Below are 115,343 nucleotides of genomic sequence, written 5' to 3'. Positions count from 1 at the left end.
GTAGCCGATAAGAGCCGCACTATTCAACTTATTGGTTTGAACGATGGAGACGTCAGCCAAGCCCTGAATGTTACAATCGGTGAGCAGAAAGAGTTGGTCGTGGACGCCTCGGGGTACAATAAAGGAGCAAAAGTGAGTATACCTTCTACCTTTTTAAAGGAATATGAGAAAGAAAATACAAAGGTGCCGATTAGCATTCACACAGCAGTAGCCCAGTTTACTCTTTCTACTGAATTGGTTGGCAAATTGGTCTCATTATATCCTGAAGACAACCTGATCGTCGAAATTTCAGCGTTGTCAGGCGAAAACGGTGCACAAGTGCGACAAGCTATTGCTGACACGGGTTTAGCGAATGTTGTGGTAAACCCGGTTGATTTCAAGCTTATGGCTGGAGATCAAGAGATCACTGAATTTTTCGGGCATTATGTGGAACGGAAATTGATTCTCGATCATGAAGTTGATCCTAAGCATATAGCGGCCGTTTGGTTCGATCCTAAGACAGGTGTGTTGTCGTCTGTTCCCGTGTTGATTCAGAATGTGGATGGGCAATTAGAGGCAATTATTAAGTCAAACCATAACAGCATTTATGCTGTAGTCTCAGCAGACAAAAAGTTTAAGGATCTAGAAAATCATTGGGCGCAGAAAGATGTAGAGATGCTGGCAAACAAGTTGATTGTCCAAGGTGTTCAGCCTGATATTTTTGAACCGAATCGGGCGGTAACAAGAGCTGAATTTGTGGCAATGCTTGTGCGTGGGCTTGGTATGCAGGAAAAGCCGTTAACGGAGCCTTTTACAGATGTGAAAGAAAATGCCTGGTATGCTGGTAGTGTTGGAGCTGCAGTGGAAGCTGGTCTGATCCGTGGTTACGGGAATCAGTCATTTGGACCAGAAAGATTGATTACTCGCGAGGAGATCGTGGTTATTACCGAAAAGGCTGCACATTACGCTCAAACACTGAATGCTGGTCCTGCTAATGAGAAATATAAAGAGATTTACAGCGACGCACCTACTGTTTCTCCTTGGGCTCAAGATGCTATGGCGCAGGCTACAGAGCAAGGCTTAATTAAGGGGGTCTCTCCCGACTTGCTTGCGCCCAAACAGCAGGCGGCCCGGGCGGAGGCTACTTCCATAATAAAACGATTTTTGCAACTTATTAAGTTCACGAATTAAAAGTAATGAACTAGACGAATAGGCACCCTCTTTTTTGGCGATCCAGGTGGATCGCCATTTTTTATACTTTATATAGATGATATTATTAGATTTATCCGTGTTTAATGATAGAATTTGTCTAGCAAAAGGAGGTGCGATGGTGATGGTGGAGGTGACTGGAATTATCGTGGCAGGTGGGCGCTCTAGCAGAATGGGACAGGACAAGGCGCTACTTCAGCTGGGAGGTGTTACGGTACTGGAGAGAATAGCCGCTGTGTTGGGGCAGGTAGCAAAACGGGTTATTGTAGTGACTCGGGATACGCAGCAGTATAGGGAGCTTGATCTGGAAACGACAAAAGACCTGTATCCCGGCTTAGGGCCTTTGAGCGGTATTCATGCGGGACTTTCTGCTTCCAGAACGGAGTGGGGCATTGTCGTTGCCTGCGATATGCCCTTCGTGCAGCCAGAGATATTGTGTGCTTTGCTTACTCACGCAACGAACTGGACAGCGGCGCAAGAGACAAGTAGTGAACAAGGAAAACAACAAGTACAGGGGGATCATGCACCCTTGACAGGAAAAGGCTCATCGCCCCAGCCAGCAGAACCAGCATTACAGGCAGTGATTGCCTCTGTGGATGGACGTATACATCCGCTGCTAGGCATATACCATCAAAGTGTGTTGCCGTCTGCCGAGCAATGTCTGCGTAGTGGACGTCTTCGTCTGATCGACTGGCTAGATTCATTGAACGTTCGTTATGAGACAGCGGGCGATTGGCCAGGTGCGAGCTTAGAGATGTGGCGGCAAGCTGTATTTAATATGAACTACCCGCAAGATTATCAGACTACAGTGGAGCAATTGGAGCATATACAAAAACGTACCGAACGTGCACAGAACCTGGAAAACCCAGAACGATAACTACATCAAGAACGAAAGGAAATAACGGAAGATGAGAGAGAAGAAGTGTAATGGTTTTGAGGGGAGTACATAACATGTTGGAAGCTATTATCCATGCTGTTTTATTAGCGCTGGGTTTGATTTTGCCTTTGGGGGTACAGAATGTATTTGTGTTTAATCAAGGGGCGTCCCAGTCGCGGTTTCGCAATGCACTGCCTGCTGTCATTACAGCGGGTATCTGTGATACAATCCTGATCACGCTTGCGGTTTGGGGCGTATCTCTTATTTTGCAGCAATTTCTATGGCTCACAAACGTACTCTATGCAGCGGGCTGTTTGTTTCTGCTGTATATGGCCTGGACTCTTTGGAAATCGCGGGCAGTCTCCTCAGGAGAAAGCCAGGCGATGCGCCCGAAACGACAGATGATTTTTGCCGCTTCGGTATCGCTATTGAATCCACATGCCATACTCGACACTGTTGGAGTAATTGGAACCAGCTCCCTTCAATATGACGGCGGGGAACGCTGGGCCTTTGGTCTGGCCGCCGTGTCCGTATCTTGGATATGGTTTATCGGTCTGGCAACGGCGGGGCGTCTCGTGGGACGTATGGATTCAGAAGGGAAGTTTGGGACTGTGCTCAACAAAATATCGGCACTGATTATTTTAGGCCTGGCAATGTATATGGCGATAAATTTTATTACCAGTATGTGATCCAAGCCTGGTTAGAGGAAAAACTTCAAAACAGCGAATACCCCGCTCAAAGCAAAGGGAACACCGATCAAAAACAGCATAAAGGCCAGACAGCCAGCACCATTTACACCGCCTGCAATTCGGGCGTCCAGAGGGTTGGATGGATTGTATAATACCTTAATCTTGCTGCCAACCCGGTTGAGGCTTAGGTTGGTGCTATAAGGATTCCAGAATTCTACGGCTTCACCTGAAGCTGTATAGAAGCGCACCTTTAATCGGCGGGTGTAGCTAGTATCTACCGGATCATCTCGGTCAAAGGGAACGACATCAATATCTACTTCGATATGCGCATCAACGATTTGCCCCTTGGTACGGACCCAGTGGCGTTTACGATAACGATGACGACGGATCGTTCTGAATCCAAAATAGATGAGTAGCAGTCCAATCAAGCTGAACAATGGCATCAGCAGATCGGAGCTAAAATGAAACCAATACACATTGAAATCAATGGAGATGATAATCTACTCCTTTAAATAAGCGATAATCAATATATCGGACATTTTTTAGGAACAGTTTAATTCTTCCATAGAGATAACGCAGAGCTGTATGGATATAAAAAGATCCTACTTCACCGGGAAGTGGATCTTTTTTATATCTAGGATAATTACTTTTTGCTCGATAGGGACATGTCAAAATCAACATCCTTGATAAATTCGATAACCTCACCATTAGGGCTGTGGACTAATGCATTTGTTACAACCAGAGGAGGTTCGCCAAGTGTAAGCTGATTGGGTTCCACAAAGGTTCTTGCTCCGTGGGCAAGGGCTTTTTGATATATTTCATCTACATTGTCTACGTAAAATGCCAAGTGTAATAAAGCCCCGTGAGCAATATCTTGCTCGGATGAAGCTTTTTTTCCTTGGGCAGGAATGACAGCATCATTATCAAAAATTTCGAGACAGGTTCTCTGATCGGGTGAGATCAGCATGGAAGCCTCTTGAATTCGAAAAGACGGAAGACTCCAGTGATGTCCTCTTTTAAATCCCAATACCTTGGTATAAAATGCAATGGTCGCTTGATAGTCACGGGCTTGTATGGCAACATGCGCTAGTCCCTTTACGCTCATTTCAAATCCTCCTTTTGATTCAGGATTTTGCAAAATTCGATTCTAGTCGCTCCGAAGTGCAATATATAGACGAACTAAACCATTTCGATCTATATATCGTTCATTGGAAGTCGCTTATGAGATTTTTGCAAAATCCTCATGTAAGTAAACCTTATTATATGAATATTTATGTGGTGCTTATATATTTAAAGTAAGGTTTTTATACTATATTAATTATTAAATAAAAGTTAATTGGGATGAAAAATATTATTTTTTAAAATTCAGGTCAGGAGGCTCGATATGCAGCATCACATAGACGATATAGATCACAAAATCATGAAATTGCTACATCATGACGCTCGGATAACTATTTCCCAAATCAGTAAAGAAATCTCGATGTCACAGCCGTCTGTTAAAGAAAGGATAACCAAGCTTGAAGAACGAGGGATTATTTCCGGATATAGTACCGTATTTAATTTACGGGAAATGAATCGAGGGACGACTACATTTATTCTAATAAAGACAGAACATTGCCAAGAGCTGGTTGAATTTTGTAGAGAGGCGAAGGAAGTCACCGATTTATTTCGCATTAGTGGGGAATTTAATTATCTCATTAAGGTACAAACCGCGTCGGTAGAGGAAATTGCAGAGCTTCAGGATTCACTAGTCAAGCTGGGTCCTTCGAAGTCGCATATTTGTATGAAAAATATACTGGAGAACAGGGTTTTGCTGTAAGCCAATCGGAGAACCGAACATTTGGAATATAGAGCATTCGGAATAACTGTATTTGTGAAATAAAGATAAGCGAATGCTTGGATGAAATAAAAAAAAAGTGACGCTGAATTACAACAGCGTCACCGTAATGCCTTGCTCCAGACGCTTCACGTCCTGGAGCTCGATCTTCCCAGCCATGGCGTGCAGAGCTGCCGCTGTGCCGCAGGCCGCTCCCTGCCGTAGCATGGCAGGGAGATCCAGCCCCGTCGCCGCGCCGGTGACCAGCCCGGCGACCATGGCGTCACCGCTGCCGAGCGCGCTGACAATGTCCGCGTCTGGCAGGCTCACGCGGTAGCGCGCATCGCTCGTTACCGCCAGCGCCCCGCGCGCGCCGAGCGAGATGACGGCCAGCTGCGCTCCGGCTTCCAGCAGCTTTGCTGCCGCCGCTTCAGCGGCATCCGGGCGCGCTGCGTCGATTCCCGCGAAGTGGGCGGCCTCGTCCTCGTTAGGCTTCACGAGGTCGGGCTTTCCGCGCAGCCCCAAGCGCAGCGCCTCACCGCTCGCGTCGAGCGCCACCCGCGCGCCGCGCGCCTTCGCCAGCGTGCACAGCTCGGCGTACAGATCGGGCGGGCAGCCGGGTGGCAGGCTGCCGGAGAATACGACCCAAGCCGAATCCTCGGCAAGGGTCTCGATTTTGCGCCGCAGTGCGGCTAATTCAAGCGGCCCAACGGTCGGTCCGCTCTCAATCAGCTCGGTCTGCGTGCGTGCGGACGGGTCGAGCACGGTAATGGCGAGACGGGTCTCCCCATGTGCCGTTTCAATGAAATCGGCGCTTACGCCTTCTGCGCTCAACCCGTCAATGAGCAGCCGTCCGGTGTGTCCGGCAGCAAACCCGGTCGCTCGTACAGGCTCGCCGAGCGTGCGAATGACGCGAGCGGCATTCACGCCCTTGCCGCCCGGTACCGTCAGGGCGCCTTTAATGCGGTGGACGGCATTCAAACCGAAGCCTGCAACCGTGTAGATTTTATCCACAGCCGCGTTAAGCGTTACGGTGGTAATCACAAGGCATCACTCCTTTAAGATCAGCAATTTGCAACATTTGATGCTATTCGCTCATGCTAAGATATCAGCTTTAATCCCAATGCTGCGGCAAGAATCATGGCGATGAATAAAACACGCAGTACGCTTTTTTGTTCACCGTACAAGAACATGCCTGTAATCGTGCTGCCAACCGTTCCGATGCCTGTCCATACCGCATAGGAAGTTCCCATAGGCAAACTTTTCATGGCATAGCTGAGTAGAGAGAAGCTAAGAACAAAGGATAAGACCATAAGCACTAAGGACTTCCAGCCTTTGCCCACTGTAACTCCCTTCATACCGATGACTCCTAACACTTCCGAGCATCCCGCGATAACCAATGCAATCCAAGCCATTATGCACCACTCCCTTCCTGAACATCACGGTCGGTAACTAACTTCAAGCCGACCACACCTGCCAGTAAAAGGGCAATTAACAGCGTTTTGGACCATTGAAACGGTTCCCCAAATAGCAGCATTTCGCCTACGACTGTTCCCCCTGTCCCCAGTCCGGTAAATACAGCATACACCGTGCCTACAGGAAGTCGTTTCGCAGCCTTCATGATTAAATAAAAGCTAGCCACCACAGCCAGCACAGTTACAGCCCAGGCGAGTGCAGAATCCGCATGCTTCAAACCCGATACCCATACGACCTCAATCAGGCCGCCAACAAAAACGTAAATCCAACTGCGATTCATGATGAATGTTCTCCTCAAAAATAAATTTTATAAGTTCGACGGCTTCACGCTTCATGAGGTGAGGTTGTTAACGTAATCCCACGCCAAAAAATAGGCCATGCAGCGTTCAGTCTTCGGTGGTAGTTGATGCTTCCACTGTACAGGAGCTCCACCATGACTCCGTCCACCAGGGTCATAAAGGCTAAAGCCACATCCACTGGCTCCATATGCCCAAAGGGTTCCCGATCCCGTGTATTCCGGAGGCGGCGAGTTAATTTTCGCTCCATTTTATCCAGAAAAGGATTAACAATATCCAGCACCTCGTGATACAACGATACAGGCGGAAAGAAGGAAAAGCGAAGCATAAACTTGGCTGAGTCGTTGCTCTCATATTCCTGTCCCATCCAAAACAAGAAGTCATGCAGGGTATGCTTAAGCGGCTGATCTTTACGTTCCGTAAAGTATTCGAAAATACGTAAATTCTGCTCTTGAAAAGCATACCTCGCCACCTGTAGAAACAGATCCTCCTTGCCTTGGAAATGCGCGTATATAGACGGTTTTCGGATACCGACCTCAGTGGCAATACTGCTCAAGGAGGCTCCCTCATACCCATTGGTGGCAAATTGAAAAAGAGCAGCCTTTCGAATCTCTTCCATCCCCATTATTTTCACCTACCTAACGTTCGTTAGTTTATTCTTGCACGAAAAAAAATAAGTGTCAACCCAGCATCATTGCGTTTTGTATAAAGCTTTTCTTTGGATTTTTTTTATCAACAATTTAATAAAAAAGTGGGAAGAAATAAGGGGCTCATGTACAATATAATGAAGAATACCTGTCAAATGCAGTCCACTGGAAGTGAGGTTAGTTATGAGGCGAAGCTTACTGGCCGTATTGATCGCGGCTATGGTGTTTATTATTTATTATTTTGGCTTGTTTAATTACATCGGCAAAAATGAAGGAACTGTCATCAGTATTTTTTCCACCCTGACAGTGATCTCCATCAGTCTGATTATTTTTTCGGAGAATCGTAATCCCTCCACCACGATGTCCTGGATTTTGCTGCTGGCATTGCTGCCAGTCGTTGGACTTCCTCTTTATTTTTTGTTTGGGCAAAATGTATTCAAGCGTCGCAAGTATGATAAAAAGGCATTGCGTGACCAACAGGCGTACGACCGCATTGAAAAGGATGCTTTGCGAGTCAAACGGGATCTAACCTGCTTTACAGATGAGCAGCAGCAGTTGATGCGTTTGGCACGCAGACTGGCCCGCTCCCCGATTTATTTTGCGACAGAAACTCAAATTCTGAACAATGGAGATGAAACCTTCTCCACTTTGCTGGAAGAACTGCGCAAGGCGCAGCATCATATCCATATGGAATATTACATTTTCCGGTCGGATGATATCGGTACCAGCATTCAGAAAATTTTGATCGAAAAGGCCAAAGCGGGTATTAAGGTTCGGTTTATGTACGATGCGGTGGGCAGTATTCAGTTATCGAAGTCATTTTTGAAGGAAATGAGAGATGCAGGAGTAGAGGTTGTTGCGTACGGCGGCGCTCGGATCTTGTTCTTCTCCAGCCGGGTAAACTATCGTAATCACCGTAAAATTGTAGTCATCGACGGTAATATCGGATTAATCGGCGGCCTAAATGTGGGAGACGAGTACCTCAGTCGCAACAAAGCCTACGGCTTTTGGCGTGATACGCATATGATTGTGAAGGGCGAAGCTGTGCGGACGTTGCAGCTTATATTTTTACAGGATTGGCTTCACATGACGGGTGAGTCGGTGCTCGATAGCGAATATCTGTCTCCTGATATTGAACCAATTACGGACGGAGGCGTGCAGATTATTGCCAGTGGCCCGGATAATGAGCGGAGAGTGCTCAAAAATCTGTTTTTCTCCATGATTACGTCCGCCCGAAAATCAGTCTGGATTGCCACTCCTTATTTTATCCCGGATGAAGATATCCTGACTGCTTTACGGATGGCTGCTCTGTCCGGGTTGGACGTGCGTATTCTGTTTCCCGCAAAACCGGATAAATGGCTACCGTTTCTCGCGTCTCATTCGTACTTCCAGTCGTTGCTGGAGGTTGGAGTTAAGGTATATGAATATGAAAAAGGGTTCCTCCACTCCAAGCTCCTCATCATTGACGGGGAAGTTGCAACCATCGGGACAGCCAATATGGATATGCGTAGCTTTCATTTGAATTTTGAAGTTAACGCTCTGTTAATTCAAACGCACAGTGTGCAGCAGATGGTAACAGACTACGAACGAGATTTGCACTCTGCCAGTCTGATCGTACGCGAAGAATTCATGAAAAAACGTCTGTTCAAACGTTTGATGGAATCGCTCGCGCGGCTGCTTTCACCGCTGCTGTAACATAAACGAATTCGCTACAGCAGTATTCCGTAGTTAAAATGTAGTAAAGCCTAGAATATCCTGTAGACGATATATAATATCTTTCCAAAATGTTGAATGATCCTCGTAAGCTGCTAGATCCAAACTGTATTCAGCCCCCTGATTATTCCATAGCTTATCAAAATAGGCCGCAACCTGTCGGGTCAGCTTGCTGTCCGCCGGAGCGGCCACCCACAATTCATTCTCCAGATTCAAATCATCCAGATTACGAGGGGTCAGATTAGTAGAGCCACCCCAAATGATATGCTCTCCTTGCGCCTTGGCGATATAAATCAGTTTGGTATGGAACTGCTCATGAGTGGTATGATACCAGCGAATTTGAATGTTTCCGCCCGATTTATCGGACAACTCTTGGGCAACCGGACGATTGGGAATGCCGATTTTTTCCTGACCAAACGCGTTTTCATTGGGGTCCAGCAGCAGTTGGATATTTACACCGCGCGCAGAGGCAGCCAGCAGGCTATTCAATACTTTGCGGTCAGCCAAATAAAACATGCCCATATGAACGCTGTCACCTTTCTTCGTCTGCCCGATGCCATCCAGAACCGAGGTGTACACCTTGCCCTCAGTTAGATATTTGATCCGATAGCTGTCCTTACTCGATGGAGCTTTGGGTTCGGCCTGTGGTGTATAGGCAGGAAGCTGCCCACCGCCCGAGAAGTCCAACACCGCTTGCTCCGTTTGTAAAATGTCTCCGATGATAGGCCCCTTCACCTCCAGCGCTACATTGGAGTGATAAGCGCTCGCGTCATGCACGTTGCCTGTAGAAATGAGAGCTGTCTGTTCGTTGGCAACCAATTTTCGGTGATTGGCCTTGACGTTCAACAGCTTAAGATAGGAGCGGGCCGTAACATCAGGTCCGTCACTGGCCATCAGGTTGGGAATCCAGCCTGTGCCCTGCTGCCCGAACCATTGGAAAAAGGTACGCCACACCGCCGAATAGATGGGTGTGGAGTCCCGCAACGGGTCTACATCGGTCTGCACGACTTGAATCCCTGCTCGCTTCATATTCTCCAACAAAGGATTGGGGGCAGAATTGTAGTTGGTATTGACTTCATCTGTAATGAAAAAGATAGGCATATCAGGATGAGCTTTCTTTTTGGTAATAAGATGATCGGTCATTTGTGCGCTGACTTGGGGGAAGCGTTGACCTTTATGCTTGTAGTCATTGAACAGAAACAGGTCGATGACAATAAATTGTTGGGCTTCGTCAATGATCCCGAGCATACGATTCAAAATTTGTCCTTCATGCTGTGCAGTGCTTCCATCCCCGGTGGGATAGGTCAAATCCGTCCAGAAGTTTACCTCATGGGTTGAATATTCCTGACTTTCATAGGAGACGAACGGAGGCAATGGTTTATGGGTCTGATACAGCATGACGGTAATCAGCCAGAGAATAAGTACCAGAATAGCGATTTTAAAAGCCCGACCCTTTTTCTTGGTTCTTCTTCGATATTCCGGCACAGAATGCAGTGGATCACGTGTAGTCATATGACGATCAACTCCTCAATTGGATGCTGCATTCCATTTTATCGTTCCGGAACATGCAGTTTTATGATGCGATACTGTCAAGTTATTAACGCAAGTGTGCAGGATTGACGCGGATGCTGAATGGAATGAAATGGAGGATGTTTTACTATTCATTGAGGACATATGTCCTTTATAGACAGTCTGCCCTATACTTTAATATATAGAAAAGTCATTTACATGGGGAGAATAACGATTTATGAGAGGAATCTTGTTTGCTTTTCTGGGAGGAGCGTGTATTACGCTACAGGGGGTAGCGAATACTCGGATTAGTCAGGATATCGGTACATGGCCGGCGGCCACTGTTACTCAGCTAATAGGCTTTATTTTGGCAGCATTAGTCTGGATGTTTACAAGGGATGGCAATGTAGCCGAAATGAAACAGGTAAAGCCAATGTATCTTTGGGGCGGTGCCTTTGCAGCAATTATTATATTTAGTGAAGTCACGGCAATCCAACATATTGGGGTTACGTTCACGATCTCGGCGTTGTTGATTGCGCAGTTGTGTTTAACCTTCCTGGTAGATATTAAGGGATGGTTCGGTATAGTGAAGCAAAAGATGAAGCTGCCACAATTTATAGGTATTGGTATGATGATCGCGGGTGTAATTATTCTGAAGCTCTAAAATAGAATTTTAATTTGTAAAGAAAGCTTAGTATGTAGAAATTGAAGGTGAGCTTAGGAATGAGAGCAATTCAGGATCAAGAGCAGCTAAAATATTTTTTGCAGCTGCATGAGTTGGAATCCATACTCTACGAGCCACTACATCCTTATTTGTCGTTGCATCGTTTGGAGCAAGGGGAAAGGCTCTGTTCACAGGGGGACTCCATCGAACATCTATATATACTGGTGCAGGGCAAGGTCAAGATTTATACCAGTTCTACAGAAGGGAAGACCCTGATCCTTTGCTTCAAAACACCGATCGAGGTCATTGGAGATGTTGAATATATTCGGAGTAGTCACGTTATCAACACAGTAGAGGCAGTGTCTCCGATCTATGTGATCGGTATTCACCACCAATGGATGAATAAATACGGCAGAGACTATGCTCCTTTGCTGCAATTTCTATTGGACATTGTCACGCGAAAGTTTTGCCTGGACTCCGACTTTTCCAGTTTCAATCTCATGTATCCGGTGGAAGTCAGGCTGGCGAGCTACCTGCTATCGGTTTCTTTTGACGAATCGAATACGGCTTTTCATGAGGAATTACGTGCATCTAGTCTGGTAGATGTGGCGAATTTGATCGGAACCAGCTATAGACATCTCAACCGTGTCATTCGCAAAATGATTGAAGATGGATGGGTTGAACGGACAAAAGGCTACATTGTCATTCGGGACAGAAAAGGTTTGAGTGAACTGGCAGGACATAATATTTATGAATCATTGTAATAGGAGCATTTAGGATAAAGGCAGAAGAATATCAGGGATCATCAAGGGAGAGTTAAAATATGTTATTAGGAATTGTATTGGCGATTATCGCAGGTGCCTTGGTCAGTCTGCAAACGATATTCAATAATAAGGTGAATGAACGGACAGGATCGTGGGCCACAACAACATTGGTGCTGGGTACAGGGTTCTTGGCTTCCTTACTCGGGAGTCTTATTTTTGAAGGGAAAAATACATTTGCTTTACAGCATATGCAGCCGTGGTACTGGTTCAGTGGCATGATTGGTGTCGGTGTTGTGTTCTGTCTGGTGCAAGGAATGAAGCGACTTGGCCCGACCTATGCGATCTCCATTGTATTGACGGCACAATTAGGTACCGCCCTGCTGTGGGATTCGTTAGGATGGCTGGGATTAGAAAAGATTCCGTTTACCTTTAACAAGTTGATCGGAGTATTGGTCATTATCGGTGGTATTCTCGTATTCAAATTTGGACATGGGCGTACGAAGGAGCAAGCAGAAAGCATTTCATCTGTACCTGATTCGATGAAGGGATAGAGGAGATTGTAAATGGCCTTTATCTTGCTGGGATAGGGATCGTCCTTTCGAGTAGGCATTTTGCAGAAAAGCGGCAGCTCAATTAAGAGCGGCTTTTCTGTAGAGTTTCCGAAATAACTGGTTTATTGCGAATTTTGAACATGACCTATGGGTAAGAAAAAATGTTCACGATCGTGTATATATTTTTCCATCCATGATACAATGAAAGTATCTTAAAATAGCCACTTTAAGGGCTACGATATTTGATATAAGAGACGATACATAGATCGGTTACCGTGTTTGGGAACGGTCTTATTTGTGCTTCTTGAACTTGATACATTAAACAGAGTGACTTTGGATGAGGTGGAACATAGATGAGTAGTACAGAAAATGAAAAAGGAGCACCTGACGGTTTAAATAAATCCGGCTCTTTGTTGCCTGCCGCGAGGACAGGCGAACGGAAGATTGAGCACGTCCGCCTTTGTTTGCAAGAAGATGTGGCCGGACAAGGCATCACCAGCGGGCTGGAGCGATATGCCTTTAAGCACTGCGCTCTGCCAGAGGTACATTTTGACGAGGTTCGTCTGGATACTACTTTTTTAGGACAGGTTGTACGAACACCACTGCTTATTAGCTCCATGACAGGCGGCAGCGCCGAGACAGGAGCGATTAATGAGCGGTTAGCAGAGACAGCGGAGAGACGCGGCTGGGCATTGGGCGTCGGTTCGGTACGGGCTGCGGTGGAAAGGAAAGAATTAGCTTCAACCTTTGCGGTTCGCCGTCTGGCACCCAGTATCCCGATCCTTGCCAATCTGGGTGCGGTGCAACTGAACTACGGATTTGGCGTGGACGATTGTCGCCGTGCAGTGGAGATTGCTGGAGCAGATATGTTGGTGCTGCATTTGAACGGATTGCAGGAGATTTTTCAACCCGAAGGGAATTTGGATTTTAGCGGCCTGCTTCAGCGCATCGAGGAGTTGTGTCGTCAGCTTTCAGTGCCTGTAGGAGTGAAGGAAGTAGGCTGGGGCATAGATGGCGAGACTGCATCGAGACTGTATGATGCGGGTGCTGCCTTTATTGATGTCGCTGGCGCAGGTGGGACAAGCTGGAGCCAAGTGGAGAAATTTCGTAATCCTGATCCTGTGCGTCGTGCCGCGGCGGAGGCGTTTGCGGATTGGGGCAATTCGACCTCTGATTGTATCGTGGAAGTTAGAGCTGCTCAGCCACATGGTGCTCTGATCGGTAGCGGTGGACTGAGAGACGGTGTCGATGCAGCTAAGGCACTCGCTCTGGGGGCTGACATGGCAGGCTTCGGGCGTTCTTTGCTCGGTTCGGCGGTTGCCTCCAGCGAAGCACTGGAAGCACGCCTAGAGCAGGTGGAGCTGGAACTCCGAACGGTCATGTTTGGGATTGGGGTAGATGGAATAGAAGGGCTTAAAGATACGACTCGACTAAGAAAGAAGGTAAACGGATGAGCGGACTTATTACATTGGTTCCGATGAATGCGGAGCAATATGATCGATTTGAACAACGCTCGCTTGCCGACTATGCGGATGAGAAAATCCAAGCAGGTACATGGACGGTAGAAGAAGCACCAGAACGTGCGGCAGAAAGTTTTGCTCGATACCTGCCACAGAGACTAGACACACCTCATGCTCACCTGTATATGTTGATGTTTTCCGATGCCGGGGGGCAGAGTCAGGAGGAAGCTGGCTATATCTGGTTCAATATTACGGATGGCGCGCAAGGAAAAGAAGCTTTTCTACTGGATATTCTTGTCTACGATTCATATCAGGGAAGGGGCCTTGGCACGATGGCGATGGGGGCTCTGGAACAAGAGGCTCGCCGACTGGGAGCTGTTCGCATCGGTTTGCATGTATTTGGGCATAATGAGCGAGCTTTGCATGTATATCGCAAATCGGGCTATCGGGTTACGGATATTCAGATGAGCAAAGAAATCTAAATAGGGATGTAGCAAAATCCTGAATTTCATAACCGTAAGCTTGCCGCGTGTATAGGTTCTCATATATAATGTGGGTTGGTAAACTAACGGATGGCATAACGCATATTTTATATAAACGGGAGTTGTTCTGATTATGGCTTTAAAAGCGGGGATTGTGGGTCTGCCGAACGTGGGCAAATCAACACTGTTTAACGCAATAACGCAGGCGGGTGCGGAATCCGCAAACTATCCATTTTGTACGATTGACCCGAATGTGGGTGTCGTTGAAGTACCGGACGAGCGGCTGGATAAGCTGACTGAACTGGTTGTACCGAATAAAACGGTGCCAACGGCATTTGAATTTGTTGATATTGCAGGACTTGTGCGCGGTGCGAGCAAGGGCGAGGGTCTAGGTAACAAGTTTCTGGCTCATATTCGTGAAGTGGATGCGATTGTACATGTGGTACGTTGCTTTGAAGATGAGAACATTACCCATGTGGACGGCAAAATTGACCCGATCAGCGACATTCAGACCATTAATCTGGAACTGATTCTGGCGGATATCGAAAGCGTAGACAAGCGTATTGAACGTTCCCGCAAAAACATGAAGGGTGGCAACAAGCAGTACACCCAAGAGGTTGAAGTGCTGGAGCGGATCAAGGAATCGCTGTATGCTGATAAACCGGCGCGTAGCTTAGAATTGTCGGATGAAGAACGGTTGATTGTACGCGATCTTCATTTGCTTACGATGAAGCCTGTATTGTACGCAGCTAATGTCAGCGAAGATGGCGTAACGGAAGCTGACAGCAATCCATATGTGCAAAAGGTACGCGATTTTGCCATAGATGAAAATGCAGAAGTGGTGCCGATCAGCGCCAAGGTAGAATCTGAAATTGCTGAGCTGGAAGGCGAAGACAAGGCGATGTTCCTTGAGGAGCTGGGATTAGCTGAATCCGGATTGAACCGTCTGATTAAAGCAGCTTATCGCTTGCTGGGCCTGTATACGTATTTCACAGCAGGTGTGCAGGAAGTACGTGCATGGACTATTCACAAAGGAACGAAAGCACCGGGTGCTGCGGGCGTAATTCATACGGATTTTGAACGCGGATTTATTCGTGCCGAGGTTGTATCCTACAACGATTTGGTCGCTGCTGGTTCGATGAACGGGGCTAAGGAACGTGGTCAGCTTCGTCTGGAAGGTAAGGAATATGTGGTGCAGGACGGAGACGTTATGCATTTCCGTTTTAATGTTTAATAAATAATTTCCAGAGCACAATGCTCGATTCGGATATATAAAAGACGATAACTCAATGTATGTGTGTTCTGAAATGTGCTAGATTACGTGGTCGCTGCCTATATTAGGGCGGCGACTTTTTTATTGTATTGCATGTTGTGTGGATTTTTGCAAAATCCTAAATTAGTCAGTATTTCTTGTAGCTAATTCATGAATTAGTTGGTATAATAAAGAGCTGTAGCCAGTGAAATTGAAGCTGGTTTCATATTAATTTAACTGAAGAGGTGAATCGCTTGTTGGACCGATTGCAATCATTGGCGGACCGCTACGATAAACTGAGCGAACTGCTCTGCGATCCGGATGTAGCGAACGATAGCAAAAAACTTAGAGATTATTCCAAAGAACAGTCTGATTTACAGCCTGCTTATGAAGCATATACCGAATATAAAAATGTCGTTGAAGAGCTGGAAGCTGCAAAAACCATGCAGGGTGAAAAGCTGGACGACGAGATGCGTGAAATGGTCAAAATGGAGATTGATGAACTAAGTGTTCGCAAGCGGGAGCTGGATGAAAAAATCCGTATTTTGCTGCTGCCGAAGGACCCGAATGATGATAAGAACGTTATTATTGAGATTCGTGGTGCAGCGGGTGGTGACGAAGCGGCACTGTTCGCAGCTGACTTGTATCGGATGTATACTCGTTATGCCGATACCCAAGGCTGGCGTGTAGAGCTGATGGACGCGAACATGAATGATCTCGGGGGCTTTAAAGAGGTTATTTTCATGATTAACGGCCGTGGTGCATACAGCAAAATGAAATTCGAAAGCGGCGCACACCGCGTACAGCGGATTCCTACGACGGAATCAGGTGGACGTATTCATACGTCGACATCTACAGTATCCGTTATGCCTGAGGCAGAAGAAGTGGATATTGAAATTTCCGACAAGGATATTCGCGTGGATACGTTCTGTTCCAGCGGTGCAGGCGGGCAGTCCGTTAATACGACCAAGTCGGCGGTGCGTGTGACACATATGCCAACAGGTATTATGGCAACCTGTCAGGACGGCAAATCCCAGAACTCCAATAAGGAGAAGGCGCTGCAAGTTTTGCGTGCCCGTATTTCGGATATGTTGCGTCAGGAAGAGGAAGCCAAATATGCAGGCGAGCGTAAGAGCAAAGTAGGTACTGGAGACCGCAGTGAGCGTATCCGGACCTACAACTTCCCGCAAAGCCGTGTAACGGATCATCGTATTGGCCTAACTATGCATAAGCTGGACCAGGTGATGAACGGGGAGATCGAAGAAATCGTATCAGCGCTCACGATTGCAGAGCAGGCTGATTTGATGGAACAAGAGGTTTAAGTTTTGGGGAACGAACGCGATTGTGTGTATCGGATGTCGCCGGAACGGAACATGAGTGTCAGAGAAGCCTTAGTTGAGGCTTCTTCTTTTTTAGGAAGCTGTGGCGTTCTGGAGCCGCAGCACAATGCCCGTTTGCTGCTGGAGCATGTGCTCGGGTTGGAAGGCACGGCGTTTTACGCTGCTCTGGGTGATTCGTTCCCTTCCTCCGTCAGGGAGGAGTGGGAACAGATTATAGCCCGCAAAGCTGCGGGTGAACCAGCGCAGTATATTATCGGACGGCAGGAATTTTATGGCCGCCCGTTCGCGGTTTCGCCGTCGGTGCTGATTCCGCGCCCCGAGACAGAACTGCTCGTCGAGGCGATACTCCAGCACGGCGATCGGCTGTGGCCAAGCGGCGCTCCGCAGGCGCTCGACATCGGCGCGGGCAGCGGTGCGATTGCCGTGACGCTGGCGGCTGAGCGACCGAGCTGGCGCGTGGCGGCAGGGGATATTTCGGCTGCTGCGTTAAAAGTAGCGGCTCATAATGCTGCTGCGAACGGCACAGCCGTAGAATTCCGCGAGGGCGATCTGCTGGCACCGTTCGCGGGAACGGCAGTGGACATTCTCGTGTCCAACCCGCCGTACATCCCGGCTGCTGACATCGCTGGCTTACAGCCAGAGGTACGCGACCATGAGCCGCGGATGGCGTTGGATGGTGGTCCTGACGGGCTCGGCCCGTATCGGGCAATGCTGGAGCAGCTCGGACTCCTTCAGGCTCCGCCCCGGCTAATCGGGTTTGAGCTGGGGATGGGACAGGCCAGAGACGTGGCTGGCCTGTTGGAACAGGCAGGTCATTGGAAGAATATTATTATCGTTCCTGACCTTGCAGGGATCGAACGACATGTCCTAGGCGTCTCGGAGTAGTGCTGCATTTTCTTTTTGCGAGTCTTTCCTTTAGAATAAGAGGAGTATGACCGAGAAACGGCTCAGGGGGAAATCATGCTTCAGAAATTGAAAAAAATTGACGGTCCGGTTATCTTTATTCTGGTTTTGCTCATGGCGATTAGTATCATAACGGTATACAGCGCAGGTAGGGGCCCTACGAACTTGGCAGAGCACGGCAATGACTACCAGAAGATGATCGGGTATTATATATTGGGTTTTGTGGCGATCTTGGGTTTAGCGATGGTCGATTTTCGGATATTCATTAAAAAAGCCTTGTACGTATATGGAGGCGGAATATTCTTGTTGGGTCTCGGATTTTTTGGCGGGACGGTTAACAACTCTCAGGGCTTTTTGAAAATTGGGGGCTTGAATCTTCAGCCTGCTGAGGTATTCAAGCTGGTCCTTATCATTTTTCTAACCTATATGCTGATCAAAAAGCGCAAGAGCAAGCTGTATTTTATTCAGGATGTTCTTCCAGTCGCTCTGGTGAGCTTTGTCCCGTTTGCCATGGTTATGGCACAAAATGACTTGGGTAATGCGCTCGGTTACATTGTCATCGTCATCGGTATGCTATGGATTGGTAATGTGAAGGCATCCCATGCGTTGATCGGATTTATAGTATTTGCAGTCGCTGTTGGCGGCGGGATTAAAGCTTATATTTCGTTTCACGATGAGATTGACTCCTTTATGAAGGGGATTGGCCGTAGTCACTGGGTTGAGCGTTTGGACCCTTGGTTGGTACCGGAAGAGGCAACCGCGAAGGCGTCTTATCATACCAAAAATGCCAAGCTGGCGATAGCCTCTGGCGGGATGATGGGCAAGGGCTTTTTGCAAGGAACCTCGGTACAGTCCGGGCGTGTTCCTTATACGTACGCGGATTCTATTTTTGTGGTCGTAGCGGAGGAATTTGGGTTTGTAGGCTCTTCAGTGCTGCTATTGCTATATTTTATCTTGATTCACCGAATGATCTTGATTTCGCTGGAATGCCGGGATCGCGCCGGACCGTATATTATTGTCGGGATTGTGTCTATGTTGCTGTATCAGATTTTTGAGAATATTGGTGCGTTTCTGGGCATTATGCCGCTTACGGGGATTACGCTCCCGTTCATAAGTTATGGTGGTACCTCGTTGCTTATTAACATGGCTAGTATCGGCTTGGTTATGAGTATTAAGGTGCACGGTCAAGAGCTGGAGGATGATCTGCCACAGCCTTCCAGACTAAGCTTGACGAAGGCAAAAAAAGCCTAGTATAGGTGGAATGTGGCTAGATAATGATTGGTATTTGTGTGAGTTGAAACGGTGCAACGAGAGAGTCCAGATTGTGAAATCTGGGCTTTTTCATATTCCTCGGTGAGGGTCAGAAGCTTGGTGTAGCATGGTTTAAGGGTATATTGAAGAAAATCTGTAAAGTGGTCCTGAATCTTTTACAAGAATTATAGGTTTAGACTCTCCCAAACCGGACAGACTGATAGACATGATAGAGTTTGGGTTTGGGGGGACGAAAATGAGAAGTTGGGTAAAGCAAGCCGCAATGATACTATTTTGTATTTCGTTATTAATGATGTCTTGGGAAGGTCAAAAGACGGATGCTGCTATGACCACTGGAACAAGAGGAACCTTAGCATCAGGAGTGGCAACAGCAGGGCTGGAAGTGATTCCACATGACTCCATTCGACTGCGTATTTTGGCCAATTCGGATCGCCCGGAGGATCAGTTGGTTAAACGCGAAATACGGGACGCTATTGTGCAGCAGATGAATGCCTGGGTGGGTGAGCTGGAAAACCCGCAAAGCTTAGACCAAGCGAGATCATTGATTGGTACTCATTTACCTGAAATTGACCGTTTGGTAGGTACGGAACTGGCTCGTCGCGGCATTGCGTATGATCATCAGGTGGAACTGGCGAGCGTACCTTTCCCAACGAAAATGTACGGTGGTCTTGTCTACCCGGCAGGGAATTATGAAGCACTTCGGGTTACGCTGGGGCAAGGAAAAGGTCAAAATTGGTGGTGCGTGCTGTTTCCTCCGCTATGTTTTATTGATGCAGGCAGTGGGGAAGCAACGGCACAAACTGTATCAGCAAAAACGAATCACGGAGATAGTCGGACGAATGCTACTGACAAGGAGCCGGAAGTACGTTTTTTTCTGTGGGATGCACTTGCGGGACTGTGTAACTGGGTGAGTGGTTTGTTTGCCTAAACGTTGAGGAGTGTAAGTTTCCCCATATGCTATAATGGAACTTACGATAGATATACACATGGCAGAGCCAAATGAACTGATCTTTCAAAGTAGCTTTATGGGGATCAAACGAAATAACTGGCTTGTATGACAATAAGATATGGGATGATCTGAATGAGCGATAAATCGAATCAAATGCAAGACTTGCGTGGAGAATTTGTGCAAAAGGAAAAACCTGAGCAAAAGCTAGGTGAACAGGGAATTCGCGAGCTGAAGCAGGCATTGAAGTCTTCCCATACACAATGGTGGGATGTAAGATGTTTGGTTCCTGTGAGCAACACTGACGGGGATGTTTCTGATGAAATTTGGGATGAACAGACTCGGATCGCGGCGGAAAAGGGCATACGCGAGGCCGCCTTACTCCTCCAAGCTGGAGAGACGGTAGCCTTTCCTACGGAGACCGTGTACGGCCTGGGGGCCGATGCTCGTAGTACAAAAGCGGTGGAGGCGGTATTCACTGCCAAAGGGCGCCCCTCCGATAACCCGCTCATTGTACATATTTCTGATGCTGATCAATTAGAGGGTATGGTAGCAGAAATAAATGATACAGCCCGAGCGCTGATGAATATGTTCTGGCCGGGACCGTTGACTCTCGTATTGCCAGTGGTGCCGCAGGCACTGTCATCGCGTGTGACAGCCGGACTGGACACGGTTGGTGTACGCATGCCGGATCATCCGATAGCGCTTCGTTTGATCGCTGAAGCGGGTTGTCCGCTGGCTGCGCCAAGCGCCAACCGGTCGGGAAGGCCCAGCCCCACCCTTGCACAGCATGTGCGGGAGGATCTGGAGGGCCGCATCGGCGGCATTTTAGACGGAGGTCCCACGGGGGTGGGGCTGGAGTCCACGGTGGTGCAGGCGGGTGACGACGGAACCGTCACCATTCTGCGTCCCGGCGGCGTGACGGCCGAGCAGCTCGCTGCGGTTGCTCGCGCTGTCGTGCTGGACCCGGCGTTGGCCGCTACGCCTGGGGAAGACGCGGACAGCCCGGCGCCGCGCTCACCGGGCATGAAGTACACGCACTACGCGCCGCGAGGCCGCTTGAGCGTGGTACAAGGCCCGTCGTCCGTTGAGGTGACGGGCTGGATTCGCGCCGCGCTGGTGGAGGCTTCCGCGCGCGGGGAGCGCACGGCAGTGCTCGCGTTCGACGAGCATGCCGCCGGCTACGCCGGAGAGCGCGTCTACACGCTAGGCAAGCTGGACGCGCTCCATGAGGCAGCGCAGCGCCTGTATGGCGTGCTGCGCTGTTGCGACGAGGACGGCGTCACCTACATTTTGTCGGAATCCTGTCCGCCGAAAGGATTGGGAGACGCCGTCATGAACCGCCTGCTTAAAGCGGCAGGTCACCGAATCGTCCGCTTGTAGCTTCTGTCGAATCAGAGCCTCTTATATTAAATTTTCCTCCTTCCTCGTCTCGGTATGGGGTACTTTCAGTGTATGCTTGTACTGATTTCCCCCTTGTCCGCATAACGTGTACAAGAACAGACGGATAATGGAGGGATGGAGTATGCTGGCAGCCTCTGCCCATGCCGGGCAGGTTGTAACGATTCTGATCATGGCGGTAGCGCTAGGAATGGATGCGTTATCGCTGGGCGTAGGGATCGGCATGAAGGGGATACGCCTGCGAGACGTGCTGCGCATCAGTACTGTTATTGGCTTTTTTCACATTCTGATGCCATTGCTGGGAATGTTCACAGGCCATTATATGAGTTCTTTATTAGGTCATGTGACGGCCTACTTCGCAGGGGGTCTACTCATCCTTTTGGGCGGGCATATGGTGTATAATTCCTTTAAAGGGGACGGCGTACAGGTGTTGGATCATCGTTCGCCTTTAGGCCTTTTGCTGTTTGCACTTGGGGTGAGCGTTGACTCATTTTCTGTAGGAGTGTCACTGGGTATGTTCCAGAGTGATCTGGTGCTGTCCGTTCTGGCGTTTGGTTTTTGCGGGGGAGCAATGGCAATGTTGGGCTTGTTGCTGGGTCGCAAGGTCAGCCGCAATCTAGGAGATTATGGAGAAGCAGTGGGCGGTGCCATTTTGCTGGCATTCGGCTTTATGTTTATGTTTTGATTTTAGCGTAGACAGTGTAAAATAAATGCAGGATTATAGTAAGGGATTAGAATTATAGTAATCCTCTGTTTATATATTTTTTTAACATACGGGGGGTGAAAACGTTGAAGAATATCTTATTCGTATGCACAGGGAATACCTGTCGCAGTCCAATGGCTGAAGGGATGCTGCGTAAGTTGGCTGCTGAGCATGGGCTAGAACTGGAAGTGCGTTCTGCGGGAGTAGCCGCGATGGAAGGCACGCCGTTATCCCGACATGCAGAGGCGGTTCTACGTGATCATGATATATCCGATCAGATCACTTCCACCCCTTTGAGCGACGAGCTTGCCGGGTGGGCGCATCTGATCTTAACCTTGACGCAAGGACATAAACAGCACGTAATTCAGCGCTTTCCCCAAACGGCGGGCAAAGTATTTACGCTTAAGGAATATGTGGAGAACCGGGATGCGGTGTTGAATGATGTACAGGAGTTGGATGGTTTATATGCTTCACAGCAGTTGATGGCTTCACTCGGACAAGAGCTATCGGCGCAGGAGCGTGAACGAATGATTGAATTACACCAACGGATTCCGGGCTTTGATATTTCTGATCCGTTTGGCGGTTCGCGGGAAGATTACGATGTCACAGCTGCGGAAATCCGTACGGCGCTGCATAAGCTGCTGGACAAGCTAAAGGCTTCTTCCGAATAAAATTGGTATTACTCATCTGTTTGTACGGAATCTGTTGATTTTCGGCGGTTAATCCGTTAAGATAAGGTGGAAAAATGAGAATCCGATGTGACTGGCGACAAAAGTGGGATTAACCACGATGGAGCATCGGATATACGGCCGGTCGCCTGGGCAAAAGAGCAATTCCACATAGGTGTGGACTGCTCTTTTTTTCATATACAAGTTATGCCAGATTTTTAGCTGAGAGTTGATTCCATTAAAGGTTCTTCCATTTTTTCTGCTCGAAATCTGAAACATCGGCTATAATATAGTCAGATTGTGATCAGGAGAGAGTGTGTTGAACTTGGGGCATGAGACCGTGCCTAGTCTCTGAGAGGCTGTTCAACCAAAGGAGGTTCCAATGGTGGAACAATTAGATCATGAGATTCCGCTGGAAGCACAGACCACTTCTGTCGTGCGGGAAATCGCAGAAGCAGCCAGTCTCAAGGCTGGTCGCCTGCTGGTTATTGGCGTTAGCACAAGTGAAGTGGCTGGAAGTCGGATTGGTACGGCGGGAGCGCTCGATGTGGCTCAGCAACTGTTGTCTGGAGTAGAGTCCGTTCGCAGGGAGTATGGCTTTGATGTGGCGTTTCAATGCTGTGAGCATTTGAATCGAGCGCTGGTCGTTGAACGGGCTGTGCTGGAGCGATTGGGACTGATGGAGGTTGCAGCTGTTCCTGTTCGTACAGCAGGAGGCTCTATGGCTACCGTCGCCTATCGTTCTATGATCGACGCGTGTTTGGCGGCGAACGTGCAGGCTCATGCCGGGATAGACATCGGCGAAACGCTGATTGGCATGCATCTGCGCCCCATTGCCGTTCCGTTTCGCCCAAGCCTTCGCTGGATTGGCGAAGCACGTGTGACAGCAGCGTTCACCCGTCCTCCACTTATTGGCGGACAACGGGCGGTGTACAGTCTGGAGCAAGAAGTCGGCGGAAACTGCGATTAGCATTTGGCATGGCGGCATGTTTGTACTAATCTTTTTTGCATTGATGATGAGGTACCCAACAGAGGAACAGGCGTTTGCTTGTATACCCAACAATTGACTATGGAGAGGGAGTAATCAATCATGATGGAACACCTGCGTAAAAGTGACCCGGCAGTGATGGAAGCAATGGGACTTGAACTGAAACGGCAACGCCACAATATCGAGCTAATCGCATCCGAGAACATTGTCAGTGAAGCAGTAATGGAAGCCATGGGCTCCGTGCTGACGAATAAATATGCTGAAGGTTATCCGAACAAGCGCTACTATGGTGGCTGTGAGCATGTAGATATCGTTGAAGACATCGCACGTGACCGCGCGAAAGAACTGTTCGGCGCCGAGCATGCTAACGTGCAGCCTCACTCTGGAGCACAAGCCAATATGGCGGTGTATCTGGCAGCTCTCAAACCTGGAGATACTGTACTGGGTATGAATCTGGCGCATGGTGGTCATTTAACACACGGAAGTCCGGTAAACGCCTCCGGCTTGTTGTATAACTTTGCTGCCTATGGTGTGCGCGAAGACAACTTCCGCATCGACTACGATGAAGTGCGCAAGGCAGCCTTTAAGCACCGCCCTCGTCTAATTGTAGCTGGCGCGAGTGCATATCCGCGTACTATTGATTTTGAAGCTTTTGCTTCCATTGCCAATGATGTAGGTGCTTTGTTCATGGTGGATATGGCACATATCGCAGGTCTTGTGGCAGCGGGAATTCACCCAAGTCCAGTTCCGCATGCCCAATTTGTAACAACAACGACACACAAAACGCTACGTGGTCCGCGTGGGGGTCTGATTCTGACTCGTAAAGCATGGGCGCAAGCGATTGATAAAGCTATTTTCCCTGGTACTCAAGGGGGGCCACTGATGCATGTGATCGCGTCCAAAGCGGTTGCTTTGGGTGAAGCGCTCCAGCCATCGTTCAAAACCTATGCGCAAAACGTAGTTCGCAACGCACAGGTGCTGGCTGAAACACTGCTGGCTGAGGGGATTAACATTGTATCTGGTGGTACGGATAACCATCTGATGCTGTTGGATACGCGCAATTTGAATATCACAGGTAAAGAAGCGGAGCATGTATTGGATTCCGTGGGCATCACAGTCAATAAAAACGCGATTCCTTTTGACCCGACCAGTCCATTCGTAACAAGCGGAATTCGTATTGGTACACCTGCTGCAACATCTCGTGGTATGGATGAAGAGGCTATGGTCAAAATCGGTAAAATCATTGCCGAAACCCTTAAAAACCCGAAAGATGATACTGTATTGTCCAAAGCAAGCCAAGCGGTTGGCGAGTTGACAGATAAGTTCCCAATTTATCCAGGAACTCAATACTAATTCATCGACATTCATAATCTTTATGTTATAGGCTGTTTTCCTTCCTTAAGCCGGAGGAGAACAGCCTTTTTTTGCTTCCGAACGACTCGAAACTTACATTTTTGGGTAATAAGCGATTACAGTAAGGGTTTATGGCGCGCGTTCCTTCATGATCTACGACAAAGGAGTGATTGCATTGAGTCAAAGAAAATCCGCGCAATTATTGCAGCAAATCGTATTTGTAGGACCGATGGCGTTGTTTTTCGTCTTGATTATGGTCATTCCGTTCCTGCTGGGGTTGTATTATTCCATGACGAACTGGGATGGAGTATCTGAAAATATTCGATGGCTCGGGCTAGGGAATTACGTTCATATTTTTAGGGATGATCCAGATTTCCGTAATGCGTTCTGGTTTACGGTCCGGTTTACCGTATGTGGTGTCATTCTGACGAACCTGATTGGTTTTTTCCTAGCCTATGCACTTACCAAACCGTTGCGTACCCGTAATGCACTGCGAACTGTATTTTTTATGCCCAATATGATTGGCGGCTTGCTGCTCGGCTTTATCTGGCAATTTATATTTGTACGGGGCTTTTCTGCAGTAGGGGAGGCAACAGGGCTTTCCTTTTTTAAACTGCCGTGGCTGGGTGATGGGCCAACTGCTTTTTGGGGAACTGTCATAGTGTTTGTGTGGCAATATGCAGGTTATCTCATGGTTATTTACATATCCTCGTTAAATAATGTCCCGCATGCCCTTATTGAATCGGCCCAAATCGACGGTGCGAGCCGAAGACAGATTTTGCGTCATATCGTAGTGCCACTTATTATGCCAGCGGTGACTGTCTGCTTGTTCCTGGCGATATCCTGGTCCTTTAAAGTATTTGAGTTGAATTTGGCTCTCACGAAGGGGGGACCTTTCAAGTCGACAGAGTCTGTAGCGTTGGACATATATAATGAAGCGTTTACAAATAATCGACTTGGATTAGGGACTGCCAAAGCTATGATTTTCTTTGTGGTCGTTGCGATCATTACCAGCATTCAGGTGCGTCTCACGAAGAAAAAGGAGGTCGAAATGTAATGGGAAAAACGTCAAACTATCGCTTGGGCACATGGGTTGCTGAAATATTGCTTATTGTGATCGGGTTAATCTTTCTGGTTCCGTTCTATTTTTTGCTCGTAAACTCCGTTAAATCCTTTGGCGACATTTTGGCCCATTCCGCTTCGTGGCCGACAACCTTCCGTTTTGAAAACTATGCTAATGCCTGGAATAAAATAAACTTTCCCACAGCACTGGGGAATTCACTGATTGTCACGATCGTCTGTAATGCGCTTTTGCTTCTAATCAGCTCGATGGCCGCTTACCAGATGGTTCGGCATGACACTCTTTTTAATCGGTTCCTATTCGGTTTGCTTGTGGCTGCGATGGTAGTTCCCTTTCAATCGATTATGTTGCCGCTTATGGAAGTGTCCAACGTATTGAGCTTGAACAACAGTATACCGGGACTGATCTTATGTTATCTGGGTTTTGGAGCGCCTTTATCCGTTTTTCTTTTTCATGGCTTTATTAAAACGGTACCTATTGAGATCGAGCAGGCAGCAAGGGTGGACGGTTCATCCCGGTACGGGGTGTTCTTTCGCATCGTTTGTCCACTGCTGCTGCCTATGTTCGTAACTGTACTTATTTTGAATACCTTATGGATCTGGAATGACTACCTATTGCCTTCGCTCATTTTGAATGATCCTGAGCTGCGCACCATTCCGATTGCAACCTATATGTTGTTTGGTCAGTACACCAAGCAATGGGACTTGGCGTTGCCAGCACTGGTGTTGGGGATCACGCCAGTTGTTGTGTTTTTTCTGGTGATGCAAAAATACATCGTTTCTGGCATTGCAGCCGGTGCGGTCAAAGGCTGAAGGGAGGGATAACCGATGAAAAAAACAGCGTTACTTGTCATCTCCTTGATGGTGCTGCTCGCATGTACACTTGCAGGTTGTGGAAATACGAAGGCTAAACAGAGTGAGACGAAAACAATACACATTTATCAATTCAAAGTAGAGATTTCGGAACCGCTAAATAAGCTGAAGGCAGAATATGAAAAAACGCACCCAGGCATCAAGCTGGATATCCAATCTGTCGGTGGTGGTACGGACTATGGTGCTTCGTTGAAGGCTAAATTCGCATCAGGCGATCAGCCGGACATTTTTACAAATGAGGGCTACCAGGACCGCGATACGTGGTTGGAGTACTTGGAGGATTTGTCGGATCAGCCATGGGTGAAGGTTCTGGACGATTTCGCTCGTAAGCCGATGACGGTTAACGGTAAGATTTATGGACAGCCTATGAACCTAGAAGGATTTGGTTTTGTTTATAACAAGGATTTGTTCAAAAAAGCGGGCATAACCAAACTGCCTCAGACGATAGATGAACTGGAGGAAGCAGCTAAGCGACTGAAAGTGGCAGGGATTATACCTTTTGCTAACGGGTATGCGGAATGGTGGGTTCTGGGGAACCATTTTATCAATATCCCGTTTGCCAGACAGCCGAACCCGGAAAGTTATGTTACGGATTTAAACAAAGGAACGGCTCGCATCCCCGGTAACCCCGTGTTCCATCAGTGGGTGAAGTTGCTTGACCTAACTATAAAATATGGGAACCGCAATCCGCTCACGACGGATTACAATACACAAGTGACACTATTTTCGACAGGTAAGGCTGCTATGATGCACCAGGGGAACTGGACGCAACCGCAAATGGATGGAATTAATTCTAACTTGAATTTGGGTATTCTGCCTGCGCCTATAGACAATGATCCCTCCACAGGAGGTAGACTTGCTGTGGGAGTAGCCTCGAACTGGGTGGTCAACAAAAATTCGCCTGTGAAGCAGGAGGCAAAAGAATTTCTCAATTGGTTGGTCACATCAGAAACAGGCAAGCATTATATCACCAAGGAATTTAAGTTTGTTCCCGCCTTCAAAAGTATCACGTCCAGTGACGAGACGACAGGCGATCTAGGTGCAGAAATATCTCGGTACGTGAGGGAAGGCAAGATATGGAGCTGGAACTTCCAACGCTTCCCGAAGGGACTGAATCAGGATTTAAGCAGTAGTATGCAAGCCTATATCGCAGGGGTGATCACGAAGGATGAAATGCTTCAGCAATTTCAGGAAGCATGGGACAATTTGAAGTATAGATAAAAGAATGATGCAAGAGAATGCAAAGGCTATAGCTCGGGCAGGAAGCTTAAAGTCCACTGGCTTTGACGGTCAAGTGCCGTCAGGGCCTTTTTGATGTGTTTTTTATGTGACAAAAGTCACACCTGAAACGGTCCTATTAAGTATTTTACATGTCATATCTTTCCCTTGACAAAAGGTTGTGGTGGCAGGTGTTAAATCAATCAAGGGAATGTTATAATAAACAGGATTTACAGGCACGCATTGCATCTGTGCTTATTTGGTTTGTACAAATAGGTTACATAGATCCTTTCGACTCAGGATAGTTCGATATGCTGGCGCGAAAGAACGTGACGATAATACCGGAGGGAATATATTATGGCGAAACTGGTGGTTTGCGATCACCCTTTGATCCAACACAAACTTACATTTATCCGCGATGTGCGGACCAACACCAAGGATTTCCGCGAGCTGGTGGATGAAGTAGCAACATTGATGGCTTATGAAATTACACGGGATATCCCGCTGGAAAGCATTACGGTGCAGACACCGGTTGCTGAGACAGAAGGTAAAGTGATTTCGGGTCGTATGCTGGGTCTTATTCCGATTCTGCGTGCAGGCTTGGGTATGCTGGATGGCGTAGTAAAGCTGCTGCCGGCAGCAAAGGTAGGCCATGTGGGACTGTTCCGCGATCCTGAGACGCTGCAACCCGTAGAATACTATACGAAGCTGCCTACAGATGTAACTGAACGCGAATTGATCGTGATTGATCCGATGCTTGCAACGGGTGGCTCGGCAATTGCGGCGATTGATGTGTTGAAAAAGAGAGGCTGCACTCAAATTAAAATGATGAATCTGATTGCTGCTCCTGAAGGAGTCAAAGCTGTGCAGGATGCGCATCCTGATGTAGATATCTATGTCGCTGCTCTGGACGAGCGTCTGGATGATCACGGATACATCATTCCGGGTCTTGGTGACGCGGGAGACCGCTTGTACGGAACCAAGTAGACTGCCTTTGGCGGTTCGGCAAAATCTATGGACGTTATGACAGGTCGTTTTTCTGAATAATGGAAGATCTGTGAAGCGGACATTTATTATGAAAAGGGGTTCAACAGAGAATGTCCAAAATCAAAGTGATGACAATTTTTGGTGTGCGTCCGGAAGCGATTAAGATGGCTCCTCTTATTTTGGAGCTTCAGCGTCACCCAGAGCATATCGAGTCCGTGGTATGCGTTACGGCTCAACATCGCCAGATGCTTGATCAGGTTCTAGAAGTTTTCAATATTCACCCTGACTATGATCTGGACGTAATGAAGGATCGCCAGACCCTGAATGAAATCTCCATACGGGTACTTCAAGGTCTGGAGCCTGTATTGCGTGAGGCCAAGCCCGATATCGTGTTGGTTCACGGCGATACGCTGACCACTTTCCTCGCCAGCTATGCAGCCTTTATGCAGCAGATTGAAGTAGGGCATGTGGAAGCGGGTTTGCGGACGTGGAACAAGCTTTCTCCATATCCTGAAGAAATGAACCGTCAGCTCACAGGCGTGCTGTCTGATCTGCATTTCTCGCCTACTTCTTTATCGGCTGGAAATTTACGGAAGGAAAACAAGCCTGAATCGCGAATATATGTTACAGGCAATACAGTAACTGACGTATTTCAATATACGGTTCGCCAGGATTACGAGCACCCCGTACTGGAATGGGCTCAGGGCAAACGCTTGATTCTCATGACAGCACATCGCCGGGAATCCCAAGGGGAACCACATCGTCAGATTTTTAATGCGGTTAAGCGAATTGCGGATGAGTTTGAGGATATCGCTATTGTTTATCCGGTTCATCCGAGTCCGGCTGTGAAGGAACCTGCATTTGAGATTTTAGGTAACCATCCGCGTATTAAGCTGATTGATCCGCTGGATGTCGTAGATCTGCACAATTTTTATCCGCATACACATCTGATCCTTACGGATTCCGGTGGGCTTCAGGAAGAAGCACCTTCGTTCGGAGTGCCTGTTCTAGTGCTACGTGATACGACTGAAAGACCGGAAGGAATTGAAGCGGGCACCTTGGAACTGGTGGGTACGAGCGAAGAGAATGTGTACAATCGGACCAAGGCACTTTTGACAGATTCCGCGTTGTACGATTCTATGAGTCAGGCAGCGAATCCTTACGGCGATGGACAAGCATCAGTAAGAATTGTCAATGCGATTTTGCACCATTATGGTGTTCAATCCGAACGTCCTGAAGAATTTCACACAATGTTCACAAAAGGTGTTCGTCCGATATAATTATTCTTTACAAGGCAAGCATACAGTTAAACTGTACGGTTACCAAGGGATACAGCAATTTAAGATGCTTTGTCGTTTGATTTTATACTTTAGGGCGCTAAAATATCTCAATTGACAAAGCATCTTATATTTAAGTAAAATGGACTGGAATTGCAGGGGTGACATGGAAAAGTGGTCAAACCTTCCAAGCAAAACAACAACCGAAATAACACCGGAAATGCCTTCAAGGCTATAGGACTGGTGAGCGCGATCGGCATTGATTTGGCGATATGCACACTGGGTGGTTTCTATGCCGGAAAATGGATTGATGCCAAACTTGGTGGCTCCGGAATTTGGATTGGCGTAAGCGTTCTCGCAGGCTTGGTTGTAGGCGCGTTAAGTATTGCCCTTGTGATCGGAAAGGTACTGAGGGATAACCATGAATGAGATGACCCGTATGCAAAAAATGTTATGGATCGTAGCGCTTGGTATTATGGCTCTGTGTTTCCTGGTCTCCGCCTTCATGCCCCAACACCGTGACATTGCTCACGGAATCATTCTGGGAACGGGAGTAAGCTGTCTAAATGTGCTGTATATGGCCTACAAAATTCGACAGGTTGCGAGTGCGGCCGCCGGTGAAAGAAAGAAGAGAGTGTTTGGTATTGGCTTTGGCGTTCGATTAGGGACCTCAATTTTGGCAGTAGTGCTGGCGATAGAATTTCCGGCCTATTTCCATGAGATCGCTGTAATGGCAAGCCTGGTGACTGGGCAATTTCTTCTGTTAATTATAGGCATCATATTCGCGCTTCAGGAAAAATGATAGCTCAACTGAGAAAGGGGTGAGAAAACATGTTGCATGAATCACCGATTATCCAATTGGGCGGGTTTAACATTGACTTGTCCGTCATTATTATGCTGATTGTGACCTGCGCGATTGTATTTGGACTGGCATTTGCTGCAACGCGCAATTTGTCTGTGGACAATCCAAGCAAACTGCAAAATTTTATGGAATGGGTCGTAGAATTCGTTCAAGGACTGATTACCAGCACGATGGATTTGAAAAAAGGGAAGCCATTCCTCTCCTTGGGGATGACGCTGATTATGTTCATCTTCGTGGGGAATATGCTGGGCTTACCGTTCGGGATTGTGACCGAATTCGATAATGCGCAAAGTGCCCAAGTATTTGGACATGAAATCATTCCAGTCAAAGAAGCATTAGAACAAGCACAGGCGTCTCACCCGGGCGAAGCTGCCCATGTAGGCATCAGCTGGTGGAAATCACCTACCGCAGATGCAGGGGTATCGATTGGACTGGCATTGATGATCTTTGTCTTGGTTCATTTCCTGGGGATCTTCCGTAATACCAAAGCTTACTTCAAGCATTACGTTCAGCCATTTCCATTCTTTTTGCCAATTAACTTGATTGAGCAGTTCTCAAAACTGTTGACACATGGTATGCGTCTATTCGGTAATATTTTTGCCGGCGAGGTTTTGATCAGTGTTCTGCTGAAATTGACAGCACTTGGTGTAGGAGGCTGGATTGCTTCCGTATTGGGACTCGTTGTTTGGCAAGGATTTAGTATCTTTGTCGGCAGTATTCAAGCGTTCGTCTTCACGATTCTGACGTTTGTATACATTTCGCAGTCCATTGACACGCATGAAGAAGAGCATTAGACAAGCTCGTTTTCCGGTTTTTAGTTAAGTTCAGGAGTACGCTTCGCTCTTAACTGCAAATACATGTACAATATAAATACACATCACTAAGGAGGATTTTTAAAATGGGAGTTTGGGCATATATCGCAGCTGCAATCGCAGTAGGTTTGGGCGCTTTGGGCGCAGGTATCGGTAACGGTCTGATCGTAAGTAAAACAGTTGAAGGTATCGCTCGTCAGCCTGAAGCAAAAGCAACGTTGCAAACGGTAATGTTTATCGGTGTAGGTCTGGTCGAAGCCCTGCCAATCATCGGGGTCGTTCTGGCATTCATTTTCTACGCAGGTGCTTAATTGAATGGAAGCAAGGTTTGGCGGGGAAGGCACAGCCATCCGCGCCTTCTTTGTTCGTTTGAACATGAAAGATCCAGAACCGACGTTCACCGGAAAGGAGTGACTTCAATTGAGTTTAAATTGGACAAGTATCGTTTTCACAATCATTGCATTTTTGATCTTGTACTGGTTACTGACGCGTTATGCATTCGGCCCTCTCTTTTCCGTTATGGAGAAGCGGCGTCAGCTTGTATTACAGCAAATGAATGAAGCGGCACAGACGCGTGAACAGGCTGCTGCTTATGTTGAGGAGCAAAAGCAGGCTCTCCAGCAGGCACGTAAGGAAGCGTACGACATTATTGAGCAGTCAAAACAAACAGGTAACAAACAAGCGGAGCAAATTATTGTTCAGGCTAAAGACGAAGCTGTCCGCCTGAAAGACGAAGCTGTTCGTGAAATCACAAGCGAGCGTAATAAGGCGGTTGCCGAACTGCGCAGCGAAGTGGGTAAAGCTTCGGTACAAATTGCTTCCAAACTGATTCAAAAGGAAATCAAGGAAGACCAAGTCCAGGGAGAGCTTGTCGACCAATACCTTAAAGAGGTAGGAGGCAAAGCATGAGCCGGGATACGGTAGTAGCCAAACGGTATGCGAAAGCTTTGTTTGAAGTGGCAGAGCAGGAACAGACCATTATGGAAACCGAGCAGGAGCTACGTGCTTTTGTAGAGGCTGTATCGGGGGATGCTGAAATCCGTAAATTCATTAATTCTCCTAACATTACGGAAGCGGTCAAGCTTCAAGTTCTGGCTAACAGTTTTGAAGGCAAGCTTTCTGCCTCGCTAATTAACACGATCAAGCTGTTGATTCAGCGTAGTAGAGCAGATTTGTTTGAATCTCTCCTTGCCGGATACCTCGATATTCAGGAATACAAGCTGGGAATTGCTCATGCAAAGGTGTATTCGACTTATGCTTTAAGTGATCAGGAAAAAACAGCGGTAGCCGAGGAATTCGGAGCCCGTGAACATAAAACAATCCGTGTAGAAAATATAGTGGACCCGAGTCTACTAGGCGGATTGAAAGTGGTTATCGGCGATACACTGTACGACGGCAGTCTGGCCGGCAAGCTGGATCGTCTCGAGAAATCCTTTAACAGACGAGTATAGAAGATAGGGGTGAACACACTTGAGTATCAAACCTGAGGAAATCAGTTCATTGATTAAAAGTCAGATTGAACAATATAAAAATGATATCGAGGTCGTTGAAGTCGGCACTGTTGTTGAAGTCGGCGACGGTATTGCCCGCGTCTACGGACTGGAAAAAGTTATGGCCGGTGAATTGGTTGAATTCGACACTGGCGTATTGGGCTTGGCGCTCAACGTGGAAGAAAGCAATGTCGGTGTTGTTATTTTGGGTCAATTCTCCGACATTCGTGAAGGCGGTCAAGTAAAACGTACAGGTCAGATCATGCAGGTCCCTGTAGGGGAAGCATTGATCGGACGTGTAGTTAACCCACTGGGACAACCAGTAGATGGTAAAGGGCCGATTGCTACAACAGAATTCCGTCCAGTTGAAAGTCAGGCTCCAGGCGTTATGGCCCGTAAATCGGTACATGAGCCTATGCAGACGGGGATTAAAGCTATTGATGCGATGGTTCCGATTGGTCGTGGTCAACGTGAGTTGATCATCGGTGACCGTCAAACAGGTAAAACTTCTATCGCAATCGATGCAATTTTGAACCAAAAAGGTAACGGCATGAAATGTATTTATGTCGCTATTGGTCAAAAACAATCCACGGTAGCTCAAGTTGTTGAAACATTGCGTCGTCACGGTGCGCTGGAATACACGATTGTCGTTACGGCATCTGCTTCCGAACCATCACCATTGCTGTACATTGCTCCTTACTCTGGCTGCGCCATGGGTGAGTATTTCATGTACAAAGGCGAGCATGTCCTTGTAGTATATGATGACTTGACTAAACAAGCGTCAGCTTATCGGGAACTGTCTCTGTTGCTTCGTCGTCCACCAGGTCGTGAAGCGTATCCGGGTGACGTTTTCTATCTTCACTCTCGTTTGCTGGAACGTGCAGCGAAGCTAAATGATGAGTTGGGCGGCGGATCACTTACCGCATTGCCGTTCATCGAGACACAGGCTTCCGACGTTTCTGCATATATTCCAACCAACGTTATTTCCATCACGGATGGACAGATCTTCTTGGAAGCTGACTTGTTCTATGCAGGGCAACGTCCGGCGATCAACGTAGGTATTTCCGTATCTCGTGTAGGTGGTTCAGCTCAGATTAAAGCGATGAAAAAGGTAGCAGGTTCCCTGCGTCTGGATCTTGCTCAATATCGTGAGCTTCAAGCGTTCTCCCAATTCGGGTCCGACTTGGATAAATCCACAAAAGCCCGTCTGGATCGCGGCGCGCGCATGATGGAAATTCTGAAACAGGGTGTTAACCAACCGCTTGCTGTAGAGCAACAAGTAGTGAGCTTGTACACTGCTGTAAAAGGCTTCCTTGATGATATCCCTGTAGCGGATGTAAAACGTTTTGAAAAAGACTTCCTGTCTTTCATGGTGTCTGACCATCAGGACGTGCTTCAATCTATCCGCGACACGAAAGACTTGGTTGCTGATAACGAAGCGGCTTTGAAGGCGGCTATCGAGAAATTCAAAAAATCATTCGCCACGTCGGTTTAATACATTGGAATTTGTCTGTTTATGATGAAAGATGTCCTAAGGAAGCGTGCCCTCCGGGTTTTGGCTTCCTTGGCATGTTTTACCCTCAATAACAGGCCCTTTAACATATGTCCGGCTGGATTTGAATCTTACGAAGTGCTTGGACTTGGCCCAAGCTAAGGGATTGCTTACGAAGTTAGCTTTGGCTTTGCTGGAGCTTAAAGGTGGTGAAATCATGGCAAAAGGTATGCGCGAGATTAAACGTCAGATTAAAAGTGTGCAGAGTACGAAGCAGATCACGAAAGCGATGGAAATGGTCGCTGCATCCAAGCTGAGAAAAGCTCAGGAGAAAGCGGAGTCGGCTCGTCCTTACTCGGAAAAGCTTAAGGAAGTTGTGAGTAGCATTGCTTCTGGAGCGAATAACATCAAGCATCCAATGCTGGAAACGCGTCCGGTTAAAAAGACTGCTTATCTCATCATTACATCTGATCGTGGTCTGGCTGGTGGTTATAACGCCAATATTTTACGACAGGTTACGCAGACGATTTCTGAACGTCACCGTTCACAGGATGAATTTGTGATTTTCATCATTGGACGAAAAGGACGGGATTATTTCAGACGTCGTGAATTTCCTATCGCTGAATCGGTAACAGATCTGTCGGATACACCTGCTTTTGCAGATATCAAAACAATTGCAAGCAAGGCTGTACAAGGCTTTGAACTTAAAGAATTTGATGAGCTTTATCTATGCTATAACCGCTTTGTCAACGCATTGACTCAAATTCCAACAGTTGACCGTCTGTTACCAATGGCAACACTGGATTCAGCTACAGCTTCATCCTCAATTAACTATGAGTATGAGCCTTCACCAGAAGGAGTGCTGGAAGTATTGCTGCCGCGTTACGCGGAAACGCTCATTTACGGCGCTTTGCTGGATGGTAAAGCTAGTGAACTGGGAGCGAAGATGACGGCGATGGGATCTGCTACGAAGAATGCTTCCAAGTTAATTGGTGAGCTTTCCTTGACCTATAACCGTGCTCGTCAAGCGGCTATTACCCAGGAAATTACGGAAATCGTTGCAGGGGCAAGCGCTCAGTCTTAATCAGGCTTGTTGCGACTGTTTTATAGCAGGGTCTACACTATTATGATAAATTGCGGGCGCAAAACAAATCAGAGTGGTTCGGATTTGCGGCTGTGCAAGCTTGTAGGAGGGAAACCAAAAGATGAACAAAGGACGCGTAGTGAGCATCATGGGTCCGGTTGTCGACGTTGAGTTCGAACGTGGACAGCTTCCGGAAATCCTGAATGCCATTCATATTGGGACTGTGCTGGAGAGCGGAGTCAAAATTGATCTGACGCTCGAAGCTTCAAAACATCTAGGTGACAACCGTGTGCGTTGTATTGCCATGTCTTCCACAGATGGCTTGGTTCGTGGAGCTGAAGCCATAGATCTGGGAGCACCTATTTCAGTACCTGTCGGCGAAGCTACTCTTGGACGCGTATTTAACGTGCTTGGAACGCCAATTGATAATGGTGCTGATATGAGTGAAACGGCTAGAAATCCGATTCACCGTCAAGCTCCTTCTTTCGATGAGCTGACAACTCAAGCAGAGATGCTCGAAACCGGTATTAAAGTTATCGACTTGCTGGCTCCTTATGCTAAGGGTGGTAAAGTCGGATTGTTTGGTGGTGCTGGTGTAGGTAAAACCGTAACCATTCAAGAATTGATTAACAATATCGCTCAGGAGCATGGTGGTATTTCTGTATTTGCGGGTGTAGGTGAACGCACACGTGAAGGAAATGACTTGTACCATGAAATGAGAGATTCCGGCGTTATCAACAAAACAGCGATGGTGTTCGGACAAATGAACGAGCCTCCGGGTGCACGTTTGCGTGTAGCTCTCACAGGTCTGACGATGGCGGAATATTTCCGTGACCAAGAAGGCCGTGACGTGTTGCTCTTTATTGATAACATTTTCCGCTTTACCCAAGCAGGTTCTGAAGTTTCAGCCCTGTTGGGACGTATGCCTTCAGCAGTAGGTTACCAGCCTACGCTGGCTACTGAGATGGGTCAATTGCAAGAACGGATTACTTCTACTAAAAAAGGTTCTGTTACTTCCATTCAGGCGATCTATGTGCCTGCGGATGACTACACTGACCCGGCTCCTGCTACAACGTTTGCCCATTTGGATGCTACAACGAATCTGGAACGTAAAATTTCCGAAATGGGTATTTACCCGGCGGTTGATCCACTCGCATCAAGTTCCCGTATTTTGGCTCCAGACGTTGTGGGTGAAGAACATTACAATGTAGCACAAGGGGTAAAACAAATTTTGGCTCGCTACAATGAGCTTCAGGATATCATTGCCATCCTGGGTATGGACGAGCTGAGTGAAGAAGATAAAATGTTGGTGGCACGTGCACGTAAAATCCAGCGTTTCCTTTCTCAACCTTTCCACGTTGCCGAAGCATTTAACGGCTTCCCGGGTAAATATGTGCCGGTTAAAGAAACTGTACGAAGCTTCAAAGAAATTTTGGAAGGCAAGTATGACCATCTTCCAGAAGCGGCTTTCCTTTTTGTAGGAGCCATCGAAGAAGCAGTTGAAAAAGCTAAAACGTTGTAAACAACAGGCAAAGAATAGCCGAGCCTTACGAAGTGAGCTGTCTACGGACAGCTTCCAGGAGGGATTCAAGTGAGCACGTATTTACTAGAGATTGTGACGCCGGAGCGCCTGGTCTATACAGAACAGGTAAACAGCATCAGTGTTCGCGGCTCGGAAGGCGATCTTGGGATTTTACCTGGACACCTTCCCTTGGTCACTCCCTTGAAGATTGCACCGATACGCATTAAAATCGGTGGTCAAACCGAAGTGATCGCGGTCAATGGGGGCTTTCTTGAAGTCCGCAAGGATAAAGTGGTCATTTTGGCTGAGAGTGCGGAACGTTCCGAAGAAATTGATGTGGAACGTGCCCGTGCGGCAAGGGAGCGGGCAGAACTGCGGCTCCAGAGCAAGCAGGAACAGATAGATCATCATCGAGCGGAAGTAGCTCTGCAACGGGCGCTTAACCGTTTAAATGCTACAAGCATCAGAACCAATAAGAATTAATATTGGATTTTAAGTGGAATTTTAAAAGGGTTCGGCATAGTATACGGATGGAACGACAAGGAGACCACTTCATAATTTCTGCCAAAGAATGTCCGGTAGAAGGTGAGGGAGAACCTTGCTTCCTTCGATCACTGTGATCGGGCCCTTTTTTAGCTGTTATTACCAAATGTACAGTCCTATTTCTTGCCCGGCTGCTAGGTATTTAGTACCTTTTAAATTCGCGAAACAGAAGTGATTAATCACATTTTGTCGAAATAAATGTCCTAAAAACAGAAATAGCACTGGCATATTAGGCGTTCGCCGAGTATTATAAAGAAGTCTGTGACGCAGATGGGAGGAATTATGGTTGAACGGGAAACAGCAATTGGCTGAACAGCTAAGTCAATCGGCGAGTATGACCGCGCTGATCTCCATGATCGTGTCGCTCATCTGTATAGCGTTAGCTTGGTGGGCTTTACAGAGTTTTAAGCTGGATTTGTTAATCCGGCAACCCAAAGGACCGCAAGGCAGATTGCTACACTTGTTTCTTGCTATAATTTTGGGACAGTTGGTTTCCGGGTTCCTGTTGAGCTACATCTCTTGGAGCCAGATGCTCTAGAATTTGTTTTAACATGAAGTGGGCGGGTTATATGACCTTATGACTGTGTCTCTGCGGGAATTGTCGAATAACATCGCGTCATATTGTTAACAATGGTAAACAAAAGAACCATACATGTATAGCTGGCTGAATCAGTTAGAGTACAATGGTCGTCAAGTACAAAAAACGCTTGTATACTTGTTTTAATCAGTGGTATGATGGCAGTTAGGGTATTAGTAAAACCTTGTTTTTTTATGTAATGAAAAAGCAAGGCATGAAAATAGCGGAATATGTTCTTTTTTTCAGAATGGAAAAGAGAAATGACGCGCGGAGGGAACCATAGATGAGCAAATTTATCGTCCGCGGTGGCAACAGATTGACCGGGAGTGTCAAAGTCAGCGGAGCCAAAAACTCAGTTCTGCCGATCATCGCCGCTTCTCTGCTAGGAGAAGAAGGAGAAAGTGTTATTATTGATGCACCTCCTCTAGACGATGTGATGACCATTAACAAAGTGCTGGAGTCCTTAGGAGCAGGCGTTACATACCAAGATGAGGTCATTCGTGTTGACGCGCGGAAGATAATTTCCTGTGAAGCCCCTTACGAGTGGGTTAGGAAAATGCGCGCATCATTCTTGGTTATGGGGCCGCTGCTTACACGTTTGGGACGTACAAGAATCTCGCTTCCAGGCGGATGCGCAATCGGAACGCGACCAATTGATCAGCATTTGAAGGGTTTTGAGGCATTGGGCGCGGAGATTAGCCTGGGCCAAGGTTTTATTGAAGCTAAAAGTAACGGGCGTCTGCGTGGAGCTAAAGTTTATTTGGATGTAGCCAGCGTAGGAGCAACCGAGAATATTATGATGGCCGCTACTCTTGCTGAGGGCGTAACTACCATCGAGAATGCTGCTAAGGAACCTGAGATTGTTGATCTCGCAAATTTCCTGAATGGAATGGGTGCCAAAGTACGCGGTGCGGGCACGGGCGTTATTCGTATTGAAGGCGTTGAGAAGCTGCATGGTGTAAAACATACGGTCATTCCCGACCGGGTAGAAGCAGGTACTTATATGGTTGCTGCTGCGATCACAGGCGGGAACGTATATGTAGAAGGCGCAATATCCGATCATTTGGGACCGGTTATTTCCAAGATGGAAGAAATGGGTGTAACCATTCAACCTGATGAGAACGGAATTCGTGTCATTGCAGATAAGCCGTTAAAGGCCGTTGATGTTAAGACGTTGCCTTATCCTGGTTTTCCTACCGATATGCAGTCTCAGATGATGGCACTTCAACTTGCCGCTGAAGGAACGAGCATTATTACGGAAACCGTGTTTGAAAATCGTTTCATGCATGTGGATGAATTTCATCTCATGAATGCCGAAATTAAGGTCGAAGGTCGTTCCGCCATTGTAACTGGTAATGCTAAGCTGACAGGTGCGAAAGTAACCTCTACAGATTTGCGTGCAGGTGCTGCGTTAATTCTGACCGGACTCATTGCGGAAGGTACAACGGAGGTATCCGGCGTACATCACATCGATCGCGGTTACGTTCATTTGGCTGAGAAGCTGACTGGATTGGGAGCGGACATTTACAGAGTGACCGTGGAAGAGTCCAAACTGGATCATTCACCCAGTACAGAGCGCGTAATGCCGGAAGAGACGTCGGGGAATTTGTTTAAGAAGATCCAGCCTTCCCTCGCCTAAGCTTTAACGTATGTAGCTTCATGTTGCATAAGTATATTCTTGAACAATAAGGAACCAAGTCCGAAAGGGCTTGGTTTTTTTGTTGTTTGCAGTCAGTCTTTTTCATTCTTTCAGTTCTCTTAAAACGGTTCTATCAAAGTGGACGACTTCATATGATTGAAAATATCTGCTGGAGTATATCTGTACTTCCAGCCGGACACTTAGCCCTTTGATGGAGGTTTCAGCCTATGAAAGATTCACAGGTTCGCATCCGTATACCCATTCATCATCCTAAGGAACATCGCCAGGCTTCACTTGCGGAGGAAGGCTCTGGCTCTATAGCTACTTCGTTACAGAAGATTAAGCTTATGCAACAGCAACCGGACACAAGAGGTACATTGTCGGGTGGCGTCAAGCCCAATCGGCGTATAACAGCCATGCCTTCCGCTGTGAACTCCGTTGATACGGCTCTGACTATTGCTGGAGCAGCGGTCCATGACACACGCGCTGCAAGTCCGCTGCAGGTGCCGCTGCCGCACCTGCGTCCTTCCGCCGGGCGCGCCCCGCGCTGGGGCAATCGCCGCCCATGGCTGCCATTCGCCGCCATGGCAGGGGTGCTGGTGCTTGCCATGGCTGTGCCCGCGCTGATGGCGTGGCCTCGCCAGACGGCGCAGCCGGTGCCGCCGAGCAGTCGCACGGCAGCACCGGCTGCGCCTAGCGTAACGGCAAAGGGCGAGACACCCGTCACGCGCCTGCCGGGTGTCCCGCCGATACCGGCGGTGCCCGCTGCTCCAACGCGCAGCGTGCCAGTGGCGGCAGAGCCGGATGTTCGTGTGTACGTCACGTCTACTGGTCGCACGGAGACGTTACCGCTGGAGCAATACATTGTCGGCGTAGTAGCCGCCGAAATGCCGCCCAGCTTCGAGGGAGAGGCACTGAAAGCGCAGGCCATTGCCGCGCGTACCTTCATTGCACGGCGTTTGCTGGCTGATGACACCAGCGGTGCTCCGGCGGGAGCAGATGTGACGGATACTGTTAAACATCAGGCTTATATCTCTAAAGCTAAACTTACTAGAGAATGGGGGCATTCTGGTAAATCAGCAGAGCTGGCTAAAATTCAGCAGGCTGTACGAGACACCAAGGATACGATCATGGTATATGAGGGGAAGCCCATTACGGCCTCTTTTTTTTCTACTAGCAATGGCTATACAGAAAATTCAGAGGATGTATGGGCGAAGGCAGTGCCCTATTTACGAAGTGTGTCAAGTCCGTGGGACAAGCAGTTGGCCCCGCGTTATACAGAAACCGTCACACTGAGTCGTCAGAGTGTGTTCGATAGATTGGGGTTGAGTCGTACTGCGATAGCTGCTTCTACTGGAGGAGGGAGAATGCCAGAGATTCGTATACTCTCTAAGACAGAAGGACATCGCATCAAGAAGATTGAGGTTGGTGGCTCAATCTTTACAGGGCCGGAAATCCGTAACAAACTGGGGCTGCGTTCGGCTGAGTTTACGTGGAAGGCTGAAGGGGATCTGATTGCTATAACAACCTATGGTTATGGTCATGGTGTTGGTATGAGTCAGTGGGGAGCCAATGGAATGGCCAAGGAAGGTCATACTGCCACTCAAATTCTCCTTCACTATTATACTGGCATTTCTTTTGCGCAAGCCTCTCGTATTCTAAGTTAGTAAATATTTCGAAACTTTGAAGTATAAAAGAGTTGCACCCGGTAACACTGGTTACTGAGGTGATGAGCAAATGAATGAACAAAATAAAAACCAGAACCAAAATCATGAAGAAACACCCAAAACCTTTCAGGGTGGAAGAGCTTCACGGCCGTCTTCGTGGAAAAAGCTGTTGTCCAAAAGGTGGGCATACCCGGCAGCCTACATTGCCGCAGCAGCCATTATACTAACCTTAGTGTGGGTCTATCAGGATGCCAGCCAGAAGACTTTCAAACCTGACCCAGCTAGTCCATCGGTACAAAGCACAAGTGCAGTGAATACCGATGTTAACGGACAACAGCCAGAAAGCGTGGAAGTAGTTGCCCAGTCGGAAAATATCGCATGGCCAGTAGCAGATGCTGGCGCAGTACAGGTTGTAAAGCCGTTCTTTGATGAGAACGCGACCGCTGATGAGCAGGCGGCAGCTATGGTAGAGTATGATAAAACATTTACCGCTAACACTGGAATTGATCTTTCCCGGGCCGACGATCAGGCGTTTGAAGTGAGAGCCGCCCTGAGTGGCAAAGTATCTCGTGTGGAACAACATCCGCTGGTAGGTAATGTCGTAGAAATCACGCATGATAATAATCTCAAAACGGTGTACCAAAGCTTGAGTGATCTGAAAGTAAAAGAAGGCGATCAAGTGAAACAAAACGATGTGATTGCTTCAGCGGGTCGTAACGAGCTTGAAAAGGATTTGAAAACACATCTGCATTTTGAAGTGTATCAGGATGACAAGCCGGTGAATCCAGCAGGTCTGCTTCCTAAAAAATAAATTTGGTCATGGCTGTGCATGCAAAGCGGGGAATCCATATTCCCTGCTTTTTTCTTGTGTAGTTTTTGTGCATAAGGTAAACATAAGCTGCTTTTGCCAAATAAATAGGCCTTCCGAAGCATGTCTTCCCGCCAAACCGCGAATATATAGGCACGCTCCTCATATAATGTACCAAACTATCCACAGTAGGGAGGCGGGAGCGTGCACGATTACATCAAGGAACGGACCATCAAAATCGGTCGCTGTATCGTGGAAACAAGGAATACGGTCCGTACGATTGCCAAGGAATTTGGTGTCTCCAAGAGCACGGTGCATAAAGATCTGACCGAACGGCTGCCTGAAATCAACCCGGATCTTGCCGATCAGGTGAAGCACATTCTCGAATACCATAAATCCATCCGCCATCTGCGGGGAGGAGAAGCGACGAAAATTAAGTACAAAAAAACGAGTGGCAAACGAAGGGAGATTCTCGTTTCTGGCAAGTCCTAAAAATATATAGTGAATTGGCTGGCAAAGCCATTGAATCAACCCCCTGAAGTATGATATGTTAAAAGATGGTACAAGACGAAAAATGACATGTAACCGTAGGTTTATACATATATTTGCCGCTTCTTGTCGAATCTTAGCTTTTTAAAATATCACTTTGGGGGCCTTTTTAATATGTTCAGTAATGATATCGGTATCGACCTCGGTACGGCCAACGTGCTTATCCACGTCAAAGGGAAGGGGGTTGTTCTTGACGAACCTTCCGTTGTCGCGATAGAAAGCGATTCAAAAAGAGTTCTGGCTGTCGGAGAGGAAGCGCGCCGTATGGTGGGACGTACTCCTGGTAATATCATAGCCATCCGTCCATTACGTGATGGTGTCATCGCCGATTTTGAAGTAACAGAAGCGATGTTAAAATATTTTATCAATCGGGTAGGGGGAAAAAGCTGGTACAGCCACCCTCGTATTCTAATTTGTGCGCCGACGAACATTACCTCAGTGGAGCAAAAAGCGATTCGTGAAGCGGCGGAGCGTAGCGGGGCCAAGGAAGTATTTTTGGAGGAAGAGCCAAAAGCGGCTGCCATCGGAGCAGGAATGGATATTTTTGAGCCTAGCGGCAACATGGTAGTGGATATTGGTGGTGGAACGACTGATGTTGCAGTCCTCTCTATGGGAGATGTCGTAACAGCTTCTTCCATTAAAATGGCAGGGGACAAATTTGATACAGCCATCATGAAATATGTAAAAACGAAGTACAAGCTTCTGATCGGGGAACGTACGGCTGAGGATATCAAGATTGCTATCGGAACCGTGCATCCGAGCGGACGTCGTGCAGAGATGGACATCCGTGGACGGGATATGGTATCCGGATTGCCTAAAACGTTAAGTATTTCTGCGGATGAAGTGCAGGATGCGCTTAGAGATCCTGTGTCGGCGATTGTTGCTGCGGCCAAGTTTGTATTGGAGCAGACCCCACCGGAACTGTCAGCTGATATTATTGACCGTGGTGTTATTTTGACTGGTGGCGGTGCCTTGCTTAGCGGATTGGATGAGCTGCTTGCTGAAGAACTGCGTGTTCCGGTACTGGTTGCCGAAGATCCGATGCATTGTGTTGTTAAAGGTACAGGAATTATGCTGGATAATTTGGATCATGTGGTTAAGAAAAAGTTCTAATCTGCCGATAGTGACTATAAGAGACTCGTGTGCGGTTAGACAGGTTGCCTAGCATTTTGGCTTTCGTGCCTCCGCGCGAGCATATGATTTTAGCAGAGTATAGGATTGGGGTGCACGATACATGTTGAGAGGTTTATATACTGCGGCCGCCGGATTGATGACACAACAACGACGCCATGACACCGTGACGCAAAATATTGCTAATATGAATACGACGGGATACAAACAGGAGAACAGTGTTCAGCGTTCTTTCCCCGAAATGCTTATTTCCATGACGGGTGGTAACCCTGATAACCCGGACCGTACGGTCGGCAAGCTCAATACTGGCGTTTTTGCTGAGGAAAGCCTCTCCCCTTACATTCAGGGAGCATTAAAGGACAGTGGACAAGCGACGGATTTTGCGATACAGTCCAATATTAATGTGAACGACCCAGCTACTGGTCAACCTATGGCTTTTGATCAGGCAGGGAAATTCATCAATGCTAACGGTGAAGTCACCTACCGTCCAGAAGCGTTTTTTACGGTGCGGGATAGTAATGGTAACGTTCGTTATACACGTGATGGACATTTTCAAGTAAATGGAGCGGGAGCATTGCTTTCATCGACCGGCTCAGCGGTGCTGGATACGAATGGAAACCCGATTCAATTGACGGGGGCTGTCTCAGAGCTTAAAGTAAATGAGCGGGGCGAATTGGTAGATAGCCAGTCCAACCAGACATTGGGGACGACGCTCGGTATTAGTGTCATTGATCGTCCATACCAGCTCGTTCGTGAGGGCAATGGGAATTTTCGCCTGAATGATACTGACGGTGCTACAGCTAGAATGATGACTGCTAACGATGCTGTATCCGTTCGTCAAGGTTATCTGGAGGTATCTAATGTAGATGCTTCACAGTCGATGGTGGATATGATGGCTGCGTTAAGAGCGTATGAGGCAAATCAGAAGGTAATTCAATTTTATGATAAAAGCTTGGACAAGGCCGTTAATGAAGTAGGCCGTGTATAACAGGGGGTAAGTGATGAACAACTCCATGATTGGCGCAATGGTATCTATGGCCAGTGTGCAGCAGCGTTTGGATTTAATTGCCGATAATATTGCTAATATCAATACAGTGGGTTATAAGAGTAAACAGGGTTCCTTTGAAGATGTATTGGCTAATGTGCAGCAACAGCCTTCAACGTATCTCCAAAATGGACGGGCCATGCCGCTCGGCTATAATTTGGGCTACGGAGTTAAAACGGCCGCAATCATGAAAAATATGGAGCAAGGTCCACTCAAGGAGACGGGACTTCCTACGGATCTTGCGATTCAAGGTAATGCCATGTTTGAAGTTCAGGGAAATGGGCAAAAAGCTTGGACCCGTGACGGTAGCTTTCATTTTGTTCCTGATCCGAATGATAGTGCGACGATGATGTTGACCACTGCTGAAGGTTATTCCGTGCTGGATAACAATGATGTTCCTGTGACTGCTCCAGCGGGTTCCAAGGTGGCTATTAACTCGGATGGCGAATTGCTGATTCGTGCTAATGGAACTGGAGCTCCGACAGTTGGTCAGAGAATCAAGCTAATGGATGTACAGCGTCCAGAAGGACTGGAACAGCGGGATGATAACCTGTTCGTGTTGTTAAATGGTGTAACAGAGGCAAATGTATTCGGAGCAGCAGGTGTGGCGGGTGCTGTTCCAGCGGACGTATCTGTGCGTTCCGGTTATCTTGAGGAATCTAATGTGGATTTAGCGGGCGAAATGACGGATATGATGCAAGTTCAGCGGATGTATCAAATGGCGGCACGGGCATTAACTTCTAGTGATACGATGATGAACTTGGCCAACAATCTGAGGGCTTAAGGATTTGGTGATGAAAGAAGAACAATCTGATTCCCGTCCGGTGCCTGAAAAGACGAAGTCCCGCTGGCGTACTGCTCGTTATTTCATAGTTCCGTTGCTGTTCTTGTTATCGCTGTTAGGCGGCTTAATTGCAGGATATGTAATTGTAGGTAAGCAAGGGTTGTCAGGCGTATTCGAATGGAAAACCTGGCAGCATGTCATTGATCTTATATTTGCGCCTTAAGTTTACTTTAAAAGAGTGGGGGCGGGAAAAGGTCGCTCCGCGAATGATTTGATCTTACGATCGCTGTTGCAGCGGGATTTTCTTATTTTATAAATTATTCAGATGTAAAAATCCCGTTGCAAAGGCGAACGCTCGCGCTTCTCCAGATTCAAATCCTTCGCTCCGCTGGCTACCCGCCATCAGGGCCACTTTTATTAAAATAAACCACCCGCAATTTGTGTGGGGAGTATATAACAAAACCCTGTGCCAGTGGCGCAGGGTTTTGTTATTCCTTCAGGCAGGAGCCTTCAAACGCAGTGACGGGCAGCTTGCCGCCATTGGACACAATCGCAGAGGCCTTCGGTTGTTTTGTTTGCTCTTCACGACAAGCGAGCATTATTGAAGCGAGGCTTTCCTTTTGAGCTAAAAGTAACTCGGCGGAGGGGATGGAATCGTTCTGAAGAAGCGATAGCGTTCGCCTTTAACCTCGGATTTTACCCTTGAATTTTTCTTATATAAAGAAAAAATCCGAGGTTAACAGCGATCGGAAGAATGATCCATCCCCGTAGCCCTTCCCTTTAGCTCGAATGAATTCCCGCTTCACTCCATAATAGGAGCACCCAATATGGTACTTCCGCGTAATTTTCTTTTTGCATCTGATAACTGTATAATGATGGGGAAGTTTATAACACTGCGGGGTAAAACCAAGCACGGGCAAAAGGGCTTCTTCGCGCCTCAGGTTGCATAACCGGCGGAAAAAGCCCCTTATCTCAACCTCCACTTCTGCAGTAGGTGAAGGATATCTAACATTGTTACCGCTAAGAGCTGTTTTTATGCAGCGCAGGCGGGGTAATATTATGCTTGCAGTAACTCATGACTGATACAGAGTCAAAACTGCAAGCGAGAGGAGTTATTAAGGTAAATGGACAAATTGCAATTGGATGTTAATCAAATTCAAGAGATTATCCCACATCGAGCGCCATTTTTATTGGTGGATCGTATTATTGAGCTGGAGGAAGGGAAAAGAGCAGTAGGCATTAAAAATGTAACGATGAATGAGCCTCATTTCATTGGACATTTTCCGGGGTATCCCGTTATGCCTGGTGTGTTGATCACCGAAGCACTGGCTCAAGTAGGGGCTGTCGCATTACTGCACCTAGAGAGCAATCGTGGCAAAATCGGGTTCTTGGCAGGGTTGGATGGTTTCCGTTTCCGTGGACAGGTGGTTCCTGGGGATACGCTGACGCTTGAAGTGGAAATCACTCGTTCCAAAGGCGCATTTGGCAAAGGGAAAGCTACGGCTAAAGTAGGCGATACGGTAGTAGCTGAGGGCGAAATTATGTTTGCTTTATCTGACCCTCCCCAATAAATAAAGCTCTGCCGACATAAGCACGACGTCTGAACTGAGTGCATGTGTACATAGAAATCCTGTTTTGACAACCCAAAAATGGAGAGGGGAAATTCCGTATGACGCAGTTGAGTAAAAAAGCATTAGAAGGCATTGAGAGCTGGCTGCAAGACCCTTATATTGATGAAGAGACCAAACAGGAGTTGCGCGCATTGGAAGGCAACGAGCAGGAACTGGAGGATCGCTTTTACAAAGAGCTGGAATTTGGTACAGGCGGTCTGCGTGGAGTGATTGGGGCAGGAAGTAACCGGATGAACCGTTACGTCATTGGACGTGCGACTCAAGGGCTGGCTCGCTATATTTTAGAACAGCATGCTGGTAAAGAAGGCAAACCTTCGGTTGTCATTGCACATGATTCGCGTCATTTTTCACCGGAGTTTGCTCTGGATGCAGCTTTGGTGCTGGCAGGCAATGGTATCGTGGCTAAGTTGTTCCCTTCCTTGCGTCCAACGCCACAGCTTTCGTTTAGTGTACGTCATTTGGGAGCCAGTGGAGGGATTGTTGTGACAGCGAGTCACAATCCTCCTGAGTATAATGGATACAAGGTTTACAACGATGAAGGGGGTCAGCTTGTTCCTGATCAGGCTGAACAGGTAATTGGTTATATCCGTGAGGTTCCTTCTTTTGCCGATATTCGCAGTCTGACACGTGAAGAAGCAGAGGCACAGGGATTGTTGGTTTGGCTTGGAGAAGAGGAAGATGAAGCGTTTGTAGATACGGTAGCCAGTGTGAGTGTGAACCGTGAGCTGATTGCAGCCGGACCAGGCAAAAACTTCAAAGTTGTGTTTACACCTCTCCATGGTACTGGAAATGTACCGGTTCGTCGTGTACTGGAGAAAATCGGTTTTGAACAGGTGCATATTGTACCTGAGCAAGAGCTGCCAGATGCTGAATTTTCGACTGTTAAGTCGCCAAACCCGGAAGAACGTGATGCGTTTAAACTGGCAATCGCGCTGGGTGAGAAAATTGGTGCGGATCTGTTGATCGGAACAGACCCTGATGCTGACCGTATGGGTGCAGTTGTGAAAAACCGTGATGGCGAATATGTGGTATTGTCCGGTAATCAGTCTGGCGCGATCATGGTTTACTACTTGTTGAATCAGCTGAAAGAAACAGGCAAGCTTCCGAATAACGGAGCGGTTATCAAAACCATCGTAACCAGCGAAATGGGTGCAGTCATTGCCGAACATTTTGGAGCAACTGTGTTTAACACGCTAACTGGCTTCAAGTATATTGGCGAGAAAATGAACCAGTTTGACGAAACTGGCGAGTACACCTACCTGTTTGGCTATGAAGAGAGCTATGGTTATTTGGCAGGGAATTATGCTCGCGATAAGGATGCTGTCTTGGCGGCTATGCTGATCGCTGAAGCTGCTGCTTATTACAGCACACAAGGTAAGACGCTCTATGATGTTTTACAAGAGCTGTACGAGCAGTTTGGCTACTTCCTTGAGAAGCTGGAGTCTCGTACCCTTAAGGGTAAGGATGGAGTGGCACAAATTCAGGGAAAAATGACCGATTGGCGTAGCAATGCTCCTCAAGAGATTGCAGGCGTGAAGGTAGACAAGGTACTGGACTACTCACAAGGTCTGGACGGACTTCCACAGGAAAATGTACTCAAATTTTTACTGGAGGACGGTTCGTGGTTTTGCCTGCGCCCTTCGGGAACGGAGCCAAAAATCAAAATATACTTTGCGGTACGCGGTTCATCGCTGTCAGACGCGGAGCAAAGAATCAGCCACCTGGTCGATGCTGTTATGGCTCGCGTAGACGCTTGAGAAAAATCCCTTTATAATAGAATAGGTTAAGGTAATTGGATAAGATATAGTAATCGGTGACCTCTCACGGCAAAGGGCAGTACGCCGTGGAGGTCATTTCTGTATTGCAGAATAACCTGGAAGAGGCTTTGGGAAAATAGGCTTATTCCGGCAACGGAGGATTTTGCAAAATTCAATGAGTGACCTACCAAAAGGTTGAGTACGGCAAGGTGGGCAGCATTGAATTTTGCAAAATCCCGAATATTAAGGAGGTTCTTTGGTGTATCAGAAATGGCAGTATTGGAATACGGCTTCTCGAAAATGGTTATGGATTTTGGTGGCTGTCGGCTTGCTGGCTTCCATTCCGGTCATCGCCGATCGTGTGAAGACAGAATCCTCGAGTAAAAAAGTAGAGATTGTATTCGATTATCGGGATTTGACGGAGGCAGCCTCGTATCAGGCTCACCCGCAGGACTATCTGAATGAGCAACTGGACCGCTTACAGCAAGCGGGTGTAAACAGCATGGCGATGTATGAAAGTACGTTGGATGATTTCCGTAAAGCGGGTCGCGTCGTAACCTATACGACTCAGAACGTTGCCGATATGGAAAAACGGCTTTCACCTGCAAATGAGAATTTTACGTATATTGTTTTCGCTGATAAAGAAAATGCCGAGGCATTAAAGCCGTTAATTTTACGTACTTTTACAAGCCTGGACATCAATGTAAAACCTTGGACTTATCAGGGGCAGGAAGGCTTAGTTGTGGAAACATCCCCAGAGGATGCGTATCTCAAGCCCATGCAGCCTGATCCGATTGCGATGAAGCAGCTTCGAAGCAAAGGATTTTTTATTGTTCCACGGATGAGCGACAGTCTTCCTTACAACCAGGAGTTGACGGAAGAGATGCTTGCTTCCTTTCAGCAGAATGGTGTAAAACGCATATTGTTTGAAGGTGATTCAGTCAAAGGCTTCACCGATAACGAGAAAGAGCATAGCTTAGCGGCATTTGCTAAATTGCTGAACAAATACGATATTGGCCTAGCTGCTATCGAAAACTTAAAAAAACCGCAAGCAGGCTTCAATAAGCTCGCTTACGATATCCACTATAACGTTGTGCGTTTATACTCATTGAGCGATAAAGATTCAACGCTCGATGTGGAAACGTTGGCCGATCGATTTGCACTGGCCACCAAGGACCGTAATATTCGCATGTTGTATCTGAATACCGCGCCTAGCCGTAGTATTGCTGAAGCCAAGGTGAAGGATTCGGTAGATAACCTGATCCATAGCCTGGACAAGCCGGGTAACGCTGTACAACGGATGGAGAAAAAGGGGTTTGAACTCGGACAGGCTGAACCATTCCAAGTAGTCGATTCGTCCATTCAGCGCTATCTGAAAATGATTGTCGTACTGGGTGCACTGGCATTCTTCTCCATTATGGTGTCCTATTTCGTCCCAGCATTGACTTTGCTGGCATTTGCACTCGGTTTGGTAGGTTCAGCAGGACTTTATGTTTTGAACTCCAGCTTGATGGAGCAAGGTCTAGCCCTACTCGCGGCGATTAGCGGACCTACGGTTGCAATGATCATCGCCGTGCGTACGATTAGAATTAAACGTGAACAGGGGGCTGAACTTTCTGTAGGTCAGCGTTTGATTCAAACGCTTATACTGTACGTACAGACAGCGATTTTGTCGCTGGCTGCAGTGCCTTTTGTTATTGCTCTGTTGAATAGTATTGCTTACAGCCTTGTGCTGAACCAATTTAGAGGTGTAAGCCTGCTTCACATTCTGCCGATCTTCTTAGCAGCGATATATATTTTCTTTTATCGTGGTGTTTCTATACGAGAGGAAATTTCCAAGTTGCTACGTACGCCGATTACTGTATTGTGGGTTATCGCACTGGCTATTATCGCAGCCGCAGGTTATTACTATTTGACTCGTACCGGAAATGCGGGTACGGTGTCGAACACGGAGCTGGTTTTCCGGAACTTCCTTGAAAATGCGTTTGGTGTACGTCCGCGCAATAAGGAATTTTTGATGGCTCACCCACTGTTTATTGCAGGGGCGTTCCTGGCTTTGAAATATCGCAAAGCAATCTATTTGCTGATTATAGCTGCTATTGGTCAAGCCTCTATGGTGGATACCTTTGCTCACATTCACTCTCCAGCGGCACTGTCGCTTAGTCGCGGGCTGTTAGGATTGGGCTTCGGTCTGGTGCTGGGAATCATCGCAATTGTCGTGTGGCAAGTGCTGGAAGGGTGTTGGAAGAAATGGTCACCACAGCTCAAACGATAATCATCTCAGGTTATTACGGCTTTCACAATAGTGGAGATGAGGCGGTGCTCAAGTCGATTTTGACAGCTTTAGAGGAGGAAAGTCGTCAGGCGGGGATTACAATCAAGCCTGTTGTTCTGTCTTCTGACCCCGCCTGGACACAGAAAATGTACGGAGTAGAAGCTGTACCGCGGATGAGTCTGGGGGAAGTTCGTAGAGCGATTAAAAACAGCGATGGGCTAATAAGTGGCGGCGGGAGTTTGCTCCAGGATGCAACAAGCCCTAAAAGTATTCCGTATTATCTGGCGATTCTGAAACTGGCCCAATGGGCTGGAAGGCCGACGTTTGTATATGCTCAGGGCATTGGTCCGGTACAACGGAAGATATTTTATCCTATGATCCGTTCTGTGTTTCAGCGCTGTGAATATGTTTCTGTAAGAGATGAGCAGTCTGCCGCACTGCTGGGCACTATGAAACTGAAGCACCCGGTTGTCGAAGTTGTTCCTGATCCGGTAATGGGGCTTCCATTGCCCCCGGGTTCCGAGCTGCATAAAGCAGCATTTGAGACTGATAAGGATAAACTTCCGATCGTTGGCGTATCTGTACGTTACTGGGATAAGGAACGTCGCGATTTAACGGCTATTGCGGACGGCTTAAAAAAATTAGCTGCTGAGCGCCGTGTACACTTACGCTTTTTACCTTTCCATCTGCCTGATGACGAGCAGGCTTCAAGGATGGTAATGGATTTGTTGGGGGATATTAGGGGGACGGGGAGCCTTGTCAGCATGTGTGATCAAGTCACCGATCCTCAACAGATGCTTTTGGAAGTCAGCCGTTGCAGTTTGATGATCGGGATGCGATTACACAGCTTGATCTATGCAGCATCCCACCAGGTGCCTCCGTTGGGGATATCCTACGATCCTAAAATTGACCATTTCCTCAGCCGTGTCGGTAGCCAGCCTGTAGGCACTACAGAGGCACTGGATGGACAAAAACTGGCTAATGAGTCTATGCGGTTGCTAGATCAGCGAAGTCAATGGATCGAGAGCCAGGGAGCGGACATTGCTTTGTTAAAAAGTGAGGCTCGCTTACCGGCACAGCATATCGTTAATTACTTGTGTCGCAAAGGATGATGGATACAGTGACAGTTGATAAGGTTACGAATGTGCCTACCGTCCCGATTTTCGGTGTTCCGGTATCAAGGCTTAATATGAAAGATACATTAAATGTATTAATTCAAGCAGTGGAGTCTCGCCAGCCCCATCAAGTGATCACTGCCAATCCGATTATGGTAATGGCTGCATTGGAAGATCCAGTGTACATGAACGTGATGAAACAGGCAGAGTTGATTGTTCCGGATGGGACTGGCGTGGTCTGGGCTGCAAACTATGTAGGACATCCTGTACCTGAGCGGGTAGCGGGCTTTGACTTGTTACATGAATTACTTGCAGCAGGAGAAAACTATCATTGGAAGGTTTATTTACTGGGATCAACATCTGAGGTGATTCAAGCGACCGCAAAGCGGGTACATGAGCTTTATCCCGCAATTACGGTTTGTGGCAAGCGTGATGGTTTTTTTGGACCTAAAGAGGATGAAGCCGTGATTGCAGCCATTCGTGAAGCAAATCCTGATTTGTTGTTTGTAGCACGTGGAGCGGACACGCAGGAACCCTGGATTGGTAAATATAAGGAACAGCTGGGTGTACCGGTGATGATGGGGGTTGGCGGTAGCTTCGATGTTATATCAGGCAGAACTAAACGCGCACCTAAATTGTTTCAAAAGCTACGGGCTGAATGGTTATATAGACTCCTCAAAGAGCCAAGCCGTTACAAAAGAATGCTTGCGCTGCCGAAATTCGCCGCGAAAGTGATGCGCGAAAAAGAAAACGTCACAAAAGTGTGATAAATAGCTTGAATCTGCCTTCAAAACCCGCTAATTTGCCAGAATATGAAGCTTGGTATTTATTTTTGATCAGAGTATAATTCAATGCGGTTACATCTGAAAAGGGATTGCTTTAAAATTGGGGGTCGAATGATCAAATGTTATTGATCTATATTATTGGGTTCATCATGGCACTGGGACTTGCGCTGTTACTGACACCGCTCGTCAAGAAATTCGCTGTGAAGGTTGGAGCCGTCGATGTACCGAATGCCCGAAAAGTACATACCCGAATTATGCCGCGTCTTGGCGGACTGGGGATTTTCTTGGCATTTCTGTTGTCCTTATTGGCGGTGTTACCTTTTGTGCCTGACGGAATGCTGTCCTCTCGGGATATTAACTTTATCGCAGCCTTTCTGATTGGCGGTACGCTGATTACACTGATTGGTGCTCTCGATGATCGTTTTGATCTCAATGCAAAATTGAAATTTTTGGCTCAAATTGCCGTTGCGTGTATGGTCGTGTTTGCTTTTGATATTCGTGTAGATTTTGTAAATGTACCTTTTCAGGATGCATACTCATCTTTGGAAAGCTGGATTTCCATTCCGCTTACGATTTTCTGGATCGTAGGTGTAACGAATGCTATCAATTTGATTGACGGTCTGGATGGACTGGCTGCAGGTGTCTCAGGAATTGCGATTGGAACTATTTTTGTGATGTCGGTACTGATGGGCAATTACATGGTAGCTATGCTTTGTCTTGTGCTGCTGGGCAGTATTATCGGATTCTTATTTTTTAACTTTCATCCTGCAAAGATATTCATGGGTGATACAGGGTCATTATTTTTAGGTTTCTGTCTGGCCATGCTATCCATGCTTGGTTTCAAGCAAATTGCTATCGTATCTTTTATTACGCCATTGATTATTATCGGTGTACCTTTGTCAGATACATTCTTCGCTATCATTCGTCGCAAGTTGCAGAAAAAACCGATTTTTTCTCCGGATAAAGGTCATTTGCATCACTGCTTACGCGAACTAGGTTTCAGTCACAGACAGACAGTGTTGATTATCTACGGTATTGCTGCATTTTTCGGTGTATTGGCCGTGATTCAATCGTCTGCTGCGCTTAATGAAGCGAACTGGGTCACCTTTGTCGTGATTTGTATTATGATGTTCTTCCTACAGATCGGTGCAGAGGTTATTGGTCTTGTTGGCAAAACCAAACGCCCAGTTATTAATACACTGATTCGGTTGCTGGCTAAGCCAGATTCCCAAACACGTTCGAAATTATAATTTCAATTTAAAAGTAAGCCTTCAAGCTTGGCGGTATACCGCGGGTTTGAAGGCTTTTTTGATGTTTGCTGTAAAAAAACTCCCTCCTTTTTTGAGAATTTACTAATTTTTTGTATGTTTACTACCGATAAAAAAAGTATTGAATGATTACGTACCCCAAGGTGCGACAGAATCAAAGGAGGACAATGATTTGAAACGATTGCTATCCATGTTGCTGACGGTTGGTCTCATCATTGGCTTGGTGCCGGCGGCCCTGGTAGGTACGGCTCATGCTGCGACGGGAACTTATTTTATTTTTCCGAGTGAAAAATATGATGTGGATTCGGCTAGAATGGTAAACACTGACCGAGTTACAGTTAACGGTACGATTAACGGAGTGAACGGAAGTACTATATCTTATAGTGTATTCCAACTCTCTAAAAATGGAACAAACCTTAACGTGGTTAATAAAAACGAGAGTCAAAAAGGCGGAATTACGGTCAGTGGCTCTACGCTTAAAGTTACAGACATTAAACTGTTTCCTGGTTTGAACCGGATTACATTTCAAAGCAGCCAAAATTCGGCTGATATGAAGGACTCCATTTACATTGAGTATCAGGATGGGCCTAAGCTTTATGATCTATCTGCTACGCTGAATGGTGCAACCGAGCAGTTGCTAGAGAATCAGACAGCGGTGCTGACAGACGCACGCAATAGCGGTACGGATGATGTAAAAGTAGTCATTCAAGGTACGGCTCCTAATGCTGACAGTGTAACGCTCACGTCTGCAAAAAGCAGTAATACGTATAATGTATCCTCTTACACTGGCTATAAACTAACAGGTAGTGTTGTACTGAGTCCGGGTAAAAATATAGTGACTATTAAAGTGAATAACGGAACTCAGGCTCTTACAGTTACACGTGAAATTACGATTTATACGGGTAAACCGGAATTCTCTGATTTGACCTTGAACAAGGATGGGAATGTTTCTGCCGATCTGACCACTTCCCCTGACTTTACTGTATCGTCTACAAGTGGTGTGGTTTTAAAAGGTAACGTTTTGGTACCAGCTGGTGCGACCGATCCAGGAGTGGCCACAATCAATGCACGTTTTACCGATGTGAGTAACAATGGTAGTGCTGTGGGTAGTGCGACTGGGGTTGATGCCACAATTGATACTGCAAATATAGTTACATCAAATGGCTATAAAGTATATCCATTTCAGGTGACTGTACCTTCGGAAGCTGTACTTGATCATTTGACCAGGGCATCCCTGGGCATAACTTATACGGATAGCAGTACACCTCCAGCTCCATCGGCTGTCCAATTTACATTGCGCAGTAGCACTCAGCCGTATATTGATGATGTTAGCTATCTTCCTGATTTTAATACTCAATTGTTGAACAGAATTAATGGAAGCGGGTCTGATCAGGCAGCTGCTCTAGATGAAGCTATGAAATTAACAGGTAGCTCTATGAAGAACAAGACTACAGATGCTGCATCTGTACCTGTAGGTATGGAGTTCATCGTTGTTAATGGCGCACCTTCTTCAATTAATGAGCTTTCCGGAGTATCGGTTCATACCGTAGGGTCTCCTCAAGATGTAATTCGTACAATCAATGGTAAGTCAACGCAAGTGAAGAAAGTTGTTGCTTATGTAGATTCTTTGCCTAAAGAAGGACAAAATGTACTGAATTTTTATCTGAATGGTGACTCGACCAAGTTAATTAAAGCAACGGTGAATCTGTTGCAGGGTCCGTTCATGAAATACGATACGATTTATGATGGGCAACAAATTCCGTTGAATACATCCAGCTCAAACTTGAATACCTATAAATTGACTCAACTGGGCTACTTTAAAGGTAAATTGCTTGATGTGAGCAACGCAGCAGATATTCATTACACTGGAAGTAACCGAAATGTATTCCTATATGTTAATAATGTATTGGTTGATCTGGATGGTTCAGGAGCGGACTTCAAGCTTGCTGCTTCCTCAGAGACAGCCGCAGCCAATGCCTTGGCGAACGGGAATAATGAAATCAAGTTTGTATACAAGCCAGGTATTGAGTATAGCAATACGGTAAAAGTAAACTTTACACAGACGAATATTCCAGTAATTCCTGTTCCGAATACACAAGGAATCATCCCTTTTACACCAGTTAGTGGCTTGAGCAATACGCCGAAATATAACGAAATTGCTCCGAAATCAAAAGATGCTAATTTCACCAAAGTAGATGACACTAACTACAATACATCTTTGAAAAATATCAATGTATTTGGTACTTTCAGTATTGCTGATTTGGGTAAAGCAGATCAGGTAAATGGTTCGTTAAGTGATATTGCTAATAAAGATCAATATATTTTGGAGATTAAGGGATCGGATGACAGCGAAGTCAACTGGACGCTGAGTAACGAGTTTTTCTCAGCAGAAGATGCTAAGACAACATACAATTCCGGTTCTACCACAGATAAATTTACAAATAAAGATTTAAAAGACCTGCTTGTGTACTACCATCCGGACAAAAAGTATTTCAGCTTTGTGTTGAAAAACCAAACTATTTCGCAAGATGGAACACCAGTAGCTTATAACATTACCTTGTACAATAGCGGCAAGAGCGGACCATTTGCTACTTTCCGATTGCAAGTATCAGGTCAATCCACATCTTTTGATATTTTGCGTCCGCTCCCTGAAAAGAGAATCGTGAATCAAAACTTTGTGCAAGTTGTTGTAAACGCAGGTAATGCAGATAGTGTTACGGTAGGTAAAGAAACAGCAGTTCAAGAGGGATTCGACTCTGATTATGATGGTACCATTGATTATCCATCTACTTACAAAGCCATCGTTACAGGTCTAAAAGCCAACAAAGATAATAAAATTGACGTAGTGGTTACTGTAGGCAAGGAAAAACTGAAACAGACCATTACTGTTAAATATGTGCCTACTAATATTCCTGGTGAGCAGTACATGGAAGCGATGAAAACATCGCACAAAGTGTTCGATGGCAATCTTACACTTGCTTTTGCAAAGGGAACGAGTCTGATTCGTCGGGATTACGATCAACCGCAACAGTTCAAAAACCAGGTTTTCTCTGGTCACACTTTGTATTTTGCAATAGCAAATAGCGAAGATGGTGTGGTCGATCGTCATGAATTTGAAACCGAAAAAGCATTGTCGGATATGCAGAGCTTGATTGCAGATGGAAGTAGATACTTCAACAGAGAATTCCCAAATCGTTTTACCAAGTCAAGTCCAGTATTCTGGATTGACCCAGGTACAGCAGATGACATTAAAACAGATGATTACGATCCGGTAACTTACGGTGCCGATCCTTATCAATTGGCTAACAAGTCGCAAAATGACAGTAGCAAGATTAAAAACTTCTACTGGCGTGATCCTTCTAATGAATTAGTACCATCCAAGCGTGCAACATTAACTTTGACGTATGATAACAGTATCGCTCAGGATGCAGGGAAACAAATGACGGTGTTCTATTTTGATTCTGACCTTAAAGATTGGCAGAACATTGGTGGTGTGGTGGATCCGAAGAAACATACCATTAAGGTACCGTTTGATCGTTTCGGTTACTATGTAGTTGCTAAAGTTGGAGAAACGTATAGTGATGTCATTAAGCATAAATACGCCAGAGATTACATCGAAGCCATCTTGGCTAAAGGTGTTATGAATCCAATGGATCCAATTAATAGCTTTGGACCAGACAGCTACATTAAAAGAGGCGAATTTACGTCTATGATCGTCAAAGGTCTGCAAATTCCACTTAATTTCAGCGGAGCGAAGCATTTTGACGACGTGTCTATTCCAAATACGATATCAGCAGATGCGCTCTATGATTATCGTTATATTGAAACAGCTGCACGCGCCGGTATTGTCAAAGGTTCGCAACCAAGAATCTTTATGCCGGAAGATGTAATCACACGCCAAGATGCAGCAGTCATTATTGCCAAGGCATTGAATTTGAAGCTGGAAACAGATCATGACAAGATCATGAAGAACCTGTCTAAGACCTTTAAAGATGCGGACAAAATTGATTACTATGCGCAAGCATCTATATTGGCTATCGCCAAGAAGGGCTTTATAACAGGGTCACCTGTGGATGCAAGTGATCTGAAAAAAGGATATATGTTTAATCCTACTTCCTTGACCTTGCGCGGAGATGCAGCGATTATTGTAGCTAAAGTTATGGCTGATAAAAAGTTGCTTCCTAAAATCTAATCAACAAAACACCTGAAATTATTAAACATCCCTCCATGCGAAATGGTAATTCCCTTTCATATACATGAGAGGGATGTTTTTTATAAATCAGCTATTTGACTGGGATTAAGGGCCTATGCCATAATATCAATGAGGTAAAAACTTTGGATTGCCTTACAACGTTTTTGGTTTCGGGTTTTGCTTAAACGTCTGTAATTAACTGCTTTTTTTTTAGCTTTTATCTCAAAATGTGTTTATTATTTTTTTATATGTTTTTTTTGCACATTTATCTGAAACTTTACGCCTATTTCATCGTAGTAGAGGATGTGTGTGCTTAAATATTACATAGAGAAGTGAGTGGGGAGTGATGAGATGTCTCAGTTTTCAATACGCCGTCCTGTAACAGTATTTATGTTAATTATTGCTTTGTTAATCGGGGGCGGTATTTTTGCGTTAAGACTTCCTGTAGAGCAAATGCCGGATATGAAGCTGCCATTCGCTGCAGTGGTGACCAGTATTCCAAATGCAACGCCTACAGAAGTTGAGGAATTGGTTACTAAACCTATTGAGAAAAGTCTGGCTTCTATTGAGAACGTGGATAAAATCATGTCCGAGTCTTCAGAAGGAACATCTATGGTCATGATTCAATTTAACTGGGGAGTAGATATCAATCAAGCAACCCTCGACATGCGAGATAAAGTTGATGGGGTTAAAGGGTCTCTTCCCAAGGCGGCTAATTCGCCGCGTGTCCTTAAGGTGGATCTCAACGCAACGCCGGTTATTACGCTCTCTCTTACAGGAGACCAGGATATTAACAAGTTGAAGCCTATTGCTGAAGATATTATTGAGCCGCGGCTTGAAAGAATTGCGGGAGTAGCTGCAGCCAACATGTCAGGTGGGCAAGCTCGGCTTGTGAAGATTACCGTAGATCAAGCCAAACTTCAAAGCTATGGCATTACGCTAGATCAAATCAGCCAAGCGCTATCGTCTAATAACGTAGCGGGTTCTGCTGGTTCGGTGTACCGAGGCAATACAGAAATCCAACTTCGGGTTCAAGGTGAATACAAAGCTGTTTCAGAAATGGGTGAAACTCCAATTCCAGTAGGGAAGGGAAGCATTAAGCTAAAGGACATCGCGAAAGTTGAAGATTCCTTGGATGATGTTACAACCATTTCTACCTATAACGGAAAGCCAAGTATCAATATTTCTGTTACTAAAGCTACAGGGGGGAATACCCTTTCAATCGCCGATTCTGTAAAGGATAGTTTAGATTCGATACGGAAGGAATTGCCTCCGGGAACTCAATTGGAGATGGTAACAGATGCATCCAAACCCATTAGCGACTCCGTACACTCATTAGTAGAGCATGCTATATTGGGACTTATTATCGCAGCTATTGTCTTGCTGTTATTTTTGAATAGTATACGTTCTACCATTATTGCTACTATCGTTATTCCAATTTCCTTCGTAGCTACGTTTATGATGATGTATTTCACCGGACAAACCATTAATATTATTTCACTGAGCGGTTTGCTTCTGGGGTTAGGATCCTTTGTCGATTTTGCGGTTGTTATTATTGAGAATATTTTTAGACAGCGACATGAAGGGAAAAGCATGCTACAAGGGGCTATTGATGGCTCCAAGCAGGTGGGTAATGCCGTTATGGCATCTGCACTTGCGCAGATCGTAGTATTTTTACCAGTTGTTTTTGTTGACGGAATTGCGGGAGTTCTATTTAAACCGTTGGCGTTAACAGTTATTTTCTCTCACATTGCAGCCTTGCTTGTATCCCTTATGATTGTGCCGATGCTGGGCTCACGTTGGCTACCTACCGTGCCAGATGAATCCATCTATTCTTCAGGTACTTATAAGGGTGTTAACCCTATTGTGTGGTTTAATATTGGCTTCGAGAAATTTAAGAGTGGGTATCGCCGTATACTGAAGTGGGGAATTAACCATAGAAAATCTGTGTTAATTATTACTTTATTAATGTTTGTGGCAGCTGGGGCTCTAGTTCCTTTCGTTAAGGCTGAATTTATCCCAGCATCCGATACTGGGGAATTCACAATTAACGTGAAACTTCCTAATGGAACGGTTTTGGAAGAAACGGAAAAGGTTGTTCAAGATATAGAAAAAGAAATTTTGAAAGTTCCGGATCTAGATAAAATGACAGTGACTGTTGGTTCTGGTGGCAATTCTGGTTATTCAGGGGCGGCTCCAACCAACTCAGCAGATCTAAGTGTAACACTGAAGGATGGACATCAGGCAACAGATGTTATAGTTGATGGCCTTCGTAAAAAATTTGATAGCATTCCGGATGCAGAGATTACAATGGCGTCTACAACAGGCCTTTCAAGCGGAGCGGCTGTTAATATTAACTTAAAAGGTGACGATATTGACGTCCTGAGAGAACTCTCGGACAATCTCGTTGCGGACGTAAAAAACATACCGGGTACGGTCAATGTGAAAAGTACCTTGAGTGCTGTTCGCGAAGAATATGAGATTACCGTTAATCGGGAACTTGCAAGTCGATATGGCTTATCAGCGACCCAAATCTTATCTGCAGTGAATACTTCTTTTAATGGATCAGTCGCCACAAGCTATCGTACAGGTGAAGATCAGATTGATGTGAAGATATCGTTGCCAGAGCAAAACCGCCATGATTTGTCAAATCTAAAAGCCTTACGGATCACCACTTCGCAAGGTATTGATGTACCTTTGTCTTCCGTAGTAAGTATTGATAAACGGACTGTACCCGATACTGTTACTCGTGAAGACCAAACGCGTCAAGTACAGATTACAGCTGATATTGATGGAACAGGGGATATTCTTACTATTAATCAAAAAATAGATGCTCTTTTGAAGAGTACTCACTTCCCAGAGGGCTACAGTGCAGATACGGGTGGTGGACAAAATGAACAAATGCTGGAGTCTTTTACGAACTTGGCGATAGCTATTTTGTTATCTGTCGTACTCATCTACATGGTTATGGCAGGACAGTTCGAATCGTTGCTCACACCGTTTGTTATTATGTTTTCCGTTCCACCTACGGTAATTGGTGTGCTTATCGGTTTAGCTGTAACCGGGGCGAGTCTCAGCGTTTCAGCTTTGACAGGTTACATCATGCTCGTCGGTTTGGTCGTCAACAATGCCATTGTTATGATTGACTTTATAATTCAGCTCCGAAAAGACGGCCAAGATCGGGATGAAGCTATTATTCATGGAGCGTCTGAGCGGTTGCGTCCGATTTTGATGACCACGCTGGCTACTGTACTAGCTTTGCTCCCGATGGCATTTGCTACAGGCAGTGGTAACGAGACACAAGCACCGATGGCTGTTGTTGTTGTATTCGGGTTATCCTTCGCAGCTGTTATTACATTGATTCTTATTCCGGTAGTCTACGTCATCATGGATAATATGATACAAAAACGTAAGAATCGGAAATTAAAAAGACAAGCGAAGAGAGAATTAAAAAAAGAAGCGAAACTACAAAAAAGTGTTCATATATAAGGTGAGGTGGAGAAACATAATGAATAAAAAAAGTGCTCTGATTGCTACAACTTTGCTTTTATCAGTTGCATTAGCAGGTTGCGGTGGGGGAGAGGCCCCTGCCGCAACGACTACGGCGCAGCAAGCCATTCCAGTTCAAATAGCAAAAGTGGCTAAAGGTAGTATTAACGATTCAACAGGTATTATTGGAAGCTTTGCTCCCAAAGAGACGGCTCAGGTGTCTCCGAAAATTAGTGGTAAGATTCAAAGTATTAATCTTACAGTGGGGCAAAAAGTAAGCAAAGGCGACACATTGTTTACTATAGACCAAAAGGACCTGCAGGACGCGATTAAGCAATCCCAGGAATCGTACCAGGTTGCCTTGGCTAATTTAAAGCAGGCTGAGTCTGGTGCAGCACAGTCGGTGCAGCAGGCAGAATCCAGCGTGGATCAAGCCAAAAGTGCGCTTGTCCAGCAAGACAACACCATCACCCAAGCTCAGACCAGTCTGGTTGATGCTCAGAGTTCCGTGCGTGATGCTCAAAATACGCTCAATCGCAACCAACAGTTGTTTAGTGCGGGCGCTCTATCTCAATCCGAGTTAGAGCAGTCTCAAATAGCGCATAGAAGAGCTTTGACTGCGGTGGAAAATGCACAGATCACACTTCACAATGCGCAAACGTCCAAGGAAAGTGCACAAACAACATATAGCAATGCTCAAAAATCATTACGTCTTGCACAACAGAAAACCGGCATTGACGTAGCTCGTGCTTCTGTCAATCAAGCTAAGTCCAGTTTAGACACAGCACGTAGTCAACTGGTGGATTCTGTAGTCAAAGCTCCGATTTCCGGCACGATATCGGTAGTAACAGGAACCCAGGGGCAAATGGTTAGTGCACAATCCGCGGTTGCTACAATAGCGAATACCAATCCTATTATTGCTAAAGTTAACGTTTCTGAATCTGAGCTTCTTAAGTTGCAGGTGGGTTCATCTGTGACTGTAGGTGTGGACTCCTTAGATAAGCGAATTGAGGCCAGAGTATCGGCCGTCAATCCGGTAATGGATAATGATCTCAAGGCATATCCTGTCGAGATTTCGGTTCCTAATGGATCAGGTGAATTAAAATCAGGGATGGTTGTAACTGTATACATGAAATCAGAAGCTCCTAAAAACATTTTGGTATCGCAGGATGCCATTACGGAGCAGGCAGGGAAAAAGTATGCTTATGTAGTGGAAGGAACAGTGGCTAAGCGGGTAGAGGTGCAGACAGGCCAGGAAAGTGCCAAGCAGATTGAGGTAACCAAGGGGCTTGCTGAAGGACAAAATGTTGTCGTTAAGGGCGTTAGTCTGCTTACGGATGGCGCGAAGATTAATGTAGTGAAGTAATTTGTCTCGGTTATATTTACCGTAAATCACTGTTACTCCGTCATTCCTACTATCTAAAGTGTATTAGAGTATTAGGTTTCAAGGGAATCTATAGACTTTATGTGCTTTATATATTCTATGGATAATTCTTAACGAATATACTCCATTAAAGACCGTCTTAAATGTACGAAAATGACCCTTGTACATTTAAGGTTGATAAGGTAAAAGTTGTAGGATGACGGAGGAACAGGTTTAATAGTATAATTATTACTGTGGGAAGCGGAATACATAATCAAAAAAAATAAAAATTTTTTTTGAAACAGACGCAACTTTTTGAACCCATGCTACGTCTAATTGGGTGAGTATGAAACAAAGGGGTACAAAAGCGTAAAGACAAAATTCGCTAAAAAAAATCTTTACTGCATTGTTATCACATTGTATAATACTGGAGTACGTCATAAATGGACGCTTTCTTTCAACTAGATTCCAAGCTTCTGTGATATTGTCACAGATATCATTTTATAAGGGTTCTCATAAAGCTCGGAAAGGAGGTGTAACGACTGATGAGTGACAAGATCCGACAAAAAGACAAAAATAATATTTCTGGTTATATTCAAGGAGGAGAAAAAAAGGTTATGACAAAGTTTAATAAAAAAATGATCAACGTGCTGGCAACAGCAACATTGGTTGCTGGTGTTGCAGCTCCAATCGCAGCATTGACTGCACCAACTGCAATCCATGCAGCATCTAGCTACTCTGCTGTTAATACTCCTAGCATTGGTTCAAGCCAAACTACTAACACTACTCTGGGTAGAGTAAAAGTTAACATAAGCCAAGCTTCTGTTGGCAAAAATGAATCTTTCACTGTTACATTGCCTAAAGGTTTTGAATTTGCTACTAATCCTGGTGTTGTCCCTACTGCTATTGATTCTACTTATGGTTTGGGTGTTTACATTGCTCCAGGCGATAACGATGAGGATGCTGCAGCTCGTGCAGAAACTGGATACGTTAAGGGCGAAGGTGTGACTGTAGAGAAGCTCACTAATAACTCTGCAAGAGTGACTTTCAACTTTACTAACTCTAAAGATAGCGTTGATCTTTACCTGAACTTTGGTAAAATTAATGTTAACGGACCTAGCAATGGACCTGTAAAAGCTACTTTTGATGCAGCTTCTGCAAGTGGTTTCACTAGCGGTGAAGCAACAATTGCAAACGTAGTTTCTTCCGGTCAAGTATCTTTGTCTGCTGCTGATACAGTTTCCAGTGAAGAGAACTTTACTGCAACTTTGAAAGTTAAAGAAGAAACAGCTGGTTCTTTGGGTAATAGCAACATTAAGTTGAAATTGCCTAGTGGTTTCAAATGGGATTCCGCTCCTAAAAGCCCAGCCACTATTTTGTTTACTTCTAAGACAGACAAAGCAATTCAACCATCAGATGTGAACTACTCTACTGATGGCGATACGCTTACTTTGTCTTTGAAAAAAGTGAGTGACGACCAAACATCTTTCCAATTGCCTGTAGGATTCTATGTTGATGATGAAAACAGTGCAAAAGAAGGCGACGTTACAGTTAGTATCTCTGGTAATGCAACAACTGATGTTAGCTCCCTCGTAGTTGGTAGCTATGGTCAAATCGGTGGTGGCGTTTCCGTTGCTACTCCATCAACAATTCTTGCTGGTCATGATGAGCAAAAAATTGGTGATGTTACAATTAAAGAAACTGTTGCTGGTTCTTTCGTAAAAGGACGTACTGTAACTTTGCGTTTGCCTGAAGGTGCTCGTTGGCAGTCAACTTTTGAAAGCAATAACCCAGGAAGCAACTTCTCCGGTTCTATGGAGAACACTAACGGTTTGGGTGGAGCAGAGGTTTCCTATACTGACTCTGACAAACGTACTTTGAAATTGACTTTCAACAACGCTAACAGCACAACTGATGCTGGTAGTCTGAAATTGAAAAACGTTGAAGTTGCTACGCAACCAGGTTTCTCTGGCGATCTGAACGTTGATGTTGCTGGTAGCCAAGGTCTGAGCGGTACTGTTAAGGTTGCAACTGTGAAACAAGCAGTTACTCTGGCTGCTGCTTCCAAACCAACCCTGACAATCGGTCTGGGCGATCAACAAGTTGGTGATATCACAATCACTGAAGCTGCTAAAGAAGCTTTCGTTAAGAAAGACGGTAGCCGTGAAGTAATCTTGGAATTGCCAACAGGAGTACGTTTTGCTGCTACTCCAGAAGTAAAAGTTACAGCTGGTGACGTTAAAGTGAAGAGCGTATCTACTGATACTTACGGCGAAAGCAACAAAGGCCGTCTGAGCTTCTACATCGATAGCGAAAGTGCTACTCCAAGTACAATCACAATCTCAGCTCCTAAGCTGACTGTTGACCGTACTGTAGCTCAAGGCGACATCGTTGCTAAGCTGAAAGGTAGCGCAGTTTCTTACACTGCATACAAAGGCGCAACTGACAACACTCAAAACTGGAAAGACAACAACACTGCAGCTGCTGAAGTAGCAATCGCAACTGTTGGAACTCCAGCTCCAGGTGCTACTAAAACTAAAGCTGTCTTCACACTGGGAAGTACTTCCTACACTGTGAACGGCGAAAGTAAAACTTCTGATGTAGCTGCTTATGCTGAAAACGGACGCACTTACTTGCCAGTACGTTATGCAGCTGAAGCTCTGGGTGTATCCCCACAAAACATCCTGTTTGACAAAGCGACTTCCACAGTTACCCTGATTAAAGGTGACCGCGTTGCTCAAATCAAACTGAACACAAACCTGTTGACTATTAACGGTTCTGTGGTTCGTATGGACGTTAAAGCTGTAACTAACAAAAACCGTACTGTACTGCCTATCTTCTGGGTGAGCAGAGCGTTGGATGCATCCATCAACTATGATGCAACTGCTAAAACAGTAACTGTTGAAAACAACAACTAATTTAAGAGCAACTCTTTTGAGTTAACTGAATTAGATGAGAAGAGGGTTCCTTTTGGAGCCCTTTTCTTTTATTAGTCTTATTGACAAAGGAGAGAAATTATGAAACGTTTTGGAGTGGCAGTACTGTCCACATTGGTTCTTTCTTCTGCGTTCGCCAGTCTTGCAGGAGCTCAACCAGGTGATATAAAGGTTATTATTAACGGTGTAACTCAGCAATATACCCAGTCCCCGGTTGTTAGTCAAAATACAACCTTGGTGCCTCTGCGTGGTGTTTTTGAAAGCTTGGGCGCGAAAGTCGATTGGGACAGCAAAGCTAAAAAAGTGACAGCATCTAAAAATGACGATACGTTATCTTTAAATGTTGGTTCTAAACTTGCTTATAAAAATAGTAATCCTGTGCAGCTCGATGCAGCAACTCAAATTCAAAAGGGTCAAGTACTCGTTCCTTTACGTTTTGTGAGCCAATCATTAGGCGCCAAAGTAAATTGGGATCAGGCTACACGAACAGTGACCATTTCCAATCAAGCTAATGGTAGCACTACTGGTGATCAAACCAATAGTTTGTCCAGTAAGCCTCTCGCAACCCCTGTGACCCAAGTTACTTATGATACCTACTATAATGATTCTTTGACCTATAAGGATGCAGTTAAACTGGCCGTAGCTGATAGTACTTCAGTTAAAACAGCAGCAACGAATATCGATCAGGCTGGAAAAATCATGAAAGAAGCTGGCAAGGATATTAACTTTGTTCCAGCAGAAGCAGGTGATGAAGCACAAGACAAAGCTTTTAAAGGTTATGCCCAAACGAACCTTAATTATGAGGCTGCTAAAAAGAACTTGGATATGACTAAAGAAGGTATTGAGTACAATGTGAAGGATCTTTACAATAAGCTTCTTCAAAAGCAAAATGCCGTTAAGCTGGCTGCTTTGAATATTGAAGATGCCGAGCGCAAACTGAAAGTAGCACAAATTAAACGAGATAATCAGATGTCGAGTGACTATGAGGTTACGCAAGCAACTAATCAGGTGACTCAAAATCAAGCTGCTTTAGAGAAAGCAAAAAAAGATCTAGATAGTGCATATGTATCTTTGAACCAAGTAATTGGTTACAAACCAGAGCAACGTTATGAATTAAAGGATAAACCTGCATATTCTGAGTTCAAAGATAATGTGGAAACTAAAGTAAGCCAAGTACTTACCAGCAGCACGGCCATTTGGCTGAGCGAGCAAAAAGTGGATTTAGCTGAATTGAGCTTGAAGCTCTACAATTTTAGTACGCCAGGAAACACACCTTACGAAGCTGAACAACTTAATGTCGAGAAAGCTCAGTATGCAACAGAGGGTACAAAGAGACAACTCGAAGAAGCAGTAAGAACAATTTATAATAACATCAAAGCATTAGAAAGCCAGTACTCACAGATTCAAGCTGGTTTGGTGAGTGCTAGAAGTGCGGCTGATATGGCTAAGAAGCAATTTGATGTTGGGTTGGCTACAGAGCTACAGGTTTATGAAGCTAATTTGAAAGTGACTACTGCTGAGCAACAGGCCGAAGATATAGTTACAAATATTGATACATTGAAGTTGGCATTTGATAAGCCTTGGGCTATGCAGGGTTCTTCTGGAGCTAGCGCACAATAATTAAAACTTAACTATACTTGCTATAACCTGCTGTAGGAGGACTTCATGAAATCACGCTATAAAGTATCGTTGGCTGCTGTTTTACTTGGAGGAGGAATTGTTGCTGGTTCCTTAATGAACAATTCAGTTAATGGTGCCTCCAGTTCTGGACAACCTGGTACAGCTGATGATCCAGTCGTAACCAAAAGCTATGTCGACCAAAAAATTGCTCAGGCAATTAAAGGTGGAGTACCAGCAAGTAACACGAGTAGTAAAACGACTAGTTCGAATGCTCCAGCAACAAACGCTACTTCTAACACAACGGCGTCAGGAACTTCTGGTGCAGGAAAAACTTCCACACCAGAACAGACAGAAGCTTTAAAGGTAGTTGATGTAAAGCCTGGTCAAAAACTGATTGCCAAAGCAGGCTCGGAATTTATTTTACGTAATGGCTATGCCGTTGTGTATAGTATGGATGCCAGTGGTGCTATTGATATTACTTCTGGAACGGAAATTGTCCATAATCAGGCTGTCGAGAAAAATCATTTATTATCCTTTCCTAGAGAAGGAAGAGGTATTCAAGTAAAAGAAGGTCAGAAGTTTGGTCTGGTTGTTATGGTACGAGGCGGTTATACTGTTCAGTAAACTGTTTTGTATATAAGCAGCTTTCGGTGGCTCTTTTTCTTAAATACTGCTTGGGATAGCAAATTGTTCTTGGCTAAGTTGAACCTAATCGCTGCACACTAACCCCATGAAAGACAATACGTTTAGTGGAGGGTGTATACGATGGCATCAAGAGGTCAAAGACGATTAATTCCTGAAAGCCGTGCCAGGTTAGATGATTTGAAGTATGAGATCGCTGCTGAGTTTGGGCTGCCTGTTTATAATCCCCAATATACACATATACAACCTAAGGCTGACAGTGAGTTTGCTGCAGAATTGGGACAGTTTGCAGGAGTCGAAAATGTAGCATGGCGCGATTTAACTTCAAGACAGAACGGTTCAGTTGGTGGTGAAATTACTAAGCGATTGATACAATCTGCTGAACGCAGCTTATCTGAATATGGTACATTGTAAATTGCAATAATTTTTACAGTTTTTGATTATATAGTAGCGTATAAACTGGGGTTATTTACATGTGAATCGAAAATGGTTTGCATGTAAACTTACCTCAATTTCGAAAGTTGTAATTGGGCTGTATGAATTGACACCTTGTTTTAAATAGGATATCATGGCATTTGAGGCTTGTACGCAACCTTTTCCTAACGGAAAAGGTTCATTTTTTATTAATCAGGTGTAACAAGATATCTCCCGCCATTTGTTGGCTTGAAGGTATCTGAATAATACCATTGCCATGTCAGGATTTTTTTATAAATCCTCATGTATTTTAATTGTGGGAGGTTGAAATTCATGTCTGTAAAAGGCCGTCATTTGTTCACGTCCGAGTCTGTAACAGAAGGCCATCCGGATAAAATCTGTGATCAGATATCCGATGCTGTATTGGACGCCTTTCTGGCTAATGACCCTAATGCACGGGTAGCATGTGAAGTATCGGTAGCTACTGGTCTTGTTCTCGTCATTGGTGAAATCAGCTCCAAATCGGAATACGTGGATATTCCATCCATTGTACGTAATACGATTAAGGAAATTGGCTATACACGTGCGAAATACGGTTTCGACTATAATACTTGCGCTGTATTGACTTCTTTGAATGAACAGTCGCCGGACATTGCTCAGGGGGTTAATGCTGCCTTGGAAAGCCGTGATCCTGCTGAAGTAGATAAAGAAACGGATAATATTGGGGCTGGGGATCAAGGATTGATGTTTGGTTTTGCTACGAACGAGACACCTGAGTTGATGCCTTTGCCTATCGCTATGTCTCACCGTATTGCACGACGCTTGTCTGAAGTACGTAAGGATGGAACGCTGAATTACCTTCGTCCAGACGGTAAAACCCAAGTAACGGTAGAGTATGAAAATGGTAAACCTGTTCGTATTGATGCTATTGTGGTTTCTACGCAGCATGCAGAGGATACTACTTTGGAGCAAATTCAAGCAGACATCAAAGAAAAGGTTATTTTGCCAGTTGTCCCTGCCGAATTATTGGATGAGCAAACCAAGTATTACATTAATCCGACAGGACGCTTTGTTATCGGTGGCCCTCAAGGAGATGCAGGTCTGACAGGCCGTAAAATTATTGTGGATACGTATGGTGGTTATGCACGTCACGGCGGGGGAGCATTCTCCGGTAAAGATCCGACTAAAGTGGACCGTTCCGCTGCTTACGCTGCTCGTTATGTAGCGAAAAACCTCGTAGCAGCTGGATTGGCAGACAAAGTGGAAATTCAGCTTGCTTATGCCATCGGTGTAGCTACGCCTGTTTCGATTAACGTCGATACATACGGTACGGGTAAAGTAAGTGATGAGAAGCTGGTTGAATTGATCCGAAATAACTTTGATCTGCGCCCAACAGGCATTATCCGCATGTTGGATCTGCGTCGTCCAATTTATAAGCAAACTGCTGCCTACGGTCACTTTGGCCGTACAGATTTGGATGTACCATGGGAGAGCGTAGATAAAGCTGAAATTCTAAAAGAACAAGCGGGTTTGTAATTCCTCGTATGTTATCAAAATAAAAGCAATAACCCAAAAAGACTGTTTCATGCTTTGCATGAACAGTCTTTTTTTGATGTCTTTCGCTGTTAAGTATGAATTTGTTCCGATGTACCGAATGCTGAGTGACTACTCGGATATCGGTGCATGGTCCAATAAATTTTTAAGTAAACGACAAACCTTTTGCAGTTCCTTGTACTGCTCCAAATACGCAAAAAGGGCTTTCAGGAGGCCTTTTTGAGGGTTCGATTTCAGAGCCTCTTCCTTTAAATGAGCGTAGATTTGCTGACACTCCTGTTTCTCCTCTGAACTCCACGAAGACAGCAGTATACTGTCTTCCAAGGAGTGGAGAAGGCTGTTAATTTGACGACCTTGGTCAAAGGGATTACTTAGAGCACTTTCAGGTAACCAGCCTTGCTTGCTCCAGAACAAATGTGGAGCTGAATCAGCATTGTTCAGGCTGGTTGCCAAGGAACTGGATAAGAAGATGATAAACTGTGTTAGATGTTCAATCGTTTCATCATTCATCCGATCGGCAAAGAAGCGAATATATTCAAACACAATGCTTTTAAGTACAAAGGTCATATCCCATGCATGATCTTCAATGCTCGGTCCAAAAATATCAATCAGGCAGTCGCGAACCCATTTGTACAATTTATATTCATGATTTTCGAACGCGTAATTGAGTTGTTCATTCTGAAAAATAAGCATAGAAGGCTCAGGAAGATCCATCATAAGATACACTTTATTTTCAACGAGATTTTTCAAGTAAAGTACAATAAAACCGTGCAGTTTATCATGCTTAGAAAGATCAGGTTTACTGTAGAGAGCCCGGATGTCTTGTTCAATGTTATTTTCCAGAATGATACACATTTCTAGAGGGAGTTCTTCTTTTCCTTGAAAATATTTATAAAAGGATGCCTTCGCCATCCCACTTTCTTTGGCGATTTCTTCAACAGATGTTGAATAATAGCCTTTTCTGGAGAACAGCCGAATGGCCGCTTGTAAAATATCATTTTTTTTACTTTCCATACATACTTCCCCCTAGGGACCGACCAACTCGACAGCATGCGAATTCACTTCATACCTCACAAAGGTTGGTCACGTGTGATAACTGTGTGCTGCTGTTTTTTGAGTTGACGGCGCATCTTGTACTTGGCCATGATCATATACAAGGACGGTACGACAAACAAGGTTAACAAGGTCGAGAATAACAAACCGAAAATGACGGTAAACGCCAGTGGCTTAAAGAGCAGGCTTCCCAATAGTGCTAACGGAATCATACCTACAATTGCTGCCAAAGATGTCAATAAAATCGGTCTGAAGCGAGCAGCGGCTGCCTGTATTACGGCTTCCTTTAATTCCATTCCTTCATGTCGTGCATCCTCGATAAATTCAATTAACACAATCCCATTCCGCACAACAATGCCTGCGAGAGCAATAATTCCCATGATGCTCATAAAACCGATAGGCATACCAGTCAAGAAAATACCAATAATCCCGCCGGCTGCTGCCAGATACACGGTCGTCATAATAATAATAGGAATGGAGAGAGAATAAAATTGCATGGTAATCAAGAGTAAAATGAGCAAGACTACAACGATCGCCAGCTGTCCTAAGTCCTTGAATATGGTCGATTGGTCAGAGGTTTCCCCACCAACCTCCCATTTGTAGCCTTCTGGGAACTTCATTTGCGCCAGCTTACTTTCAACGTCAACCATCGCTTCGCTTGCAGTTCGTCCATTCAAGTCGGCTTCCACCGTAATCGTCCGCTCCATATTGTAATGCTTGATTTGCTGAATAGCAAATGACGGCTTAATCTGGACGAGCTGGTTTAATGGTATTTGCTTACCAGCTGCATTAACTACACTTAATTGTTGGAAAAGCTTACTTGGCTCCTCGTCACTGTGATTCAAATACATTTTAATATCTACTAGACTATTTCCAGTATCAAATTGGCTGACTTGAGCTCCCTCTTTTAATAGAAGCAGGGTGCGAGTCAAATCGGTGTAGCTTACTAGGTACTGATCCATCGCCTGTTTGTTGACCTCAAGCTCCAGTGCATATCGTTCAATTCCTATATCATCCACGACGCCTGTTGTGCCCTCTACTGTCGCGATCTGCTCCTTTGCTTTTTGGGCAAGGGTTTGCAGTTCATTCAGATCCTGACCTGAGATACGAATAGAAACGGGCTTACCCACTGGAATCCCGAGACGAGGAACATACATCGTAACTGTAACTCCAGGGTAGGATTTCTTAACATGTTGTTCCCAAGCATCCACTGTCGTATTGAGATCGAATACGTTTTCTTTGCCGACGACAGCAATCTGCCCCACCGTTTCGTTATAACTAATATTTCCACCCGAACTATTAATGTCACTAAACAGTTGTGGGGCAGTCCCTCCAGCGCTGTAGACGACCTTGGAAGTCTCAGGTTGCTTTTTCACCCAGCCTGCAAGGTCTTTAACGACCTGGTCGGTTTCCGCAATTGAAGTGCCTACAGGCATTTTTATATTTAGTGCAACATGAGGATCTTCCGACTCAGGGAATAGTTCAACTGAAGTAAAGGGAACTAATCCATAGGCGGCTGTTCCAAGCATGAGTCCGACCATGGCTGTCAGCAAGGGACGCTGAATGACCTTAGGCATCAGTTTTTGTGAATAGAGCTTGTTTAAAGAATGAATCTGCTGGCCGAGCAAGCCTGCTGGTTTAGATTTACCCTGAGGGTGACGAGCCTGTCTGCGCTTCTCATACCATTCTCGAAAAATAGGAATGATGGTAAGCGACATGATCATAGAGGCAAGCATGGTCAGGGAGACAATAGCGGGAATGGGTCTAATAAAGGCCCCTACGTTTCCCGGCAGAAACAACAATGGCGCGAAAGCTGAGATGGTGGCCAGAGTTGCAACCAAAATAGAAAGCATGACCTCTTTGGTACCTTTTACAGCTGCGACTGAGGGCGATTCTCCTAATTCCGTAAGTCTACGCTCAATATTATCATTTACAACTACGGCATCATCCACGAGTATGCCGAGTACGATGATCAGACCGACAACGGAAATCTGATTTAGAGTAATGCCGAACATAGGCAAAAAGATAATGGCAATCGAAACCGATATAGGAATTGCCAGTGCGACAAATGCAGAGGTGAGCATATTCAGCCCCAACATACAAACGAGAATAACGGCCGCAATCGCAAGAATCGTTTCACGCTTTAAGTCGTCAAAGATATGAGTTACCTGATCCTTTTGTGCAAAAAGAGTTTGAAAGTGAACACCTGCGGGAAGTGTTTTCTCCAGTTCTTTGAGCTTGGTATTAACCTTTTCACTCATAGAAGGGATATCTGTGCCTGTTTCTGCTCCGATACTTAGCGTAATGGCCGGTTTACCCTCTACATAGGCAAAGTATTCTGCATTAGGATGTGCCAGCTCCGTTGTGCCGACATCTCTCAAATAAACAGGATTACCTTCTTTGGTGCGTGTCAAAAGAACCTGATTCAATTCATCAGCTTTTTCGGTCTCGCGAACAATAAGTTGATAGGTACGTCCGTTGTATTCAATATTACCGGTAGGAACCCGATCAATTTGAGACTGGATCGCTTGAGCTACTTGTCCCCATGACAGCTGGTATTGCTGAAGCTTCTGGTTGTCAATATGGACACGTACTTCTTGATCAGGGAGACCATTGAATTTGACGCTAGATACGCCAGAAATGGTATTAAGCTGATCTTTCCAAGTTGTTGTTAAATCATTTAGTTTATACAGTGGTGCGGAAGAGTCAGCTGTTAGGGCATAGGAGCCGATAAAAGAGCTGGTTAGCTTGTCATTTACAACAGGCACTTCAGCGCCTTGAGGAAGATCAGCTTGTGCATCCTGCACCTTTTTACGCATATTATCCCAAACCGTTTGAGGATCAACTCCGTTTTTGGATTCGATTAAAATAGAGGAGAATCCGTTACCAGAAGTCGAACTAATCGTTTTAACACCTTCTACTTCCTTAATGCGTTTCTCTAGCTCTTTGGTTACGGTTTGTTCTACTTTTTGTGGTGAAGCACCAGGGTAGACTGTTGTTACCATAGCATTCTGTATGGTGACATCCGGCATTTCCTGCTGTGGTAGCTGGAAAAAGCCGAAGATTCCGACCAAAATCAGCATGACAAAAAACAGCAATGTAATTTTTCGTTTTTTTACAATGTACTCAATCATGGTCGTCCGCCTTCCTCCGACTGAATCGCATTTCCATCAAACAGGCTTTCTGCCCCTTTAACGACAATACGTTCACCTTCATGGAGTCCCGATACGATTTGTAACTGATTTTCTACAACCTGATTACCAAGCTCCACAGGAATTTTTACAGCTTTTCCTTGAACATCTTTGAAAATAAAAGGTTTGCTGCCCGTATTAATGACCGCTTCGGCAGGTACGAGAATCCCATTCTTGTCTGTCACCTGTTGAGCAGCTTTAATGACCTGGCCGGGTAACCAGTCTCGCTGTGGATTGTTTATAACAATTTCTACGTTAACCCTTCCTGTATCGGTGCTGGTTGAAGGATAGACGTTAGACACCGTACCTTGACGAGTTTCTTCATAGAGCACAACTTTCACTTGTTGTCCCTTTTTCCAATCCTTAATTTCACTGTCTGGTACAGGAAGCAGTACTTTGAGACGGTCGATGGAGCCTATGCGATAGACGGCTTGCCCTGACGCGACCAAATCACCTGTATTCACGATTTTATCTAAGATTACGCCGTTCACGGGAGAGGTTAAACGGGTGCGTGATAGTGCTAGCTCTGCCTGACCCTTGGCGACAAGAGCTTTTTGGTAGTTAGCACTGGCTTGTTTCTTGGAAGCCTCAGCCTGTTCAGTGGCTGCAAGAGCTTTAGTTCTACCTGCAAGCGCATCCTGAAAGGAAGCCTGGACCGATTGATGGTCTTCGGCTGTTGCCCCTTCTAGCAAAAGGGACAGGGAGTCTTTCGCTTGCTCCAGATTTTTAAGAGCAGCAGTTTCGTTCAGGCGGGCATTCTCGTTATCCGACGCGGTGGCTGCGCCCGCCTCAAACAGCTTTTGTGTACGCTCGCTATCTGTCTTTGCCTTGATATAGGCGCTTTGCGCCTTATCTACAGTGGCTTGCGCTTGTTGTTTTTCCTGAGCACGTGCGCCCTTATTGACCTTGCTGACATTTGCGCGAGCGCTCGTGATACCAGCATCGGCAGATTGGATCGCAGAGGCAGCTGCCTGTAGGTTAGCCTGTGCGTTATCCATACCGGCCAAGGCCTCTTGAATAGAGGCTGTCGCCTGTGCAACCTGCAGTCTATAGTCAGCGTCATCTAGACGGGCAATGGTTGTACCTTTCTGTACAGCTGTACCGGTAGTGATTTCTGCGCTAGCGACAATACCACCGTTCTGAAAAGCCAGCGTACGTTCCTCATAGGCTTGAAGAGTGCCTGACAAGTTATAGGCTGTATGAAGGGGCGTGGATTTGACGATTGCAGTGCGTACAACGGTTGGCTGTGCAGATGAACCTAGAGCGGCATCTTTTTTTTCTGTAGAACATCCGGTGATTGCGATGCTCAGGGATAAAGTGAATATGATGATGACTCGTTGTTTATTCATGATTATCAATCCTTCCGAGTAGGGTCATAATTAGAGTTTTGAACCAATCAGTATTATTTGAACTTATTAGTTCAAATGTATTATAGTGCGCCAATATTGCATTCGTCAATTCACCGTTTTAGATTTTACGAATTAGTTGACGGGATTTTCGTAACTTTTGCCTATATAATAAGTCTATTAACATAAGAGGATTTTTTTGTTTATTGATAGAGTACACGTGCGGAACAAAACCGTTTGAATACATTGAAGATGGGAGCTATTATCCAAATGTTTTTAAGTAATAAGAAACAGAGTAAAGTGAAAGTTAATGGCAGAGGAATCGCTAAAAGATGGGCCGTGTTAACACTGGCAGGGGTATTATGGGTCGGTCCGGTTGCTGGAACTGGGGCTCTAATCCCCTTGAATGGTTGGATGTCTGCTCCAATTGCAAGTGCAGCCTCTGGTTCAACTGTCAAATTGGGCGAAGAGATCATTACTTCGGGTGCAACATTATTGAAATATCGTTTTAAAGGTTCCAAAGGAACAGCGCTAGCTGATATCATTCGAGTGGACTTGCAAAATCCGTACGTTAAGCTGGATGTCATGACGGGGAAGAATGGACAGTTTACGACCCGTCAGAGCACAGGTGGCATGGCAAAAGAGACCGGGGCGGTTGCTGGTGTAAACGGGGATTATTTTAATACCTCCAGCGAGGGAGCGCCGATCGGTGGACAAGTATCCAAGGGTGTGTTGATGTCTACTCCGTCTGATTTAACGGGTATGTATGCCTTTGCTGTAACCAAGGATGGTTCTCCGATGGTGGAGCAGTTTACTTTTGAAGGTACAGTGAAAGCTGGAGATGGGTCGTCCTTCTCTTTGGCGGGGATGAACAAGGCTTCGTATTCCCCTGAGACGAGTGGGGGCAACTATAGTCACTCTAATGCTATGTATATATATACATCTTCTTGGAAAGCAATTGAGCGCCCCAAAAACAGTTCGACAACGCCCACCGAGATATTGGTACAAAATGGTGTAGTTACACAAGTCTCTGACAATGCTACGTTGAATATGACCGTTCCGCAGGATGGCTATATTTTACGTACTCATGGTAAAGCTGCTGATTATGCCAAAGCGCATCTGACCGTGGGACAAACCGTAGAAACGAGCTATCATCTTCGTGTTAAATCGACAGGGAGTGAAGTAGATCCTTCTAACCTTCAGATGATGATTGGTGGACATACCATATTAGTAAATGACGGTCAGAAAACCTCATTTTCTCGGAGCACAACAAGCATAGGCGGGACGCGTGCGCGTACAGCTCTGGGATATTCTCGTGATAAGCGTTACGCTTATGTCATAGCTGTTGAGAAGAATGGGAACAGCGTTGGTGTATCCCTGAGCGAGCTGCAAACGCTGATGAAGGATATTGGCGTCTGGAAGGGGATGAACCTTGACGGGGGCGGCTCTACCACCATGGTGACCCGTGATTTGGGAGATACGACAGCGGGGCTTACGTTCAATACAGAATATGGTACAGAGCAACGTAGTATTGTAAATGGAGTAGGGGTATATACCAATGCTCCTAAAGGAACGCTCAAAGGCTTCACCATCAAGGGCAATAAAACGCTGCTGATTGGACAGACCGGAAGCTATTCCTTCAAAGGGTATGACAACTACTACAATCCATTTGATACCTCGAAAGTACAAGTGACGTGGAAATCCAGCAATCCGGCTGTTGTATCAGTGAGCGGCGGCGTTGTAAAGGGAGCCAAACCAGGAACGGCTACTTTAACGGCATCCAGTGGCTCAGCCAGCGCTACAACCAAGGTCACGGTGCTTGGAGCAGATGAAATTTCATCACTTACCGCAGGCACTGGAACTGGCTCGCTTACCGCTGGAGCTAAAATCGCTGTACCGGTAACGGCAAAGACAAAAGATGGACAGAGTGTCAGCATTACGTCAGATGCGCTCAAATGGGAGTTCATCGGCTTTAAGGGAAGTGTCAAGGACAATCAGCTTACAGTAAATACGGTGGATGCAGGTGTGAAAACGGGCTATGCCATCGGTCGCTATGATGGTTTCAGCGCTGTCGTCTTCCTGTCTGCTGGCGGAGCAAGTACAAACAACTGGGAGAACTTCGAAAATGTTTCGTATCCGGTTGATTTTACTTCGAATGTGGAAGGTGTTACCGGCACAGCGGCTGTTGTACAAGGAGATGGCGACCATGCCAATTCCAAAGTGCTAGAGCTGAACTACGATATGACGAACGGCAGCGGTAAAATGTATGCTTACGCTCAATTGAACGGCACATCTGGGAAAACGCTTGAACAGGCGGCTACTTCCATCTCGATTGATGTCAGAGGGGATAAGAGTCTGAACTGGCTGCGTGCAGAGCTAGAGGATGCTCAAGGCAAAACAGCATATATTGATCTCGCTAAAGTGATCGACTGGAACGGCTGGAAAACCATTAATGCAGATATGAGCGGTTTGAATATTTCGTATCCTGCGAAGCTGAAGCGTCTTTATGTGGTCAATGTGGCAGAGGGTCAGGACGAGCGCGCTAAAACAGGCAAGGTTGCTTTTGATAATATTTCTTTTAATACACCGGGAACGGTCGGTACAGAAGGACTCAAAAAAGGAACAGCTCAAATGACGATCGGGCAAAAATCAATGACGGTGAACGGAACGCCGACCACGATTGATGCCGCTCCGATGACTCGCGATGGTTCAACGTATGTTCCGATCAAGTATGTACTGGACGCATTTGGTGGACAAGCCAAATGGAATGCGGGCGATCAGCGGATCACCATTATGCGCGGCGGTGTACTGATGGATTTGACCGTAGGGAAAAAAGAAGTTGTTCTGAACGGGAAGCGTCAAAGCACTGATGTTGCACCCGTTGTGCTAGGAGGTAGGACTTTAGTCCCATTAAGACTCGTGTCTGAGCAGTTAGGAATGACTGTAAAATGGGAACAGGAAACGAAGACCATCACCCTTCAGTCATGATATGGTATGATATATACTTGAAATGCTAGGATTGGAGTAGAACATTTGTGGACTTTCAAGCCGATATCATAGACCGAGTCATTAAAAATGCCATCCAGGTGATGGAGAACAGCAAATATCAGATGTTCGAAATATTGGACACGGCCCGGACCGAGCTGGTCACGTTAAATCAGGAGCTCCAGAGCGTCTTGAAGGAAACGGCAGAAACGATCGAAAAGGTGGACCAGCTGGAAATGAACTATCGGCGGTCCCGCATTCGTTTGACTGAGGTCAGCCGTGACTTCGTGCGCTATTCGGAAGAGGATATCAAGCAGGCTTATGAGAAGGCAACACAGCTTCAACTCGATGTGATGATTTTCCGTGAGAAGGAAATGTATCTCAAAGCCAGAAGAGATGATCTTCAAAAGCGGGCCAAAAGTGTCGAGGCTTCTGTCGAGCGCGCCGAAACCATCGGTTCGCAGATGGGGGTCGTGCTAGAATATTTGTCGGGCGAATTGGGACAAGTGACGCGGATCATCGAATCGGCCAAAAATCGGCAGTTTATTGGTCTGAAAATTATTTTAGCTCAGGAAGAGGAGCGCAAGCGCATATCCCGTGAAATTCACGATGGACCTGCGCAGCTCCTTGCGCATCTAGTGCTTAGGACGGAAATTGTGGAAAGAATGATCGCCAAGCAGGAATTTAAGATGGTTCAGGACGAAATAGTAGACTTGAAGAAACAGGTTCGCTCCAGTCTTGAGGAAATGCGAAAGGTCATTTTCAATTTGCGTCCTATGGCCCTGGATGATCTGGGACTTATTCCGACGCTCCGGAAATATGTGCAGGATTTTGAAGAAAAAACAAAGATTAGATCGCTTTTTGAAACAAGGGGCAAGGAACACCGTCTCTCTTCCGCGATGGAAGCAGCCATTTACCGTCTGATCCAGGAAGCTTTGACCAACGCTGCCAAGCATGCTTATCCTACCTATGTGCTTGTTGAGATTACCTATCAGGCGCAGCTTGTAAAAATCGTGGTGCAGGATAATGGTTTGGGCTTCAAGCCAGAGCTTTTTCAGCAAAAAAGCAAAGATCATGGGCATTTTGGTCTGATTGGTATGCGGGAAAGGGTTGAACTGCTCGAGGGGAGAATGGAGATCGAATCAGCTGAGAATCAAGGCACCAAGATAGTGATTCATATCCCAACCAACGTGGAAAAGGGAAAGGAGTAACAACATGGAAAATCAGGAAATTAGTAATGCACCCATTAAAGTTCTCTTAGCGGACGATCATCAGTTGTTCCGTGAAGGACTTAAACGTATTTTGAATATGGAGGACGACATTGAGGTCATCGGAGAATGTGGCGACGGCATTCAAGTGTTGGAATTCTGTAACGTAGAGAAACCGGATATTGTTCTGATGGACATTAATATGCCAATTGAAAATGGTGTAGAGGCAACTGAAAAACTGCGTGAGATGTTCCCGGATGTCAAAGTTATCATTTTATCCATTCATGATGATGAAAGCTATGTATTCGAGACGTTGCGCAAGGGAGCCAATGGTTATTTGTTAAAAGATATGGAGGCCGAGTCTCTCATTAATGCAATTCGTTCGGTTCATGAAGGATATGCGTTTATCCATCCGAAGGTAACGGGTAAACTCATTCAGCAGCTTCGCCGGATGACCTACTTGAACGAAACAGGGGCTATGGCTGAAGGTCATACGAAGGAAGCCGGCGTGAAGTTTGTCGCAGGTGAAAATAATCCATTGACCCGCCGTGAAGCTGAAGTGCTGCGTCTGATGGCTGAAGGTAAGAGCAACAAGATGATCGGTGAATATTTATTCATTAGTGAGAAAACGGTCAAAAACCATGTCAGCAGCATTCTGCAGAAAATGGAGGTTGATGACCGTACACAAGCAGTTATTAACTCAATCAAATATGGATGGGTTACGCTGTAAAGTGTAGTTTTTCCATGCATTAGACGATGCAGCTGCTAATAGATATGAATGCTGTACCGCCTTTCTTTTGGAGCGATATGTCCGCTCATACGGAAACCCAGTACATAACCGTGACACCTCTTCCTGTTATACGGCATATATTGTCGCTATAGGAGGAGGTGGAACCCTCGTGACGGCTCACTTGGTTTGGATATTGCTTATATATGGTGTGGGAGCCGCAGTCGTTCATCTTATGTATATACGACAGGCGGTTCAGGCTTATCACAATGGTGAAGATTCACGCGCAATATCTCCGGGTCATCGTGCGACTCGCTATATTGTGATTACGTCCAATGACGGAGATCGTGTGGAATGGGTGATGCGTTCGCTGAACATACTTGCCTGGTTACACCGGAGGCCGCTACATGTGACAGTACTGGATGATGAATCTATGGACGATACGCTACCGATTCTGACACGGTTAGTGCGCTATAGTCATATGGATGTTTCAGTCATTTCAAGTCGTTTTTCACCGGGGAACCCGGTCTTACCGAAGTCAGGCGGTGAAAAACAGGTTGTTATTGATCTTAGAACGGTCAAGTCGTTGGCGGACGCCCCACTTGTTCCTTAGCGACAGGGGATTGTGGACATCGTGGTCAAAATCGGATATAAATGTTTATAAACAGTTGCATAGGCAAGACGACAGGGATTTCGTTGAGATCTACTTGATGTGAAGCACACTTCAGGCTATTAGCCATAGGAGTGTGCTTTTTTGCTGTTCTCTGGGGTGACAAGAACCGCAAAAATTATGAATGGGAGGAGAAGGGGAAGGTGAAAATTGCAGTATATGCAGTGAGTTATAAAGGGAATTGGACTCTCCGATTATCTGTGGATATTCGAGTAGATATGACATGGTGGATGAATCAAGATGAGGGGCAAGAGAATGTTGTCGAAAGATGGGTGTTATTAGGAGATGAGCTTCCCTTGTCCTGGGGGACTAAGTTGTGCGAAACATTTAAGGAATTAGCAGATATGGAGCGATGGGGAAAACGGCAGTGGTGGGCTTATATTCTCGCACAGCTAAAAAGTGGACTGGCTCCTGAGCCTTTCAACGGAGAACGGATTTTATCTAGAGGAGTAGAAAATATATGCATTTGGGATGGTGGACAAGGGTGGACTTCTCGCACAGAAAGTAGGAATGAGGGACGAGAAACAAACGGAGGTTTACGTTCTATTCAAAAAAGGAGCCTCGTCACGGGAATTGATGGATTGGAAAGGGAGTGTTTAACACGACAAGCGAATGAGCTGGTTAATTTGTTGTCAGGCCGCCAGTTACTCGTTCCGGAAGCCGAAGCGCTACTGGCAGAGGCAGCGCCAGGTTTGGAGTGTACTTGGCGATCCGCTGCACAGCTTGCATATCTGCAAGGCCGACTCAGCTTTGCTGCTGGCCTCGCTCCAGCAACACGCACGCGCTGGTCTGCCGCGCGTACGCATGAACTCCGCTGCAACCGTTGTGGCAGCGGGATAGTGCACCGCACGAGCTGTGCATCGTGCGGACGTAAGGCGTGCGCTTACTGCGAGACATGCCTCGCGCTGGGGCGCAGCCGTGAATGCTCGCTGCTGCTGCGCGGTGCAGCGAAACCCGCCCTGCCACACACAGCAGGCACAGCCCCGGCGAGGGAACTCGACCGCTGGGGGCTGAGCCCTGCACAGCGTGCCGCCGCGGAAGCGGCGTTGCGCTTTTTGGCCGCACCGCACGGCGAAGTGCGGGGACGTTTTCGCCCGGAAGGCGGTGGGCTCCGGGCGTTGTTCCGGCGCGACATGGTTGCGTGCCGGGGATCAGATGCTGCCTCTTCGCAGGGCAGCAACCTTGCCCACAGCAGGCAGTCTTCGCAGAAACCTGGCGAAGATGCAAGGTATAGCGCTGATCGGCAAGGGCACGGTACTACGGTAGAACGTTTTCTGCTCTGGGCTGTAACAGGCGCAGGCAAGACGGAAATGATGTTTCCGCTCTTGCAATATGTGTTGGACCATGGAGGAACGGCACTTGTGGCAACACCACGCCGTGATGTAGTACTGGAGTTAGCCCCTCGTTTGGCCATTGCTTTTCCCGATGTGAGTATGGTGACGCTCTATGGGGGAAGCGCAGAACGCTGGCAAAGGGGACAGCTTACACTGGCAACGACACATCAGCTATTGCGTTATCGTCAAGCCTTTGATTTGGTTGTGATTGACGAGATTGACGCGTTCCCTTATCACAATGATCCTATGCTTGCTTTTGCTGCACGAGCAGTATGTAAGCCAAAGGGCAAGTTTATCTATTTGTCTGCTACACCACCGCATGCTTTACAGAAAGAGGCTGCACGCGGTTTACTGCCACACGCCAAGGTTCCCGTTCGTTTTCATCGTCATCCCCTACCTGTCCCATTTCGCCTGGGGACTGCTTCAGTGCAACATTGGCTGCAAAAAGGTCGGCTTCCCGCATCCTTTATTCAACGCCTACGCGTATCCATACAACGTGGAGCACAGGTTTTCCTGTTTGTGACACGAATCTCACATATTCAGGGACTTGTGGAGCTGCTGATTAAACAATTGCCTGATGTAACTATTGCTGGAACCTCCTCACAGGATGAAGAAAGGACCGCTAAAGTGCGCTTATTTCGAGCTACTGAAATACGAGTTCTGGTCACAACGACTATTTTGGAGCGAGGGGTGACTGTTCCACGGAGTGATGTGTATGTGTTAGACGCGGACAGCAGTCTTTTTGATGAAGCCTCTCTTGTCCAAATGGCTGGTCGCGCGGGAAGGTCCAAGGATGATCCGTGTGGAGGTGTTATTTTTACATCGCCCCAATGGACTCGAGGCCAAAAGAGAGCGATTAGACAAATTAAACGAATGAATGCACTGGCTCGGAAAAAAGGATACCTGAAGGAGTTGAAGCACTAAATGTATTAAATAAAAAAAGTTTTTTTGGAAATGTGAAACCTGAAACAATGTCAGTACGTAAACTACCAAGAAAGGTGCATTCTGGTATGGGGATGATTCCAAGAACCCGTCTATTTTTGAATTGGTTATTCCAACGTCAGTCCCAAACATGTATCGCTTGCGGCACTTTCACAGGACGTTTTTCTGAATTCTCTGGGATATGTACTTCTTGTTCGCTTCAAATTCCTTGGGTTTACAACATTCGTTGTGTTCATTGCGGACGTCCGACGTTTTGCCCGGATTGCGTAAAATTTGACCGATTAGAACGTTACTTTGTATGCAATCGGAGTGCAACCAGCTATACGCCGATGATGAGAGAATGGATTGGACAGTTCAAATATCGCGGGAATGAAAAGTATGGTTCCTTGCTGGGTGAGATCATGAATCGAGCCTATCAGGCGATGAGGTGTGAGTTTGCAAGTCTTAAACATTCTCGTTTCAAGCGATCTTTGTGGAGTGTGGATGTAGTGACCTGTGTCCCAGTAAGTGAGAAAAGGCTGACAGAGCGAGGCTTCAATCAGGCTCGGATATTGGCAGAAGAGATCGCTAGGCGGAATAAGCTCCCCTTCCTATCATTACTTTCTCGTCCACAAGATACAGGCAAACAAAGCTTTAAATCAAAAAAGGAACGCATGAACACAATGAATAATGCGTTTTCTGTCGACCCCAACATGACAAATTTGATGAAGTCTTTTATTTTAAAAGCTGAATCTCAATGTGTTACGAAGGGTAAGCTTTTCGTTACCGTTTTGCTTGTAGATGATATTTATACAACGGGGAGCACATTGCAGGCGTGTGCACGTGTATTGAGAGAAAAGGCATTAGAGCAAGGAATACATTTGACTATTTTTTGCCTGACTTTAGCCAGATCATAAGTCCAATCTCCAGTATTTCTCATGATTATTTTGCTTGAAACTATGAAAAAAGGGTATAATTCCCTTAATGGAAGAATTAGATGATAGAGCAGAAGCCATTTAAACCATACAATCAGCAGGATTTGACAACGAGCTAGAGAGAGGTATATAATAAAAATATAGAGACAAACAAAAAGTAAGGAAGTGAGGGATGAAAACAGAATATTTCAATTTAGAGGTTGATTTTTTTGGAAAATAGGAGTACAATTTCTATCTGTTGATAGCTAACATGATTGGTAATAAGTGATTAGCTAATGACTAAAGAGCGGACATTGGGAGTGTCTCGCTCAGTAGTAAAGCAGTTAATTAAAATTTAAAGCTAAAAAGAGGAGAGAAAAAATCATGAAAAACGTAATGAAAAAAGTAGCAGTATCTAGCATGTTGGCAGTTAGTTTAGGTGCAGTATCTTTGTTGAGTCCACTTGCAACAGGTCAAGTAATGGCAAAATCGAACACAGAAAGCAACAGAGACCAAGCTGAAGAACAACTGATCATTCAACAACAAGAAGCAGCACAAAAAGCATTTGAAGCAAAACTTTTTGGAACTGAAACTACTGAAAATGCAGCAACTACAACACCAGCTCAACCAGCTACTGAGAACAACAATCAAGCAACAACCACAAAACCAGCAACGACTACAACTGAAACACCAGCAACTGTAAATACAATCACTGTAAATGTTCAAGAGGGCGACACATTGGCTTCTATTGCTGAAAAATACGGTGTAACTGTTGAAGAACTGGTTAAAATCAACAACCTGGTTAAAGCAGGTCAAGAATTGCAAGTACCGCAAGCAAACACAAATAAATAATTATCATTATAAATGAATAATGAAGTGTGTTTTTTAAACCAAGCGTTTGACTATAGTATACGGGAAGGCCTCTATTAAAACAATGCTTTTTTGAATAATTATTTGTGAAATAGCTTGTTTTTTTGGGCTGCAAATTTCCGTTGGTGCATCTAGCTTGATTTCAGATAGGTTATAAGTTGAGATGATGTTAGGTCCATGAGATTTATGAATACCCACACTCCATGTGCGGAGCATTCGTATGGGCGCCGTTCCCCCGGATTTACAGGGCTTTCTTGATGTCATTCGGGGCACAGGTGAACATGAATTCTTCTGAGGATTGTTTCGCCCGGTTTTTCCCTCATCTTGATATTTAATTTCTACATTTACTCATATTCATATATAGCTATTTTAATTATATAATGAAGCGCTATTCCCGAAAATAACTGGAATGGCGCTTATTTTATTTCTATTCTAAAGTATGGAGCAATGTTTGACGATAAATAGACACATGCAATAGGCTGAGCTATTAGCTTTCATAGGCTTTCTTTATTTTTATGTCATTGCATATTGATGTATATAGATGTAGAGAAACTTTTGCTGATGGATCATTCTCTCTTATTCTTTTACTATGATAACTTTTAAGATGTGCAATTGTGTAAAATCCGAAAATCTTTTTTGAAATATTTGCTAGACGAGGCTCTTCATTATAAGTTAATGTAAGGATAAAAGTAATTAAAGATCGGAAATTGGAAAGGGGCGCTACAGAGGATGAACTTGGATAACTGTCCTCGCTGTGGAAAGCTGTTTATTAAGAACGTCAGGGGAATCTGTCAGAACTGTATTAAAGAAATTGAATTTGAATACGAACGCTGTGTCAAACATATACGTGAAAATAAGGGCATTCATATGCATGAGCTTTCAGAGGCTACTGAGGTATCCGTAAAGCAAATCACGACATTTATACGTGAGGGACGTATTTCCATTGCTAATGCGCCCAATATGACGTATCCTTGCGAGGTATGCGGGATACCGATTCGTGAAGGGCATATGTGCGATTCTTGTCGAACACGTCTGACTAAAGACCTGCATCAGGCTGTACGCGAAAGTAGTAATCAGGATCAAAGTAATAATATGGGCTCAGGTACCTACAGCGCGATTGATAAACTTCGTGGAAAGTAGTACAGGGGAATTAAAAACGCATTCAGCTATTCAAAAAGTTTCAAATACCGCCGATAATCTTTATAGAGCTTATCGGTTTTTTTATTTTTAGCAACCATGCACAAAATAAAGAAGTAAGGCATAATACGAACCATGTTCGACGCTATGTCGTCTGATACATTCTGACCATATCAAATAACTAAGGAAGGTGGAAGTTATGAAAATTAACGAGACCAACCGCATCGGAGCTATTAATCCATATCAACGCAATATTGAAACAGGACGTCAAGAGGAGCTTAAGAAGTCCCGCCGTAAGGACGAGGTTTCGATTTCTCCAGAAGCAATGGAAATGCTGAACCGCAGCAGTGATGCAGACCGTGTTAAGAAAATTCAGGAGCTTAAGCAGCAAGTAGCTTCTGGTACCTATCGTGTGGATGCCGATAAAATTGCAGAGAAGCTGTTGCCTTACTTCAAGCAGTCTTCTGAAAGCTAGGTGAAGGAATATGCCTTTAGAGCGATTGATTGATGTGCTAGAGCAACTTAGAGAGGCTCACGAGCAGTTGATTGCATTAGGAAATCAAAAAAAAGAAGCACTGATATCAAATAAGGTAGATCAGCTCATTCTAGTCATGAACCAGGAATCGAAGATGTCCAGACACATTGAACAGCTGGATGAGCGACGCCTGCAGGCAGCATATGAATTTTTGCAGGAACGTGGTATTAAGTCCAAGTTGAATCTCAATATTACGGAGTTGTCTCGTCTTGTGTTTGATGTAGAAGACAAGCAGCGCCTCCTTCAAATTCAAAAAAATCTAGCGGATACGCTTGTAGAATTGAAAAAATTAAATGAGTTGAATCAACAGCTTATACAACAAGCGCTTTCCTATATTGATTTTTCTATTGAGAGTATGTCATATTATGCGGAATCTGAAGCGGTTTATCAGCGTCCAGCTGACAAAAGCACCTCTACTGTACGAGCGGGACTATTTGATACACGCGCCTAATTGAAGGAGGAAAACATGGTCTCAACATTTCATGGTATAGAAACTGCGAAAAGAAGCTTAAACACACAAACGGCGGCACTTAATACAACCGGACACAATATCTCAAATGCCAACACAGCTGGTTACTCAAGACAAGTGGTCAGTATGAAGGCCTCAGACTCTATGGAAGCCTACGGTTTGAATCGTTCCGTTGTACGAGGTCAAATGGGTACAGGGGTTGAATTCACTGCTATTGAACGCGTCCGTCAGACGTTTTTGGACGATCAGTATCGTAATGAAAGTTCTTCTCAAGGTGGATGGGACATTCGCTATGACACACTGAACAAGCTGGAGACCATTATGAATGAGCCTTCGGATACAGGTATCCGTAAGGTCATGGATAATTTCTGGGATGCATGGTCCGATCTGAGCCAAGACCCTCAGGATGTCACGAATCGCAAAATTGTAAAAGAGACTACACTTGCTCTGACAGATGCGATGAACCAGGCTAGCAAGCAACTGGATGCACTCAGTTCTGATTTGACTACTAACGTTACATTAAAAACAAGCGAGATGAATTCGTTATTGCAGTCTGTAGCGGACTTGAATGGTAATATTTACAAGTTGGAACAACTTGGGGATAATCCGAATGACTTGCGTGATCAGCGGGATTATGCAGTTGATAAGTTGTCCAAGCTTGCGAATGTGCAGGTAACTCAGCTGGATAACGGTTATCAGGTAACGGTGGCAGGACAGATAGCCGTAGCAGGCACAGAGGTAACTGCTATTACGGCGGCTGGCCTTGAGGCTGCATATCAAGGTGGAACGTTAACTGGTGGCGAAGTGTACGGAATGATTTTATCCAGAGATAAATATGTGGCAGATTACAGAACCCAGATGGACCAGTTAGCTAATACATTGGCGAATGGTAACATTGAAATTACTTTACCCGCAGGTACAGTTCTGCCTGAGGGAACGGTACTGAATTCAGGTGTCAACAATGCAGCAGTTACTTACTCGAATGCGAATAACAACAGAACCTTGACCGCGGATTTGAAAGTAACCGTACAAGGAATTAATGGACTCCATCAATTGGGATACACACTTAGTGGTACAACTCCAGAAAAAGGGGGGGCGTTCTTTACCTCGAAAGATGGAGCTGCTATTACAGCCGGTAACATTACGCTGAATAAGGATATTCAAGATGATCCCAATAAAATTGCCAGTTCTTTGCGTGTAGATGGAACGGGGACGGCCAATGAGAAGGTAACCGTGGGTAACAATGCTTTGGCATTGTCTATGGCGAGCCTGAAAAATGTAAAGTTTGGTTTTAATACGACTCAAGCTCAATCTACTACGGTAGATGACTTCTTCAGTTCAATTGTTGGGCAATTAGGCGTCCAAACCCAGGAAGCAGAGCGTCAATCGCAAAATGCGCAGTTGTTGACCGAGCAAGTGGACTTGAACCGCCAATCCGTCAGCGGGGTGTCACTGGATGAAGAAATGTCGAACATGATCAAGTTTCAACATGCTTACAGTGCAGCTTCCCGGTTCATGACAACTTTTGATCAATTGTTGGACAAACTGATTAATGGTACAGGCCGCGTAGGTCTCTAGTATAATGAGAAGGTGGAGTAAGCCATGCCAATTCGAGTGACTTCAGGGATGACCAGTATGCAACTGCTCAGTAACCTGAATCGAAATAATAATAATATGGGTAAAATGGAGAATCAGATTTCGACTGGTCGAAAGTTGAATAAGCCTTCAGATGATCCAGTAGGGGTAACTTATGCGCTACGTTACAGAGCCGAGTTAGCTTCTAATGAACAATACAAGACAAACTCAGATGCAGCTGTTAGCTGGTTAGATTTCACTGATACAACCATGCAACAAGCCAGTGATGTAATGAAGCGTCTTAAAGAGCTGACAGTTCAGGCTTCAAGTGAAACGCTTCCTCAATCTGGATTGGATTCAATTAAATTGGAAGTTGATCAGTTAAAAGAACAAATGATGAATATTGGTAACAGCCAGCTTCGTGGGAAGTATGTTTTTAATGGACAAAATTATGATCAGATGCCGTATCAGCTTTCTGCAACAGTAACAAGTTATGATCAGATCAATCCGGATCAAGCCGCTGTCAGCTATGCAGTTGGAGACCAAGATGCATTTCGGGTAAATACATCCGGTAGCGATTTTTTTGGGAAATCGACAGATGCTGATAATGTTTTTAAGGTCATGGATGCTATATCTTCTGCACTAAGCAGCGGAAATAGTACAGCAATATCGAGTCAGCTTTCAAGTATTGAATCCCGCTTTACTAAAATGCAGACCAGTTTGTCTGAAGTGGGCGCACGTACGAATCGGGTTGAACTGATACAATCCCGTTTGGAAGAGCGAAATTTGAATTTGACGACACTTCAAGCTAAAACGGAAGATGCGGATGTTGCTAGTCTGATGATTCAAGCTACATCTGCCCAAACCATTTATGAAGCCGCCCTGAAATCATCAGCTAAGATCATGCAGCCATCTTTGATGGATTTTATGAGCTGATTTTTATCTTTGACATTTGTGATTTGAAGCTATGGACGAGTGGTCCGTAGCTTTTTTGTTACTATATATAGGAGGAGTTACTTATGACCCCAGAACAGAAATTAGATGAAGAGAACCAAGATAAAAATACTAGTCTTTATGTGTTTCCGAAAGGAATACCAGGATTTGAACAACTTCGGGAATTTCAGCTACAGGAGCATAATGAATTATTTAGTCTTTTCAGTGCAGTAGAGCAGCCTGCGACTATTTTTATTACTGTAAATCCATTTGATTTCTTTAAAGATTATGAATTTGAACTATCTGATGATGCCCTAGAGGATATTGGAATTACCAGTCAAGAACAGATAGCAGTAAGATGTATTTGTACATGGAACAGTGATCAATCCAAAACAACAGTTAATTTGCTTGCGCCCTTAATTTTTAACATTGAACAGCAGACGGGAAAGCAAATTGTTTTGCAAAATACGAACTATACAATTAAGCATCCCTTGTGGAATAAAATAGAGTCCAGCAAAGGCGGTGAGTCCTAATGCTGGTATTAACACGTAAAAAGGGTGAATCCATTGTAATTCAGAATGATATTGTCGTCACGGTTCTTTCTGTCGATGGCGATACTGTAAAAATTGGTATTTCTGCTCCTAAGGATATTGATATCTATCGAAAGGAAGTCTTTGAGGCTATTCAGCTAAATAATCAATTTGCAGTTATGGATTCCAATGCCATTCAAAGTGCTATGTTGGAGATGGAGAAAAGAAAGTCCTGATCCACCAATGATAGTAGTGCACATTCATTGAGAAAGGCCGACACGAGTAAAGTGTCGGCCTTTGTTTGACTAAATTTTATGTTTATAGGTTGGATTTGGGCAAGGTCATCATTATATAAAATGGTGATTTTAAATCGAAATAACCGGGTCGTAAACTTCTAAGAAAATATTTCGAAAAAAAGCTTGAATGCTATAAACAATTCTAGCTTAAGGGTCGATATATAGTTTAGAGCGGTAATTCTTCAGGGCGGCCGACCTGTGAAGACGCTTATACCACAAGGACGTGGGAATCAAACCATTTCAGGGAGGAAATTTAAAATGATTATCAATCACAACTTACCGGCAGTAAATACACACCGTAACATGCAATTGAACAACACGGCAGCAAGCAAAAACATGGAAAAATTGTCTTCAGGTCTGCGTATCAACCGTGCAGCTGACGATGCTGCTGGTCTCTCCATTTCCGAAAAAATGCGCGGTCAAATCCGTGGTCTGGAACAAGCACAACGTAACGTTCAAGATGGTATCTCTTTCGCACAAACAGCTGAAGGTGCAATGAACGAAGTATCCTCCATGCTGACTCGTATGAAAGAACTGAGCGTTCAACAATCCAATGATACTTACAGTGCTGGCGATAAATCCAACATCAAAGCAGAGCTTGGTCAATTGGGTAGTCAAATTGACGCAATCCTGTCCAACACAAAATTCAACGGTATTTCAATTTCTGGCGGAGCAGGCGTTAAAATCCAAGCTGATGATGACAAGTTCGTAATTACTATTAAAGGTATCAGTTCCGCTCGTTTCAGAGGTCTTACTTCTGCAGTTACTTTGTCTGCTACAACAGCTGCAATTGAAGCGGTTGCTAAGCAACGTGCGAACCTCGGTGCTATGCAAAACCGTATGGAATATACTTCCAATAACTTGGGCACAACTGTAGAAAACCTGACAGCTTCCGAATCCCGTATTCGTGACACTGACATGGCAAAAGAAATGGTTGCTCTGTCCAAAAACAACATCTTGCTGCAAGCTTCGCAATCCATGTTGTCACAAGCAAACTCCGCGCCACAAGGCGTACTGTCGTTGCTGCGTTAATTTTAAACGACAGCCGTTACAAAAAAAGATCCTGCTTTTGCAGGATCTTTTTTTGTTTTATTTTAGTTTTTTCATAAATAATTACACGCTTTTACCGATATATAATGTATTGGCTTTTCAAATATAGAACGGTTCTATTGTATTTAAAAATACTAATGGAGGTTATTCTATGGACTCGATGATCCCCCCTAGCACCGGGAATCTGTTGCCGGTTCAGTCATCAGCAGGAATAAAACGTGAAGCCCCTTCGGATGCCGAAACAAATTATGCTGCTACACAAGATGCTCCCCGAACAGCCAATAGAGGCGGCACCGGTCAGAAGCAACCGTCACATGAGGAAGCAGTTTTGGAGCTACAGAAAGTAATTGATGCTATACAAGGCCCACAGAAGACGTTTGAGATCTCTGTGCATGAAAAGACGCATGCAATCATGATAAAAGTGATGAACAAGGAAACGGGCGATCTGATTCGTGAGGTACCTCCCGAAAAAATTTTAGATATAGCGGCTAGAATGATGGAAATTGCAGGGATTATTATCGATAAAAAAGTATAGGGGGATATACAACCATGGTAACTAGAATAAGTGGGCTTGCTTCAGGCATGGATGTTGATGCAATGGTTAAAAAGCTGATGACAGCTGAGCGTGTACCACTCGACAAAATGAATCAACAGAAACAATTAATGGAATGGAAAAGGGAAAATTATCGCGAAAGCAGTACTAAAATAGTTTCATTTCTACAAGATAAACTGACGACATTAAGCCGTACTGCTTCAATAAATCCCCAGAAAGTAACCGTGACGGGCAATAGTGATGCCTTGTCTGCATCAGCTTCATCATCTGCCAGTGGAGTACTGGATATCTCCGTAACCAATCTCGCTACTGCTGCAAGATCTGTCTCAGACAGTTCATGGTCGGAGAAGGCAAGCACTGAACTTGCCTTTTCTGATGGAGCAGCTCGCACGGTTCAGGTTGGTGGGGCTACTATTGATGTGGATGCAAACGAAACCATTGAGTCGTTTGTTAAAAAAATTAATGATAACAGTAAGACAGGAGTAACGGCCCTGTATGACCCCAAATCGGGTTTGTCATTAACGAGCAAAACTACCGGTTCACAAGCATTCAATATCGACGCTCAAATTAGTAGTGAGTTTAAACTGTCTTCAACGAATGGAACCGATGCTGTGCTAAAGGTAAATGGACTTGAAGTCAAAAAGTCATCAAATAATTTTACCATTAATGGCATTGATATTACACTAAAGGCAGCCGGTGGTGCTGCTACAAAAATCGAAGCTACCAAAGATACCGATAAGATTGTGGAGAATATTCAAAGCTTTGTCGATGCATATAATGATGTTCTCGCTACACTCAATGGCAAGGTTGGTGAGGAGAGATATAAAAAATACGCTCCGCTTACGACGGAACAAAGAGCCGCTATGAGTGATGATGAAGCCAAGCTCTGGACAACCAAGGCCAAGAGTGGCATGCTTAGAAACGATCCTATCCTGCAGGATACATTATCTGAGATGCGTAGTGCTATGATCCAAGGTGTAGATATCGGCAGAGTTGACGCGGATGGTAAGAATAAGCCCTTAATGATGTCTGAGCTAGGAATCACTACGGGGACGTATGATACCAAAGGCAAGCTTATTCTAGATGCAGACAAATTGCGTGCAGCGGTAGAAAAAGATCCAGATATTGTCGCGAACTTTTTCGGGAAACAGGACCCAAGTACCCTATTAACAAATAAATATACACAACAAGATGGTGTTCTTGCTAAATTAAAGAAAATTTCGAATACCTCACTTCAAAGAATGGCAGATACAGCTGGTACTTCAAAAGTAAGTAAGGACCTAACTGCTTCATTTCTTTCTACGAGCACAATGGGAGAGCAATTGTCGAGCCTGGACCGTCGAATTAGTGACATGACTAGCCGTCTAACGATGATTGAAACTAACTATTACAAAAAATTCACCGCGATGGAGACGGCAATCAGCAAGTATAATAGTACATCTTCGAGTCTTACTGGCATGTCGTCATAAAGGAGGTTTTACAATTGATCAATACACCCTATCAGAAATACCGGCAGACTCAAGCGCAAACTGCTTCCAAGCCTAAACTGCTAATTATGCTGTACGATGGGGCTATTCGTTTCCTTCGTGCGGGAATTGAGGGGATAGAGAATAAGGATAACGAGAAAGCAAATAATAATTTGTGTAAAGCGCAAGCGATTGTACACGAGTTGATATCTGCGTTGAATTTTGAGTATCCAATATCCCATGACTTATTGCGAGTGTATGAATATATGCTGCATGAGCTGATTGAGGCGAATGTTCACAAAATAGCCGCTCCGGCACAAGAGGTGCTGGAACATTTGACTGACCTACGGGAAGCTTGGTTGGAAGCCATGAAAATGCCTGGTGTAGTTGGTAGTGTGTGATGGCAGATCCTAATATGCAAGTACTCCTTGAAGAGCTGCAACATAGGACAGAAGCAGTGTTATCTAACCTTCTGAATATAAGTGAGGAAGAGTTTGAACAGTTTGCAGATCAAAGGCAGCGCATTGTAGAACAGATGCAGCCCTATCAACCATCGTTAACGGAAAATGATAAGCAGAAAATTCGTGATATACTAAGTAACGATTCTGTAATTTTGCAGCGTATGCATGTACTAAAGGATAAGGCTGGTCAATGGATGGAGAAACGTGGAGCCATTCGTGTGCAGCAGCATGCATACCAACAAGCTTATTCTGTAGACAGTTTGTTTATTGATCATCGCAAATAAAAAATGTTTTATGGAGCGTCCCCTATTCGGTTAGAATAGGGGTATTTTTGTGAAAAGGTTCATTCCATTAAGAGTAAATCCGATATACTAATTAACAAATCTTAATGCGAAACGGTGGTATTACCTTGTCTCAACTACAAATAAACCATACAATTCTAGAGCAAAGGTTTCCTCATGTTGCAACCCATTTAAATAGTTTGCCGAATGATGACTTATCTATACCTTTGTTTACCGAATCTTTTGAAAGGGATATCGCTTGGCTCAATGCTGTTGATGGATCTATTGGGAATGGGAAGATTATTTTTGTATACGGGTTTGAAAGAGGGCTCAGTATTGCTGATCTCCTCGAATTGTACCCGAACCACTGGTTGTTTGTATACGAGCCGGATGAGCAGCTGTTTAGGAAGGCAATAACAGACTATGACCTCAGTCTTTTATTGGAGCATCCCAATTTATACTGGCTAGCAGTTGGTGATTCTCAACTCGATATGATGTTTCACATGCTGAGTAGTTACATGATGGAAGATTTAGTGTTTATTGCGCTGCGTAAGTATCTAACCGATGATATGAGTATGCTGCGTGAAGTAAAGGAACAATTTCAGGAATATCGCTATAGCTTTTTGGTAGATAAACATACAGAGCATCGTTTTCGAGAAGAATGGACTCGAAATTTTTTATATCATCTATCTGATGTACTGTACACTCCTTCCATTGAACAAATTTTTTATGCTTTTGAAGGTGCAACGGCGGTTGTGGTATCTTCGGGACCATCGTTACAGGAGGATATTGAATGCCTGAAAAAATTACGTCCGCATGTACTGATTATTTCAGCAGGCTCGAGTATTCAGGCATTAATAAAGCATGGAATTCAGCCTCACCTTGCTGTCATTATGGATGGACATCCAGTGAATAAAAAGATCTTTGCTTCCTCTGCAACGAGGGAACAGCCCTTACTGTTTACCTCCTCATCTTATTATGAGATTTCGGATCAGAATTGCGCAGAAAAAATTCATAGTATTATGAAAAGCGATGATGTATCTCAGTATTTCCTAGGACTCAGTAGAGAAGAGCTTTTTATATCGCCTACAGAAACAGTTGCAGGAACGGCTATTCAGGTAGCAGCCTGTCTAGGGGCTAAACGAATTATACTTGCAGGTCAGGATTTATCATTTCCTGATAATAAGTTTTACGCAGATGGGATAGAGCACTTTGCAGCCGAAACTACGGATAAGATAGTGCAGGAAGCACCAAAGAAAGTGCTGAATGTAAAGGGGACATACAACTTTACAGATGAGAGTTTCTCCCTGATGAAGGATGGGCTCGAAAATCTGATTGCTGCCCTTCCACGACTTGAATTCGTCAATTCAAGTCGCAACGGTGCAGCGATTGAGGGTGCTCCATTTAAGCCTATGGAAGAGATCTACGATCTCATGGCTTCGGAACATGTTGACAATGATGCAATTGCTGATTTGATAAACAAAAAAAATCTTGCTGTTGATATGAATAAGGTGCAGGACGTCAGAGACAAGCTGATAGTGACACTTGAGGATCTTTCCAATGTACGCTCTGAGATTGCAGCTATTCACAAGCTTATGAATAAGCTACGCGAGTTTAGCCGGACTAAACCAGCAAAGGCTCAAAATATGATGGAATCCATAGAGCAGATGTGGGGGCTAATAGCTAACAGAACATGGTTCTCACCTATATTTGAGTCTATCATGCCTATCGAAGTTGCTCGTTTTGATCAGGTGCTTCCTGTCATTGTGACAGAACATCAGTTGACTCGTAAGTCTGATTTAATCTACGAGCACGTTAGTAAGATTTTAAAGGATATTACAACACAAATTCCGATACTCGAAGAAATGTTTTCGGAATCGGTTCGCCGTTTAGATAAAAAAATAGATAGCGATGCAGTGATCGATAAAGATATATAAATTAATCGTTTTACACTCCGGAGGTCATTATGTTTACCAACAAGATTGTACTGGTTACGGGCGGCACAGGTTCGATTGGAAGCGAAATTGTACGTAATATTTTATCGTATAACCCTAAAGCCTTACGGATTTTTAGCAGGGATGAGAGCAAGCAGTTTGATCTGCAGCAGGAATTAAAAGAATATACGAATATCCGCTATCTGATCGGTGATATCAGGGACAAGCAAAGATTGAGTTATGCTATGGAGGATGTGGATTATATTTTTCATGCTGCTGCTCTCAAACATGTGCCAGCATGCGAGTATAACCCTATGGAAGCAGTGAAAACGAATGTTATTGGTGTACAAAATCTGATAGAGACGGCTATTGAGCATAATGTAGAAAAAGTAGTAGCCATCAGCACAGATAAAGTGGTAAATCCAACGAATACGATGGGAGCTACGAAGCTGCTATCAGAACGTTTAATTTCTGCCGCCAACTTGTATAAAGGGAGCAAACGTACCATCTTTTCTTGTGTCCGCTTTGGAAATGTTATGGGATCCAGGGGCTCTGTTATTCCTTTATTCCGTGATCAGATTGCTAAAGGGACACCGGTGACGGTTACACATGCAGAGATGACTCGGTTTATGATGTCTATTCCTCAAGCCGCTCAATTGGTCATAGATGCGGCGCACTATTCGCAAGGCGGAGAAGTATTTGTACTGAAAATGCCGATTCTCAAGATTACGGACTTGGCCCAATGCTTGGTTGATTCGTATGAAGAGGCAGTTGGTAAGCCCTATCGTGGAGAAATCATTGAGACCGGAATCAGGCCGGGTGAGAAGCTATATGAGGAATTAATGACGCTTGAGGAATCGGAAAGAGCGTTGGAGAATGGACAAATGTATATCATTCCTTCGTTATTTCATACAGCAGAGCAAGAATATGAAGGTTTTCAAAGGGCAATTCGTCAAGAATATTCTTCGATGACTGCACCACAGATTTTCCCGAAAGCCATTCGGGAGCTTATTGAACAGAACGGATTGGGCTTCACAAAAGGTATTGTATGATGAGCAATCACCAATGTTTGGCTATTATTCCTGCGCGGGGTGGATCAAAAGGTTTACCCGGTAAAAACATAAGATTGTTACATGATAAACCGCTCATTCAATATAGCATTGAAGCTGCACTAAATAGTGGTTGTGTGGACGAAGTTATAGTTTCAACGGATTGTAAAGAGATTGCTCGTGTGTCGGGCCAAGCCGGAGCGGCTGTTCCGTTTATAAGGCCCGATGAACTAGCTACCGATGAGGCCAAAAGCATTGATGTATTGAAGCATGCAGTTGAATTTTATGAGCAGACGCAAAATCAATTTTTTGATGTTATTATGCTGCTGCAGCCCACATCTCCACTGCGAAATGCTATGGACATTAAAGAAGCATATAAAATATTTTTAGATCATCAGGCTGATTCACTTCAAAGTGTCACTTTGTCTGGAGTGCAACCCTATCTACTAAGGGAAATGGATAACGGTCGGCTTACGCCCTACCTGAAAGGTGAACGGGAGCATTTGAGGAGACAAGACCTGAAAGAACTACATGCTCTAAACGGAGCCATCTATATCGTAAAAAGAGATCTGTTGATGAATAGTGACACTCTGGTTGGTCCTAATAATTGTGGCTACATTATGCCTAAAGAACGATCTATTGACATAGATGACGAGTTTGATTTAAAAATGGCAGAGTATTTTTGGAGAGAATCCAATCACAAGGAATCCTTGCAGTAGGAGTGAGGAATATAACATGCAAAACTTCTTATCAAATCATGAAAACCACCCTATCTATATTATCGCGGAGGTAGGAGTCAATCATAACGGATCATTGGAGCTTGCATTCGAGTGTATTGATCAAGCGATTTTATGCGGTGCCGATGCAGTGAAATTCCAAACCTTTAAAAGCGAAAAGCTGGTAACCAAGTACGCCCAGAAGGCTAATTATCAGACGGAAAATACCAATTCAGCTGAAAGCCAACTAGATATGTTAAAACAGTTGGAATTGAGCTTTGAGGATTTTGTTCTTTTGAAAAGGTACTGTGAGGATAAAGGGATAGATTTCCTTTCCACACCCTTTGATGAAGAAAGTGCTGAGTTTCTGAATTCAATTCATATTGACGCATTCAAGGTAGGATCAGGAGATATGAACAATATCCCCTTTCTTCAGAAGCTTGATAGCTATGGGCGTCCGATTATTCTATCGACCGGGATGTCTAATTTAGATGAAATTGGAGAATCGTTACAAGCATTTAAAAAAAGTGAAGTACTATTACTACACTGTACTTCTGACTATCCGGCGCCTTTAGAAGATGTGAATCTGCTAGCTATGAAGACAATATCTACAGCCTTTAATAAGGTCACAGGTTACTCAGATCATACGGCTGGAATTGAGATCGCTGTAGCTGCTTCAGCACTGGGAGCTAGAATTATTGAAAAGCATTTTACATTGAATCGAAATCTTCCAGGTCCTGATCATAAGGCTTCACTGGAGCCTGCTGACTTTTCAAAGATGGTTCTTGCGATTCGAAATGTGGAGCAGGCTTTAGGGGATGGTGTTAAAAGATGTATGCCTTCCGAGGAAAGTACCAGAGCCGTTGCAAGAAAAAGTATTGTGATGGCAACACCTAAAAAAACAGGCCAGCAATTAACTCGAGAAGATCTAGTTATCAAGCGTCCGGGCACTGGAATAGAGCCTAAATATTTTGATGACTTGGTTGGTAAACAGTTGTTAAAGGATGTACATGAAGACTATTTGCTATCATGGGATGATGTGCAATGAAAAAAGTATTGGTGATTACCGGAACACGAGCTGACTATGGGATATATTACCCGGTTTTGCGGGCTCTTGAGGAAGAACATGCTCTGGAGCTCCATCTGTTGGTTACAGGCATGCATTTATCTCCACAGCATGGGTATACATTGGACGCTATCCAAAAGGACGGATTTCGTGTATCTGCTAAGGTAGATTGTCTACTGCAGGGATCTACTCATGCTAATATGTCTCGCTCTATTGGAATAGCAATCATGGGCATGACACAAGCCGTAGAAGCTTTGGAACCAGATTTTGTTGTTGTATTAGGAGATCGGGGAGAAATGCTTGCAGCTGCGATTGTGTCCTCTCACATGAACATTCCGCTTGTTCATTTGCATGGTGGAGAAGTCTCCGGCACGATTGATGAGTCTGTACGGCATGCGATTAGTAAGTTGGCCCACATTCACTTTGTGGCTACAAATGGAAGCAGAGAGCGCCTAATTAGGCTTGGCGAAGAACCTTGGAGAATTCATGTAGTCGGTGCTCCGAGAATTGAAACGATGATGAACACTTCCCTGCCTGAGCTAGAGATGACGAAACGTAAATACGATCTGAATATAGATAACGATTATGTGCTGTTTGCTTATCATCCTGTCACCACGGAAGAAGCGGATATGCACATCCTTGGTAAGATGATGGAAGTTCTCTTGGCTGGGGAGAATGAGGTAATTTGTGTGATGCCTAATTCGGATGCTGGAGCTGATGCGATTGTTGATGTATATAATCGTTTTGCTGCAAGAAAAGGGATGCACCTTGTAACCAGTTTTGAGCAACTTGATTATCTGACGATGTTGAAAAATGCAAAAATATTAATTGGAAATTCTTCATCGGGGATTATTGAGGCCGCCTCCTTTCATGTTCCAGTCATTAATATCGGAACTCGCCAGACAGGCAGAGAGCGTTCTGTGAACACAATAGATATTTCAGCTGACGAGCTCGAATTGACTTCTGCAATAGAGTACGCAATGTCTGAGCCTTTCCAACAAATTGTTAAAGCAGCCGACAATATTTACAGTAGAGATAACACCAGCTCTCGCATCGTAGATATATTGAACCGAACATCCAAGTCAGAGCAGCTTATTCAAAAGACAATTACCTATTAAGGAGGATCGGCCTTGAGCTATATTGTTTTTGGAGCAGGAGGGCATGCCAAGGTTATCGTGGATATTTTACGGTCCTGTGGTGAAGAAGTCATAGGAATTCTGGATGACCATTGTAAAGAAGAAGCATGGAACGGATTGCCGATCTTGGGGGGCCGTAATCAGATTGCTCAACTATTATCTCTGTATCCAGAGGCACTGTTCGTTGTGGCAATCGGAGATAATACAACCAGAAGGAAGATTGTAAGTCAATTAAAAGCTGCTTCAATCCAATTTGGTACTGCTGTTCATCCAAGTGCTGTAGTCGCACCCAGCGCATTCATTGGGGAAGGGACGGTTGTCATGCCTAATGCTGTAATTAACGCTGACGCGTACGTTGGAGAGCATGTCATTGTTAATACGGCGGCTACTATAGATCATGATTGCCGAATAGAAGACTTCGTGCATATTTCCCCGGGTGTACATATGGCAGGTGGAGTTCAGATCGGGTGTTGTGCTCATATCGGAATAGGTGCAAGTCTTATACCTAGTGTTCGTGTTGGGCGCGATACCATCGTTGGTGCTGCTTCTTGTGTCATCCGCGATTTGCCAGAGAACGTCATAGCTGTGGGTTGTCCGGCCAAAGTAATAAAAAACCTATAAGGATAAGGGATGAAACAAAATGTCCAATCGAGATAGAATTTATTTATCTTCACCGCATATGGGCGGGCTTGAACAACAATATATCGCAGAGGCCTTTGAAACCAATTGGATTGCTCCACTAGGTAAAAATGTAGACGCTTTTGAATCAGAGGTGGCAAATTACTTAGGATGTGGAGGCGCAGTTGCCCTAAGTTCTGGAACAGCAGCGATTCACTTGTCTTTAATATTGCTTGGTGTGGAGAAGGATGATATTGTTTTTTGTTCTTCTCTTACCTTTGTTGCCAGTGCTAATCCGATCTTATATCAAGGTGCAATTCCTGTCTTTATCGATTCGGAACCAGACAGTTGGAATATGTCCCCTGAGGCACTAGAGCGAGCATTCAAGACTTATGCAGATAAGGGAAAGAAACCTAAAGCTGTAGTTATAGTCAATTTGTACGGGCAGAGTGCAGACTACGATCGCTTGAAAAAAATATGTGATTATTACGAGGTGCCAATTGTAGAAGATGCTGCGGAATCACTCGGAGCAACTTACGGCAAGCAAATGAGTGGAACGCTTGGGAAATTCGGAATTCTTTCATTTAATGGAAATAAAATTATTACTACTTCAGGTGGTGGCATGCTGGTTTCAGATGATTTAGAAGCACTAAGTAGAGCGCGACACTACGCAACTCAGGCGAGGGAAAAGGCGATACATTATCAGCATGAGGATGTAGGCTTCAATTATCGTCTCAGTAATGTTCTGGCTGGTATAGGAAGAGGGCAGCTTCGTGTGTTGGACGAACGCATTCAACAGAAACGAGAAATTTTTGAAAAGTATAGCTATGAGCTATCAGGAATTGATGGAATACAATTTATGCCGGAAAAGAGTTTTGGTAAGTCTACTCGATGGTTGACAACAATGATAATAGACCCTGAGATTATTGGTACAAGCGTTAGTGATTTAATAGGTTATTTAGGAAAAGATAATATTGAATCTCGACCAGTATGGAAGCCGCTTCATCTGCAACCACTCTTTAAAGATGCCGTGTATTTTGCTCATGAAGGTGGCTTGGATATTAGCAAAATATTATTTGAAAAAGGAGTTTGTTTGCCCTCTGGAACAAATATGTCGGTGGATGAGCAGAGCTTTGTTATTAATCAAATGAAGGCTTTTTTTCGATGAATATAATATTGAACTCAATTAGCACAGCTATGTTTTGCATAAAAAGAGCATTTATTCAGTCATTATGTTTATGATGCTTATTTCGGGAGAGGTGTAGAATTTGATTGATAAAGCAAAGGTAGTTATTTTTGGTGCAGGTGACGGAGGATTTCGTGTTCATTATCTATTAAGTGATGAATTCGAGGTTATCGCATTTGCAGACAATGATGTATCTAAACAAGGCTCGAAATTTTTGTCCAAACCGGTCGTTGCTCCTAATGAAATTTGTAAGCTTGTATTCGATTATGTAATTATAGCGAATATTCATGGAGAATCAGTGTACAAGCAGCTCACTGAAGAGTTGTCGATTGAAAAGGAAAAAATTATTGACTATTTTATGAGTTTAAAATTTGATACTAGGCTGGCTCTATTACGGCAAATTGCTGATGAAATAAATGAGTGCGGAGTAAAGGGAAGTGTAGCAGAGCTCGGTGTGTTTAAGGGGGAATTTTCTAAGTATATTAACCGGGTTTTTCCTGATCGTCAATTATATTTATTTGATACCTTTAGCGGTTTTGATCAAAAGGATATTGATAACGAGAATAAAGGGGATTTTTCAAACTCGGTTGCAGGAGAATTTTGCAATTCGGATGTGGACTTAGTACTGAATAAAATGATGTATAAAGAAAATTGTATTGTGAAAAAAGGGTATTTTCCAGAATCAGCAAGTGACGTGAATGAAACTTTTGCATTTGTTAGTTTGGATGTTGATTTGTATCAGCCTATTCTCGAAGGATTAAAATTTTTCTATCCTAAGATGTCAGATGGGGGATATATTATAATCCATGACTACAACAGTACTCGATTTCATGGTGTAAAACAGGCGGTTAGAGAGTATTGTAGAGAACATGGTGTTAAGTACACGCCTATAAGTGACTTATGTGGTAGTGTCGCCATTATGAAGTAAGTTGAACCTTGATTTATGGGGGAGAAAATAAATGAGAAAAAATAAACTATTAATCCTCTCTGATTCTAATCTAAATCCGATGGTTCGTTTTCTAGAGGGATCTTTTCAAGATTTGACTTTAGAAGTGACAGAAGCTCCTTATAATCAAGTAAATCAGGTTCTTATGAATTCTGATCACTCCGTATGGTCGGAAAAAAAGGATATGTTGCTTTTATGGACAAGTCCTGAGAAAGTAATTCCTTCTTTTAATAAACTGCTGGAATATAAGGAAGTTAATATCGGTGATGTTCTTAATGAAGTCGATCAATTTTGTGAGCTTATTATCAGAGCTGAGGGAAAAGCAAAACATATTTTTGTTGTGTCTTGGTCCCTCCCACCTCATTACCGTTGGATACAATCGATGACATTAAAGCACAATGTAGGATTAAGCAATGTACTTATGCAAATGAATCTACGTCTTTCAGAACGACTACAAGAGCACGAGCATGTTATCATTCTTGATTCTAGCTATTGGTATGCAGCAATCCAGCAAAAAAGCTACGATGCTAAAATGTATGCACTTGGGAAAATTCAGTTCTCTCGCGATTTTTTTCTCTTTGTATCCAATGAGCTAAAATCAATCATTAGTGGTCTATACGGACAAAGTAAAAAGTTAATTATCTGTGATCTGGATAATACACTCTGGGGTGGCGTGATTGGTGACGATGGCATTGACAACATCAAACTGGGGGGGATTGATCCCGTCGGTGAGAGTTTCAAGCTTTTTCAGCAAGAATTGTACAGCTTGAGTAACCGAGGTGTCATTCTGGCTATTTGCAGTAAAAACAGCGAACCGATAGCACTAGAAATGATAGAACAGCATCCAGAAATGATTCTGAGAAAAAAGGACTTTTCTTCAATTCGAATCAACTGGAACGACAAGGCAGCCAATGTAGTTGAAATTGTAAAAGAACTCAATCTAGGTCTGCAATCTGTTGTGTTTTTGGATGATAATCCATCTGAAAGAGATCGTATCAAGCAAGCTCTTCCTGAAATATATGTACCTGATCTACCTGTAGATGTAACCCAATATCCTGTTTTTATTAGCCAACTGGATTGTTTTGAGACTCCTGCTATAACGTTGGAGGATCGTAAACGAACAGACTGGTTCAAACAGGAGCAAGAACGGGAGTCGATAAAGTTAAACGTAGGGTCATTGGAAGAGTGGCTTCACTCACTTGAAATTAAGCTGACTCCACATAAATTGAATAAAATATTGCTAACACGTGCTGTCCAGTTAATGAATAAAACGAATCAGTTTAACATGGCGACCCGCAGGTTTACGATTGAAGAGTATTGGTCCTGGAGTGAACTACCGAATAATCATGCAATCTTATTTGAGGTGGAAGACAAATTTGGAAATGCAGGTTATACAGGACTGATTTCGGTTTCATGTGATGATGAAGGTCAGGCTGAAATCCATGATTTTGTTATGAGTTGTCGTGTCATGGGCAAAGGGATTGAGGAAGCAATGCTTTATTTAGTTATCAAGCATTTTTCCCCCCATAATATTAAGGCTACGTATATAAAAACAGAAAAGAATAACCCTTTTTACGACTTTGTTTCAAAGAAGTATAGGGATGTATCTAAAAACAATGAATTAGATCTAGGAGAGATATTCTTACCTCATCATATCTTACTTAAGGAGTGCTCTTTTTGAATAAATTTGAGTTGGTTCAATCAATAATATCTAAAATTATGAATGTGTCTGTCGAAAAAGTGACGTTGGAATCGGTAAAAAGTGACTTTGAAAATTGGGATTCGCTCAATCAATTGAATTTAGTGATGGAACTTGAAGCTAATTTTAATGTATCTATTCCCATTGATGAAATAGCTAATATAGATTCAGTGCAAAGCATTTTGCATATTTTGAATAATATTCATAATTGATATTTCCTTCGAAATGTTATGTAGAAAAAGATAACGCGTGAAAAGGAGGGAAAGCTATTGGAAATTGTAAAATATAAAGATTCTGATTATGAGTCGCTGGTTGCGTTTATGAGAATTAATTGGTCTCCAGAGCATGCTATCTATAATAAAGAATTATTTGATTGGCAGTATCGGATTGATGAGAATGGTTTATCGGAAAGTTTACTGCTGATCGACAATGGCTGTATTGAGGGATTCCTTGGGGTCATTCCTGGGGAGTATAGTTCTAACGGAGAACAATATAAAGGTATCAGTTTCGCCATGTGGATTGTATCAGAGAAGTACAGAAACAGTGGCTTGGGCATTATGCTTATGAAAGAAGCTGAAAAGTACAATTCGGTGTGCTTGACCTTAGGTTGTAATCTTCAAGTGGTACCTATGTATGAACGTATGCGGTATTCTTACTCAGATCATTTGAACCGTTACATCATTCCGCTTGACGCCAATGGTTATGTTAACCTACTAAATGATCCATTTGATCATTCGGATATTGGACAATGGATGTCAGGTGTTGAGGAAAGATTGATACATTCATACAGCCCAATACTCAATATTACGGGTGATGAGTTAGAGCAATTATACATTAAAAGTATTCAACATCGGTTCTCACTTTCACAATACCGTAGCGCCTCTTTTTGGGAATGGAGATATATAAATAGTGCGGGCTATAAGTATTTATTTTTCGGTGATTCCACTGCTGAAGGGATTGTAGTTGCACGTCTAGATCGAGTATATGCTCCAGAAGAGAGTATCCACGGCACAAAAGTGTTAAGGATTATAGAAATCATCCCAGCTAATGCGGATGTTTGGGAAGGAATAGCAGATCATCGCTTGATTGAGATGGTATCTGGGGTTTTGTCATGGGCTCGAGACCAAGGGTGTGTTGCGGCGGATTTTCAGTTAAGTTCAAATCGTTTAGAGCATGTTCTGGAATCCATCGGTTTTAAAAAACAAAATATAGACTACACGCCAAAGGAATGTGGATTGGCAGGCCTGTTCCAGCCTTTTCGTTATCGTGTTAATCCCATTAATTTTGTATGGAAAATTAAAAAAAATGAAGGTTACTTTCAAAATACGGAAGTGAATGACATATATCTTGTTAAAACTGACGGAGATATGGATCGTCCCAACATTTGGCCACTTCCTAAAGGGTGGAATTGATAATGGGTAATATTGCTGCGATGTACCACTATGTACGTGAGAAGAAGGGATGGGGTGGGATTGTTCCCATGCATCCCCATGACTTTGAAGAACAGCTAGATTTAATTAGCAAGACACATCGAATTATCTCGTTAGACGAGATTGATAAGTCCAACTCGGAACCATGGTGTGTACTAACGTTTGATGATGGTACAAAAGACCAATATACGTTTGCTTTTGACATCTTAAAAAGAAAAGGAATTCCTGCATATTTTACAATCATGTCTGGTCCACACCTCACAGGTAACGTTCCATTAGTTCATTTGGTACACACGGTGCTCTCCTTCAAATCCGATGAAGAGTTATGGGAATTATTGAGTGGGACATATGATACGAGCGGTGTGGAAGAGGAGAGCCAAATCTATAAGTATGAACAGAAAAAGCTCCGCAGATACAATAAATTTATGCTTAATTTTAAATTATCTGTTACGGAAGCAACTATCTTTCTCGAGTCTATTTTTCAGTCCTTGTTTCCCGATAAGCAAAAATTTATAAATGATTTTTATATAAGTACAGAAGAAATAGTTGAAATGAGCCAGGCAGGAATGACTATAGGTGTGCATGCTCATAATCATATTCCTTACAATGGCGATCCACAGGAATTTTATGATATTGAAATCGGCCCTTGTAAAGATTGGATGAAGAGTGTTTTAGGTATAAACCCGATCTGGTATACGCCTGCTTTTGGTGGTGGAGTTAACCAAAAGTTAATGTTGGACAAACTAACTCCTGTTCTAGTACAGAATGGATTTGTTGGTGCTTTCAGTACAAGAGAAGGGGGGATTTCTGACAACAGAGAGTTTTGGATGGATAGAATAGACTGTATACGTCTACCTCCTCTAGGGACATCATCGTATTTGTGAGTGATGTGAATAGGAACGAACTACTGTGTTTGTCCCTTGTTTTTTTATATCCTAATAAGAGTTGATATTGCATTTAAGCCGCTCTTTGTTTTGTCCATCTAAGGCTCAAATCTAAGCTCCGACCTAATTCTTTTTTAACAGAACTAGACGATCTATTGAAATGTAATGACCATACCCCGTGTGACGCTTATTTAAACACAGTTCGATCTGGAGGCGGTACTTCTGCTGCCATTGCTTTACGGCAAGCTCTACCCGTTTTTACATATGCTTTCGGAGATGTTGCTCACACGGCAGGAGAGTACTATCATATTAACAGTTTTGAATGTAAAGACATTTATAAAAAAATGGGGAAATCCTGTATTTAGGGGACGCGGAAAGATCTTTAGCAATAAACAGGACGGATGAAATTTTTTACAGAAAGTTATGAGACAGATTATAGAGACTGTGACTAAATCACCACACTTTTATTAAGCTACATAGGCATAGATTTTACCATATAATTTGCTGAAATGAGAGATGATAATGATAAATTTCAATGTACCGGCAATCGTAGGTAAAGAAGGAGAGTATGTTGAAAAGTCATTTTCTAGTGGACATCTTTCGGGAGATGGAGAATTTACGAGTTTATGTGCAAACTAGTTTGAAAGAACTTTTGATGTAAAAAACGTTAATAATGAATTCTTGCACACATGCTCTGGAGATGGCTGCTATTCTCTCGGATATCCAACAAGGTGATGAAGTTATCATGCCTTCTTATACATTCGTATCTACTGCCAATGCCTTTGTTTTAAGAGGAGCTAAGATTGTATCGTGGATATTCGACCTGATACCATGAATATTAATGAAGATCTTATAGAAAATGCGATCACAGATAAAACAAAAGCAATTGTCCCGGTGCATTATGCTGGACTAGCTTGTGACATGGATAAAATTTTAGATTTGGCGAATAGATACAATTTGGCAGTCGTAGAGGATGCAGCACAAGAAATTCTTAGGGATACAAAGGAAGGGGATTGTAGACTGCGGAGGAGTAGTTGAGAAAATAACGCCGGAATCTATTAGATTAATGGATCTTATTCTTCCGTAAGCAGTTTGAATTTAGAGTAGATGTGAAAAAGGACTCCGCTGGTATGTAACCCAGTACGGAGTCCTTTGTTGTTTATTATTTAGTTGAATACTCACTTACTTCAAACGTAAGGATTTTGTTGAAGATTACGTAGTCTTTACGGTTGCTGAATGGACCTTTGTTGTTATTGTGCTTATCAATGGCAAAGAATGAAGCACCTCTACCAGCATCTTTAGCGTCATACCAAGCGATGAAGGCATTCAATTCTTTTTTACTAAGATCGAATTCTTTATCAAATCCATTGTCCATGGTTACAGTCAGAATAGCTCGGTCGCCAGTTGGTTGTGCTGGTTCGGTTGGTTCAGTAGGTTCAGTAGGTTCAGACGGATCAGGATTAGGACTTGGTGTTGGTGTTGGATCAGGATTAGGCGTTGGATCTACAGGCACGGGGTCCACAGGAGTCGGGTTTATTAGATTGAATGGTTTTAAAGTTCCTTCAATGTCCACACCATAGAAGAAAATATAGTTGGTACCATTATTTTTCAATTCGAATGAGTGTTCACCTGGACTTAAATCCGTTTTTTCAAACATCATTTTCTTCTGATACACTTCAGGACCAGCAAAGTTAATTTTACCAACAACTTGACCGTCGATTATAACATCATTACTAGATGATCCAGATGACCATGTAGTGGATATATATCGAATTTTAGAACCAGTAAAATTAAATTTAATGCCTGTATCCTTATTGCCAATTGTAGAATTATAAGATTTTGAATATGAATCCAGCGTCCATTTTCCACCTAAATAGGTTATCTCACTTGAGTCGTGATTATATCTTGTCCAACCTTGTTCGGGTTGCTCTAATACTGACCCAATACTTGTAGCAGCAAAAGTGGGTGAAACGATAAATAATGCAAAAAACATGGAAAGTAAGAGTGGGATAAAAATCTTTTTCATTTATATTCTCCTTTGAGTTAATTTACTTACCAAGAATACAAAAGAACAAAAGGGATGTCTAAACATTAATGTCTATATATTCAAAATAAAGTTTAATAGTGGATTTAATTTTAGGACGTAATAAGGTCTGTCTTTGAATAACTGGCAGTTATTTATTATGTTGCGACAACATACGAAATACTTCGACATTTCTATCAATATAGTATAAAAGAGCTTAACTACTAATGGAGGTGTCGTATGGTAAGAGGATTTGTATAGTGGATACTAAAGTAACATTTGAGACTAGAATAGAAACTAATGCACAAAATAAAAGTTCTCTTGTATTAGCGACGGAACATGACTTTCCTGTTATACAAAATATGATGACTGGATTATTTGAAAATAGTAGATATTCTTGTTATCCACATATTTGATATAGAAAAAGTGGATGAGTTATATAAACTAAAGTAGGCCGATTGAACAACTAGTAGTTTCAACACAAGGTCGAAATTACGATGCATTGAATTTATATATAAAGTGCAGTTATAGAATTCAAAAAATGGAAAGTTGGTATTATTGGACGGGGAGAGAAGAGATGCAAGTGAAACTTCCTAGCTCCCCCAGATGACAGTGCTCTCTTTATATGATAAGAGTGCTGATCAATGCTCGTTCATAGATTCAACGTAAGATCGTCTAAGACGAAATCTTAGAATAAAGAATAATTAAGTATGTTATAGAATTAGCACATCATCCATAGGAATTATTTTCAATCTATGAATAATTTTAAATATTCTGAGAAGGGATGATGTTTATGAAGTGGGGGAAATATGTTTCTGGAATTTTATTAGCCATTTTAGTTTTAAGCAGTATGTCAATAGCTCCAGCCTCAGTTGAGGCCAGCTCATCAAGTGCAACGGCGCATTCTGGCTCAGATCAAATCCAGTAATCCCAATTATAGATTTGACTTGTACTCGGTTGATTGGAGCACGGGAACAGCAAGTTTGACTGGTTTTGGAGGCAAGGCCTCTGAAGTGAAGTTTGCTACAGACTTAAAAGCAGGGGACTGGGGACTTCGTGTTACCTCCACAGGAACGGTAGGTGAAAGCTATAGTATCCACATGAATGCGGCCTCGCCAGCGGATACACCGATTAATGGTAAGGCGGCCAAGCTAACATCCTACTCCAACAATTTGTTATATACGGTCATTGAGTATCCAAATGGAGATATTAAGGTGAATGGGACCCCAATTGCCAATACAACGGTGGCGAACCCGAATTTGGAATGGTCAAGAGAATTCAACTTCTCTAGTGGTGGCAGTTATTCTTCAAGGAGCCATGATGTATCAGATGTTCGGGTTAAAAGCATCACTACGCCTGTGAAGTATACCTCAAATTATGCAAGCTCGGATAATGCTGTTCTGATTGTTCTAAATGCAGATACGCTTTTTACCTATTTTGAATCTGCATATAGTTCTGGCAATCCACCGTATCACAGTTCCTCTTTTGTTGACACCAGTGGCAGAACTACGCCGAGACGCCTGGATTTTATTGATATGGCTGGAGATCCAGACATTCTTGTGTATGATCTCGATACAAAGAAAGTAATTGATTTTGTAAGTAACTTGAATTACTACTATGCAAAAGGAATTGAGCCCCAGCCAACGGTAGTTTACTATAATTAAGTAAAAAAGAAATAACAAAAATTTTCAAAGTTTTTTCCCTAGGAGTTTCAAACATTCACAAAGAGTTTACTATACTTGTATAGTAAACTCTTTGCTTAATATACCATTTCAATCTATAGAAATAGATTACTTTGTAAAATTGGAATAACTATGAATGAAAACATTATCAATTCCAATTGACAATGGATAACTTTGGGTGGTATAGTCGGAAATGTGGGCGAGAGCTTCACTTCATTTGATGACGAAGGGAATGTTAGTGCATGCAAGGTAAAGTAAAATGGTTTAACGCAGAAAAAGGTTATGGTTTCATTGAAACGTCTGACGGCGGCGACGTATTTGTACATTTTTCCGCAATTCAAACAGAAGGCTTCAAAACACTTGAAGAAGGACAAGACGTGGAGTTCGACATTGTCGAAGGCGCACGTGGACCACAAGCCGCTAACGTAACCAAATTATAATCATCCCCGGCATAGCCGACCTACATAATTGGTAAGATGGTTAGCAATGGATAACGCGCTAGCAACTGCCCTGGAAAATATTCCAGGGCTTTTTTATGTTTTCTAATTACATAAAAAAGCCCCTTACCCGATGGTAAGGAGCTCGACACAATAGAACTTTTACTCTAGAGAACCATCAAAGTCAGCCATCTCCACAAAAATGGTATTGGAGGAGGCAGATTGTTTCTCTACGTTTCCGTCTGGATAGCGGAATTGATAGCGCAGGATGACCTGTGCGATCAGATACGCGCGCAGCGCAGATTCGATGTCGAAAGAAAAGACGATGACGGCTTTGTGGTCTGGGTCAAGCCGACCTAACGGAATACCTTGGAGCAGGTTAGGATGCGGAAGCGGCACAGAATTCACGGTGACGGTTCTCAGTACAAGGAAATCTTCGGCTGAGAATGGTGCTGTGAGCAATAGTTCCTCCAGGGGAGTATTGCCGATGTTTTCCACATGGACGGTGAAGGACAGGGTATCTTCTTGGCCGACACGCAAAGCGCTGGAGCTAAGCGTAAGTTTAGGGATGGCGGCAATAACGGTCACGCCGACGGTGTTGGTTTGGGTTGTTTCCTGGATGGTCTCTCCTCCACTACGACGTGAGGTATATTCGATGGTAGCTTGGTTGCAGAATGTTCCCTCTGCTGGTGCTTCACGGATTTGTGCCTGGAGCGTAAGGGTGAGCGTCTCCCCTGGTGCAATATCCGGGAGCGTGATACCTGCGGCGGGATTAGCCCCTGGCTGTGCTTTTTCTTGGATAGTTAGGCTGTTGGGTACATAAATGAGTCCATGCGGCAACGGGTCTGTGAACAGCGGATACTGTGCTGGGATTCCTCCTTTGTTTGTAATCTGAATGGTGAAGGTGAGTATGTCTCCTACAGAGGCATCCGTGGTATTCACCTTTTTAACTAATTCGAGCAGTGGGAATACAACTGGGATGGTAACGGTATTCGTAGTCAATGTCCCTGATACGACTCTTCCTCCAGGTAACGTAAACGAGTAGGTAAAGGCAGCTTGATTTACGATGTAGCCAGATGGAGGCGTCTCCGATACGGTCACTTGATAAGTCAATGTCAATGACTGTCCAGGTTCCACAGACCCCAGGCTAACACCGACAGCAGGTTCGGCTCCCGACAGTGATTGACCGTTCAACTGTATGCTGTCAGGAATCAATAGAGTTCCAGCAGGAATGAAATTTTGCAGTGTAACTTCGGATGTTACGTTGCCAAAGTTGTTGAGGAGTACCGTATAAGTAAGGCTTTCTCCTGCGATGGCCTCCGTATTTTCCGTAGAGATACTTGCGGCAAGCTGTGGATCAAAAACAGTTATAGTTACGGTGTTGCTGGTAACCTCGCTCGCACCGTCACTGCCAGCATATTGAAGCCGTACGCTATTGTTTAGACGTCCTCCGAGGGGCAGAGACTGAACGTTCACGCTGTAGGATACATCAATTGTCTGTCCCGCCTGTAAGCTGCCGATAAATAATGGTTCACCTGGCTTGCTAGAAGTAGGTGGAGATCCGTTAATTCTCAAGCTGTCTGGGTTTATGATGGTTCCATTCGGTACGTAATCGGCTAATACTACATCGGTAATAACCGAGCCTCCATCGTTAACAAGAGTCAGCTGATAAGGCACAGCATCACCTAATACGACAGTAGACACTGTTGTGCGTAGCACCGCTGACAAGGCCCCTTTAGCAGTAGGGGCTACTTTAACCGAGACAGAAGGTGAAGCAGTTACCAGATTCGTGCTTCGTCCGTCCGGCAGCTGGTAGGAGTAAGCCAGCGCAGCTTGATTCACCAGTGTGCCAGACTCGGAGGCACGAACGACAAGCGCGGAGAAGACGGTATTCATTTTTTTTCCTGGTGCGATGGTACCTAGGGCAATACCTTGCCCTGGACTGACCCCATATTGAGGGATTCCATTAACCGAAACAGAGCCGGGAACAAAAGAAAGCTCCGATGGCAATGAGTCCGTTAACAAGCCAAACGCACCGATATTTCCCGTATTTTCTGCGACGATGGAATAGGTGATGCTTTGGCCTGGCTGTACGCTCTCCGTGCTGGCTATTTTCGTCAGTTTCACCACAGGCTGAAGTAAGGCAATGGTGACAGCATTGGACAAAACGGCACTCGCTTCTTCACCATTTGAGAGTAACAAGCGCGCCTGATTCGTACGTGGTCCTGGCTGTTCTGTCGCTGTGATACGGACATCAAAGGATATGACAGTCTTGGTATTCGCTTTTAACGGTGGCAAAGATATGCCAGTGCCGGGATCGCTTTCTGCCACCGTAGATCCATTAATCTGAACTGAGCCTGTAATAAACTCGATGTCCTCTGGCAGAGTATCCAGCAAACGGACATCTTGCACGGTATTCGCATTCTCATTGAGGATCACGAGTTCATACGTCAAGGTATCACCAGTAGTGGCGAAAGGTGAGCTTACGCTTTTACTTAATGTGATGTCTAGCGGTGACACGGCAACCTCAACAATGTTGGATAAATGGAAACCGCCTGCCTCTCGTCCATCTGGTGCATTAAAGCGATAGTCT

The 115,343-nt window shown here is 44.6% G+C and carries 104 protein-coding genes, 1 pseudogene and 1 riboswitch (2 of these 106 cut by a window edge); of the genes and pseudogenes, 93 read left to right on the top strand and 12 right to left on the bottom strand.

Annotation, left to right across the window (positions count from 1 at the left end; all coding sequences use genetic code 11):
- The 3 genes from KAI37_RS23930 to KAI37_RS23920 all read left to right on the top strand — a co-directional run.
- Positions 1–1,170: the final stretch of an Ig-like domain-containing protein gene (locus KAI37_RS23930; RefSeq protein ID WP_220030347.1), read on the top strand. It extends 2,451 nt beyond the left edge of the window; 1,170 of the gene's 3,621 nt are visible here — the last part of the coding sequence; the start codon falls outside the window, past its left edge; its stop codon occupies positions 1,168–1,170.
- A gap of 142 nt (positions 1,171–1,312) precedes the next feature.
- Positions 1,313–2,065: a molybdenum cofactor guanylyltransferase gene (gene mobA / locus KAI37_RS23925; protein WP_181127317.1), complete on the top strand. Its 753-nt coding sequence runs from the start codon at positions 1,313–1,315 to the stop codon at positions 2,063–2,065.
- Positions 2,066–2,139: 74 nt separating this feature from the next.
- Positions 2,140–2,754: a LysE/ArgO family amino acid transporter gene (locus tag KAI37_RS23920; protein ID WP_220030346.1), complete on the top strand. Its 615-nt coding sequence runs from the start codon at positions 2,140–2,142 to the stop codon at positions 2,752–2,754.
- An 11-nt stretch (positions 2,755–2,765) separates the two neighbouring features.
- Here KAI37_RS23920 and KAI37_RS23915 read toward each other — a convergent pair whose 3' ends face one another.
- Entirely contained in the window at positions 2,766–3,230 is a 465-nt protein-coding gene (locus tag KAI37_RS23915; RefSeq protein ID WP_071643385.1) for a DUF3592 domain-containing protein, read from the bottom strand.
- 167 nt (positions 3,231–3,397) lie between these two features.
- A complete protein-coding gene (locus KAI37_RS23910; protein ID WP_071643383.1) occupies positions 3,398–3,859 on the bottom strand; it encodes a VOC family protein in 462 nt (153 codons plus the stop codon).
- Positions 3,860–4,138: 279 nt separating this feature from the next.
- Here KAI37_RS23910 and KAI37_RS23905 point away from each other — a divergent pair, with 279 nt between their 5' ends.
- The gene (locus tag KAI37_RS23905; RefSeq protein WP_220030345.1) at positions 4,139–4,573 is read left to right on the top strand and encodes an Lrp/AsnC family transcriptional regulator; all 435 of its coding nucleotides are present in this window, start codon (positions 4,139–4,141) and stop codon (positions 4,571–4,573) included.
- A gap of 108 nt (positions 4,574–4,681) precedes the next feature.
- On the opposite strand, the gene KAI37_RS23900 is transcribed toward KAI37_RS23905, so the two are convergent.
- Genes KAI37_RS23900 through KAI37_RS23885 form a run of 4 tightly spaced genes read right to left on the bottom strand, consistent with a single transcriptional unit; the run spans position 4,682 to position 6,967 of the window.
- Positions 4,682–5,614: a 1-phosphofructokinase family hexose kinase gene (locus KAI37_RS23900; RefSeq protein ID WP_071643381.1), complete on the bottom strand. Its 933-nt coding sequence runs from the start codon at positions 5,612–5,614 to the stop codon at positions 4,682–4,684.
- Between the two features lie 56 nt (positions 5,615–5,670).
- Positions 5,671–5,985: a DMT family transporter gene (locus KAI37_RS23895; RefSeq protein WP_013312355.1), complete on the bottom strand. Its 315-nt coding sequence runs from the start codon at positions 5,983–5,985 to the stop codon at positions 5,671–5,673.
- Positions 5,985–6,326 (bottom strand): DMT family transporter, encoded by a 342-nt coding sequence (locus KAI37_RS23890; RefSeq protein WP_023990733.1) that lies wholly within the window; start codon positions 6,324–6,326, stop codon positions 5,985–5,987. The genes KAI37_RS23895 and KAI37_RS23890 overlap by 1 nt, the downstream gene beginning before the upstream one ends.
- 44 nt (positions 6,327–6,370) lie before the next feature.
- Positions 6,371–6,967 carry a TetR/AcrR family transcriptional regulator gene (locus tag KAI37_RS23885; RefSeq protein ID WP_220030344.1) on the bottom strand — a complete coding sequence of 199 codons (597 nt, stop codon included), beginning with the start codon at positions 6,965–6,967 and terminating at the stop codon, positions 6,371–6,373.
- A 205-nt stretch (positions 6,968–7,172) separates the two neighbouring features.
- On the opposite strand from KAI37_RS23885, the gene cls reads away from it, so the two are divergent.
- The gene (gene cls / locus KAI37_RS23880) at positions 7,173–8,684 is read left to right on the top strand and encodes a cardiolipin synthase (RefSeq protein ID WP_220030343.1); all 1,512 of its coding nucleotides are present in this window, start codon (positions 7,173–7,175) and stop codon (positions 8,682–8,684) included.
- A gap of 33 nt (positions 8,685–8,717) precedes the next feature.
- Here cls and KAI37_RS23875 read toward each other — a convergent pair whose 3' ends face one another.
- Positions 8,718–10,214: a phospholipase D family protein gene (locus KAI37_RS23875; RefSeq protein ID WP_220030342.1), complete on the bottom strand. Its 1,497-nt coding sequence runs from the start codon at positions 10,212–10,214 to the stop codon at positions 8,718–8,720.
- 235 nt (positions 10,215–10,449) lie between these two features.
- Here KAI37_RS23875 and KAI37_RS23870 point away from each other — a divergent pair, with 235 nt between their 5' ends.
- The 53 genes from KAI37_RS23870 to metK all read left to right on the top strand — a co-directional run bounded on the left by KAI37_RS23870 (position 10,450) and on the right by metK (position 71,421).
- Complete coding sequence (locus KAI37_RS23870) at positions 10,450–10,875, top strand: DMT family transporter (protein ID WP_023990729.1); 426 nt, start codon at positions 10,450–10,452, stop codon at positions 10,873–10,875.
- 59 nt (positions 10,876–10,934) lie between these two features.
- Complete coding sequence (locus KAI37_RS23865; RefSeq protein ID WP_220030341.1) at positions 10,935–11,639, top strand: Crp/Fnr family transcriptional regulator; 705 nt, start codon at positions 10,935–10,937, stop codon at positions 11,637–11,639.
- A gap of 59 nt (positions 11,640–11,698) precedes the next feature.
- Positions 11,699–12,190, top strand: coding sequence for a DMT family transporter (locus tag KAI37_RS23860; RefSeq protein ID WP_023990727.1), 492 nt, complete (start codon positions 11,699–11,701; stop codon positions 12,188–12,190).
- A 353-nt stretch (positions 12,191–12,543) separates the two neighbouring features.
- Positions 12,544–13,644: a type 2 isopentenyl-diphosphate Delta-isomerase gene (gene fni / locus KAI37_RS23855; RefSeq protein WP_220030340.1), complete on the top strand. Its 1,101-nt coding sequence runs from the start codon at positions 12,544–12,546 to the stop codon at positions 13,642–13,644.
- A complete protein-coding gene (locus tag KAI37_RS23850; protein WP_071643370.1) occupies positions 13,641–14,132 on the top strand; it encodes a GNAT family N-acetyltransferase in 492 nt (163 codons plus the stop codon). The genes fni and KAI37_RS23850 overlap by 4 nt, the downstream gene beginning before the upstream one ends.
- Positions 14,133–14,265: 133 nt before the next feature.
- Positions 14,266–15,366, top strand: coding sequence for a redox-regulated ATPase YchF (ychF, locus tag KAI37_RS23845; RefSeq protein ID WP_023990724.1), 1,101 nt, complete (start codon positions 14,266–14,268; stop codon positions 15,364–15,366).
- 272 nt (positions 15,367–15,638) lie between these two features.
- Positions 15,639–16,706, top strand: a complete 1,068-nt coding sequence (prfA, locus tag KAI37_RS23840) for a peptide chain release factor 1 (protein WP_023990723.1) — start codon at positions 15,639–15,641, stop codon at positions 16,704–16,706.
- 3 nt (positions 16,707–16,709) lie between these two features.
- A complete protein-coding gene (gene prmC / locus KAI37_RS23835; protein WP_071643368.1) occupies positions 16,710–17,609 on the top strand; it encodes a peptide chain release factor N(5)-glutamine methyltransferase in 900 nt (299 codons plus the stop codon).
- 75 nt (positions 17,610–17,684) lie between these two features.
- Positions 17,685–18,878: an FtsW/RodA/SpoVE family cell cycle protein gene (locus KAI37_RS23830; protein ID WP_025721851.1), complete on the top strand. Its 1,194-nt coding sequence runs from the start codon at positions 17,685–17,687 to the stop codon at positions 18,876–18,878.
- Between the two features lie 256 nt (positions 18,879–19,134).
- The gene (gene spoIIR / locus KAI37_RS23825; protein ID WP_220030339.1) at positions 19,135–19,827 is read left to right on the top strand and encodes a stage II sporulation protein R; all 693 of its coding nucleotides are present in this window, start codon (positions 19,135–19,137) and stop codon (positions 19,825–19,827) included.
- A gap of 153 nt (positions 19,828–19,980) precedes the next feature.
- Entirely contained in the window at positions 19,981–21,228 is a 1,248-nt protein-coding gene (locus KAI37_RS23820) for an L-threonylcarbamoyladenylate synthase (protein ID WP_220030338.1), read from the top strand.
- Positions 21,229–21,370: 142 nt separating this feature from the next.
- Complete coding sequence (locus KAI37_RS23815) at positions 21,371–21,931, top strand: manganese efflux pump MntP (RefSeq protein ID WP_023990719.1); 561 nt, start codon at positions 21,371–21,373, stop codon at positions 21,929–21,931.
- Positions 21,932–22,035: 104 nt separating this feature from the next.
- Positions 22,036–22,620, top strand: coding sequence for a low molecular weight protein arginine phosphatase (locus KAI37_RS23810; RefSeq protein WP_220030337.1), 585 nt, complete (start codon positions 22,036–22,038; stop codon positions 22,618–22,620).
- A 77-nt stretch (positions 22,621–22,697) separates the two neighbouring features.
- Positions 22,698–22,779: riboswitch (ZMP/ZTP riboswitch) on the top strand.
- A 220-nt stretch (positions 22,780–22,999) separates the two neighbouring features.
- Positions 23,000–23,587 carry a TIGR01440 family protein gene (locus tag KAI37_RS23805; RefSeq protein ID WP_071643359.1) on the top strand — a complete coding sequence of 196 codons (588 nt, stop codon included), beginning with the start codon at positions 23,000–23,002 and terminating at the stop codon, positions 23,585–23,587.
- A 120-nt stretch (positions 23,588–23,707) separates the two neighbouring features.
- Positions 23,708–24,958 (top strand): serine hydroxymethyltransferase, encoded by a 1,251-nt coding sequence (locus tag KAI37_RS23800; protein WP_013312336.1) that lies wholly within the window; start codon positions 23,708–23,710, stop codon positions 24,956–24,958.
- A gap of 175 nt (positions 24,959–25,133) precedes the next feature.
- Positions 25,134–26,015 carry a carbohydrate ABC transporter permease gene (locus KAI37_RS23795; RefSeq protein WP_076294025.1) on the top strand — a complete coding sequence of 294 codons (882 nt, stop codon included), beginning with the start codon at positions 25,134–25,136 and terminating at the stop codon, positions 26,013–26,015.
- Positions 26,015–26,851, top strand: a complete 837-nt coding sequence (locus tag KAI37_RS23790; protein ID WP_220030336.1) for a carbohydrate ABC transporter permease — start codon at positions 26,015–26,017, stop codon at positions 26,849–26,851. Before KAI37_RS23795 ends, KAI37_RS23790 begins: the two co-directional genes overlap by 1 nt.
- Before the next feature lie 15 nt (positions 26,852–26,866).
- A complete protein-coding gene (locus KAI37_RS23785) occupies positions 26,867–28,132 on the top strand; it encodes an ABC transporter substrate-binding protein (RefSeq protein ID WP_220030335.1) in 1,266 nt (421 codons plus the stop codon).
- Between the two features lie 354 nt (positions 28,133–28,486).
- Positions 28,487–29,116 carry a uracil phosphoribosyltransferase gene (gene upp, locus KAI37_RS23780; protein WP_013312332.1) on the top strand — a complete coding sequence of 210 codons (630 nt, stop codon included), beginning with the start codon at positions 28,487–28,489 and terminating at the stop codon, positions 29,114–29,116.
- A gap of 110 nt (positions 29,117–29,226) precedes the next feature.
- On the top strand, positions 29,227–30,396 hold the full coding sequence (gene wecB, locus KAI37_RS23775; RefSeq protein WP_013312331.1) for a non-hydrolyzing UDP-N-acetylglucosamine 2-epimerase: 1,170 nt from the start codon (positions 29,227–29,229) through the stop codon (positions 30,394–30,396).
- 171 nt (positions 30,397–30,567) lie between these two features.
- On the top strand, positions 30,568–30,822 hold the full coding sequence (locus KAI37_RS23770; protein ID WP_013312330.1) for an AtpZ/AtpI family protein: 255 nt from the start codon (positions 30,568–30,570) through the stop codon (positions 30,820–30,822).
- Positions 30,815–31,195 (top strand): ATP synthase subunit I, encoded by a 381-nt coding sequence (locus tag KAI37_RS23765; protein ID WP_013312329.1) that lies wholly within the window; start codon positions 30,815–30,817, stop codon positions 31,193–31,195. Before KAI37_RS23770 ends, KAI37_RS23765 begins: the two co-directional genes overlap by 8 nt.
- A gap of 29 nt (positions 31,196–31,224) precedes the next feature.
- Positions 31,225–32,049, top strand: a complete 825-nt coding sequence (atpB, locus tag KAI37_RS23760; RefSeq protein WP_028542178.1) for a F0F1 ATP synthase subunit A — start codon at positions 31,225–31,227, stop codon at positions 32,047–32,049.
- A gap of 104 nt (positions 32,050–32,153) precedes the next feature.
- Positions 32,154–32,378, top strand: a complete 225-nt coding sequence (gene atpE, locus KAI37_RS23755) for a F0F1 ATP synthase subunit C (RefSeq protein ID WP_007432750.1) — start codon at positions 32,154–32,156, stop codon at positions 32,376–32,378.
- A gap of 109 nt (positions 32,379–32,487) precedes the next feature.
- Positions 32,488–32,976 (top strand): F0F1 ATP synthase subunit B, encoded by a 489-nt coding sequence (gene atpF, locus KAI37_RS23750; protein WP_023990709.1) that lies wholly within the window; start codon positions 32,488–32,490, stop codon positions 32,974–32,976.
- Positions 32,973–33,518 carry a F0F1 ATP synthase subunit delta gene (locus KAI37_RS23745; RefSeq protein WP_013312326.1) on the top strand — a complete coding sequence of 182 codons (546 nt, stop codon included), beginning with the start codon at positions 32,973–32,975 and terminating at the stop codon, positions 33,516–33,518. The genes atpF and KAI37_RS23745 overlap by 4 nt, the downstream gene beginning before the upstream one ends.
- Positions 33,519–33,537: 19 nt before the next feature.
- Entirely contained in the window at positions 33,538–35,052 is a 1,515-nt protein-coding gene (gene atpA / locus KAI37_RS23740) for a F0F1 ATP synthase subunit alpha (RefSeq protein ID WP_013312325.1), read from the top strand.
- Positions 35,053–35,266: 214 nt separating this feature from the next.
- Complete coding sequence (gene atpG / locus KAI37_RS23735) at positions 35,267–36,133, top strand: ATP synthase F1 subunit gamma (RefSeq protein ID WP_071644416.1); 867 nt, start codon at positions 35,267–35,269, stop codon at positions 36,131–36,133.
- Positions 36,134–36,254: 121 nt separating this feature from the next.
- Positions 36,255–37,655 carry a F0F1 ATP synthase subunit beta gene (atpD, locus tag KAI37_RS23730; protein WP_013312323.1) on the top strand — a complete coding sequence of 467 codons (1,401 nt, stop codon included), beginning with the start codon at positions 36,255–36,257 and terminating at the stop codon, positions 37,653–37,655.
- A 69-nt stretch (positions 37,656–37,724) separates the two neighbouring features.
- Positions 37,725–38,138, top strand: coding sequence for a F0F1 ATP synthase subunit epsilon (locus KAI37_RS23725; protein WP_013312322.1), 414 nt, complete (start codon positions 37,725–37,727; stop codon positions 38,136–38,138).
- 346 nt (positions 38,139–38,484) lie between these two features.
- A complete protein-coding gene (locus KAI37_RS23720) occupies positions 38,485–38,736 on the top strand; it encodes a DUF1146 family protein (RefSeq protein ID WP_013312321.1) in 252 nt (83 codons plus the stop codon).
- A 322-nt stretch (positions 38,737–39,058) separates the two neighbouring features.
- Entirely contained in the window at positions 39,059–40,414 is a 1,356-nt protein-coding gene (murA, locus tag KAI37_RS23715; protein WP_013312320.1) for a UDP-N-acetylglucosamine 1-carboxyvinyltransferase, read from the top strand.
- A 227-nt stretch (positions 40,415–40,641) separates the two neighbouring features.
- Positions 40,642–42,081 carry a stage II sporulation protein D gene (spoIID, locus tag KAI37_RS23710; protein WP_220030334.1) on the top strand — a complete coding sequence of 480 codons (1,440 nt, stop codon included), beginning with the start codon at positions 40,642–40,644 and terminating at the stop codon, positions 42,079–42,081.
- Between the two features lie 70 nt (positions 42,082–42,151).
- Entirely contained in the window at positions 42,152–42,892 is a 741-nt protein-coding gene (locus KAI37_RS23705) for a M23 family metallopeptidase (RefSeq protein ID WP_220030333.1), read from the top strand.
- A 201-nt stretch (positions 42,893–43,093) separates the two neighbouring features.
- A complete protein-coding gene (spoIIID, locus tag KAI37_RS23700) occupies positions 43,094–43,381 on the top strand; it encodes a sporulation transcriptional regulator SpoIIID (RefSeq protein WP_007432737.1) in 288 nt (95 codons plus the stop codon).
- 171 nt (positions 43,382–43,552) lie between these two features.
- Positions 43,553–44,551: a rod shape-determining protein gene (gene mreB / locus KAI37_RS23695; protein WP_013312317.1), complete on the top strand. Its 999-nt coding sequence runs from the start codon at positions 43,553–43,555 to the stop codon at positions 44,549–44,551.
- Between the two features lie 121 nt (positions 44,552–44,672).
- Positions 44,673–45,557: a flagellar hook-basal body protein gene (locus KAI37_RS23690; RefSeq protein WP_023990702.1), complete on the top strand. Its 885-nt coding sequence runs from the start codon at positions 44,673–44,675 to the stop codon at positions 45,555–45,557.
- Between the two features lie 13 nt (positions 45,558–45,570).
- Positions 45,571–46,398 (top strand): flagellar hook-basal body protein, encoded by an 828-nt coding sequence (locus tag KAI37_RS23685; protein WP_025724236.1) that lies wholly within the window; start codon positions 45,571–45,573, stop codon positions 46,396–46,398.
- A 10-nt stretch (positions 46,399–46,408) separates the two neighbouring features.
- Positions 46,409–46,621, top strand: coding sequence for a DNA-directed RNA polymerase subunit beta (locus KAI37_RS23680; protein ID WP_025724237.1), 213 nt, complete (start codon positions 46,409–46,411; stop codon positions 46,619–46,621).
- 901 nt (positions 46,622–47,522) lie between these two features.
- Entirely contained in the window at positions 47,523–47,969 is a 447-nt protein-coding gene (gene fabZ / locus KAI37_RS23675; protein ID WP_013312312.1) for a 3-hydroxyacyl-ACP dehydratase FabZ, read from the top strand.
- 98 nt (positions 47,970–48,067) lie between these two features.
- On the top strand, positions 48,068–49,786 hold the full coding sequence (locus KAI37_RS23670) for a phospho-sugar mutase (protein WP_076294030.1): 1,719 nt from the start codon (positions 48,068–48,070) through the stop codon (positions 49,784–49,786).
- Between the two features lie 259 nt (positions 49,787–50,045).
- Positions 50,046–52,061 (top strand): DUF5693 family protein, encoded by a 2,016-nt coding sequence (locus KAI37_RS23665; RefSeq protein ID WP_220030332.1) that lies wholly within the window; start codon positions 50,046–50,048, stop codon positions 52,059–52,061.
- Entirely contained in the window at positions 52,037–53,173 is a 1,137-nt protein-coding gene (gene csaB / locus KAI37_RS23660; RefSeq protein ID WP_220030331.1) for a polysaccharide pyruvyl transferase CsaB, read from the top strand. The genes KAI37_RS23665 and csaB overlap by 25 nt, the downstream gene beginning before the upstream one ends.
- A gap of 8 nt (positions 53,174–53,181) precedes the next feature.
- On the top strand, positions 53,182–53,943 hold the full coding sequence (locus tag KAI37_RS23655) for a WecB/TagA/CpsF family glycosyltransferase (protein ID WP_081047531.1): 762 nt from the start codon (positions 53,182–53,184) through the stop codon (positions 53,941–53,943).
- 137 nt (positions 53,944–54,080) lie between these two features.
- Positions 54,081–55,211, top strand: a complete 1,131-nt coding sequence (locus KAI37_RS23650; protein ID WP_013312307.1) for a glycosyltransferase family 4 protein — start codon at positions 54,081–54,083, stop codon at positions 55,209–55,211.
- 190 nt (positions 55,212–55,401) lie between these two features.
- Complete coding sequence (locus tag KAI37_RS23645; RefSeq protein ID WP_220030330.1) at positions 55,402–59,421, top strand: S-layer homology domain-containing protein; 4,020 nt, start codon at positions 55,402–55,404, stop codon at positions 59,419–59,421.
- Positions 59,422–59,772: 351 nt separating this feature from the next.
- Positions 59,773–62,910 (top strand): efflux RND transporter permease subunit, encoded by a 3,138-nt coding sequence (locus tag KAI37_RS23640; RefSeq protein WP_071643335.1) that lies wholly within the window; start codon positions 59,773–59,775, stop codon positions 62,908–62,910.
- A gap of 19 nt (positions 62,911–62,929) precedes the next feature.
- Entirely contained in the window at positions 62,930–64,276 is a 1,347-nt protein-coding gene (locus KAI37_RS23635; protein ID WP_071643333.1) for an efflux RND transporter periplasmic adaptor subunit, read from the top strand.
- 542 nt (positions 64,277–64,818) lie between these two features.
- Positions 64,819–67,191: a copper amine oxidase N-terminal domain-containing protein gene (locus tag KAI37_RS23630; RefSeq protein ID WP_220030329.1), complete on the top strand. Its 2,373-nt coding sequence runs from the start codon at positions 64,819–64,821 to the stop codon at positions 67,189–67,191.
- A 99-nt stretch (positions 67,192–67,290) separates the two neighbouring features.
- Positions 67,291–68,829, top strand: a complete 1,539-nt coding sequence (locus tag KAI37_RS23625; protein ID WP_220030328.1) for a stalk domain-containing protein — start codon at positions 67,291–67,293, stop codon at positions 68,827–68,829.
- A 45-nt stretch (positions 68,830–68,874) separates the two neighbouring features.
- Positions 68,875–69,453 carry a hypothetical protein gene (locus KAI37_RS23620; protein ID WP_220030327.1) on the top strand — a complete coding sequence of 193 codons (579 nt, stop codon included), beginning with the start codon at positions 68,875–68,877 and terminating at the stop codon, positions 69,451–69,453.
- 141 nt (positions 69,454–69,594) lie between these two features.
- A complete protein-coding gene (locus KAI37_RS23615) occupies positions 69,595–69,885 on the top strand; it encodes an alpha/beta-type small acid-soluble spore protein (RefSeq protein ID WP_071643325.1) in 291 nt (96 codons plus the stop codon).
- 333 nt (positions 69,886–70,218) lie between these two features.
- Positions 70,219–71,421 carry a methionine adenosyltransferase gene (gene metK, locus KAI37_RS23610; RefSeq protein WP_220030326.1) on the top strand — a complete coding sequence of 401 codons (1,203 nt, stop codon included), beginning with the start codon at positions 70,219–70,221 and terminating at the stop codon, positions 71,419–71,421.
- A 129-nt stretch (positions 71,422–71,550) separates the two neighbouring features.
- Here metK and KAI37_RS23605 read toward each other — a convergent pair whose 3' ends face one another.
- From KAI37_RS23605 to KAI37_RS23595, 3 genes are read right to left on the bottom strand one after another with little or no spacing between them, the layout of a single operon-like run.
- On the bottom strand, positions 71,551–72,453 hold the full coding sequence (locus KAI37_RS23605) for a TetR/AcrR family transcriptional regulator (protein ID WP_071643323.1): 903 nt from the start codon (positions 72,451–72,453) through the stop codon (positions 71,551–71,553).
- A 56-nt stretch (positions 72,454–72,509) separates the two neighbouring features.
- A complete protein-coding gene (locus KAI37_RS23600; RefSeq protein WP_071643321.1) occupies positions 72,510–75,626 on the bottom strand; it encodes an efflux RND transporter permease subunit in 3,117 nt (1,038 codons plus the stop codon).
- Positions 75,623–77,032, bottom strand: a complete 1,410-nt coding sequence (locus KAI37_RS23595) for an efflux RND transporter periplasmic adaptor subunit (RefSeq protein ID WP_071643319.1) — start codon at positions 77,030–77,032, stop codon at positions 75,623–75,625. The genes KAI37_RS23600 and KAI37_RS23595 overlap by 4 nt, the downstream gene beginning before the upstream one ends.
- Positions 77,033–77,299: 267 nt before the next feature.
- On the opposite strand from KAI37_RS23595, the gene KAI37_RS23590 reads away from it, so the two are divergent.
- The 32 genes and pseudogenes from KAI37_RS23590 to KAI37_RS26595 all read left to right on the top strand — a co-directional run bounded on the left by KAI37_RS23590 (position 77,300) and on the right by KAI37_RS26595 (position 109,646).
- Complete coding sequence (locus KAI37_RS23590) at positions 77,300–80,017, top strand: stalk domain-containing protein (RefSeq protein ID WP_076294037.1); 2,718 nt, start codon at positions 77,300–77,302, stop codon at positions 80,015–80,017.
- A 47-nt stretch (positions 80,018–80,064) separates the two neighbouring features.
- On the top strand, positions 80,065–81,225 hold the full coding sequence (locus tag KAI37_RS23585) for a sensor histidine kinase (RefSeq protein ID WP_013312293.1): 1,161 nt from the start codon (positions 80,065–80,067) through the stop codon (positions 81,223–81,225).
- 4 nt (positions 81,226–81,229) lie between these two features.
- Positions 81,230–81,952 (top strand): response regulator, encoded by a 723-nt coding sequence (locus KAI37_RS23580; protein ID WP_007432713.1) that lies wholly within the window; start codon positions 81,230–81,232, stop codon positions 81,950–81,952.
- A gap of 169 nt (positions 81,953–82,121) precedes the next feature.
- Entirely contained in the window at positions 82,122–82,562 is a 441-nt protein-coding gene (locus tag KAI37_RS23575) for a hypothetical protein (RefSeq protein WP_025719114.1), read from the top strand.
- Between the two features lie 200 nt (positions 82,563–82,762).
- Positions 82,763–84,877, top strand: coding sequence for a helicase-related protein (locus tag KAI37_RS23570; RefSeq protein WP_071643315.1), 2,115 nt, complete (start codon positions 82,763–82,765; stop codon positions 84,875–84,877).
- 86 nt (positions 84,878–84,963) lie between these two features.
- Positions 84,964–85,791: a ComFC family protein gene (locus tag KAI37_RS23565; RefSeq protein ID WP_258383016.1), complete on the top strand. Its 828-nt coding sequence runs from the start codon at positions 84,964–84,966 to the stop codon at positions 85,789–85,791.
- Positions 85,792–86,172: 381 nt separating this feature from the next.
- Positions 86,173–86,640, top strand: a complete 468-nt coding sequence (locus tag KAI37_RS23560) for a LysM peptidoglycan-binding domain-containing protein (RefSeq protein WP_220026231.1) — start codon at positions 86,173–86,175, stop codon at positions 86,638–86,640.
- A 747-nt stretch (positions 86,641–87,387) separates the two neighbouring features.
- Positions 87,388–87,798: a TIGR03826 family flagellar region protein gene (locus tag KAI37_RS23555; protein WP_023990675.1), complete on the top strand. Its 411-nt coding sequence runs from the start codon at positions 87,388–87,390 to the stop codon at positions 87,796–87,798.
- A gap of 196 nt (positions 87,799–87,994) precedes the next feature.
- The gene (flgM, locus tag KAI37_RS23550) at positions 87,995–88,270 is read left to right on the top strand and encodes a flagellar biosynthesis anti-sigma factor FlgM (RefSeq protein WP_039271505.1); all 276 of its coding nucleotides are present in this window, start codon (positions 87,995–87,997) and stop codon (positions 88,268–88,270) included.
- Positions 88,271–88,280: 10 nt separating this feature from the next.
- On the top strand, positions 88,281–88,781 hold the full coding sequence (locus KAI37_RS23545) for a flagellar protein FlgN (RefSeq protein WP_076294041.1): 501 nt from the start codon (positions 88,281–88,283) through the stop codon (positions 88,779–88,781).
- Between the two features lie 15 nt (positions 88,782–88,796).
- Positions 88,797–90,377, top strand: coding sequence for a flagellar hook-associated protein FlgK (gene flgK, locus KAI37_RS23540; protein ID WP_220030325.1), 1,581 nt, complete (start codon positions 88,797–88,799; stop codon positions 90,375–90,377).
- A 24-nt stretch (positions 90,378–90,401) separates the two neighbouring features.
- The gene (flgL, locus tag KAI37_RS23535) at positions 90,402–91,310 is read left to right on the top strand and encodes a flagellar hook-associated protein FlgL (protein ID WP_075154850.1); all 909 of its coding nucleotides are present in this window, start codon (positions 90,402–90,404) and stop codon (positions 91,308–91,310) included.
- An 83-nt stretch (positions 91,311–91,393) separates the two neighbouring features.
- On the top strand, positions 91,394–91,840 hold the full coding sequence (locus tag KAI37_RS23530) for a flagellar assembly protein FliW (protein WP_220030324.1): 447 nt from the start codon (positions 91,394–91,396) through the stop codon (positions 91,838–91,840).
- Positions 91,840–92,073, top strand: a complete 234-nt coding sequence (csrA, locus tag KAI37_RS23525; RefSeq protein ID WP_220030323.1) for a carbon storage regulator CsrA — start codon at positions 91,840–91,842, stop codon at positions 92,071–92,073. Before KAI37_RS23530 ends, csrA begins: the two co-directional genes overlap by 1 nt.
- Before the next feature lie 318 nt (positions 92,074–92,391).
- Positions 92,392–93,165 carry a flagellin N-terminal helical domain-containing protein gene (locus tag KAI37_RS23520; protein WP_039271495.1) on the top strand — a complete coding sequence of 258 codons (774 nt, stop codon included), beginning with the start codon at positions 92,392–92,394 and terminating at the stop codon, positions 93,163–93,165.
- A 169-nt stretch (positions 93,166–93,334) separates the two neighbouring features.
- Entirely contained in the window at positions 93,335–93,718 is a 384-nt protein-coding gene (locus KAI37_RS23515) for a flagellar protein FlaG (RefSeq protein ID WP_039271493.1), read from the top strand.
- Positions 93,719–93,732: 14 nt separating this feature from the next.
- Positions 93,733–95,205: a flagellar filament capping protein FliD gene (gene fliD / locus KAI37_RS23510; RefSeq protein ID WP_209940548.1), complete on the top strand. Its 1,473-nt coding sequence runs from the start codon at positions 93,733–93,735 to the stop codon at positions 95,203–95,205.
- Positions 95,206–95,219: 14 nt separating this feature from the next.
- Positions 95,220–95,603: a flagellar export chaperone FliS gene (fliS, locus tag KAI37_RS23505; protein WP_039271489.1), complete on the top strand. Its 384-nt coding sequence runs from the start codon at positions 95,220–95,222 to the stop codon at positions 95,601–95,603.
- Positions 95,603–95,947, top strand: a complete 345-nt coding sequence (locus KAI37_RS23500) for a hypothetical protein (protein ID WP_209940547.1) — start codon at positions 95,603–95,605, stop codon at positions 95,945–95,947. The genes fliS and KAI37_RS23500 overlap by 1 nt, the downstream gene beginning before the upstream one ends.
- Before the next feature lie 125 nt (positions 95,948–96,072).
- Positions 96,073–97,881, top strand: coding sequence for a motility associated factor glycosyltransferase family protein (locus KAI37_RS23495; RefSeq protein WP_220030321.1), 1,809 nt, complete (start codon positions 96,073–96,075; stop codon positions 97,879–97,881).
- 29 nt (positions 97,882–97,910) lie between these two features.
- Positions 97,911–98,930, top strand: coding sequence for a UDP-N-acetylglucosamine 4,6-dehydratase family protein (locus KAI37_RS23490; RefSeq protein ID WP_104497786.1), 1,020 nt, complete (start codon positions 97,911–97,913; stop codon positions 98,928–98,930).
- Between the two features lie 17 nt (positions 98,931–98,947).
- Positions 98,948–99,646 (top strand): acylneuraminate cytidylyltransferase family protein, encoded by a 699-nt coding sequence (locus KAI37_RS23485; protein WP_258383015.1) that lies wholly within the window; start codon positions 98,948–98,950, stop codon positions 99,644–99,646.
- 16 nt (positions 99,647–99,662) lie between these two features.
- A complete protein-coding gene (gene neuB / locus KAI37_RS23480; RefSeq protein WP_220030319.1) occupies positions 99,663–100,691 on the top strand; it encodes an N-acetylneuraminate synthase in 1,029 nt (342 codons plus the stop codon).
- On the top strand, positions 100,688–101,827 hold the full coding sequence (gene neuC, locus KAI37_RS23475) for a UDP-N-acetylglucosamine 2-epimerase (protein WP_053326235.1): 1,140 nt from the start codon (positions 100,688–100,690) through the stop codon (positions 101,825–101,827). Before neuB ends, neuC begins: the two co-directional genes overlap by 4 nt.
- 12 nt (positions 101,828–101,839) lie before the next feature.
- Complete coding sequence (locus KAI37_RS23470; protein ID WP_220030318.1) at positions 101,840–102,466, top strand: acetyltransferase; 627 nt, start codon at positions 101,840–101,842, stop codon at positions 102,464–102,466.
- A gap of 19 nt (positions 102,467–102,485) precedes the next feature.
- On the top strand, positions 102,486–103,631 hold the full coding sequence (locus KAI37_RS23465) for a DegT/DnrJ/EryC1/StrS family aminotransferase (protein ID WP_220030316.1): 1,146 nt from the start codon (positions 102,486–102,488) through the stop codon (positions 103,629–103,631).
- 100 nt (positions 103,632–103,731) lie between these two features.
- A complete protein-coding gene (locus KAI37_RS23460; RefSeq protein ID WP_220030314.1) occupies positions 103,732–104,577 on the top strand; it encodes a TylF/MycF/NovP-related O-methyltransferase in 846 nt (281 codons plus the stop codon).
- A 31-nt stretch (positions 104,578–104,608) separates the two neighbouring features.
- Positions 104,609–106,276: an HAD-IIIC family phosphatase gene (locus KAI37_RS23455; RefSeq protein WP_220030313.1), complete on the top strand. Its 1,668-nt coding sequence runs from the start codon at positions 104,609–104,611 to the stop codon at positions 106,274–106,276.
- Entirely contained in the window at positions 106,273–106,506 is a 234-nt protein-coding gene (locus KAI37_RS23450) for an acyl carrier protein (protein ID WP_104497792.1), read from the top strand. The genes KAI37_RS23455 and KAI37_RS23450 overlap by 4 nt, the downstream gene beginning before the upstream one ends.
- 57 nt (positions 106,507–106,563) lie before the next feature.
- Complete coding sequence (locus tag KAI37_RS23445; protein ID WP_104497793.1) at positions 106,564–107,706, top strand: GNAT family N-acetyltransferase; 1,143 nt, start codon at positions 106,564–106,566, stop codon at positions 107,704–107,706.
- Positions 107,707–107,708: 2 nt separating this feature from the next.
- The gene (locus tag KAI37_RS23440; RefSeq protein WP_104497794.1) at positions 107,709–108,608 is read left to right on the top strand and encodes a polysaccharide deacetylase family protein; all 900 of its coding nucleotides are present in this window, start codon (positions 107,709–107,711) and stop codon (positions 108,606–108,608) included.
- Between the two features lie 673 nt (positions 108,609–109,281).
- A pseudogene (locus KAI37_RS26595) lies at positions 109,282–109,646 on the top strand (aminotransferase class I/II-fold pyridoxal phosphate-dependent enzyme).
- Between the two features lie 124 nt (positions 109,647–109,770).
- Here KAI37_RS26595 and KAI37_RS23430 read toward each other — a convergent pair.
- On the bottom strand, positions 109,771–110,634 hold the full coding sequence (locus KAI37_RS23430; protein ID WP_220030311.1) for a hypothetical protein: 864 nt from the start codon (positions 110,632–110,634) through the stop codon (positions 109,771–109,773).
- Between the two features lie 257 nt (positions 110,635–110,891).
- On the opposite strand from KAI37_RS23430, the gene KAI37_RS23425 reads away from it, so the two are divergent.
- From KAI37_RS23425 to KAI37_RS23415, 3 genes are all read left to right on the top strand, one after another.
- Complete coding sequence (locus KAI37_RS23425) at positions 110,892–111,047, top strand: hypothetical protein (RefSeq protein WP_181127318.1); 156 nt, start codon at positions 110,892–110,894, stop codon at positions 111,045–111,047.
- A gap of 474 nt (positions 111,048–111,521) precedes the next feature.
- Positions 111,522–112,295, top strand: a complete 774-nt coding sequence (locus KAI37_RS23420; RefSeq protein WP_258383014.1) for a hypothetical protein — start codon at positions 111,522–111,524, stop codon at positions 112,293–112,295.
- A 260-nt stretch (positions 112,296–112,555) separates the two neighbouring features.
- Positions 112,556–112,753: a cold shock domain-containing protein gene (locus KAI37_RS23415; RefSeq protein WP_013312263.1), complete on the top strand. Its 198-nt coding sequence runs from the start codon at positions 112,556–112,558 to the stop codon at positions 112,751–112,753.
- Positions 112,754–112,912: 159 nt separating this feature from the next.
- Here KAI37_RS23415 and KAI37_RS23410 read toward each other — a convergent pair whose 3' ends face one another.
- Positions 112,913–115,343: the 3' portion of a DUF7507 domain-containing protein gene (locus tag KAI37_RS23410; RefSeq protein WP_220030310.1), read on the bottom strand. 8,645 nt of this gene lie beyond the right edge of the window; only the last 2,431 of its 11,076 coding nucleotides appear in the window; its start codon lies beyond the right edge, outside the window; the stop codon is at positions 112,913–112,915.

Origin of the sequence: Paenibacillus sp. S25 (genome assembly GCF_019454085.1) — a bacterium.
GTDB classification, from domain to species: Bacteria; Bacillota; Bacilli; order Paenibacillales; family Paenibacillaceae; genus Paenibacillus; species Paenibacillus polymyxa_B.
Note: the sequence above shows the minus strand (reverse complement) of the source record. Positions and strands in the feature narration are given on the sequence as shown.

Excerpts from the sequence above, each read along its gene's own strand:
- KAI37_RS23920 (WP_220030346.1), top strand. The coding sequence starts at position 2,140 with ATGTTGGAAGCTATTATCCATGCTGTTTTATTAGCGCTGGGTTTGATT.
- KAI37_RS23615 (WP_071643325.1), top strand. The coding sequence starts at position 69,595 with ATGGCATCAAGAGGTCAAAGACGATTAATTCCTGAAAGCCGTGCCAGG.
- cls (WP_220030343.1), top strand. The coding sequence starts at position 7,173 with ATGAGGCGAAGCTTACTGGCCGTATTGATCGCGGCTATGGTGTTTATT.
- KAI37_RS23620 (WP_220030327.1), top strand. The coding sequence starts at position 68,875 with ATGAAATCACGCTATAAAGTATCGTTGGCTGCTGTTTTACTTGGAGGA.
- KAI37_RS23565 (WP_258383016.1), top strand. The coding sequence starts at position 84,964 with ATGGGGATGATTCCAAGAACCCGTCTATTTTTGAATTGGTTATTCCAA.
- KAI37_RS23455 (WP_220030313.1), top strand. The coding sequence starts at position 104,609 with ATGAGAAAAAATAAACTATTAATCCTCTCTGATTCTAATCTAAATCCG.
- KAI37_RS23890 (WP_023990733.1), bottom strand. The coding sequence starts at position 6,326 with ATGAATCGCAGTTGGATTTACGTTTTTGTTGGCGGCCTGATTGAGGTC.
- flgK (WP_220030325.1), top strand. The coding sequence starts at position 88,797 with ATGGTCTCAACATTTCATGGTATAGAAACTGCGAAAAGAAGCTTAAAC.
- KAI37_RS23430 (WP_220030311.1), bottom strand. The coding sequence starts at position 110,634 with ATGAAAAAGATTTTTATCCCACTCTTACTTTCCATGTTTTTTGCATTA.
- KAI37_RS23545 (WP_076294041.1), top strand. The coding sequence starts at position 88,281 with ATGCCTTTAGAGCGATTGATTGATGTGCTAGAGCAACTTAGAGAGGCT.
- KAI37_RS23465 (WP_220030316.1), top strand. The coding sequence starts at position 102,486 with ATGTCCAATCGAGATAGAATTTATTTATCTTCACCGCATATGGGCGGG.
- KAI37_RS23765 (WP_013312329.1), top strand. The coding sequence starts at position 30,815 with ATGAATGAGATGACCCGTATGCAAAAAATGTTATGGATCGTAGCGCTT.
- KAI37_RS23850 (WP_071643370.1), top strand. The coding sequence starts at position 13,641 with ATGAGCGGACTTATTACATTGGTTCCGATGAATGCGGAGCAATATGAT.
- KAI37_RS23440 (WP_104497794.1), top strand. The coding sequence starts at position 107,709 with ATGGGTAATATTGCTGCGATGTACCACTATGTACGTGAGAAGAAGGGA.
- KAI37_RS23815 (WP_023990719.1), top strand. The coding sequence starts at position 21,371 with ATGCTGGCAGCCTCTGCCCATGCCGGGCAGGTTGTAACGATTCTGATC.
- KAI37_RS23885 (WP_220030344.1), bottom strand. The coding sequence starts at position 6,967 with ATGGGGATGGAAGAGATTCGAAAGGCTGCTCTTTTTCAATTTGCCACC.
- KAI37_RS23515 (WP_039271493.1), top strand. The coding sequence starts at position 93,335 with ATGGACTCGATGATCCCCCCTAGCACCGGGAATCTGTTGCCGGTTCAG.
- KAI37_RS23595 (WP_071643319.1), bottom strand. The coding sequence starts at position 77,032 with ATGAATAAACAACGAGTCATCATCATATTCACTTTATCCCTGAGCATC.
- spoIID (WP_220030334.1), top strand. The coding sequence starts at position 40,642 with ATGAAAGATTCACAGGTTCGCATCCGTATACCCATTCATCATCCTAAG.
- KAI37_RS23560 (WP_220026231.1), top strand. The coding sequence starts at position 86,173 with ATGAAAAACGTAATGAAAAAAGTAGCAGTATCTAGCATGTTGGCAGTT.
- flgM (WP_039271505.1), top strand. The coding sequence starts at position 87,995 with ATGAAAATTAACGAGACCAACCGCATCGGAGCTATTAATCCATATCAA.
- KAI37_RS23490 (WP_104497786.1), top strand. The coding sequence starts at position 97,911 with ATGTTTACCAACAAGATTGTACTGGTTACGGGCGGCACAGGTTCGATT.
- atpE (WP_007432750.1), top strand. The coding sequence starts at position 32,154 with ATGGGAGTTTGGGCATATATCGCAGCTGCAATCGCAGTAGGTTTGGGC.
- KAI37_RS23625 (WP_220030328.1), top strand. The coding sequence starts at position 67,291 with ATGAAACGTTTTGGAGTGGCAGTACTGTCCACATTGGTTCTTTCTTCT.
- KAI37_RS23670 (WP_076294030.1), top strand. The coding sequence starts at position 48,068 with ATGACGCAGTTGAGTAAAAAAGCATTAGAAGGCATTGAGAGCTGGCTG.
- ychF (WP_023990724.1), top strand. The coding sequence starts at position 14,266 with ATGGCTTTAAAAGCGGGGATTGTGGGTCTGCCGAACGTGGGCAAATCA.
- KAI37_RS23800 (WP_013312336.1), top strand. The coding sequence starts at position 23,708 with ATGATGGAACACCTGCGTAAAAGTGACCCGGCAGTGATGGAAGCAATG.
- KAI37_RS23870 (WP_023990729.1), top strand. The coding sequence starts at position 10,450 with ATGAGAGGAATCTTGTTTGCTTTTCTGGGAGGAGCGTGTATTACGCTA.
- mobA (WP_181127317.1), top strand. The coding sequence starts at position 1,313 with ATGGTGGAGGTGACTGGAATTATCGTGGCAGGTGGGCGCTCTAGCAGA.
- KAI37_RS23500 (WP_209940547.1), top strand. The coding sequence starts at position 95,603 with ATGGCAGATCCTAATATGCAAGTACTCCTTGAAGAGCTGCAACATAGG.
- wecB (WP_013312331.1), top strand. The coding sequence starts at position 29,227 with ATGTCCAAAATCAAAGTGATGACAATTTTTGGTGTGCGTCCGGAAGCG.
- neuC (WP_053326235.1), top strand. The coding sequence starts at position 100,688 with ATGAAAAAAGTATTGGTGATTACCGGAACACGAGCTGACTATGGGATA.
- metK (WP_220030326.1), top strand. The coding sequence starts at position 70,219 with ATGTCTGTAAAAGGCCGTCATTTGTTCACGTCCGAGTCTGTAACAGAA.
- atpB (WP_028542178.1), top strand. The coding sequence starts at position 31,225 with ATGTTGCATGAATCACCGATTATCCAATTGGGCGGGTTTAACATTGAC.
- KAI37_RS23580 (WP_007432713.1), top strand. The coding sequence starts at position 81,230 with ATGGAAAATCAGGAAATTAGTAATGCACCCATTAAAGTTCTCTTAGCG.
- KAI37_RS23650 (WP_013312307.1), top strand. The coding sequence starts at position 54,081 with ATGTTATTGATCTATATTATTGGGTTCATCATGGCACTGGGACTTGCG.
- KAI37_RS23895 (WP_013312355.1), bottom strand. The coding sequence starts at position 5,985 with ATGGCTTGGATTGCATTGGTTATCGCGGGATGCTCGGAAGTGTTAGGA.
- csrA (WP_220030323.1), top strand. The coding sequence starts at position 91,840 with ATGCTGGTATTAACACGTAAAAAGGGTGAATCCATTGTAATTCAGAAT.
- KAI37_RS23635 (WP_071643333.1), top strand. The coding sequence starts at position 62,930 with ATGAATAAAAAAAGTGCTCTGATTGCTACAACTTTGCTTTTATCAGTT.
- atpD (WP_013312323.1), top strand. The coding sequence starts at position 36,255 with ATGAACAAAGGACGCGTAGTGAGCATCATGGGTCCGGTTGTCGACGTT.
- csaB (WP_220030331.1), top strand. The coding sequence starts at position 52,037 with ATGGTCACCACAGCTCAAACGATAATCATCTCAGGTTATTACGGCTTT.
- KAI37_RS23805 (WP_071643359.1), top strand. The coding sequence starts at position 23,000 with ATGGTGGAACAATTAGATCATGAGATTCCGCTGGAAGCACAGACCACT.
- fni (WP_220030340.1), top strand. The coding sequence starts at position 12,544 with ATGAGTAGTACAGAAAATGAAAAAGGAGCACCTGACGGTTTAAATAAA.
- spoIIR (WP_220030339.1), top strand. The coding sequence starts at position 19,135 with ATGAGAAGTTGGGTAAAGCAAGCCGCAATGATACTATTTTGTATTTCG.
- flgL (WP_075154850.1), top strand. The coding sequence starts at position 90,402 with ATGCCAATTCGAGTGACTTCAGGGATGACCAGTATGCAACTGCTCAGT.
- KAI37_RS23860 (WP_023990727.1), top strand. The coding sequence starts at position 11,699 with ATGTTATTAGGAATTGTATTGGCGATTATCGCAGGTGCCTTGGTCAGT.
- KAI37_RS23680 (WP_025724237.1), top strand. The coding sequence starts at position 46,409 with ATGAAAGAAGAACAATCTGATTCCCGTCCGGTGCCTGAAAAGACGAAG.
- KAI37_RS23690 (WP_023990702.1), top strand. The coding sequence starts at position 44,673 with ATGTTGAGAGGTTTATATACTGCGGCCGCCGGATTGATGACACAACAA.
- KAI37_RS23520 (WP_039271495.1), top strand. The coding sequence starts at position 92,392 with ATGATTATCAATCACAACTTACCGGCAGTAAATACACACCGTAACATG.
- KAI37_RS23640 (WP_071643335.1), top strand. The coding sequence starts at position 59,773 with ATGTCTCAGTTTTCAATACGCCGTCCTGTAACAGTATTTATGTTAATT.
- KAI37_RS23530 (WP_220030324.1), top strand. The coding sequence starts at position 91,394 with ATGACCCCAGAACAGAAATTAGATGAAGAGAACCAAGATAAAAATACT.
- KAI37_RS23830 (WP_025721851.1), top strand. The coding sequence starts at position 17,685 with ATGCTTCAGAAATTGAAAAAAATTGACGGTCCGGTTATCTTTATTCTG.
- fabZ (WP_013312312.1), top strand. The coding sequence starts at position 47,523 with ATGGACAAATTGCAATTGGATGTTAATCAAATTCAAGAGATTATCCCA.
- KAI37_RS23590 (WP_076294037.1), top strand. The coding sequence starts at position 77,300 with ATGTTTTTAAGTAATAAGAAACAGAGTAAAGTGAAAGTTAATGGCAGA.
- atpG (WP_071644416.1), top strand. The coding sequence starts at position 35,267 with ATGGCAAAAGGTATGCGCGAGATTAAACGTCAGATTAAAAGTGTGCAG.
- KAI37_RS23820 (WP_220030338.1), top strand. The coding sequence starts at position 19,981 with ATGAGCGATAAATCGAATCAAATGCAAGACTTGCGTGGAGAATTTGTG.
- KAI37_RS23605 (WP_071643323.1), bottom strand. The coding sequence starts at position 72,453 with ATGGAAAGTAAAAAAAATGATATTTTACAAGCGGCCATTCGGCTGTTC.
- KAI37_RS23910 (WP_071643383.1), bottom strand. The coding sequence starts at position 3,859 with ATGAGCGTAAAGGGACTAGCGCATGTTGCCATACAAGCCCGTGACTAT.
- upp (WP_013312332.1), top strand. The coding sequence starts at position 28,487 with ATGGCGAAACTGGTGGTTTGCGATCACCCTTTGATCCAACACAAACTT.
- KAI37_RS23785 (WP_220030335.1), top strand. The coding sequence starts at position 26,867 with ATGAAAAAAACAGCGTTACTTGTCATCTCCTTGATGGTGCTGCTCGCA.
- neuB (WP_220030319.1), top strand. The coding sequence starts at position 99,663 with ATGCAAAACTTCTTATCAAATCATGAAAACCACCCTATCTATATTATC.
- KAI37_RS23555 (WP_023990675.1), top strand. The coding sequence starts at position 87,388 with ATGAACTTGGATAACTGTCCTCGCTGTGGAAAGCTGTTTATTAAGAAC.
- mreB (WP_013312317.1), top strand. The coding sequence starts at position 43,553 with ATGTTCAGTAATGATATCGGTATCGACCTCGGTACGGCCAACGTGCTT.
- KAI37_RS23415 (WP_013312263.1), top strand. The coding sequence starts at position 112,556 with ATGCAAGGTAAAGTAAAATGGTTTAACGCAGAAAAAGGTTATGGTTTC.
- KAI37_RS23745 (WP_013312326.1), top strand. The coding sequence starts at position 32,973 with ATGAGCCGGGATACGGTAGTAGCCAAACGGTATGCGAAAGCTTTGTTT.
- KAI37_RS23875 (WP_220030342.1), bottom strand. The coding sequence starts at position 10,214 with ATGACTACACGTGATCCACTGCATTCTGTGCCGGAATATCGAAGAAGA.
- KAI37_RS23685 (WP_025724236.1), top strand. The coding sequence starts at position 45,571 with ATGAACAACTCCATGATTGGCGCAATGGTATCTATGGCCAGTGTGCAG.
- murA (WP_013312320.1), top strand. The coding sequence starts at position 39,059 with ATGAGCAAATTTATCGTCCGCGGTGGCAACAGATTGACCGGGAGTGTC.
- KAI37_RS23865 (WP_220030341.1), top strand. The coding sequence starts at position 10,935 with ATGAGAGCAATTCAGGATCAAGAGCAGCTAAAATATTTTTTGCAGCTG.
- KAI37_RS23790 (WP_220030336.1), top strand. The coding sequence starts at position 26,015 with ATGGGAAAAACGTCAAACTATCGCTTGGGCACATGGGTTGCTGAAATA.
- KAI37_RS23630 (WP_220030329.1), top strand. The coding sequence starts at position 64,819 with ATGAGTGACAAGATCCGACAAAAAGACAAAAATAATATTTCTGGTTAT.
- KAI37_RS23705 (WP_220030333.1), top strand. The coding sequence starts at position 42,152 with ATGAATGAACAAAATAAAAACCAGAACCAAAATCATGAAGAAACACCC.
- KAI37_RS23600 (WP_071643321.1), bottom strand. The coding sequence starts at position 75,626 with ATGATTGAGTACATTGTAAAAAAACGAAAAATTACATTGCTGTTTTTT.
- KAI37_RS23905 (WP_220030345.1), top strand. The coding sequence starts at position 4,139 with ATGCAGCATCACATAGACGATATAGATCACAAAATCATGAAATTGCTA.
- fliD (WP_209940548.1), top strand. The coding sequence starts at position 93,733 with ATGGTAACTAGAATAAGTGGGCTTGCTTCAGGCATGGATGTTGATGCA.